This is a genomic window from Citrobacter sp. Cc139 (genome assembly GCF_030334645.1).
GTDB lineage: Bacteria > Pseudomonadota > Gammaproteobacteria > Enterobacterales > Enterobacteriaceae > Citrobacter > Citrobacter werkmanii.
Window position 1 is genome coordinate 1 of record NZ_JAOWDM010000082.1, and the last position, 115,343, is coordinate 115,343.

The 115,343-nt window shown below is 51.8% G+C and carries 106 protein-coding genes, 2 tRNA genes, 1 other RNA gene and 1 other annotated feature; of the genes, 52 read left to right on the forward strand and 57 right to left on the reverse strand.

Annotated features, from left to right (window positions below):
• A partial coding sequence (locus OGV69_RS12190; protein WP_286469242.1) for a hypothetical protein occupies positions 1 to 761 on the reverse strand: 761 nt, incomplete at its 3' end.
• Positions 762 to 1,218: 457 nt separating this feature from the next.
• Here OGV69_RS12190 and thrS point away from each other — a divergent pair.
• The 14 genes from thrS (at position 1,219) to selO (ending at position 14,198) form a co-directional block, all read left to right on the forward strand.
• The gene (gene thrS, locus OGV69_RS12195; RefSeq protein ID WP_032939806.1) at positions 1,219 to 3,147 is read left to right on the forward strand and encodes a threonine--tRNA ligase; all 1,929 of its coding nucleotides are present in this window, start codon (positions 1,219 to 1,221) and stop codon (positions 3,145 to 3,147) included.
• A 3-nt stretch (positions 3,148 to 3,150) separates the two neighbouring features.
• Positions 3,151 to 3,693: a translation initiation factor IF-3 gene (gene infC / locus OGV69_RS12200; protein ID WP_048997935.1), complete on the forward strand. Its 543-nt coding sequence runs from the start codon at positions 3,151 to 3,153 to the stop codon at positions 3,691 to 3,693.
• 96 nt (positions 3,694 to 3,789) lie between these two features.
• Positions 3,790 to 3,987: a 50S ribosomal protein L35 gene (rpmI, locus tag OGV69_RS12205; protein WP_003030583.1), complete on the forward strand. Its 198-nt coding sequence runs from the start codon at positions 3,790 to 3,792 to the stop codon at positions 3,985 to 3,987.
• Between the two features lie 54 nt (positions 3,988 to 4,041).
• Positions 4,042 to 4,398 (forward strand): 50S ribosomal protein L20, encoded by a 357-nt coding sequence (rplT, locus tag OGV69_RS12210; RefSeq protein WP_003030578.1) that lies wholly within the window; start codon positions 4,042 to 4,044, stop codon positions 4,396 to 4,398.
• A 119-nt stretch (positions 4,399 to 4,517) separates the two neighbouring features.
• Positions 4,518 to 4,642 (forward strand) — a sequence feature (Phe leader region).
• A complete protein-coding gene (pheM, locus tag OGV69_RS12215) occupies positions 4,523 to 4,567 on the forward strand; it encodes a pheST operon leader peptide PheM (RefSeq protein WP_001386830.1) in 45 nt (14 codons plus the stop codon). Its footprint overlaps the feature before it by 45 nt.
• Positions 4,643 to 4,807: 165 nt before the next feature.
• A complete protein-coding gene (pheS, locus tag OGV69_RS12220) occupies positions 4,808 to 5,791 on the forward strand; it encodes a phenylalanine--tRNA ligase subunit alpha (protein ID WP_003832580.1) in 984 nt (327 codons plus the stop codon).
• A 15-nt stretch (positions 5,792 to 5,806) separates the two neighbouring features.
• Positions 5,807 to 8,194: a phenylalanine--tRNA ligase subunit beta gene (pheT, locus tag OGV69_RS12225; protein WP_069324266.1), complete on the forward strand. Its 2,388-nt coding sequence runs from the start codon at positions 5,807 to 5,809 to the stop codon at positions 8,192 to 8,194.
• Positions 8,195 to 8,198: 4 nt separating this feature from the next.
• On the forward strand, positions 8,199 to 8,498 hold the full coding sequence (ihfA, locus tag OGV69_RS12230; RefSeq protein ID WP_003030571.1) for an integration host factor subunit alpha: 300 nt from the start codon (positions 8,199 to 8,201) through the stop codon (positions 8,496 to 8,498).
• A 280-nt stretch (positions 8,499 to 8,778) separates the two neighbouring features.
• A complete protein-coding gene (gene btuC, locus OGV69_RS12235) occupies positions 8,779 to 9,759 on the forward strand; it encodes a vitamin B12 ABC transporter permease BtuC (RefSeq protein ID WP_042308812.1) in 981 nt (326 codons plus the stop codon).
• A 60-nt stretch (positions 9,760 to 9,819) separates the two neighbouring features.
• Positions 9,820 to 10,371 carry a glutathione peroxidase gene (locus OGV69_RS12240; RefSeq protein ID WP_038640185.1) on the forward strand — a complete coding sequence of 184 codons (552 nt, stop codon included), beginning with the start codon at positions 9,820 to 9,822 and terminating at the stop codon, positions 10,369 to 10,371.
• On the forward strand, positions 10,371 to 11,120 hold the full coding sequence (btuD, locus tag OGV69_RS12245; RefSeq protein WP_069324265.1) for a vitamin B12 ABC transporter ATP-binding protein BtuD: 750 nt from the start codon (positions 10,371 to 10,373) through the stop codon (positions 11,118 to 11,120). The genes OGV69_RS12240 and btuD overlap by 1 nt, the downstream gene beginning before the upstream one ends.
• 77 nt (positions 11,121 to 11,197) lie before the next feature.
• Positions 11,198 to 11,662 carry an NlpC/P60 family protein gene (locus OGV69_RS12250; RefSeq protein ID WP_038640189.1) on the forward strand — a complete coding sequence of 155 codons (465 nt, stop codon included), beginning with the start codon at positions 11,198 to 11,200 and terminating at the stop codon, positions 11,660 to 11,662.
• Positions 11,663 to 11,980: 318 nt separating this feature from the next.
• Positions 11,981 to 12,694 (forward strand): EAL domain-containing protein, encoded by a 714-nt coding sequence (locus tag OGV69_RS12255; RefSeq protein WP_069324264.1) that lies wholly within the window; start codon positions 11,981 to 11,983, stop codon positions 12,692 to 12,694.
• Between the two features lie 61 nt (positions 12,695 to 12,755).
• The gene (selO, locus tag OGV69_RS12260) at positions 12,756 to 14,198 is read left to right on the forward strand and encodes a protein adenylyltransferase SelO (RefSeq protein ID WP_069324263.1); all 1,443 of its coding nucleotides are present in this window, start codon (positions 12,756 to 12,758) and stop codon (positions 14,196 to 14,198) included.
• Here the strand turns inward: selO and OGV69_RS12265 are convergent.
• From OGV69_RS12265 to ppsR, 8 genes are all read right to left on the reverse strand, one after another.
• Positions 14,195 to 14,974, reverse strand: coding sequence for a heme ABC transporter ATP-binding protein (locus OGV69_RS12265; protein WP_069324262.1), 780 nt, complete (start codon positions 14,972 to 14,974; stop codon positions 14,195 to 14,197). The two genes, selO and OGV69_RS12265, sit on opposite strands and share 4 nt — an antisense overlap.
• Entirely contained in the window at positions 14,967 to 15,959 is a 993-nt protein-coding gene (locus OGV69_RS12270) for a FecCD family ABC transporter permease (protein WP_038640199.1), read from the reverse strand. Before OGV69_RS12270 ends, OGV69_RS12265 begins: the two co-directional genes overlap by 8 nt.
• Positions 15,959 to 16,780 carry a heme/hemin ABC transporter substrate-binding protein gene (locus tag OGV69_RS12275; protein ID WP_038640201.1) on the reverse strand — a complete coding sequence of 274 codons (822 nt, stop codon included), beginning with the start codon at positions 16,778 to 16,780 and terminating at the stop codon, positions 15,959 to 15,961. Before OGV69_RS12275 ends, OGV69_RS12270 begins: the two co-directional genes overlap by 1 nt.
• The gene (locus tag OGV69_RS12280) at positions 16,777 to 17,808 is read right to left on the reverse strand and encodes a hemin-degrading factor (protein ID WP_069324261.1); all 1,032 of its coding nucleotides are present in this window, start codon (positions 17,806 to 17,808) and stop codon (positions 16,777 to 16,779) included. Before OGV69_RS12280 ends, OGV69_RS12275 begins: the two co-directional genes overlap by 4 nt.
• 47 nt (positions 17,809 to 17,855) lie before the next feature.
• Positions 17,856 to 19,841: a TonB-dependent hemoglobin/transferrin/lactoferrin family receptor gene (locus OGV69_RS12285; protein WP_069324260.1), complete on the reverse strand. Its 1,986-nt coding sequence runs from the start codon at positions 19,839 to 19,841 to the stop codon at positions 17,856 to 17,858.
• Positions 19,842 to 19,915: 74 nt separating this feature from the next.
• Positions 19,916 to 20,104, reverse strand: coding sequence for a hemin uptake protein HemP (gene hemP / locus OGV69_RS12290; protein WP_038640207.1), 189 nt, complete (start codon positions 20,102 to 20,104; stop codon positions 19,916 to 19,918).
• Positions 20,105 to 20,274: 170 nt separating this feature from the next.
• Positions 20,275 to 21,321 (reverse strand): 3-deoxy-7-phosphoheptulonate synthase AroH, encoded by a 1,047-nt coding sequence (gene aroH, locus OGV69_RS12295; protein WP_038640209.1) that lies wholly within the window; start codon positions 21,319 to 21,321, stop codon positions 20,275 to 20,277.
• 126 nt (positions 21,322 to 21,447) lie between these two features.
• Positions 21,448 to 22,281 carry a posphoenolpyruvate synthetase regulatory kinase/phosphorylase PpsR gene (gene ppsR / locus OGV69_RS12300; protein WP_069324259.1) on the reverse strand — a complete coding sequence of 278 codons (834 nt, stop codon included), beginning with the start codon at positions 22,279 to 22,281 and terminating at the stop codon, positions 21,448 to 21,450.
• A gap of 328 nt (positions 22,282 to 22,609) precedes the next feature.
• Between ppsR and ppsA the strand changes: the two genes are divergently transcribed.
• Complete coding sequence (gene ppsA, locus OGV69_RS12305; protein WP_042308787.1) at positions 22,610 to 24,988, forward strand: phosphoenolpyruvate synthase; 2,379 nt, start codon at positions 22,610 to 22,612, stop codon at positions 24,986 to 24,988.
• 67 nt (positions 24,989 to 25,055) lie between these two features.
• Here the strand turns inward: ppsA and fadK are convergent, their stop codons facing one another.
• From fadK to OGV69_RS12330, 5 genes are all read right to left on the reverse strand, one after another.
• Positions 25,056 to 26,693 carry a medium-chain fatty-acid--CoA ligase gene (fadK, locus tag OGV69_RS12310; protein WP_069324257.1) on the reverse strand — a complete coding sequence of 546 codons (1,638 nt, stop codon included), beginning with the start codon at positions 26,691 to 26,693 and terminating at the stop codon, positions 25,056 to 25,058.
• 81 nt (positions 26,694 to 26,774) lie between these two features.
• A complete protein-coding gene (locus OGV69_RS12315) occupies positions 26,775 to 27,068 on the reverse strand; it encodes a ferredoxin family protein (protein ID WP_038640220.1) in 294 nt (97 codons plus the stop codon).
• Positions 27,065 to 28,354: an FAD-dependent oxidoreductase gene (locus OGV69_RS12320; RefSeq protein WP_069324256.1), complete on the reverse strand. Its 1,290-nt coding sequence runs from the start codon at positions 28,352 to 28,354 to the stop codon at positions 27,065 to 27,067. Before OGV69_RS12320 ends, OGV69_RS12315 begins: the two co-directional genes overlap by 4 nt.
• A gap of 55 nt (positions 28,355 to 28,409) precedes the next feature.
• A complete protein-coding gene (locus OGV69_RS12325; protein ID WP_069324255.1) occupies positions 28,410 to 29,345 on the reverse strand; it encodes an electron transfer flavoprotein subunit alpha in 936 nt (311 codons plus the stop codon).
• 21 nt (positions 29,346 to 29,366) lie between these two features.
• On the reverse strand, positions 29,367 to 30,131 hold the full coding sequence (locus OGV69_RS12330) for an electron transfer flavoprotein (RefSeq protein ID WP_069324254.1): 765 nt from the start codon (positions 30,129 to 30,131) through the stop codon (positions 29,367 to 29,369).
• Positions 30,132 to 30,605: 474 nt separating this feature from the next.
• Here OGV69_RS12330 and OGV69_RS12335 point away from each other — a divergent pair, with 474 nt between their 5' ends.
• Positions 30,606 to 31,496 (forward strand): AraC family transcriptional regulator, encoded by an 891-nt coding sequence (locus OGV69_RS12335; protein WP_085049447.1) that lies wholly within the window; start codon positions 30,606 to 30,608, stop codon positions 31,494 to 31,496.
• A gap of 54 nt (positions 31,497 to 31,550) precedes the next feature.
• On the opposite strand, the gene OGV69_RS12340 is transcribed toward OGV69_RS12335, so the two are convergent.
• The 9 genes from OGV69_RS12340 to ydiK all read right to left on the reverse strand — a co-directional run bounded on the left by OGV69_RS12340 (position 31,551) and on the right by ydiK (position 40,802).
• Positions 31,551 to 32,702: an acyl-CoA dehydrogenase gene (locus OGV69_RS12340; RefSeq protein ID WP_069324252.1), complete on the reverse strand. Its 1,152-nt coding sequence runs from the start codon at positions 32,700 to 32,702 to the stop codon at positions 31,551 to 31,553.
• Positions 32,703 to 32,715: 13 nt separating this feature from the next.
• Positions 32,716 to 34,311 carry an acyl CoA:acetate/3-ketoacid CoA transferase gene (locus OGV69_RS12345; RefSeq protein WP_069324251.1) on the reverse strand — a complete coding sequence of 532 codons (1,596 nt, stop codon included), beginning with the start codon at positions 34,309 to 34,311 and terminating at the stop codon, positions 32,716 to 32,718.
• 157 nt (positions 34,312 to 34,468) lie between these two features.
• Positions 34,469 to 35,227, reverse strand: a complete 759-nt coding sequence (gene aroD, locus OGV69_RS12350; RefSeq protein ID WP_069324250.1) for a type I 3-dehydroquinate dehydratase — start codon at positions 35,225 to 35,227, stop codon at positions 34,469 to 34,471.
• Between the two features lie 36 nt (positions 35,228 to 35,263).
• Positions 35,264 to 36,130 carry a quinate/shikimate dehydrogenase gene (gene ydiB, locus OGV69_RS12355; RefSeq protein WP_069324249.1) on the reverse strand — a complete coding sequence of 289 codons (867 nt, stop codon included), beginning with the start codon at positions 36,128 to 36,130 and terminating at the stop codon, positions 35,264 to 35,266.
• 21 nt (positions 36,131 to 36,151) lie between these two features.
• Positions 36,152 to 37,387 (reverse strand): MFS transporter, encoded by a 1,236-nt coding sequence (locus OGV69_RS12360; protein WP_069324248.1) that lies wholly within the window; start codon positions 37,385 to 37,387, stop codon positions 36,152 to 36,154.
• Positions 37,388 to 37,625: 238 nt separating this feature from the next.
• Entirely contained in the window at positions 37,626 to 38,846 is a 1,221-nt protein-coding gene (locus tag OGV69_RS12365; RefSeq protein WP_069324247.1) for an MFS transporter, read from the reverse strand.
• A gap of 48 nt (positions 38,847 to 38,894) precedes the next feature.
• Positions 38,895 to 39,251, reverse strand: a complete 357-nt coding sequence (locus tag OGV69_RS12370; RefSeq protein ID WP_038640241.1) for a YdiL family protein — start codon at positions 39,249 to 39,251, stop codon at positions 38,895 to 38,897.
• 158 nt (positions 39,252 to 39,409) lie between these two features.
• An RNA gene (rprA, locus tag OGV69_RS12375) (antisense sRNA RprA) lies at positions 39,410 to 39,517 on the reverse strand.
• A gap of 184 nt (positions 39,518 to 39,701) precedes the next feature.
• Positions 39,702 to 40,802: an AI-2E family transporter YdiK gene (gene ydiK / locus OGV69_RS12380; protein WP_069324246.1), complete on the reverse strand. Its 1,101-nt coding sequence runs from the start codon at positions 40,800 to 40,802 to the stop codon at positions 39,702 to 39,704.
• Positions 40,803 to 41,015: 213 nt separating this feature from the next.
• On the opposite strand from ydiK, the gene ydiJ reads away from it, so the two are divergent.
• The 3 genes from ydiJ (at position 41,016) to OGV69_RS12395 (ending at position 44,745) form a co-directional block, all read left to right on the forward strand.
• A complete protein-coding gene (gene ydiJ, locus OGV69_RS12385) occupies positions 41,016 to 44,072 on the forward strand; it encodes a D-2-hydroxyglutarate dehydrogenase YdiJ (RefSeq protein ID WP_069324245.1) in 3,057 nt (1,018 codons plus the stop codon).
• A complete protein-coding gene (menI, locus tag OGV69_RS12390; RefSeq protein WP_069324244.1) occupies positions 44,069 to 44,479 on the forward strand; it encodes a 1,4-dihydroxy-2-naphthoyl-CoA hydrolase in 411 nt (136 codons plus the stop codon). The genes ydiJ and menI overlap by 4 nt, the downstream gene beginning before the upstream one ends.
• Before the next feature lie 77 nt (positions 44,480 to 44,556).
• Complete coding sequence (locus tag OGV69_RS12395) at positions 44,557 to 44,745, forward strand: YdiH family protein (protein WP_029139522.1); 189 nt, start codon at positions 44,557 to 44,559, stop codon at positions 44,743 to 44,745.
• A gap of 67 nt (positions 44,746 to 44,812) precedes the next feature.
• Here OGV69_RS12395 and OGV69_RS12400 read toward each other — a convergent pair whose 3' ends face one another.
• A complete protein-coding gene (locus OGV69_RS12400) occupies positions 44,813 to 45,664 on the reverse strand; it encodes a Vmh family MBL fold metallo-hydrolase (protein ID WP_069324243.1) in 852 nt (283 codons plus the stop codon).
• 122 nt (positions 45,665 to 45,786) lie between these two features.
• Here OGV69_RS12400 and OGV69_RS12405 point away from each other — a divergent pair, with 122 nt between their 5' ends.
• Positions 45,787 to 46,674: a LysR family transcriptional regulator gene (locus tag OGV69_RS12405; protein ID WP_069324242.1), complete on the forward strand. Its 888-nt coding sequence runs from the start codon at positions 45,787 to 45,789 to the stop codon at positions 46,672 to 46,674.
• A 541-nt stretch (positions 46,675 to 47,215) separates the two neighbouring features.
• Here OGV69_RS12405 and OGV69_RS12410 read toward each other — a convergent pair.
• The gene (locus OGV69_RS12410) at positions 47,216 to 47,662 is read right to left on the reverse strand and encodes a DUF3828 domain-containing protein (RefSeq protein WP_069324241.1); all 447 of its coding nucleotides are present in this window, start codon (positions 47,660 to 47,662) and stop codon (positions 47,216 to 47,218) included.
• 1,047 nt (positions 47,663 to 48,709) lie between these two features.
• Here OGV69_RS12410 and sufA point away from each other — a divergent pair.
• The 7 genes from sufA (at position 48,710) to ldtE (ending at position 55,357) form a co-directional block, all read left to right on the forward strand.
• Positions 48,710 to 49,078 (forward strand): Fe-S cluster assembly scaffold SufA, encoded by a 369-nt coding sequence (sufA, locus tag OGV69_RS12420; protein WP_038640259.1) that lies wholly within the window; start codon positions 48,710 to 48,712, stop codon positions 49,076 to 49,078.
• 8 nt (positions 49,079 to 49,086) lie between these two features.
• On the forward strand, positions 49,087 to 50,574 hold the full coding sequence (sufB, locus tag OGV69_RS12425; RefSeq protein WP_038640262.1) for a Fe-S cluster assembly protein SufB: 1,488 nt from the start codon (positions 49,087 to 49,089) through the stop codon (positions 50,572 to 50,574).
• A 16-nt stretch (positions 50,575 to 50,590) separates the two neighbouring features.
• Entirely contained in the window at positions 50,591 to 51,337 is a 747-nt protein-coding gene (sufC, locus tag OGV69_RS12430) for a Fe-S cluster assembly ATPase SufC (RefSeq protein ID WP_069324239.1), read from the forward strand.
• Positions 51,312 to 52,583: a Fe-S cluster assembly protein SufD gene (gene sufD, locus OGV69_RS12435; RefSeq protein ID WP_069324238.1), complete on the forward strand. Its 1,272-nt coding sequence runs from the start codon at positions 51,312 to 51,314 to the stop codon at positions 52,581 to 52,583. Before sufC ends, sufD begins: the two co-directional genes overlap by 26 nt.
• The gene (sufS, locus tag OGV69_RS12440; protein ID WP_069324237.1) at positions 52,580 to 53,800 is read left to right on the forward strand and encodes a cysteine desulfurase SufS; all 1,221 of its coding nucleotides are present in this window, start codon (positions 52,580 to 52,582) and stop codon (positions 53,798 to 53,800) included. The genes sufD and sufS overlap by 4 nt, the downstream gene beginning before the upstream one ends.
• A 12-nt stretch (positions 53,801 to 53,812) precedes the next feature.
• Positions 53,813 to 54,229 (forward strand): cysteine desulfuration protein SufE, encoded by a 417-nt coding sequence (gene sufE / locus OGV69_RS12445; protein WP_038640268.1) that lies wholly within the window; start codon positions 53,813 to 53,815, stop codon positions 54,227 to 54,229.
• A 123-nt stretch (positions 54,230 to 54,352) separates the two neighbouring features.
• Positions 54,353 to 55,357: a L,D-transpeptidase LdtE gene (ldtE, locus tag OGV69_RS12450; RefSeq protein WP_038640270.1), complete on the forward strand. Its 1,005-nt coding sequence runs from the start codon at positions 54,353 to 54,355 to the stop codon at positions 55,355 to 55,357.
• A gap of 69 nt (positions 55,358 to 55,426) precedes the next feature.
• Here ldtE and lpp read toward each other — a convergent pair whose 3' ends face one another.
• From lpp to ynhH, 3 genes are all read right to left on the reverse strand, one after another.
• Positions 55,427 to 55,663, reverse strand: coding sequence for a murein lipoprotein Lpp (gene lpp, locus OGV69_RS12455; RefSeq protein WP_003029373.1), 237 nt, complete (start codon positions 55,661 to 55,663; stop codon positions 55,427 to 55,429).
• Positions 55,664 to 55,972: 309 nt separating this feature from the next.
• A complete protein-coding gene (pykF, locus tag OGV69_RS12460) occupies positions 55,973 to 57,385 on the reverse strand; it encodes a pyruvate kinase PykF (RefSeq protein ID WP_006684766.1) in 1,413 nt (470 codons plus the stop codon).
• A gap of 7 nt (positions 57,386 to 57,392) precedes the next feature.
• Positions 57,393 to 57,587, reverse strand: a complete 195-nt coding sequence (gene ynhH / locus OGV69_RS12465) for a protein YnhH (protein ID WP_247672768.1) — start codon at positions 57,585 to 57,587, stop codon at positions 57,393 to 57,395.
• 375 nt (positions 57,588 to 57,962) lie between these two features.
• Here ynhH and OGV69_RS12470 point away from each other — a divergent pair, with 375 nt between their 5' ends.
• Genes OGV69_RS12470 through OGV69_RS12480 form a run of 3 tightly spaced genes read left to right on the forward strand, consistent with a single transcriptional unit; the run spans position 57,963 to position 60,480 of the window.
• Positions 57,963 to 58,985, forward strand: coding sequence for a methionine ABC transporter ATP-binding protein (locus OGV69_RS12470; protein ID WP_069324236.1), 1,023 nt, complete (start codon positions 57,963 to 57,965; stop codon positions 58,983 to 58,985).
• On the forward strand, positions 58,978 to 59,646 hold the full coding sequence (locus OGV69_RS12475) for a methionine ABC transporter permease (protein WP_069324235.1): 669 nt from the start codon (positions 58,978 to 58,980) through the stop codon (positions 59,644 to 59,646). Before OGV69_RS12470 ends, OGV69_RS12475 begins: the two co-directional genes overlap by 8 nt.
• Positions 59,647 to 59,667: 21 nt before the next feature.
• The gene (locus OGV69_RS12480; protein ID WP_003029358.1) at positions 59,668 to 60,480 is read left to right on the forward strand and encodes a MetQ/NlpA family ABC transporter substrate-binding protein; all 813 of its coding nucleotides are present in this window, start codon (positions 59,668 to 59,670) and stop codon (positions 60,478 to 60,480) included.
• A gap of 78 nt (positions 60,481 to 60,558) precedes the next feature.
• Here OGV69_RS12480 and ttrA read toward each other — a convergent pair whose 3' ends face one another.
• Genes ttrA through ttrB form a run of 3 tightly spaced genes read right to left on the reverse strand, consistent with a single transcriptional unit; the run spans position 60,559 to position 65,374 of the window.
• Positions 60,559 to 63,624 (reverse strand): tetrathionate reductase subunit TtrA, encoded by a 3,066-nt coding sequence (gene ttrA / locus OGV69_RS12485; protein ID WP_069324234.1) that lies wholly within the window; start codon positions 63,622 to 63,624, stop codon positions 60,559 to 60,561.
• Entirely contained in the window at positions 63,617 to 64,639 is a 1,023-nt protein-coding gene (ttrC, locus tag OGV69_RS12490) for a tetrathionate reductase subunit TtrC (protein ID WP_069324233.1), read from the reverse strand. Before ttrC ends, ttrA begins: the two co-directional genes overlap by 8 nt.
• Positions 64,640 to 65,374, reverse strand: a complete 735-nt coding sequence (ttrB, locus tag OGV69_RS12495; protein ID WP_069324232.1) for a tetrathionate reductase subunit TtrB — start codon at positions 65,372 to 65,374, stop codon at positions 64,640 to 64,642.
• A gap of 179 nt (positions 65,375 to 65,553) precedes the next feature.
• On the opposite strand from ttrB, the gene ttrS reads away from it, so the two are divergent.
• The 9 genes from ttrS to ydhT all read left to right on the forward strand — a co-directional run bounded on the left by ttrS (position 65,554) and on the right by ydhT (position 74,524).
• Complete coding sequence (gene ttrS, locus OGV69_RS12500; RefSeq protein ID WP_077223897.1) at positions 65,554 to 67,335, forward strand: tetrathionate respiration histidine kinase TtrS; 1,782 nt, start codon at positions 65,554 to 65,556, stop codon at positions 67,333 to 67,335.
• On the forward strand, positions 67,310 to 67,894 hold the full coding sequence (gene ttrR, locus OGV69_RS12505) for a tetrathionate respiration response regulator TtrR (protein WP_038640289.1): 585 nt from the start codon (positions 67,310 to 67,312) through the stop codon (positions 67,892 to 67,894). The genes ttrS and ttrR overlap by 26 nt, the downstream gene beginning before the upstream one ends.
• Positions 67,895 to 67,986: 92 nt before the next feature.
• Complete coding sequence (gene fumD / locus OGV69_RS12510; protein WP_038640291.1) at positions 67,987 to 68,196, forward strand: fumarate hydratase FumD; 210 nt, start codon at positions 67,987 to 67,989, stop codon at positions 68,194 to 68,196.
• 478 nt (positions 68,197 to 68,674) lie between these two features.
• Positions 68,675 to 69,301 carry a ferredoxin-like protein gene (locus tag OGV69_RS12515; protein WP_038640293.1) on the forward strand — a complete coding sequence of 209 codons (627 nt, stop codon included), beginning with the start codon at positions 68,675 to 68,677 and terminating at the stop codon, positions 69,299 to 69,301.
• A 113-nt stretch (positions 69,302 to 69,414) separates the two neighbouring features.
• A complete protein-coding gene (locus OGV69_RS12520) occupies positions 69,415 to 71,517 on the forward strand; it encodes an aldehyde ferredoxin oxidoreductase (protein WP_204564923.1) in 2,103 nt (700 codons plus the stop codon).
• A gap of 10 nt (positions 71,518 to 71,527) precedes the next feature.
• Complete coding sequence (locus OGV69_RS12525; protein WP_038640298.1) at positions 71,528 to 72,193, forward strand: YdhW family putative oxidoreductase system protein; 666 nt, start codon at positions 71,528 to 71,530, stop codon at positions 72,191 to 72,193.
• A 64-nt stretch (positions 72,194 to 72,257) separates the two neighbouring features.
• Complete coding sequence (locus OGV69_RS12530) at positions 72,258 to 72,926, forward strand: 4Fe-4S dicluster domain-containing protein (RefSeq protein ID WP_042308731.1); 669 nt, start codon at positions 72,258 to 72,260, stop codon at positions 72,924 to 72,926.
• The gene (gene phsC, locus OGV69_RS12535) at positions 72,923 to 73,708 is read left to right on the forward strand and encodes a thiosulfate reductase cytochrome B subunit (RefSeq protein ID WP_069324229.1); all 786 of its coding nucleotides are present in this window, start codon (positions 72,923 to 72,925) and stop codon (positions 73,706 to 73,708) included. Before OGV69_RS12530 ends, phsC begins: the two co-directional genes overlap by 4 nt.
• A gap of 3 nt (positions 73,709 to 73,711) precedes the next feature.
• Complete coding sequence (ydhT, locus tag OGV69_RS12540; protein WP_204563454.1) at positions 73,712 to 74,524, forward strand: protein YdhT; 813 nt, start codon at positions 73,712 to 73,714, stop codon at positions 74,522 to 74,524.
• 9 nt (positions 74,525 to 74,533) lie between these two features.
• Here the strand turns inward: ydhT and OGV69_RS12545 are convergent, their stop codons facing one another.
• From OGV69_RS12545 to OGV69_RS12560, 4 genes are read right to left on the reverse strand one after another with little or no spacing between them, the layout of a single operon-like run.
• On the reverse strand, positions 74,534 to 75,211 hold the full coding sequence (locus OGV69_RS12545; protein ID WP_069324227.1) for an amino acid ABC transporter permease: 678 nt from the start codon (positions 75,209 to 75,211) through the stop codon (positions 74,534 to 74,536).
• A complete protein-coding gene (locus tag OGV69_RS12550; protein ID WP_069324226.1) occupies positions 75,201 to 75,986 on the reverse strand; it encodes an amino acid ABC transporter permease in 786 nt (261 codons plus the stop codon). Before OGV69_RS12550 ends, OGV69_RS12545 begins: the two co-directional genes overlap by 11 nt.
• Positions 75,986 to 76,804: an amino acid ABC transporter ATP-binding protein gene (locus OGV69_RS12555; protein WP_069324225.1), complete on the reverse strand. Its 819-nt coding sequence runs from the start codon at positions 76,802 to 76,804 to the stop codon at positions 75,986 to 75,988. The genes OGV69_RS12550 and OGV69_RS12555 overlap by 1 nt, the downstream gene beginning before the upstream one ends.
• A 1-nt stretch (position 76,805) precedes the next feature.
• Positions 76,806 to 77,639 carry an ABC transporter substrate-binding protein gene (locus OGV69_RS12560; protein WP_069324224.1) on the reverse strand — a complete coding sequence of 278 codons (834 nt, stop codon included), beginning with the start codon at positions 77,637 to 77,639 and terminating at the stop codon, positions 76,806 to 76,808.
• 212 nt (positions 77,640 to 77,851) lie between these two features.
• Between OGV69_RS12560 and OGV69_RS12565 the strand changes: the two genes are divergently transcribed.
• Entirely contained in the window at positions 77,852 to 78,745 is an 894-nt protein-coding gene (locus OGV69_RS12565) for a LysR family transcriptional regulator (RefSeq protein WP_069324223.1), read from the forward strand.
• Between the two features lie 61 nt (positions 78,746 to 78,806).
• Here OGV69_RS12565 and OGV69_RS12570 read toward each other — a convergent pair whose 3' ends face one another.
• Positions 78,807 to 78,947 carry a hypothetical protein gene (locus OGV69_RS12570; protein ID WP_003832695.1) on the reverse strand — a complete coding sequence of 47 codons (141 nt, stop codon included), beginning with the start codon at positions 78,945 to 78,947 and terminating at the stop codon, positions 78,807 to 78,809.
• A 332-nt stretch (positions 78,948 to 79,279) separates the two neighbouring features.
• Here OGV69_RS12570 and OGV69_RS12575 point away from each other — a divergent pair, with 332 nt between their 5' ends.
• Positions 79,280 to 80,761: an APC family permease gene (locus OGV69_RS12575; protein WP_042308718.1), complete on the forward strand. Its 1,482-nt coding sequence runs from the start codon at positions 79,280 to 79,282 to the stop codon at positions 80,759 to 80,761.
• A 19-nt stretch (positions 80,762 to 80,780) separates the two neighbouring features.
• Here the strand turns inward: OGV69_RS12575 and OGV69_RS12580 are convergent, their stop codons facing one another.
• Complete coding sequence (locus OGV69_RS12580; RefSeq protein ID WP_038640317.1) at positions 80,781 to 81,479, reverse strand: cache domain-containing protein; 699 nt, start codon at positions 81,477 to 81,479, stop codon at positions 80,781 to 80,783.
• Positions 81,480 to 81,503: 24 nt separating this feature from the next.
• Positions 81,504 to 82,229, reverse strand: coding sequence for a FadR/GntR family transcriptional regulator (locus OGV69_RS12585; RefSeq protein WP_038640319.1), 726 nt, complete (start codon positions 82,227 to 82,229; stop codon positions 81,504 to 81,506).
• A gap of 313 nt (positions 82,230 to 82,542) precedes the next feature.
• Between OGV69_RS12585 and OGV69_RS12590 the strand changes: the two genes are divergently transcribed.
• The 4 genes from OGV69_RS12590 (at position 82,543) to OGV69_RS12605 (ending at position 87,642) form a co-directional block, all read left to right on the forward strand.
• Positions 82,543 to 83,970, forward strand: a complete 1,428-nt coding sequence (locus tag OGV69_RS12590) for a gamma-aminobutyraldehyde dehydrogenase (protein ID WP_069324222.1) — start codon at positions 82,543 to 82,545, stop codon at positions 83,968 to 83,970.
• 11 nt (positions 83,971 to 83,981) lie between these two features.
• Positions 83,982 to 84,455: an ester cyclase gene (locus tag OGV69_RS12595; RefSeq protein WP_038640326.1), complete on the forward strand. Its 474-nt coding sequence runs from the start codon at positions 83,982 to 83,984 to the stop codon at positions 84,453 to 84,455.
• 82 nt (positions 84,456 to 84,537) lie between these two features.
• A complete protein-coding gene (locus OGV69_RS12600; RefSeq protein ID WP_069324221.1) occupies positions 84,538 to 86,430 on the forward strand; it encodes a flavin monoamine oxidase family protein in 1,893 nt (630 codons plus the stop codon).
• Between the two features lie 3 nt (positions 86,431 to 86,433).
• On the forward strand, positions 86,434 to 87,642 hold the full coding sequence (locus OGV69_RS12605) for a c-type cytochrome (RefSeq protein ID WP_069324220.1): 1,209 nt from the start codon (positions 86,434 to 86,436) through the stop codon (positions 87,640 to 87,642).
• Positions 87,643 to 87,685: 43 nt separating this feature from the next.
• Here the strand turns inward: OGV69_RS12605 and pdxR are convergent, their stop codons facing one another.
• Positions 87,686 to 89,161, reverse strand: a complete 1,476-nt coding sequence (pdxR, locus tag OGV69_RS12610; protein WP_069324219.1) for a MocR-like pyridoxine biosynthesis transcription factor PdxR — start codon at positions 89,159 to 89,161, stop codon at positions 87,686 to 87,688.
• Between the two features lie 106 nt (positions 89,162 to 89,267).
• Between pdxR and puuE the strand changes: the two genes are divergently transcribed.
• The 4 genes from puuE (at position 89,268) to OGV69_RS12630 (ending at position 93,502) form a co-directional block, all read left to right on the forward strand.
• Positions 89,268 to 90,530: a 4-aminobutyrate transaminase gene (gene puuE, locus OGV69_RS12615; RefSeq protein WP_069324218.1), complete on the forward strand. Its 1,263-nt coding sequence runs from the start codon at positions 89,268 to 89,270 to the stop codon at positions 90,528 to 90,530.
• 176 nt (positions 90,531 to 90,706) lie between these two features.
• The gene (locus OGV69_RS12620; protein WP_069324217.1) at positions 90,707 to 91,762 is read left to right on the forward strand and encodes an ABC transporter substrate-binding protein; all 1,056 of its coding nucleotides are present in this window, start codon (positions 90,707 to 90,709) and stop codon (positions 91,760 to 91,762) included.
• On the forward strand, positions 91,749 to 92,753 hold the full coding sequence (locus tag OGV69_RS12625) for a FecCD family ABC transporter permease (protein WP_069324216.1): 1,005 nt from the start codon (positions 91,749 to 91,751) through the stop codon (positions 92,751 to 92,753). The genes OGV69_RS12620 and OGV69_RS12625 overlap by 14 nt, the downstream gene beginning before the upstream one ends.
• Positions 92,750 to 93,502, forward strand: coding sequence for an ABC transporter ATP-binding protein (locus tag OGV69_RS12630; RefSeq protein WP_069324215.1), 753 nt, complete (start codon positions 92,750 to 92,752; stop codon positions 93,500 to 93,502). Before OGV69_RS12625 ends, OGV69_RS12630 begins: the two co-directional genes overlap by 4 nt.
• On the opposite strand, the gene OGV69_RS12635 is transcribed toward OGV69_RS12630, so the two are convergent.
• From OGV69_RS12635 to OGV69_RS12700, 14 genes are all read right to left on the reverse strand, one after another.
• Positions 93,489 to 94,211 carry a substrate-binding domain-containing protein gene (locus OGV69_RS12635; protein WP_069324214.1) on the reverse strand — a complete coding sequence of 241 codons (723 nt, stop codon included), beginning with the start codon at positions 94,209 to 94,211 and terminating at the stop codon, positions 93,489 to 93,491. The two genes, OGV69_RS12630 and OGV69_RS12635, sit on opposite strands and share 14 nt — an antisense overlap.
• Positions 94,212 to 94,215: 4 nt before the next feature.
• Positions 94,216 to 95,823, reverse strand: a complete 1,608-nt coding sequence (locus OGV69_RS12640) for an FAD-NAD(P)-binding protein (RefSeq protein ID WP_069324213.1) — start codon at positions 95,821 to 95,823, stop codon at positions 94,216 to 94,218.
• Between the two features lie 215 nt (positions 95,824 to 96,038).
• A tRNA-Val gene (locus OGV69_RS12645) sits at positions 96,039 to 96,115 on the reverse strand.
• Positions 96,116 to 96,119: 4 nt separating this feature from the next.
• A tRNA-Val gene (locus OGV69_RS12650) sits at positions 96,120 to 96,196 on the reverse strand.
• 402 nt (positions 96,197 to 96,598) lie between these two features.
• Complete coding sequence (gene trpS / locus OGV69_RS12655) at positions 96,599 to 97,603, reverse strand: tryptophan--tRNA ligase (protein WP_069324212.1); 1,005 nt, start codon at positions 97,601 to 97,603, stop codon at positions 96,599 to 96,601.
• A 217-nt stretch (positions 97,604 to 97,820) separates the two neighbouring features.
• The gene (locus OGV69_RS12660; protein ID WP_069324211.1) at positions 97,821 to 99,605 is read right to left on the reverse strand and encodes a diguanylate cyclase; all 1,785 of its coding nucleotides are present in this window, start codon (positions 99,603 to 99,605) and stop codon (positions 97,821 to 97,823) included.
• Between the two features lie 118 nt (positions 99,606 to 99,723).
• Positions 99,724 to 100,833 carry an AI-2E family transporter gene (locus OGV69_RS12665; RefSeq protein ID WP_069324210.1) on the reverse strand — a complete coding sequence of 370 codons (1,110 nt, stop codon included), beginning with the start codon at positions 100,831 to 100,833 and terminating at the stop codon, positions 99,724 to 99,726.
• A 235-nt stretch (positions 100,834 to 101,068) separates the two neighbouring features.
• Positions 101,069 to 102,997, reverse strand: coding sequence for a putative bifunctional diguanylate cyclase/phosphodiesterase (locus OGV69_RS12670; RefSeq protein ID WP_087856340.1), 1,929 nt, complete (start codon positions 102,995 to 102,997; stop codon positions 101,069 to 101,071).
• 17 nt (positions 102,998 to 103,014) lie between these two features.
• Positions 103,015 to 103,509 (reverse strand): putative pterin-binding protein, encoded by a 495-nt coding sequence (locus OGV69_RS12675; RefSeq protein WP_038640347.1) that lies wholly within the window; start codon positions 103,507 to 103,509, stop codon positions 103,015 to 103,017.
• Between the two features lie 400 nt (positions 103,510 to 103,909).
• Positions 103,910 to 104,551 carry a helix-turn-helix transcriptional regulator gene (locus OGV69_RS12680; protein ID WP_069324208.1) on the reverse strand — a complete coding sequence of 214 codons (642 nt, stop codon included), beginning with the start codon at positions 104,549 to 104,551 and terminating at the stop codon, positions 103,910 to 103,912.
• A gap of 124 nt (positions 104,552 to 104,675) precedes the next feature.
• Entirely contained in the window at positions 104,676 to 105,644 is a 969-nt protein-coding gene (locus tag OGV69_RS12685; RefSeq protein WP_069324207.1) for a threo-3-hydroxy-L-aspartate ammonia-lyase, read from the reverse strand.
• Between the two features lie 27 nt (positions 105,645 to 105,671).
• The gene (locus OGV69_RS12690; RefSeq protein ID WP_069324206.1) at positions 105,672 to 106,067 is read right to left on the reverse strand and encodes a RidA family protein; all 396 of its coding nucleotides are present in this window, start codon (positions 106,065 to 106,067) and stop codon (positions 105,672 to 105,674) included.
• 225 nt (positions 106,068 to 106,292) lie between these two features.
• On the reverse strand, positions 106,293 to 106,601 hold the full coding sequence (locus OGV69_RS12695) for a monooxygenase (protein WP_038640354.1): 309 nt from the start codon (positions 106,599 to 106,601) through the stop codon (positions 106,293 to 106,295).
• A gap of 39 nt (positions 106,602 to 106,640) precedes the next feature.
• Positions 106,641 to 107,432 carry a PhzF family phenazine biosynthesis protein gene (locus tag OGV69_RS12700; RefSeq protein WP_038640355.1) on the reverse strand — a complete coding sequence of 264 codons (792 nt, stop codon included), beginning with the start codon at positions 107,430 to 107,432 and terminating at the stop codon, positions 106,641 to 106,643.
• Positions 107,433 to 107,566: 134 nt separating this feature from the next.
• Here OGV69_RS12700 and OGV69_RS12705 point away from each other — a divergent pair, with 134 nt between their 5' ends.
• On the forward strand, positions 107,567 to 108,265 hold the full coding sequence (locus tag OGV69_RS12705; RefSeq protein WP_038640357.1) for an RluA family pseudouridine synthase: 699 nt from the start codon (positions 107,567 to 107,569) through the stop codon (positions 108,263 to 108,265).
• A gap of 38 nt (positions 108,266 to 108,303) precedes the next feature.
• Here OGV69_RS12705 and mdtK read toward each other — a convergent pair whose 3' ends face one another.
• The gene (mdtK, locus tag OGV69_RS12710; RefSeq protein ID WP_038640359.1) at positions 108,304 to 109,677 is read right to left on the reverse strand and encodes a multidrug efflux MATE transporter MdtK; all 1,374 of its coding nucleotides are present in this window, start codon (positions 109,675 to 109,677) and stop codon (positions 108,304 to 108,306) included.
• A 217-nt stretch (positions 109,678 to 109,894) separates the two neighbouring features.
• On the opposite strand from mdtK, the gene OGV69_RS12715 reads away from it, so the two are divergent.
• Positions 109,895 to 110,536 (forward strand): riboflavin synthase, encoded by a 642-nt coding sequence (locus OGV69_RS12715; RefSeq protein WP_038640361.1) that lies wholly within the window; start codon positions 109,895 to 109,897, stop codon positions 110,534 to 110,536.
• 47 nt (positions 110,537 to 110,583) lie between these two features.
• Here the strand turns inward: OGV69_RS12715 and cfa are convergent, their stop codons facing one another.
• Both cfa and punC read right to left on the reverse strand, forming a co-directional pair.
• Positions 110,584 to 111,732: a cyclopropane fatty acyl phospholipid synthase gene (gene cfa, locus OGV69_RS12720; protein WP_069324205.1), complete on the reverse strand. Its 1,149-nt coding sequence runs from the start codon at positions 111,730 to 111,732 to the stop codon at positions 110,584 to 110,586.
• Positions 111,733 to 112,022: 290 nt separating this feature from the next.
• Positions 112,023 to 113,228, reverse strand: a complete 1,206-nt coding sequence (gene punC, locus OGV69_RS12725; protein WP_069324204.1) for a purine nucleoside transporter PunC — start codon at positions 113,226 to 113,228, stop codon at positions 112,023 to 112,025.
• 113 nt (positions 113,229 to 113,341) lie between these two features.
• On the opposite strand from punC, the gene punR reads away from it, so the two are divergent.
• A complete protein-coding gene (gene punR / locus OGV69_RS12730) occupies positions 113,342 to 114,274 on the forward strand; it encodes a DNA-binding transcriptional activator PunR (protein WP_038640367.1) in 933 nt (310 codons plus the stop codon).
• Here punR and purR read toward each other — a convergent pair.
• Positions 114,271 to 115,296: an HTH-type transcriptional repressor PurR gene (gene purR / locus OGV69_RS12735; RefSeq protein ID WP_038640368.1), complete on the reverse strand. Its 1,026-nt coding sequence runs from the start codon at positions 115,294 to 115,296 to the stop codon at positions 114,271 to 114,273. The two genes, punR and purR, sit on opposite strands and share 4 nt — an antisense overlap.
• Between the last annotated feature and the right edge of the window lie 47 nt (positions 115,297 to 115,343).

The window sequence follows — 115,343 nt, forward strand, 5'->3', positions numbered from 1 at the left end:
CCACTATCATTTGGTCCGCTGGAGGTATCTTTCCATTCTGGAGAGTCGCCTGATTCATAACGAATTGAACTGTTGGCATACAGTTGGGAAAGTGCTGTTTGTAGTCCGTAGTAAGTGTGTATCCTCACCTTTTCAAGAGGAGTCATTTTGATATGCACATCTGCACGTCCTTCATTGAAGGTCATTTTTACTTTCTGTTGAATAATCTCCCTACCGGAGCCATCTTTCTTTTTGGTGTTAAATCCCTGGATGTTAGATGTGGTTTCAATCACTAAATCATTTGTATATCCCTTAAAGGTATCTTTGACCATCTTCCCGTCAACCCATACCTGAAGAGAAACATGCCTGGCTGTAGGTGATCCGCTCTGGTCCCGGTTAAATCCATGCCAGCCACCTGTGAACGCAGCTATTGGGTCATCACCATCTTCATTATTTTCTGCGCTGACCATAATTGGTCCAATGATGTCAGTGTCGAATGTTTGAACCGCAGTTAACCCATCCAGTATGCCGCTTGGAAAAGTTGCATCCTTCCCAGAATCAATCCTGTAAAGCCTTGAAAATGAGAAAAGTTTATTGAGGCCAACTCTCTCAAGCTCAATTACCCTATCTTCTTCAGGTGAATATTTATACTGAATTTTAATATCTGCGTTCTGGACATCAACACTCACAAACTGCTTCTGTTTCCCACCCTCAGCAAATGCCTCTCCTGCCCATACACAGGATATGCTGAGTAAAAAAACAACTGACATGAACAATTTCATGTTAACTCACCATTTAGTGATTTGAATGCTATGGTATTTTCAAGTCAATTCTGCGTTATTTTTCTTCTATCAACAAGCTTGAAGTGAACCGAAGGTGCGGAGATGTGAGACAAAAGTGGGACACACAAAGCTTTGCATCGGTTTGCAAGGCTTTGTGCTGCTTTCCTATGATACTTTCTCATCAAGCCAGTCAGCCAACCACTGCACCATTTCCGGGTAATAGGTGAGGGTGATCATTATCTTAATCAATTCACCCTTTTCTGACATGGTCTCGGCGTGTACACTGACAACTCGGTATCAGGTAGTTAATGCGGGTACATTTTGGATTATGTACACCACAATGTACACACTTAGCAGAGTGAAGCTCAGAAACGCATTTAACTAGATGATATTTTTAAATAATTTGATTTTGTATGTGCTCTTACGTGTGGGGCACCACTGCAAATAAGGATATAACATGCCTGTTATTACTCTTCCTGATGGCAGCCAACGCCATTACGACCACGCTGTAAGCCCCATGGATGTTGCGCTGGACATCGGTCCAGGTCTGGCGAAAGCCACGATTGCTGGCCGTGTTAACGGTGAGCTGGTAGATGCTTCCGATCTGATTGAACATGATGCGAAGCTCTCCATCATCACCGCGAAGGATGAAGAAGGTCTGGAGATCATTCGTCACTCCTGTGCGCACCTGTTAGGGCACGCGATCAAACAACTCTGGCCGCACACCAAAATGGCGATCGGACCGGTTGTTGACAACGGTTTTTACTACGATATCGATCTTGACCGTACGTTAACCCAGGAAGACGTCGACGCGCTCGAGAAGCGGATGCACGAGCTCGCTGAGAAAAACTACGATGTCATTAAGAAGAAAGTCAGCTGGTACGAAGCGCGTGAAACCTTCGTGAAGCGTGGCGAGACCTATAAAGTCTCTATTCTTGATGAAAACATTGCCCATGATGACAAGCCTGGCTTGTACCATCATGAAGAATATGTCGATATGTGCCGTGGCCCGCACGTGCCGAACATGCGTTTCTGCCATCACTTCAAACTGATGAAGACCGCTGGGGCATACTGGCGTGGCGACAGCAATAATAAGATGCTGCAGCGTATTTATGGTACTGCATGGGCAGATAAAAAAGCCCTCAACGCCTACCTGCAACGTCTGGAAGAAGCCGCCAAACGCGATCACCGTAAAATCGGTAAACAGCTTGACCTGTACCATATGCAGGAAGAAGCGCCGGGTATGGTGTTCTGGCACAATGATGGCTGGACTATCTTCCGTGAACTGGAAGTCTTCGTTCGTTCGAAACTGAAAGAATATCAGTATCAGGAAGTTAAAGGTCCGTTCATGATGGACCGCGTGCTGTGGGAAAAAACAGGTCACTGGGATAACTACAAAGATGCGATGTTCACGACGTCTTCAGAGAACCGTGAATACTGCATTAAGCCCATGAACTGCCCGGGCCACGTACAGATCTTTAATCAGGGTCTGAAATCTTATCGCGATCTGCCGCTGCGTATGGCTGAGTTTGGTAGCTGCCACCGTAACGAGCCGTCAGGCGCGCTGCACGGTCTGATGCGCGTTCGTGGCTTCACTCAGGATGATGCGCATATCTTCTGTACTGAAGAACAGATCCGTGATGAAGTTAACGCTTGTATTCGTATGGTCTACGATATGTACAGCACCTTTGGCTTCGAGAAGATCGTCGTCAAACTGTCCACTCGCCCCGAAAAACGTATCGGTAGCGATGAAATGTGGGACCGTGCTGAAGCTGACCTGGCCGTTGCGTTGGAAGAAAACAACATCCCGTTTGAGTTCCAACTGGGTGAGGGCGCATTCTACGGTCCGAAAATTGAATTTACCCTGTATGACTGCCTCGATCGTGCATGGCAGTGCGGTACTGTACAGCTGGACTTCTCTCTGCCGTCCCGTTTAAGCGCCTCTTATGTTGGCGAAAACAACGAGCGTCAGGTGCCGGTTATGATTCATCGCGCAATTCTTGGGTCGATGGAACGTTTCATCGGTATTCTGACCGAAGAGTTTGCTGGCTTCTTCCCGACCTGGCTTGCGCCGGTTCAGGTTGTGGTCATGAACATTACCGATTCTCAGTCTGAATACGTTAACGAATTAACGCAGAAACTACAAAATGCGGGCATTCGTGTAAAAGCAGACTTGAGAAATGAGAAGATTGGCTTTAAAATCCGCGAGCACACTTTACGTCGTGTCCCTTACATGTTGGTCTGTGGCGACAAAGAGGTTGAAGCAGGCAAAGTTGCCGTGCGCACCCGTCGTGGCAAAGACTTGGGCAGCCTGGACGTAAATGAAGTGATTGAGAAGCTGCAACAAGAGATTCGCAGCCGCAGTCTTCAACAACTGGAGGAATAAGGTATTAAAGGCGGAAAACGAGTTCAAACGGCACGTCCGAATCGTATTAATGGCGAGATTCGCGCCCTGGAAGTTCGCTTAACAGGTCTGGAAGGCGAAGCTTTGGGTATTGTGAGTCTGAGAGAAGCAATCGAAAAAGCTGAAGAAGCTGGAGTAGATTTAGTTGAAATCAGCCCTAACGCCGAACCGCCAGTTTGTCGTATTATGGACTACGGCAAGTTCCTTTATGAAAAGAGTAAGTCTTCTAAGGAACAGAAGAAAAAGCAAAAAGTTATCCAGGTTAAGGAAATTAAATTCCGTCCTGGCACCGACGATGGCGATTACCAGGTAAAACTCCGCAGCCTGGTACGCTTTCTGGAAGATGGCGATAAGGCTAAGATCACGCTGCGTTTTCGCGGCCGTGAGATGGCCCACCAACAGATCGGTATGGAAGTGCTCAACCGCGTCCGTGACGATCTGAGTGAACTGGCAGTAGTCGAATCCTTCCCTACGAAGATCGAAGGCCGTCAGATGATCATGGTGCTCGCTCCTAAGAAGAAACAGTAAGGCCTTCAAGTAGCAATGTCTGTGGAGCCTGCGGGTTCCACAGCCGTTGTTCGCCTACGTTTCGTTTATTAACAATGCGAAGTGGAAGTTATTAAAATGCCAAAAATTAAGACCGTACGCGGTGCTGCTAAGCGCTTCAAAAAAACCGGTGGTGGTGGATTTAAGCGTAAGCACGCAAACCTGCGTCATATTCTGACCAAAAAATCTACTAAGCGTAAACGTCACCTGCGTCCAAAAGGCCTGGTTTCTAAAGGCGATCTGGGTCTGGTTATCGCGTGCCTGCCGTACGCATAAGCCGTTAACGTTTAATTAATTTTTTACTAAGAATATAGATACAGGAGAGCACATATGGCTCGCGTAAAACGTGGTGTAGTTGCCCGTGCACGTCACAAGAAAATTTTGAAACAAGCTAAAGGCTACTACGGTGCGCGTTCTCGCGTATACCGCGTTGCCTTCCAGGCTGTTATCAAAGCTGGTCAGTACGCTTATCGTGACCGTCGTCAGAAAAAGCGTCAGTTCCGTCAACTGTGGATTGCGCGTATCAACGCAGCAGCACGTCAGAACGGTATTTCTTACAGCAAATTCATCAACGGCCTGAAAAAAGCCTCTGTTGAAATCGACCGTAAGATCCTGGCTGACATCGCAGTATTCGACAAAGTAGCGTTCACCGCTCTGGTCGAAAAAGCGAAAGCAGCTCTGGCATAAGCCGGTGAAAAGAGGGAGCCTGGCTCCCTCTCTTTTATTGTAGCGCAATCAATTAGTTGACATTTTACCCGTAAGCCTTTTCAATAAAGGTTGTCCGGTTTTTACCACATAAGGTAATGCAAGCATGAATGCTGCTATTTTCCGCTTCTTCTTTTACTTTAGCACCTGAATCCAGGAGGCTTGCGCGTGAAAGAAGAAACGGAAAACAGCGCCTAAAAGCCTCCCTGGTGGAGGCTTTTTTTATACGCGTCATCCTTCAAGTTGTCTCTGTGTTGGCTGCATTCGCTCACCCCAGTCACGTACTGATGTACGCTCCTGAGGATTTGCTCTTTTGCCGCCTTGATACAACTTGAATGATTTTGCGTATAGACGAGCGACTAGTGAATATCGCCACATAACGAGGAAAACCATGTCACATCTCGCAGAGCTGGTTGCCAGTGCAACGGCCGCCATTAACCAGGCTTCAGATGTTGCCGCGTTAGACAATGTCCGCGTCGAATATTTGGGCAAGAAAGGGCACTTGACCCTTCAAATGACAACCCTGCGCGAGCTGCCGCCAGAAGAGCGTCCGGCAGCAGGTGCGGTGATAAACGAAGCCAAAGAGCAGGTACAGCAAGCGCTGAACGCACGTAAAGCCGAATTAGAAAGTGCTGCGCTGAATGCCCGTCTGGCTGAAGAAACGATCGATATCTCTCTGCCGGGACGTCGTATCGAAAATGGCGGTCTGCATCCGGTAACACGTACTATCGATCGTATTGAAAGCTTCTTCGGTGAGCTGGGCTTTACCGTGGCGACCGGTCCGGAAATCGAAGATGACTATCATAACTTCGACGCACTGAATATTCCTGGCCATCACCCGGCGCGTGCTGACCACGACACTTTCTGGTTTGACGCGACCCGTCTGCTGCGTACGCAGACTTCCGGCGTGCAGATCCGCACCATGAAAGAAAAACAGCCGCCGATCCGTATCATCGCCCCTGGGCGCGTATACCGTAACGATTACGATCAGACGCACACCCCAATGTTCCATCAGATGGAAGGGCTGATTGTTGATACCAACATCAACTTCACCAATCTGAAAGGTACGCTGCACGATTTCCTGCGCAACTTCTTTGAAGAAGACCTGCAGGTTCGCTTCCGTCCTTCTTACTTCCCATTCACCGAACCTTCTGCGGAAGTTGATGTGATGGGCAAAAACGGCAAATGGCTGGAAGTGCTGGGCTGCGGGATGGTTCACCCGAACGTGCTGCGCAACGTGGGTATCGATCCGGAAATCTACTCCGGCTTTGCATTCGGTATGGGTATGGAGCGTCTGACCATGCTGCGTTATGGCGTGACCGATCTGCGTTCTTTCTTCGAAAACGATCTGCGTTTCCTCAAACAGTTTAAATAAAGGCAGGATAAAACAATGAAATTCAGTGAACTGTGGTTACGCGAATGGGTAAACCCGGCGATTGATAGCGATGCGCTGTCAAACCAAATCACGATGGCGGGTCTGGAAGTTGACGGTGTGGAACCTGTTTCGGGCGCGTTCAACGGCGTTGTGGTGGGTGAAGTGGTTGAGTGCGCTCAGCACCCGAACGCTGACAAACTGCGCGTCACCAAAGTGAATGTAGGCGGTGACCGCCTGTTGGATATCGTCTGTGGCGCGCCGAACTGCCGTCAGGGCCTGAAAGTGGCGGTGGCAACCGTGGGCGCCGTACTGCCAGGCGACTTTAAAATTAAAGCAGCGAAACTGCGCGGTGAACCGTCTGAAGGCATGCTGTGCTCGTTCTCCGAGCTGGGTATTTCCGACGACCATAGCGGCATTATCGAACTGCCCGCCGATGCGCCAATTGGCACCGATATCCGCGAATACCTGAAGCTTGACGACAACACTATCGAAATCAGCGTTACGCCGAACCGCGCCGACTGCCTGGGTATCATCGGCGTGGCACGTGATGTTGCCGTACTGAACCAGGCTCCGCTAGTTGAACCTGAAATGGCGCCAGTAGCCGCAACCATTAGCGATGTCCTGCCGATTCAGGTCGACGCGGTGGAAGCCTGCCCACGCTATCTGGGGCGCGTGGTGAAAGGCATCAACGTTAAAGCGCCAACCCCGCTGTGGATGAAAGAAAAACTGCGTCGCTGTGGCATCCGCTCTATCGATGCCGTGGTTGACGTGACGAACTATGTGCTGCTCGAACTGGGTCAGCCGATGCACGCGTTCGACAAAGACCGCATTGAAGGCGGGATTGTTGTCCGGATGGCAAAAGAGGGGGAAACCCTGGTTCTGCTGGACGGCAGCGAAGCTAAACTGCATGCGGATACGCTGGTGATTGCCGACCATAACAAAGCGCTGGCCATGGGCGGCATCTTTGGTGGTGAACATTCCGGCGTGAATGATGAAACGCAAAACGTCCTGCTGGAATGCGCGTTCTTCAGTCCGCTGTCTATTACCGGTCGCGCACGTCGTCATGGCCTGCACACCGATGCTTCTCACCGCTATGAGCGTGGTGTCGATCCTGCGCTGCAGTACAAAGCGATGGAGCGTGCTACCCGTTTGCTGATTGATATCTGCGGCGGTGAAGCCGGTCCAATTATTGATGTAACCAACGAAGCGACGCTGCCAAAACGCGCGACCATTACGCTTCGCCGCAGCAAACTGGATCGTCTGATCGGACACCATATTGCTGATGACCAGGTGAGTGATATTCTGCGTCGTCTGGGTTGTGACGTCACGGAAGGTCAGGATGAGTGGAAAGCGGTAGCGCCGAGCTGGCGTTTCGATATGGAAATCGAAGAAGACCTGGTCGAAGAAGTTGCCCGCGTTTACGGTTATGACAATATCCCGAATACGCCAATTCAGGCAGGTCTGATCATGGGTACGCATCGTGAAGCGGATTTATCGCTGAAACGTGTAAAAACCATGCTGAATGACAAAGGCTACCAGGAAGTTATCACCTACAGCTTTGTCGACCCGAAAATTCAGGCATTGCTGCATCCGGGTGAAGAATCGCTGCTGCTGCCAAGCCCAATTTCTGTTGATATGTCGGCAATGCGCTTGTCGCTGTGGACCGGTTTGCTGTCAACGGTGGTGTATAACCAGAACCGTCAGCAGAACCGTGTGCGTATTTTTGAAACGGGTTTACGTTTCGTACCGGATACGCAGGCCAACCTCGGGATCCGTCAGGATCTGATGCTGGCAAGCGTGATCTGCGGTAATCGTCATGATGAACACTGGAATCTGGCAAAAGAGACCGTTGATTTCTATGATTTGAAAGGCGATCTGGAAGCGGTTCTCGACTTGACCGGCAAACTGGCGGACATTCAGTTCAAGGCTGAAGCGAATCCAGCACTGCATCCGGGTCAGTCTGCGGCGATTTATCTGAAAGGTGAACGTATTGGTTTCATTGGGGTTGTTCATCCTGAGCTGGAACGTAAACTGGATCTGAACGGTCGCACTCTGGTGTTTGAACTGGAGTGGAACAAGCTCGCAGACCGCGTGGTGCCTCAGGCGCGTGAAGTTTCTCGCTTCCCAGCGAACCGTCGCGACATCGCAGTCGTTGTGGCAGAAAACGTTCCCGCTGCGGATATTTTATCCGAGTGTAAGAAAGTTGGCGTAAATCAGGTAGTTGGCGTAAACTTATTTGACGTGTACCGCGGTAAGGGTGTTGCGGAGGGCTATAAGAGCCTCGCTATCAGCCTGATCCTTCAGGATACCAGCCGTACACTTGAAGAAGAGGAGATTGCCGCTACCGTCGCCAAATGTGTAGAGGCATTAAAAGAGCGATTCCAGGCATCATTGAGGGATTGAACCTATGGCGCTTACAAAAGCTGAAATGTCAGAATATCTGTTTGATAAGCTTGGGCTTAGCAAGCGGGATGCCAAAGAACTGGTCGAGCTGTTTTTCGAAGAGATTCGTCGTGCTCTGGAAAATGGTGAGCAGGTAAAACTCTCTGGTTTTGGTAACTTCGATCTGCGTGATAAGAATCAACGTCCGGGACGTAACCCGAAAACGGGCGAAGATATTCCCATTACAGCACGGCGCGTGGTGACCTTCAGACCCGGACAGAAGTTAAAAAGTCGGGTTGAAAACGCAACGCCCAAAGAAGAGTGATTTAACGATTCGTTAAACCACTTGCGTTGCCATCAAAGCGGCAGCGTAAAGCATGACGTATATATACCCTAAATAATTCGAGTTGCAGGAAGGCGGCGACGCAGCGAATCTCCAGGAGCGTACATAAGTACGTGACTGGGGTGAGCGAGTAAAGCCAACGCACATGCAGCTTGAAGTATGACGGGTATAACTAAAAAGGCCGCTCTGCGGCCTTTTTCCTTTTCACTACCGAAACAGCACCGTAGAATCACCCCCATCTCTTTTCAGCAGAATGGAAAACATGCTGACTTTCGCCCATCAACAGCAGCGACGAAACGTGCGCTGGATACTGTCTCTGTCAGTGCTGATGTTACTGGCAACGATTTTAAGCTTGTGCGCAGGAGAACAGTGGATCGCTCCCGGCGACTGGTTCAGCGCCCGCGGCGATCTGTTCGTCTGGCAAATCCGCTTTCCTCGTACCCTCGCCGTTTTGCTGGTAGGCGCTGCGTTGGCTTTATCCGGTGCGGTAATGCAGGCCCTCTTTGAAAATCCACTCGCGGAACCGGGTCTACTGGGCGTGTCTAACGGCGCAGGTGTAGGACTCATTGCTGCGGTGCTGCTCGGCCAGGGGCAGCTTCCCGGCTGGGCGTTGGGCTTATGTGCCATCGCCGGGGCGCTGATTATTACTCTCATTCTGTTACGCTTTGCCCGTCGTCATTTGTCTACCAGTCGCTTGCTGCTGGCGGGAGTGGCGCTGGGCATTATCTGTAGCGCGTTGATGACGTGGGCCATCTATTTTTCCACCTCTTTTGACTTACGACAACTGATGTACTGGATGATGGGGGGCTTTGGCGGCGTCGACTGGCATCAGGCCTGGCTGATGGTGGCGTTGATCCCCGTACTGATATGGATCTGCTGTCAGTCTCAGCCGATGAATATGCTGGCGCTGGGGGAAACTTCTGCGCGCCAACTGGGGTTACCATTATGGTTCTGGCGCAATCTGCTGGTGGTCGCCACAGGATGGATGGTCGGCGTAAGCGTGGCTCTGGCGGGTGCGATTGGTTTTATTGGATTGGTTATCCCCCACATTTTGCGGTTGTGTGGTTTAACCGATCACCGTGTTCTCCTGCCTGGCTGCGCGTTGGCTGGCGCAATCGCATTATTGTTTGCTGATGTTGTCGCGCGTTTGGTGTTGGCTTCGGCTGAACTGCCCATCGGCGTGGTGACGGCTACCATGGGAGCGCCGGTATTTATCTGGCTATTGTTGAAAGCCGCGCGCTAGAAAGCGTTGGTTCGGTCTATGATTAAAAACTGAAAATCAACCTGTTGTTCTGGAGATGCTATGCAAGACACTATCCTCAATACCGAAGTGACGACCATTGACGGCGAGGCGACTACGCTGCAACCGTATTCCGGCAATGTACTGTTAATCGTCAACGTTGCTTCAAAATGTGGACTGACGCCGCAATACGAACAACTGGAGAACCTGCAGAAAGCCTGGCATCAACAGGGCTTCAATGTGCTTGGTTTTCCCTGCAATCAGTTTCTGGGCCAGGAACCGGGCAGCGAAGATGAAATAAAAACGTACTGCAGTATGACCTGGGGCGTTACCTTCCCGATGTTCAGCAAGATTGACGTCAACGGCGAGGGGCGTCATCCGCTGTATCAGAAGCTGATTGATGCCGCGCCAACGGCTGTGGCGCCAGCAGACAGTGGATTCTATGAACGTATGGCCAGTAAAGGCCGGGCGCCGCTCTACCCGGACGATATCCTGTGGAACTTTGAGAAGTTTTTAGTGGGACGGGATGGGCAAGTACTGCAACGATTCTCTCCGGATATGACGCCTGAGGATCCGATGCTGGTGCAAAGCATCAAGAAGGCGCTGGCAAACTAATGTCTCGATTGATGCAGCTACAGGATGTAGCGGAATCGACCCGGCTCGGCCCGCTTTCTGGTGAAATAAAAGCAGGGGAAATCCTGCATTTGGTGGGGCCTAACGGTGCGGGGAAAAGTACGCTGTTGGCGCGTATGGCGGGTTTGACGACCGGGGAGGGCAGCATCACCTTCGGCGACATGCCGCTTGAAGAGTGGCCGGCAGCAAAGCTGGCGCAATATCGTGCTTATCTTGCGCAACAGCAAAACCCGCCTTTTGCCATGCCGGTCTGGCATTTTCTGATGCTGCATCAACCCGACAAAGCGCGTGCCGATCTGTTACAGGAGGTCGCCGATGCGCTTGGTCTGGGGGATAAGCTGGGGCGTGGCGTTAATCAACTCTCCGGCGGTGAGTGGCAGCGTGTGCGCCTGGCGGCCGTTATTTTGCAAATTTGCCCGCAAGCTAATCCATTCGGTCAGCTTTTACTGTTGGATGAGCCGATGAACAGCCTGGACGTCGCGCAACAAAACGCCCTGGACAGGTTGTTGGGCCAGCTGTGTTTGCAGGGAATAGCGATTGTGATGAGCAGCCATGACCTCAATCATACCTTGCGCCATGCGCATAAGGCCTGGTTGCTCAAACGTGGGAAGCTGCTTGCCAGTGGCTCACGTGATTCGGTCCTGACACCAGCTAATCTGTCTGCGGCTTACGGCGTGAACTTCCGTCGTTTGGATATCGAAGGCCACAGAATGCTCATATCAACCACTTAAGTTAAATGGGTTCTTGAAAATCCTGTAATTTCCACGCTAAATTGGCATAAAAATAAAATCCAGAGGATTCGTCCTGAATGCGCTTTTGGCTCCTTTTCATCACAGCATTGTTTTTGGCGGGCTGCAGCAGCCATCGTGCTCCTGCGCCAAATGCCCATTTGTCGGATTCTATCGCCGTTATCGCCGGTCTTAATGACCAGCTACAAACCTGGCATGGCACACCTTATCGTTATGGTGGTATGAGCCGTAGCGGGGTGGATTGCTCAGGGTTTGTTTTGATGACGATGCGGGATAAATTCGATCTACAGCTCCCGCGCGACACGCGCATGCAATCAAAGATTGGTACCGAAATCGATAAAGATGATTTGCTGCCAGGCGATCTGGTTTTCTTTAAAACCGGATCCGGAGAAAGTGGTCTGCATGTCGGCATTTACGACACCAATAATCAATTTATTCATGCCTCAACCAGCCGCGGAGTGATGCGCTCGTCACTGGATAATGTCTACTGGCGTAAAAACTTCTGGCAGGCTCGACGTATTTAATCCTCACAACTGACGAGGCTGCCAACGACTGTGCAGCCTCGTCATTTTCATTTGAATGCTAACTGTTATTACTGCTTCCAGCCGATCAATAACCCTGTGTGTTAAGAGTGTATCTTGCTAAAAATATGATTTATGCCGGGATATTAAAAAGTGCAAAGCTGGATATTCGCTTATAATCACGATAAGCTAAAAAAAAGGATTCGATTTACTGGCTATAAAGGGACAAATGAAAGAGCCTCTACTTGCATCAGCAGTAACGTATTTCTCCATCCTTTGCTACAGGATGCCGGATAACACCTATGCAGAGGGGCTGGTACGATGATTGTTTCACTGGATAATCTTTATCAATCGGAGTTGTCTTTTCTTCCTGCGAGAAGTGAAAAAGGCGATCTTGAATTCGTAGATATCATCACCAGTTTTGCCAGCCTGCAGGGGGATGTGCGCATACCAACCGAGCTGGTCTTACCTCGGATGTCGGACGATGAACAATGTCGTTTATTTGCAGAGAAACTAGAATTAATCGAAACGTGCCAACATTTTTTTATTCAGCGAAAAGTCTCAGTCTGGATTAATTTAACCCCGGCAGTTGCTCATACTTTATTATCAGACGCTGAATATGCTTCACAAATTGAACGATTTTCATTTCTGGAACTGGCTATTAATGAAAGCTATCCAGAGTTAAACAAGGGTAAAGACAATCCAACGCTGGCTGCACTTGCGGCAAGATTTCCATTAATTCTGCAAAATTATGGCGCTGGCGGCATATCAACGCGGGCAATTTTTGATGGCCTGTTCAAACGTGTGGTGTTGGATAAAAACTTTGTTCAACAAAGGATTGCACATATTTCATTTGAACCATTTATGCGCGCTATCCAGGCGCAAATATCACCCTGCTGTGAGTCAATCATCATTAGCGGTATTGATACGCAAGAAATGTTGGCACGAGTACTTCCCCTCGGTTTCAGCGCCATGCAGGGAGGACTGTGGCCTGCGGTACCGCCCTCGCAGATAATTTCGTTATCGAGGATATAACCCTTTTATTTGCTGGTGTTTAACAGGCTATTAACAGTCTACACTAGAGACAGGAGGCCCTATGACCCTGTCTTTTACCACCCGCTGGCGTGATGAATTACCAGCAACCTATACAGCACTCTCGCCTACGCCCCTGAAAAACGCGCATCTTATCTGGCATAACGATGCCCTGGCTGAGCAATTGGCTATTCCTGCGGCGCTGTTTACTACCCCAGAGGGTTCAGGCGTTTGGGGAGGCGAATCCTTGCTTCCCGGGATGTCGCCTTTAGCGCAAGTTTATAGCGGACATCAGTTCGGCGTTTGGGCCGGTCAGCTTGGTGACGGACGTGGGATCCTGCTGGGCGAACAACAGCTTGCTGATGGCTCGACGCTTGACTGGCACCTGAAGGGTGCCGGACTGACGCCTTATTCCCGCATGGGGGATGGGCGCGCCGTGCTGCGTTCAACCATTCGCGAAAGCCTGGCCAGCGAGGCGATGCACTGTCTGGGAATACCCACCACGCGGGCATTGTCGATTGTCACCAGCGACACGCCGGTATATCGCGAAACGGTAGAGCATGGGGCGATGCTCATTCGCGTGGCGCAAAGCCATATGCGCTTTGGCCATTTTGAACACTTTTACTATCGTCGCGAGCCGGAGAAAGTCCGTCAACTTGCAGACTTCGCGATTCGTCATTACTGGCCGCATTGGCAGGAAGAAGCCGATAAATATCAGCTGTGGTTTAGCGATATTGTCATGCGTACCGCAAGCTTAATCGCCGACTGGCAGGCGGTAGGGTTTGCGCATGGCGTTATGAATACGGACAACATGTCTATTCTGGGGCTGACGATGGATTACGGTCCGTATGGTTTTCTTGATGACTACGTGCCGGATTTTATCTGTAACCACTCCGATCATCAGGGACGATACAGTTTCGATAATCAACCTGCAGCCGCGCTGTGGAACCTGCAACGTCTGGCACAAACCCTGTCGCCATTTATCCCGGTCGAGGCGCTCAATGATGCGCTGGACAATTACCAACTGGCGCTGTTAACGCGTTACGGTCAACGGATGCGGCAAAAGCTCGGCTTCTTTAGCGAGCAGAAAAACGATAACGAGCTGCTGAGTGAACTGTTTAGCCTGATGGCGCGAGAAAGAAGCGACTATACGCGAACGTTTCGCATGCTCAGTCTGACGGAACAACACAGTGCGCTATCTCCGCTACGCGATGAGTTTGTGGATCGTGCGGCGTTTGACGACTGGTTCACACGGTATCGCTCGCGCCTGGAACAGGACAGCGTTGCTGACGATGTCAGACAAACGCAGATGAAGGCGGCAAACCCGGCGATGGTTTTACGCAACTGGCTGGCGCAACGGGCGATTAGTCAGGCGGAGCAGGGAGATTACGCCGAGCTACATCGGCTGCACCAGGCGTTGCGTACCCCGTTTGTCGATCGCGATGATGACTATGTCAGTCGGCCGCCTGACTGGGGCAAACGGCTGGAAGTGAGCTGTTCAAGCTAAGGCGCCAGAAACACCTGGGGGGACACGTTGGCCGGATGATGGCCAACGTGAACCTCAGCACCGTACCAGCGCATCAGATCATCGGCCCGTAACACGGTCTCCGGCGTCCCTTGCGACGCCAGCCTGCCATTATGCAGTAATACTATTCTGTCAGCCCATAAAGCAGCCAGATTCAAATCGTGAAGCACAATACACACATGCAGCTCTCCTGAAGCGACAAGCGTTTTCAGTAACCGCAGCAGATGTTGCTGGTGGTAAAGATCCAGCGCCGAGGTGGGTTCATCAAGAAATAACCAGCCGCGAGGCGCTCCGTCGCACCAGAGTTGTGCCAGGGCGCGGGCTAACTGCACGCGCTGTTGCTCGCCGCCGGAAAGCGTGGCGTATTGCCGACCTGCCAACGGCGCGCATCCGGTCATCTCCATCACCTGCGCGATAAGGCGAGGTTCCGAACGCTGGGTCCAGGGCGCACGGCCCATCGCGATAACGGCCTCTACCGGCCAGTCAAATCCCAGTTGCGTTTGCTGACGCATCACCGCCCGATGGCGCGACAGCGTCTGCGTATGCCACTCATCCAGCGCTTTGCCCGCCAGCATGCAGCGCCCGGCAACCGGTTTGAGAAAACCGGTCAACAGGCGCAGCAGGGTAGATTTCCCCGCACCGTTTGGGCCGATGAGCGCCACCAGTTCACCTTTTGCGAGGGCAAGCGATACATCAGCAATCACCGACCTGCCCGCCACGCGATAGTGAAGTCCTTCAGCAACGAAATGTTCAGCCATGCGATCCTCGCTGACGAAAAATAAGCCATAAAAACCACGGGGCGCCGAGCAGACTGGTTAAAAGACCGACCGGCATTTCCGCTGGCGCAACTGAAGTGCGGGCCAGCGTGTCGGCAATCAGTAATAAAAACGCGCCCGCCAGCACGGAACCGGGGATAACGGCCCGATGGTCTGCGCCGAGCCACATACGTATTAAATGCGGGATAACCAGCCCGATAAAGCCAATTACGCCGCTTACTGCCACCGCTGCGGCTACCAGCAAGGCGCTGCAAAGCAGCAAAATACGTTGGATTGTACGCACATTCACGCCAAGATAATGCGCCTCTTCCTCGCCCAGTTGCAGCAGGTTCAGGGCTGAAGCCAGACGCCAGACGATCAGCACCGTCGGGATAGCCAGCGAGGTAACTGCCAGCAGCGTGGACCATTGCGCAGCGCCCAGACTTCCCATCCCCCACAGCGACAGCTGGCGCAGTTGCGCATCATTACTGACCCACGACAGAACGCCAACAGCCGCCCCGCAGAGCGCGTTGATCGCAATACCGACCAGCAGCAGCCGCGAGAGTGAACCGTCGCGCTGTTGGCTGAGGATAAAAATCACCACGGTTGCCGCCAGTGCACCGACAAATGCAGCCAACATTGGCGCATACAGCATCAGTAGCGCGGGCAAAGAGACAGGCAGTACCACCCACAGGGCGACGGCGCAGGCCGCACCGCTGCTAATTCCGAGTAATCCCGGGTCGGCAAGTGGGTTGCGAAACAGTCCCTGCATCACACAACCGGATAGCGCCAGAGAACCGCCAATCACCAGCGCCAGCAGAACACGGGGCAGGCGAATAGTGAGCCAGATTTGACGCAGAGTTTCATTGTCATCACGCCAGAGCAGACTTACCGGCAGGCGCAACGCGCCAAAACCGGTAGCCAAAATTGTCATTACGACCAGCATTAGCGCCATGACCCACAAAGAACAAGTGATTCGTCGGGACATCAGGGCAATTGCTCTGCTTTCGCGCGTAGTTGCAAAATGGCCTGCGGCGTGCGGATACTGAAGCCAAGCAGAGCCATATCATCAACCTGCAATACCTGTTTATTCCGTCCCGCAGGTGTTTGCGCCAGCCCTGGCAGCGCCCACAGGCTCGCCTCGCCACCCATTGCCTTAACACCTTCCCGGGAAATCACAACCAGGTCCGGCTGGCTGGCAATCACACCTTCTTGTGAAAGAGGTTGATAACGGTTAACCCCCTGCATCGCGTTGCGCAAACCGGCGGCGCGAATAGCGGCATCGGCTCCGGTTTGCTGGCCTGCAGCCATGGCGGTCATCCCACCATGATTAAGAATAAACAGGACGCGTTTGTTAAGTTCAGATGACGGGAGCGCCGCCAGCTCCTGACGTAAGGTTGCACGCAACGTTTCGCCGTCGGCCTCCCGGTGAGTCGCCTCGGCAATGACGCGAATTTTTCCATCAATCGCGTTAAGGTCGTTGTTTGCCGGGATCGTAACAACCCTGACGTTGCTCTGCTCGACCTGTTTTAGCGCCAGAGAAGGCTGCGCCTGCGCACTGGCAAGGACCAGCGTCGGACGGGTGGCAAGGATCCCTTCGGCGTTAAGCTGGCGTAAATAGCCGACGTCAGCCAGGGCGTTTGCGGCTTCAGGCCACTGGCTGGTACTGTCTCGCGCCACAAGCGTTGACTGGGCCCCCAGCGCGTACACAATTTCGGTGACGTCGCCCCCCAGAGTAACGACTCTTTCCTCGGGGACCGCCAGTGCAGTAACGGGCAGCAGCGCAATCAGGAGCAGCAGTTTGTTCATGCGGCCAGCCCTTTCGGCGTCAGTGCGTCAATTTGCGCGCGCCATTGCGTTTGCTCCGGTTCGCCTTCCGTACGTTGACCATACAGTTGGGCAATCTGTGTGCCATCGGCCGCAAACAGTTCCAGACTGGTAACGTGTCCATCGGCGGTTGGTTTGCGCGTTACCCATGTTTCAGCCACGCTTTCTTCCAGCAGATGTAATGTAAATGCTGGGGTGAATATATTCAGCCAGCCTTTCATCGGCACCAGTTTTTCTATCACGCCGGTAAAAATTTGTACGCAGCCGCGATTACCCACAAACACCATAATTTCATTGCCATCCTGACGCGCGGTATTGAGTAACTGCGCCAGTGCGCCATTGGTCACTTTACAGGCCAGGTCATCGCCCACCAGATTAAACGCCTGTTGGCGAGTGAGATCGTGGCGTTTCAGCAGACCGAAGAACTGGTGGACATCGGTCATGGCTCGCCACTCTTGATCCACTGTCTGTGCATCAACGGTGACGGTAGCAGGAGCAGGGTTTTTAGCGGATTGCAGCGCCAGTGGCGGGTTTTCAGTGAAGATGAAACGGCTCAGTAACGCTGCCCATTCTTCAACGAGGGTATTTTGTGTGGCATAGACCTTCAGTAATGCATCACCCTGATGGTCGAAAAACTGAATGCTCTGACGCTCGCCGTGAGCGGTTGTTTCTCTGATATGAAAGGCGCTTGCCCATTGATTCAGGAACAGACGCAGATCGAGGGCGCGTGGATTGAGTACCAGCCCGGCATGCCCGCTCAGGTGCTGGTTGGTAAATGCGCCGACCTGCTCATGCACCGCATATTCGTTGCGGCAAATACATTTGGTTTCGCCTACGGCTTCCAGCGCGCCGAGGATTTCGCGGACTTCGCCACGTAAGCGCCAGGCGTCATGACCGACGCGCGCGAAGGTCAGTTCTGCCTCGCTGATGTGCATCATAGCCGCGATGTCACGTGCGTATTTGCCAGGGTTTTCTTTTTTCAGTTCCAGCCAGCGTGTGTGGTGATTCATTGTCTCTTCCTTCCAGATTGCTGCCCCGGCGAACCGGGGAAAAGTGATTACCACTGATAACTCACGAAAATTTTGCCATTGCGGCCATCCTGCGGAATGCCCTGCGGCGACCAGTACTCTTTGTCGAAAGCGTTGCCCAGGACCAGTGTGGTGGTCATGCCTTTTAGCGCCTGTTGCCCCTGATAGCTCACGTAGAAGTCGTTTACCGCATAGCCGGGTTGTTTGGCGTAGCTGCTGCTGATGTGCGTTGAGCGGTCAGCAAATGTACCTATCCAGCCAACGGAGAAACCGCTGTGTGCAACCGGCACGTTCAGTTTGCTGGTGACGGTGTCCGGGTTAATGCTGGAAATGTACTCGCCCGTGTCAGTATCTTTACCCCGCGTGCGGTTATAGGCCATATCGAGGCTGAACAGATCGGCGGTGTATTTCGCCATCACGTCCCAGCCCCAGATTTTGGCGTTGGGTACGTTATAGGACATGGTCGTCGCGGCGGCAAAATCGACGCTGGTGGAGATGTAATCTTTGGCTTTGGTGTCGAAATAGCTGGCTTTAAATTCGAGCGCATCGCTCGCCATCAACAGATCGTCAAAGCGCAGGCCAAATCCATATTCCTGTGTTTCGTTGGTTTCCGGACGCAGGTTCGGGTTTGGCACCCAGTAATTAGTGTAAAAACGGCCAATCGAGAAGTGTTTCGCGTCGTTATACATCTCGCCCATGGTTGGAGCACGGAAGGCCTGAGCGTATGAACCGAAAAGCATCAGCCAGTCGGCAGGCGCAACGGTGAGTCCAGCGCGGGACGACCATTTATCGGCATCGACATCTTCATAACCGTCGCTGCTGCCACGATAAGAGTCATACCGTGTCCCCCCCAGCAGCGTAACCGGCAGGTCGCGCAGGGTGATTTCATCCTGTAGCCAGCCGGAGCTAAAATCGATTTTTGCCTCCGGGAAACCGGTGGTTGCGCCGCCCGGTTGTTGTTCCTGACGATAGTATTCACCGCCGTAGGTCAGTAAGTGAGAAGCAAATGAATCGGTAAACAGGCGGCTACGGTTGTCGACTTTCCCGCCTTTGGTGGTCTGCTTGCGAAATTCGCCGGTGCTGTCCGTGTTTTGTGCATTAATGCGCGCTTCGGACCAGTAGATGCGGGCATCCGCGTTTAGCCAGTCATTATCCGCCGGGGCGAGGGAGTAGGTCAGTTGCGCATCGCGCTGGATGGTCGAGCGATCGGTCATCGGGTTGCTGGTGGTATCCGCCGCGCTGGTTTGTGGGTTTTTAGGTTCCCGGGCATCATTGTTGTAATAACGCAGCGAGCCGGCCAGCGTCTGGGCGCTGTCAATTTTCCAACTGCCTTTCGCCAGCATATTGTTAATCGCTTCATCGTTCGGGGCGGTAGTGCCGTCGCTCTGGCGCAAATTACCGCGATCGCGACTGGACCAGGCCAGCAGCCCGTCGAGGGTATCGGTGCGGCCAAATGCGCTGGCGCCCATACCGAGGCTGTGATCGCCGGTAGCCGCGGTACTGAACACGCGATAACCGCTATTCTGACCCGCCTCCAGTAAGTCTTTAGCATCCGCAGTGTCATAGGCGATTACGCCACCCAGCGCGCCGCTGCCATACAACAGTGCGGAAGGGCCGCGCACCACTTCAATCCGCTTGATTAGCGCCGGATCGAGGAAGGTACTGTTCAGGTGCCCGGTATCGGTTCCCTGGCGAACGCCATCCACCAGCACCAGAACACCGCGACGGTCATAGCCGCGCAGATTGACGTCCTGACCATTTGTCCGCCCCGTACCGTCAAGGCTCAGGCCCGGAACCTTCCGTAACAGGTCGGCTGCCGAGCTGGCTGTCTGGTTTTCAGGTGCAGTAGCGTCGATAACGCTGACCATCATCGGCGCTTCAAAGGCGCTACGGGGATTACCGGTGGCGGTGACGGTCATATCCTCTACTGCCGCCCAGGCAACGACGGGAAGATTACTGACAATCGCCAACGCCAGGAGCGACGGGCGCAAGGATGCGGTGTGCAGGTGGGGCATAGCAACTCTCCATTAGAAAATCGAAAAGCGCTGGCTGCCTGGGTATCACCTGGGTGGCTGGCGAAAAGTGTCGTTTATTTAGTCAGAATGAGTTTTCCAGCATGGGTCTGGCGCAGCAGGTAGTGCTGGCCATCGTGCTCTATAATCACGCGTCCTTCTTTGCCCAGCAAACTTTTACTGTCAATGCGACGCTCGGTTGCGGCGACGGCAGGCGGTGTTTTTTCTTTTGCAGGCGTTGCTGTTGTGTTATCCATACGTGACATAGAGTTTAAAAATAGCAATCAATGTAACAATGATAATCATTATCATCAAACTGCAAATGTGCGGCAAGCGTTTTTGTGAAATAATTGTGACGGGAACAGTTTTTGCACAACAATGAAGGAAAAAACAAAGAATTACCACCGGGCAACGTGGTGTTACCCGGTGTACAGCGTTAAAAACGGCTATCAACCGCCGAGGCGAGTTTGTCCACCAGTAGTTCAGTATCTTCCCAGTTCAGGCACGGGTCGGTAATCGACTGACCGTAAACCAGCGGCTGACCGCTGACGATTTTTTGCGTGCCTTCACGCAGGAAACTTTCCGCCATGATCCCGGCAATCGCCGTCGAACCGTTGCGAATTTGCTGGCATACGTCATCACACACTTCCAACTGACGGCGATGCTGCTTCTGGCAATTACCATGGCTGAAATCGACGACCAGATGCTCAGGCAGGGAAAATTCGTGCAAGGTATCGCAGGCGGCGGCAATATCTTCAGCAAAATAATTCGGCTTTTTACCGCCGCGCATAATGATATGCCCGTATGGATTACCGCTGGTCTGATAAATGGTCATCTGGCCGGTTTTATCCGGGGAGAGGAACATATGGCTGGCGCGGGAGGCGCGAATCGCATCGACGGCGATACGGGTATTACCATCCGTCCCGTTCTTAAACCCAACCGGGCAGGAAAGAGCAGACGCCATTTCGCGGTGGATCTGGCTTTCGGTGGTGCGCGCGCCAATGGCGCCCCAACTGATTAAATCAGCAATAAACTGGCCGGTCACCATATCGAGAAATTCAGTGGCCGTGGGGACGCCCAGTTCGTTGACCTGCAGCAGCAGTTTACGCGCCAGCTCAATGCCGTGGTTCACACGGTAGCTGCCGTTCAGGTCCGGGTCGGAAATTAAGCCTTTCCAGCCCACGACGGTGCGTGGCTTTTCAAAATAGGTACGCATCACGATTTCCAGACGCGTCTGGTGCTTTTCGCGCAGCGCCTGCAGGCGCGTCGCGTATTCCACGGCGGCATCGAGATCGTGAATTGAGCAAGGGCCTACGATCACCAGCAAACGGGGATCTTCGCCATTCAATATTTTTTCTATCCGGCGTCGGGAGTCCGTAACATGACGGGCGACGGCGGACGAAACAGGATGCCGCTGCGCAAGCTCTGCTGGAGTGACCAGGTTGTCAATACGCGCAGTACGGAGTTCATCGGTTCTGTTCATTACTTGTCTCAGAAATTTGTTGCTTCAACGGCAGGACTACCGGGAAGTGATGTGCATCACAATATCACACTCATCCGGCCTGGTGGCGAGCATAATAACAAAAAATCGAACCAATGCACTAGCGTTCTAGTACATGCGGCGATTCAGCCCCATAATGTCGAGGATCTTGGTAGCAATCTCTTCTACCGAATAATTGGTACTGTTTAACCATGGGATCTGATTTTTCCGGTACAGCGCTTCCACTTCGGCAACTTCCATCCGACACTGGCGTAGCGAGGCGTAACGGCTGTTCTCTCGTCGCTCTTCGCGGATCGCCGACAGGCGTTCGGGGTCGATGGTCAGACCGAACAGTTTATGCTGCAGCGGCTTCAGGGATGTGGGCAGCACCAGATTATCCATATCATCGGCAATAAAGGGGTAGTTGGCCGCGCGGATACCAAACTGCATGGCCAGATACAAACTGGTCGGGGTTTTGCCGCAACGGGAAACACCGAGCAGGATCACCTGCGCCTGATCGAGGTTGCGCAACGAAATACCATCGTCATGGGCAAGGGTGTAATCAATAGCGGCAATACGCGCATCGTACTTGTTGAGGTTGCCGGGATTCAGGCCGTGGGTACGATGGGCAATCGGCGTTGGGTCGAGCTTCATCTCTTGCTGCAATGGAGCGACCAGCGCCTGTACGATATCCTGACAAAACCCCTCGCTTTGCAGAATGATTGAGCGGATTTCCGGCAAGACGATGGAGTAAAACACCAGAGGACGCACGCCGGTTTGTTGGTAAATGGCGTCAATCTGGTCTTTAACCGCGCGCGCGCGACTCTCGTTTTCAACAAACGGCAGCGTAATGCTGTTGATAGTGACCGGAAATTGCGACATTACCGCGTGGCCCAATACCTCGGCGGTGATGGCCGTACCATCAGAAATATAAAAAACGTGACGATCAACAGCATTATCCATTTTGCGCATCCTGGGGCAGACATAATTCTCTGAAAGCATAAATTAAAATTCGCCAGAAGCGAATATTGCGCCATCACTTTTATAAAGTGAAACGCTATTTTTATATTTAATGAAAAGTGCATTTCATTTTTCGGAACAAATGTTTATACCGGTAGTTTTTGTGGTGATCCCGTGTCGCTCGCGGGTTTGCGCAAATGCGTAAACAATCTTAAAAAATAAAAAATAAAGTTGCTTGAACGATTCACCGTTTTTTTCGCCGCGGTAAATATGCAAAGATAAATACGCAAAATTGAGTTTCCTAACCTCGTTCATATATAAGGATTGTTCGATGTCCAACAATGGCTCGTCACCGCTGGTGCTTTGGTATAACCAACTCGGCATGAATGATGTAGACAGAGTTGGGGGCAAAAATGCCTCCCTGGGTGAAATGATTACTAACCTTTCCGGTATGGGAGTTTCCGTACCGAATGGTTTTGCAACAACCGCCGATGCGTTTAACCAGTTTCTGGACCAAAGCGGTGTAAACCAGCGCATTTATGAGCTGCTGGATAAAACGGATATTGATGATGTTACCGAGCTTGCGAAAGCCGGGGCACAAATCCGCCAGTGGATTATCGACACTCCTTTCCAGCCGGAGCTGGAAAATGCCGTCCGCGATGCCTACGCGCAGCTGTCAGCAGACGATGCCCATGCTTCTTTTGCCGTGCGTTCTTCCGCCACCGCAGAAGATATGCCAGATGCGTCATTTGCTGGTCAGCAGGAAACCTTCCTTAACGTCCAGGGCTTCGATGCTGTCCTGGTCGCTATCAAACACGTATTTGCTTCGCTGTTTAACGACCGCGCGATTTCTTATCGTGTTCACCAGGGCTATGACCACCGCGGCGTGGCGCTTTCTGCTGGTGTCCAGCGAATGGTGCGCTCTGACCTTGCGTCCTCAGGCGTTATGTTCTCCATCGACACCGAATCCGGTTTCGACCAGGTGGTGTTTATCACTTCCGCATGGGGTCTGGGCGAGATGGTGGTGCAGGGTGCCGTTAACCCGGATGAGTTCTACGTGCACAAACCGACTCTGGCGGCTAATCGTCCGGCGATCGTTCGTCGCACTATGGGATCGAAAAAAATCCGTATGGTCTACGCGCCAACCCAGGAACACGGTAAGCAGGTGACCATTGAGGATGTGCCGCAGGAACAACGCGATATTTTCTCTCTGACCAATGATGAAGTGCAGGAACTGGCGAAGCAGGCGGTACAGATCGAGAAGCACTACGGTCGTCCGATGGACATCGAATGGGCGAAAGACGGTCATACCGGCAAGCTGTTCATTGTTCAGGCTCGTCCGGAAACCGTGCGTTCTCGCGGGCAGGTGATGGAGCGGTATACGCTGCACGCCCAGGGTAAAATTATTGCTGAAGGTCGCGCCATCGGCCACCGCATTGGCGCCGGCCCGGTCAAAGTTATTCACGACATCAGCGAAATGAACCGTATTGAACCCGGCGACGTACTGGTGACTGATATGACCGACCCGGACTGGGAACCGATCATGAAGAAAGCGGCGGCGATTGTGACCAACCGTGGCGGCCGTACCTGTCACGCGGCGATCATTGCCCGTGAACTGGGGATCCCTGCCGTGGTTGGCTGCGGCGATGCCACCGAGCGCATGAAGGATGGTGAGAAGGTCACTGTCTCCTGTGCCGAAGGCGACACCGGTTATGTTTACGCTGAGATGCTTGATTTCAGCGTGAAGAGCTCCAGCGTGGAGACCATGCCGGATCTGCCGTTGAAGGTAATGATGAACGTCGGCAACCCGGACCGGGCTTTTGACTTTGCCTGCCTGCCAAACGAAGGTGTCGGCCTTGCGCGTCTGGAATTTATTATCAACCGAATGATCGGCGTGCACCCTCGTGCGCTGCTGGAGTTTGATGACCAGACGCCTGAGCTACAAAATGAAATCCGCGGCATGATGAAAGGTTTCGACTCTCCGCGTGAATTCTACGTTGGTCGTCTGACGGAAGGGATCGCGACGCTGGGTGCGGCGTTTTATCCGAAACGCGTCATCGTGCGTATGTCGGACTTTAAGTCCAACGAATATGCTAACCTGGTCGGCGGTGAGCGTTATGAGCCGCACGAAGAGAACCCGATGCTGGGCTTCCGCGGGGCGGGCCGTTACGTTTCAGACAGCTTCCGCGACTGTTTCGCACTGGAATGTGACGCGGTGAAACGTGTCCGTAACGACATGGGTCTGACTAACGTTGAAGTGATGGTACCGTTTGTACGTACCGTTGCCCAGGCGAAAGCGGTGGTTGAAGAGCTGGCGCGCCAGGGGCTGAAACGCGGCGAGAATGGCCTGAAGATCATCATGATGTGCGAGATCCCGTCTAACGCCCTGTTGGCAGAACAGTTCCTTGAGTACTTCGATGGCTTCTCCATCGGCTCAAACGACATGACGCAGCTGGCGCTGGGCCTGGACCGTGACTCGGGTGTGGTTTCTGAACTGTTTGATGAGCGTAACGACGCGGTGAAAGCGCTGCTGTCGATGGCGATTCGCGCTGCTAAGAAACAGGGCAAATACGTGGGTATTTGCGGTCAGGGACCTTCTGACCACGAAGACTTCGCGGCCTGGCTGATGGAAGAGGGGATCGACAGTCTGTCGCTGAACCCGGACACCGTCGTACAGACCTGGCTGAGCCTGGCTGAACTGAACAAGTAACATTATGCCTTATCCGGCCTATTCAACGTAGGCCGGATAAGATGCGTTAGCATCGCCATCCGGCACTTTATCCTGCAATACTCTCCATGCTCAAACGTTTAATAATATCCTGACGCAACTGGTATTTTTGTACCTTACCGGACGCTGTGCGAGGTAACTTCTCGACAACCACGATATGCTCCGGGTATTTATACTTTGCCACCCGTTTGCGGCTAAAAAAGGCGACGACAGATTCCAGCGACAGCGAATGATGCGGGGCTTTTAGTACCACATAAGCGCACGACCGTTCACCTAACCGTTCGTCCGGCATCGCGACAACGCAGGCATCATGAATGCGTGGATGTTGCAATAAAATATCCTCTACCTCGCGGCTGCTGATATTTTCCCCTCCGCGCACAATAATATCTTTTTTACGCCCGGTGATTTTGATGTATCCCGCGTCGTCCATCCGGCATAAGTCGCCACTGTAATACCACCCCTCTTTATCCAGCGCGCGGGCGGTCAGTTCGGGTTCATCGAGGTAGCCCATAAAAACATTGGGGCCACGCGAGGCTTCTTCACCTTCTACTCCTGCGGGCAGGGCATTGCGCGCTTCATCGACGACTTTAATTTCGACGCCTGCGGCAGCATAGCCGTCGGTGGTCATCATGCGGGAAGGTGAATCATCGAGATTGACCAGCGCATGCGGCGAGCTCTCCGTTGAACCATAAATGCTTAACAATTTAATGCCGAGCCGTTGGCAGTCACGGGCAATCTTTTGCGGAATGGTGGTGCCTCCGCATAAAAAAAAGCGTAGCGATGAGAGATCGCAGGCGCGTTTTTCCATGCGACACAACATGTCATAGACAAACGGCGTTGCGCCGAGTACGCAGGTGCAGTGCTGTTGCTCCAGCAGATCGAGACAGGCGTCTGGGGTAAAAATATCCAACAACACGCTGCGGGCGCCGATTAAAAACGGTGCGGTAACGCCATGCAGAAAACCGGTAGCATGTCCAAGCGGCGCGGGCATTAAAAACACATCTTGCCAGGTGAGATTGAGACGGGCGCAGTAGGCGCGTTCGCTGGCAAGGATATTGTTGTGGGTTAACATTACGCCTTTCGGCATTCCCTCGGTTCCGGAGGTAAACAGTACCGCTGCCAGTTCATCCGCGTGAACGTTAATCGTTTGATTTAACGGCGGTGCTAAAAGCAGTTGGCTGAGTGCCTGCGAGGTGGTTGCCGGCGCCAGTTTATCCACGGCGACAATCTGTTGCAGATGCGGTAACTGGTTTTGTAAGGGGAGGATCAAATCAACCGGCCGGGTTTGTTTAAACAGGGTAGGTGCGAAAAAAATCTTCGCTTTACATTTATTTAATACCCATACTAACTCCGCTTCGCGCCAGGCGGGTAGTAACGGGACGGAAACGGCTCCGGTTTTCAGGCAGGCCAGATAAATAATGGTAAATTCGCACCAGCCCGGCAACTGGAAAGCGACGCGATCGCCGGGTTGAATACCGCAGGCTAAAAACCAGCTCGCCAGACTGCTGGCGGCACCGTCGAGTGCGGCGTAGGTATATGAAGCGCCATGATTATCAACCACGGCGATTTTATCCGGCATGGCTCTGGCTGTTTGGTTCCAGTAATCGCCAAGCGAAGCATCTCCCCATAAACCTTGTTGTCGCCAGGCATCGCGACGTTCGGCGTTAAACGTTAGTGTGATACTCATTCGTTATTCCCTGGATAATATCGGCATACGTCTGACCGGATTGGCCGTGGAGGCCGATCCGGGGTACAACGGCTCAATCCGTTAGCCGTAGCGAAAATCAATGCCAAATGTTCCTGCCGGATACTCCCATTGTTCGAGGATCGTATCGCCGCACAGCACCCGACAGGTGCCACACTCCAGGCAGCCAGCAGAATCAAAATGAATATTCCCACTCTCGTCCTGCTTATACAGTCCGGCGGGACAGGCCTTCAGCAGTTTGCGAAATTCATTCAGATCGGGATGTTCGGCCAGAATAATGTGCGGGTGACCTTCATCGACATTGAATTTATTGACGCCCAGCTTGACGTCGACGTTAACGGTATTGTCCTGACTCATAGCGCAGTTGCCCCCTTGATGCCGTCTTTCAGTAAGTTCATCAACCCAATTTTCTTCGCATGGGACATCATCATCTTACGAATCGGTTGGTTCAGGCGTCCGTCAACGGTGAACATATCGTTCATGATATCTGCGACCATGCGAGGGTATTGGGTGAACAGGCGCGGGTTTTCCATCAGCGTCGGGATCTTGCGAAAATGCTGTAAATCACGCATCACACAGCCCTGTTCGAGGGCGCGTTTGTAGCCCATCAGGCTGCTGGCGGAGAAGTCCTGGCGTTCTTTGGCTGCAATGGCGGTTTGGGCGGCGGCTTCTGCGGAGGCTATTGCTAAATCCATACCACGCACCGTGTAACCCAGATTCAGACAGAAACCCGCGGCATCGCCGACGATCATTACGCCGTCATCAACCAGTTTGGGTACCATTGCCAGACCGCCTTCCGGTACCATATGTGCGGAATACTCCAGCAGTTCTCCTCCCGCAATCAGTGGACGAATAGTCGGGTGTTGCTTAAAGTCTTCCAGCATTTGTGGAATACTTTTCGTTGCGTGAGCAATATCCCCCAGCCCGCATACCAGCCCCAGAGAGACCGAGTCCTGGTTGGTATACAGAAAGCCTCCCCCCATCAGTCCATCCGACGGTGAACCGGCAAACAGCCAGGCTGCGCCTTCATCGCCTGAGAGGTTGAATCGATCCGCAATCACAGCCGGAGGTAAGCCGATCAACTCCTTTACGCCAACAGCATAGTGGTGAGCAGAAGAGGGAGGGACCATCCCCAGCGACCGTCCTAATATTGAGTTGACGCCATCGGCCAGGATGACAATATTGGCTTCCAGGATATCGTCACCAGCTTGCACGCCGGTGACCTTATTACCTTCGCGGATCAGCGCATCAACGCGGACGCCGGGGATGAACTGCGCGCCGGCCTGTTCTGCTTTTTCCATCAGCCAGGGATCAAGTCGGTTGCGCAACACGGTGTAAGAATCCTGCGCTGGCGCGTTGTCTTTATCCCGATGAAAGTCGAGCGTTACGGCGCTCTCTTCGGTCAGGAAGGATATTTTTTCGCGGGTCACTTTACGTTCGAGTGGTGCTTCCTGCGCGAATCCCGGCATGATGCGTTCCAGACTATGCGCATAGAGTCGCCCACCGGTCATATTTTTACTGCCCGCACTGTTTCCGCGTTCGATGACCAGCACGTCCAGTCCGGCCTGCGCCATAACGTAGCCTGCAACTGTACCCGCCACGCCAGCACCGACCACAATGGCATCGAATTTTTCATCTGACATGCTTTATGCTCCTTTCCCGCCGCGAAGCAGCGGGAGATGTGCGTTAAATGGGGGGTTAGCGGCTGAGATGTTCGATAAGGGCCGGAACAACTTTGTAGATATCGCCTACCAGGCCGTAATCGGCGTAATTGAAAATAGGGGCTTTTTTGTCTTTATTGATAGCGACAATGACTTTCGCGCCGTTACCGCCGACCATGTGTTGAATTTGTCCTGAGATGCCTAACGTGAGGTAAAGGTCTGATTTCAGTAACACACCAGAAACGCCAATGTAGCGTTCGCGCTCCATCCAGTTTTCGCCTTCGGCAATCGGGCGTGAACAGCCCACTTCTGCACCCAGTACCGATGCCAACTGGTGCACCATCTCCAGATCGTGTTGCGCAACCAGGCCGCGCCCCACGCCAACCACACGTTTGGCTTTACTGAGGTCCACGCTGCTCACGGATTTGGCGCGACGTTCCTGGCACATAATTTCATGAAGCGGTGCGATGTAAGCTGCCGAGACAACAGGACAGGTGTGCGATGCGTTTTCCGCTACGGGTTCAAGCACCCCTGGGGCTAGCGTGATAATTGCCAGCGCGCTTTTGATTTTTTCTTTGCCGAATGCCAGACCACCATACATGCGGTGCTCTGCGAACACGGTGTCATCCTCAAGCGTCACCGATATTGCGTCGTTCACCATCGCGGCATTGAGTTGGATGCTTAACCGTGCCCCAAGTGATTTCGCGCGCTTTGTAGCGGGCATCAACAGCATTCCGGCGTGTTCTTGCATCTGCGCTGCAATGGTTTCGGCGTAATTTTCAACACGCTGTAAACCGGAGGGGGCCTCGAGCACGATTATCTCATCGGCACCCAGAGGTTTAACCTGATTAGCTTGTTCGATGCCTTGTACAATAAGATGGACGTGTTCACCCCACTGACGCGCGCCGGCCATTAATTCTGCGTAGCGTTCTACGTTATCGCTGAACACCCATACGTTAGCTAATTTACTCATGATAATTTCTCTCCGTTGAGCTTAGTTCAGGGCTTTTTTCAGGTGTTCCGCCAGTTCGGCAATGGCTTCAGCCGAGTCATTTTCCAGAATGATGTGCTTACGTTCTGTTTGTGGCGGTACCGTAAGGCTTACCAGTTCCGCTAACGGTGACGCCGGCGTCCAGCCAATATCGCTGGCTTGCCATGTTGTGACGGGCTTTTTACCCGCGCCGAGAATGGCTTTCATTGAGGGAATACGCGGCGTGTTGATATCCGAGGTTACGCAGAGTACAGCGGGGAGCGGCAGGTCAATCACTTCGACTTCATCTTCCAGAGTACGCTCAACCACAATGCGGTCGCCATTACGTTGGATGTTGCTGACGGCGCTAATCACCGGGAGTTGCAACAGTTCGCCAACCAGTAAGCCAACCTGTTGGGCGTAGATATCCCCCGATCCTTCTCCGAACAGCATCAGGTCGAAATTTATATTTTTGGCCGCGCAGACCAGCGTCTGAGCGGTGTCGCGGGGCAATGAATGCTCCAGCTGTGGATCCTGCACCATGAACAAACTGTCCGGTCCACGCGACAGCACGTCTTTACGCACTTTGGAATTTTGCAGTAGCGAGCCGCCCACGGTTAAAGCGACGATTTCATCACCCTCCGTACTCAGTTGCGCCGCGGCCTCAATCGCATTCAGATCAAACTGGCTGATTTTGGCGTCGGCTCGGTCAAAGTTAAGCGAACGCTGTGGGGTAACAACAATGTCCTGTTCTTCAGGCACCAACTTAAAGCAGGTTATTATTTTCATGGCATCTCCAGTCATCCACAGTAGGGAAAATTAACTGAAAATAGTGTGCGGCAGAGAGGGGACTGTTTTCGACGGGGCAATCTGTTTTCATTCCCAACAATCTTGCAAAAAAAAGTGCGGCGGGAATGCTTGTTTCATAAACGAGAGCTCGGGGTTGTGTACTGAAGAAAAAAAATAGCAAACACACCAGGGAAGGATAATTGCGAAATGCATCCTGTTTTTTATCGTTTCTACGCTTAATTTGTTTCTGATATGTAAATTGTTAATGTTGAATTAATAACATTTACTCTTATCAGTTTTTATAAAACGGGAATAATCGTAGAGAACAGCGAGATAGCGCCGGAGGTATCATCTTGCAGTCGACGCAAATAATTTTGTTTCGCCAGCAAGGAATAACGTTGTATAACATCATTATTGTTTTCGCTTTCTGATATTAATTATTCGCAAAATTACTGCCTTTAGGTGGAGGTTGTCATGTATCAACGCTGCTTTGATAATGCCATGGAGACCCTTTTTGAGCAGGGGAAAACGCCGAGACTTTCCCGATTCGTTATTAGCGATGATCCTAACTGGGAGTCCGGCCATCATGTTCATGATAATGAAACGGAGCTTATCTATGTTAAAAAGGGGGTTGCAAGATTAATCATCGACTCTTCGCTGTATGTCGCGCATGCCGGGGACATTGTGGTGATTGAACAAGGGCGATTGCATGCGGTTGCATCTGATACCAGCGCACCGGCTACCACTTACACCTGCGCGCTCTACGGTTTCCGGTTTAACGGCTGGCAGGATAATCAGCTATTGCAGACGCACTCGTGTCCGGTCATTAACGTCAGTCAGGGTAAAGAGGTTATTAAGAGTATTTTTAATGAACTGGGGGTGATGCTCCCGCAGAGCAAGAACAACCTGACTTCTTCCGCTTATGACGCATTCGCGTATGCATTAACCGTGTTATATTACGAAAACTTTAAAAATGCTTACCGCTCTGAACAAGGGTATATTAAAAAAGATGTCTTAATTAAAGATGTGCTGGTCTATTTAAATAACAATTTCCGCGAAAAAATCACTCTCGAACAGTTATCTAAAAAATTCCGCGCCAGCGTGAGCTATATCTGCCATGAATTTACCAAGGAGTATCGTATTTCACCCATCAATTATGTTATTCAGCGACGAATGACGGAGGCAAAATTTTCCCTGACTAATACCGAGGCCTCGTTGGCGGAAATTTCGTGGCGGGTAGGGTATGAAAACGTCGATCATTTTGCCAAACTTTTTCAGCGGCATGTGGGATGTACTCCCAGCGATTATCGTAGGCAGTTTAAAAATAACCTTGCTGAGCAAGAATGCCTGATGCCTGAAGTCTGATTCCCCCGCACCGTCCCGGATAGCGCATCTGCGCTATCCGGTCAGTTATACCGCTTACTTATTTTGATAATCTTTCAGGATTTGGCGACCCGCGACGTAAATCATGATTTCATCGGTACCACCGCCAATGCGCTCACAGCGGACATCGCGCCAGAATCGGGATACGCGTGCTTCATCGGTGTAACCCAGTCCGCCCATAATCTGAATTGCGTCGTCAATCACTTCCATTGCCGTACGGGCGCAATACAGTTTTGCCAGCGCCGCACTTGTGCGCAGCGACTGTTCCTGATCGGCCTGCCAGGCGACCTTCAGCACCATATTACGCATGTTTTCGATTTTTATTGCCATCAGAGCCAGTTTTTCCTGGATCATCTGGTTATGACCAATTGGCTTACCAAATGCGATGCGTTGGTTAGCGTAACGAGCGGCATCTTCGAAGGCGCATTCGGCAAAACCCGTGCTGCGCGCGGCGTTGATCAGGCGTTCCATTTCAAAGTTGTACATTACATTAAGGAAGCCCATGCCTTCTTCGCCGACCATATCGCTTTCGTCCACTTCAACGTTATCAAAATAGACTTCGCAGGTGCTTAACATGTGCCAGCCGATTTTATGCAGTGGGTTAACCTTAATGCCAGGTTTCTTTGAATCCACCCACCATAGCGTAAAGGCTTTCTTCGGATCTTTCGGCTCCGGGTCGCGAGCCAGTACCAGCATGTACGGATACTCTTTAGCGCCGGTGATAAATGTTTTTTGCCCGTTGAGATACACCTTGCCGTTTTTGCGGGTATAGCTGGTGGTGGCGCTGTTATTATCGGAGCCTGCTCCCGGTTCGGTTAATGCCAGCGCATACGCTGGATCGCCCGTTTCCATGGTGCTTTCTGCCGTTTTACGCAGTTGCTCTGCGGAGCCAAAACGTCGCATGCTGTGGATGCACTGGCCATTGGTGATCAAAAATGCGGGCGCGCCACATTTTGACACTTCCATCAGCGCCAGCATCTGGGTGACGTAATCAGCAGGGATGCCGCCAAACTCTTCCGGAACGCCCAGCATCGAAATACCGTTGTCCGCAAGAGCTCGCATAAATTCCTTCGGATAAGTCGCCGTCTGATCGCAGGTGCGGAAATACTCTTCCGGAAAATTGCTGGTAATCAGTTCGCGAATGCTGGCAAGCAACAGTTCTTGTTCTTCAGTTAATGAAAAGTCCATCAGGGTACTCCTTTTAATTGGCTGCGTCGGGTAATACAAAGCCCATCGAGGCATCGATAAATAATCTTTCGTCCATCAGTTTCAGGTCTGGGGAAATAATCGGAGTGAAGTCCATTTTGTCGAGAATGTCTTCCTGCAAAGAGACCCCTGGCGCAATTTCAACTAAATGGAGACCATCTTCTTTTAACGTAAATACAGCGCGTTCGGTGATGTAACGCACATCGAGACCACGCTCAAGGGCAATTTTTCCACTGAAAGTGACTTCAGGTAATTCGTTAACGAATTTTTTCACCCGACCTTCCTGCACGATATTTAACTTGCCGTCGGCAACTTCCGTTTTCAAACTTCCGGCAGTTAACGTGCCGCAAAAAATAATTTTCCTTGAAGTGGCGCTAATATCGATAAAACCGCCGGTGCCCATGATTTTGCCATTGAATTTATGTACGCCGACATTGCCGTGCCGATCCACTTCAGCAAAACTTAAATAACACACATCCAGCCCGCCGCCGTGGTAGAAGTCAAACTGGGAGGTCATATCCAGAATGGCGCGGGTGTTGACGTTGGCACCAAACGCGATACCCTGAGACGTAATGCCGCCAATCGGGCCGGTTTCGACCGTCAGAATAAAATCGTCGGCACAACCTTCTTCGCGTGCGACAAGGCCAATCCCGTCGGCGATGCCCACGCCAACGTTGCCGACCGCGCCTTTACGCATTTCGAACAGCGCGCGTCTGGCCACCAGTTTACGCTGGTTAAGCGGCAGGGCTGTTTGCTGGCTGTCATCGAGGACAAAATCGCCGGAAATAAAACGGTTAACCGGCGCGCCACCGTACAGTTGCGTTTGGTCGGGGTCGATGACCACAATATCGACCAGATAGCCCGGAATACGCACCGCTTTCGGATGCAACGTGGCTTTCTTCACCATTTTTTGCACCTGCATCATGACGATGCCGCCGTTGTTGTGTACAGCCTGGGCAATCACCAGCGCATCGAGATACATCACTTCATCTTCAAAGGTGGCGTAGCCTTCGCTATCGCAGGTAGTCGCGCGAATAAACGCGATGTTTGGCGCAATGGCTTTATAATAGAGGTACTCTTTGTTATCGATTTCCACCAGTTTGATCAGATCTTCGGTCGTCACCTCATTCAGTTTGCCGCCCTGTTGGCGAGGATCGACAAACGTACCGATGCCGATATCACTCAGAATGCCAGGCTGATGAGCAGCTGATGCCCGCAGGGCTTGGGTTAATACGCCCTGGGGATAGTTATAGGCAGCGATTTTATTCTGCTCAGCCAGGTCAGAGATTCGTGGCGATTGTCCCCAGTGGCCGCAGAGCGCCCATTTGACTAAACCTTCCTGCGCCAGCGGGCTGATTCCGCGGTCGGCGCGGTCGCCTAAACCCGTTGGGCTAATTAATGATAAATTACGTGGTGACTGCGTGTTTTTGTATTTTTCTGCCAATGCATTAATTAATGTGGTTGCCTCAAGAATACCGCCGCCTGCGCCTAATACGCAGAGGGTTGCTTCATCAGGAATATAATTAATGGCTTCTGCTGCGGATAATACAGGTACCCGACCATCGATACGGTTTGGTCTTGGAAATTTCATATAAACTCCAGATTATATGCGTGCGACTACCTGTCGCTATAGTCGACAATAATATTGTGAGTTAATTTAATCAGGCTTAGCTGCCAGCCAGATATTCGTGGTTAAGCGAATATCTGGGGCAGGGCATTGCTAATAGTGATGTGGATATATTCTGCTATTAAGCCTGATGCAATATTGTTAATACAGTACGCAGATCGGCGACCGAAATTTGTCCCGGGGCCGACGCTTTTTTCACGGCGCCAAAGGTGGCTGCTGAACCGAAAACCTCGCCGGAGAGACGTGAAATCACCCCAGTTTTAGCCATCGACATGGTAATTATCGGCCGGTCCGCATAGCACTCTTGCATTTCCAGCGTAGCGCCCAACAGTGTCAGCACATCCGTTTTGTTTTGCGGCATCAGGGCGATTTTAGGAATATCCGCGCCAAGTTCCTGCATTTTACGCAGACGCTGGATGATCTCCTCTGCGGCTGGCGTCTTATGGAAATCATGATTCGACATAATCACGCTGACATTTTTCGCGTGGGCATGTTCGACGGTCGCTTTAACCAGCTCATCACCGGTGAAAAGCTCCAGGTCGATCATATCCACCAGACCGCTGTCTACTGCTGCACGGTTAAGTGCAATATAGTTTTCGACAGACAGTGCCTGTTCACCGCCTTCTTTGGCGCTGCGGAAGGTGAAAAGTAGCGGTTTGTCGGCTATCACATCGCGGATGGCGCGAGCCGCTTCCAGCACGGCATCTGTGGAAGAGACATCGCTGAAATGGTCAACGCGCCATTCCAGAATGTCGAAATCCGCTTCGCGATAGGCCAGCGCTTCGCTTTTTACCGTGGCGATGTCTTTACCCATCAGCGAGACAATGATCTTCGGCGCACCCTCGCCAATCACGAGGTTTCTTACGGTTACGGTTTTCATTGATTACCCTTTAAATATATTACAAATGCGTGCCCGTCAGGCTGCAAAACCCATAACCTGTTTCACATACTCCAGTGGGAAATCTTTCCCGGTCCAGAGTTTGAACTGTTCAGCCCCTTGCCATAACAACATGCCGTAACCATCAATTGTTTTGCAACCCGCAAGTTGCGCCTGTTGCAATAATTTGGTCATATGCGGGTTATAAACGCATTCAGTCACCAGCAGCTCCGGGCGCAGCAGGGAAACGTCGGTCACGAGAGATTCGTTGTCCAGCGGCTTCATGCCGACTTTTGTGCCGTTGGTCAGAATATCCGCGCTGGCGAGGGCATCGGCAAATGCTTGCCGATCGGCGAGATCGATAACGGTCACGACGCAATCGGTGTTTTCATTGACGCGTTTGGCGAATGCCTGCGCCTTTTCAAAGAATTCATCTTTACGGTTAAACAGCTTAATTTCTTTGATGCCTTCAATGGCCGCCTGCGCGCCAATGGCTGTCGATGCGCCGCCCGCGCCCAACAGTACCATGGTTTTACCTTTAATATCGAAGCCGCTTTCTTTAATGGCGCGAATATGACCGGTGCCATCGGTATTGTAACCGCGCAGGTAACCATCATCGTTCACGATGGTATTGATTGCGCCGACCAGTTTGGCCGCAGGGGTCAATTCATCAACATATTCACATGCCAACTGCTTATTGGGCATAGAGACCCCGGTGCCGCGCATCTTCAACGCTTTCAGTCCGGCAATGGCATTGGCAAACGTTGAGTTATCGACTTCAAATGCCATGTAGGTAAAAGGTAGTCCCGCTTTTTCTAATGCCTTGTTTTGCATTTCTGGTGACAGACTATGTCTGATAGGGTAGGCCATTAAGCCAATCAGTTCATATTTAGCAGTTACGTCCATTTGATACTCCTTCTAAACAATTTATTGAAAATAACGTTCGCCCAACCGCACATCATTTTTGGGAATATCAAATACGCGGTAGTAACGAATAAAGACGATGATGGCGGTGATGAAGGCCAGCAGAGCAAATGCAAAGTCCAGCAAAATGATGTATTGCAGGCCAATGTTAGAAAGGTATCCGGTGATTAATGGGATAATAAAATTGGCCACGCCACCCATCATCATATAAACACTGGTGACTTTGGCTTTGCTCCTGGGGAAAAACTCTGACATCACCGAGACGCCAAGCTGTAAAATACCGCCAGCGGCAGAGAAACCAATCAGAAATGAACCGGCGTTACACACCAGCGGAGAGGGATATAAATAGATGACCGCTGCGGTGATGGTTGCCAGCGCGGCGTTAAACACATTTGCCCATATCGGTCGAACCATTTTTTTCAGCAGGGCGGCAAAAATAAATACGCAGACCAACGAGCCCATACTGTAGTAAGAGATCGTTTTCAGGGCATCGGCTTCCGCCATGCCGGCAAACGCCATGGCGTATTTCGGCATCCAGACCACGATGACGTAAAAGGTTGAAAACGCCGCGACACCGAACATCACGGAAGCGACGCCTTCCAGCCAGACCAACGGTTTGCTGTTCATCTGTGGCAGCTCTTTGGCGATACCGGCATCCACCATCTGGCTGGGAAAGCGGCTTTTTAACAGCATCAGGGTGATAACGACGAACAGTACGCCAGGGATAATGACCGCATAGCCGTACCAGATATGGTTGAGCAGCATGGTGCTGACGACAATGGGGTAGAGCATCTGCCCGAACGAGACCATCGCTTTAACCAGGATAACAGCCGATCCTGATGCTTTGGGGAAGCATTCCATTAATGCCGGATAGCCACCGGTATCCAGCGCCGAGTTAGCCACGCCAACGCAAACAGCCAGAATAAAGGCAATCAGCAGATTAGGGCTGGCGGGAATACCGAAGAAAAACAGCATATACAGAATAGCGCCTAACAGAATGATCGCCCGGCGGCCAAACTTATCTGAGAGCACACCAAAGAATAAAATACTCACCAGTCGCCCCAAACCAATGCCTGAAATTAAATAGGCAATCCCGGCATTGTCGGTGGAGAACTTTTCTGCGAGAGACGACATATTTTGCGCCAGCGTAATGACACTAATGCCGTGGAGAAAATAACTTAAATAAATACAGATTATCGCCAGAAGAAATGGCGTGTTAAAGGTCTTGTTTTGAGACATTTTCACAACTCCTTGCGGATTTTAAAATTATTTCGTGTTTGACGATATTTTTAAATTTCGGCGACCTTGTGCTTAATATACCGTTCAGTAGACACATTACCTACATAGCATGGCGTTTAACTTACCAGGTATTTTGCATCTTAAACTGTGAATTTAATTCTTCCTGATGACTTTTCGCTGATAATTTAAAAGGGCAGCCAATTATGTTGCAGAAGGGATGAACAATATTGCATCCCCGTTATTCTGCGACCGTCGCCATTTTTAGTTGATGTTTTAATGCGGCGCGGCTGCGATACCCAATAAACAGCGCCAACAGGAAACCGACAGCGGCGATACCGGCATCAAACCACATGATATGAGCAATGCTGGTCTCTGAGATTCTTGCTGTGATCAGCGGAATGGTGAAAGTCGCAATGCTGCCCGCGCTGTAGTAAATGCCGGTCGCTTTACCCTTTGCATGTGGAAAGCGTGCCGCCATCAGCGTTAAACCGATTTGCACCACGCCTCCGGCTGAAGAAAATCCAATGACAAACGCAAAGGTGATAACCACGTAGGGTGTCGGGTGCAGGCAAACCACCAGCAGCGCAATAAATGAAATAAAGGTGTACAGCATCAACAACAATGTCGCGCGTTCCGCTTTGCGCGCCAGTGGAGCAGTAATCAATACGCACAGCAAAGAGCCGCAGGTGTAAATGCTTAACAATTTGATAGATAACGTATAAGTCATGCCAGCAACAAACTGTCCGTACTGCGCCAGCCACTGGCTTACCAGATAAAATGTCGCCATGGCGATATAGCTATACAGAGTGTAACAGGCAAGATCGAGAATCGAGCAACGATGTTCAGATTGTTGTGTTTCCCGTTTAGCAGGTAATGCCTTGATGGAAGTTTGATTTCCTGGATGCGCCGGGAAGCGACAGCGAAACAAAAACACGCCGTTGATTATCATAATGGCGGCCGCCAGCAGGAAGGACCAGCCAAACCAAAGCTCGGCCCACACCAACAAACTGATAATCATAGGAAGCAGAAACTGGCCGCTGGAGACGAAGGCTTTTATTAATATATTGGCTGTACTGGGCGAGCGGGGAAACGCCTCCATCAGGCTGGGATAGGTTCCGGCATCGAGAAAACTGTTGGCCATTCCCGCCAGAAAGCCAAAGGCATAGGCGATAAAAATACTATGCGTATTGATGATGCCAACAAAGAAAATCAGGTAGCAGATCATGCCGAAAATAATAAACGGTCGGCGGCCATAGCGATCGGAGAGCATGCCAGCCATTAATAAGACACTTAAACGACCGATGCCCAGCGAGGAAATAACGATCGAGACACCCGCGGCGTTGGTTTGCCACTGGTGTTCAAGCGAAGACATATTGAGGCTCATCAGAATGACCCCCATGCCGTGGACCAGGTAATTAAAGTACAGCCCTATCGCAGTGGAGAAATAGGTGTTTTTCATAATGTGTTACTCAGCGAAGAGGCTAAATTGGTATGGCGTTGTAAATGCTTAACACAAACGCTCAAGGTCGTGAGCGTAGAGCTCAACGGCAGCCGATTGATAGATTTTCCAGTCGAGGAAATCGTTGTGGTGATAAACCGTCTGAAATGAGTTCAGATCGGGGAAAAAACGCATAGTGTTATTACCAATGCGGTTATTAATTTTGTCGATAACTGCATTTATTCTTACTTTCCGTCTGGCTTTCATTTCTTTACAAATGTGCGCGATGTACTCCGGGATTTCCCTTTCGCCATTTTCCCATTGTTGCCATGCGGCAACATTATTATCACGCGAGATATACATCGCGCTTTCTTCCACCGTCATAGCAAAAATATGGCGGATAGCCTGCAGTTCCAATGCGTTCATTATTTGATCACCTCATAAAAGACGGTGGAATAGTAATAGCATTGCTGTGGATATTTCGGCTTGAAGAGAGTCACAGTATCTTGTGCAATATTATTTGTTGTATAGCGGGGAAGAAGTACTGAGTTTTGCAGCCAGTCGAGCGCAGAGGTGAGTGAAGGACAAAAAAAAGCCCATCGTGGGAGATGGGCAAAGACTACACACAGCAATTCGTTGTTTCACTCAGGGGAATTCCATGCTTATAAATCAATGTGTTGATCTACAGCCTTGAGCTAATAGTAGGCATACTGATTTTTCGCGTCGATCAGATTCATCTCAATAGTTTAAAAACTGTAAAGAATTTGCGACATAAATGAGTGCTGCGAGGAGAGTACCGTTCGGTTTAACTCAGTACCGGGACGGGATAGATTAACATTGCTAAACAATCAGGCGGCAATGCCGCCTGACGTTGGATTACTTATTGCTTTCTATTTCTGCGAGGAGTTCGTCAGGATCGCTCCCCGGCGCAGGCGCTTCATTCACCCAGGCAGAGAACAGACGCCAGGACACGGCCAGGACTACCGGGCCGATAAACAGACCAATCATGCCGAATGCAATTAATCCACCGATGACGCCAGAAAGGATAAGGATCAGCGGCAAATCGGCGCCCATACGAATCAACATTGGGCGAATGACGTTATCCAGCGTTCCGACCACACCGCTCCACACCAGCAGCACGGTGCCCCAGGTTGAATCCCCGGTCCAGTACAACCAGATAATGGCCGGGACCAGCACCGGCAGCGGCCCCAGTTGTACCAGGCAGGAGAGGATCATTAATACTGCCAGCAGCGTCGCATACGGCACGCCGGTTACCGCCAGACCAATGCCGCCGAGGACCGCCTGCACCAGAGCCGTAACCACAACACCTAACGCAACAGCGCGAATGGCCTGCGCCGCCAGCAGAATGGCGGCATCACCGCGTTTGGATGCCAGTCGACACGCGAAATGACGGATCCCTAACGCCACCTGCTCACCACGCCAGTACAGCAGGGCGCTGAATAGCAGCATCAGGCCACAATGCATCATAAAGCGACCAATATGCGCAGCCTGACCGACAAACCAGGTCGTTGTGGCGCCGACATAAGGCCGAACTTTGGCCATAATGGCTGCGCCGCCCATATCCAGCAGGCTGTGCCATGCGCCATACATTTTGGCGCCCACCAACGGAATGCTGTTCAACCACGCCAGATCCGGCAGCGTCATATCGCCAGCAGTGACGGCATGGATCAACGGTCCGCTGCCATCAACAATGCTATTAACCAGCAGCGCAATAGGAATGATAAACAACATTACCAACAGCAGGGTCATTACCAGCACCGCCAGTGAACGGCGTCCCCACAGCAGTTTTTGCAAGCGTAACAGGATAGGCCAGGTTGCGATGACCACCGTACCCGCCCATGCAAAACCGAGGATAAAGGGCTGCACAATCCAGAGACAGGCCACAATCATGATGGCTAAAAACAGCACCGTTAGCAGCACTTGCGCAATATCCCTGGGCTGACGAAAATTTACCATAAATACTTTTCACCTTTGTCTTTGCGTCAGAACGTTGACGCGACGTGAACACTTAAATCACACCCTGTAATGATGAGCAATTTCAGCGGTTTTGAACAGGCGGATTCTGCCTGTAAATCTGCTGAGCGTATTAGAAAAAAATGTGATACAACAAACAAAGAAACACGCAAACGATTAAATTCACAACACAGACCGCAGGAAAGGGTCACTATAATGATTCCACAAATTTCTCAGGCGCCAGGTGTCGTTCAACTGGTGCTCAATTTTTTGCAGGCGCTGGAGCAGCAAGGATTCACGGGCGATACGGCAACGAGCTACGCCGATCGGCTGACAATGTCGACGGATAACAGTATCTATCAGCTGCTTCCTGATGCTGTGGTTTTCCCGCGTTCAACGGCAGATGTGGCGCTGATCGCCCGTCTGGCGGCTGAACCTCTTTTTTCGTCGTTGATTTTTACCCCGCGCGGCGGCGGTACCGGGACGAACGGTCAGGCGCTGAATCAGGGCATTATTGTTGATATGTCCCGTTATATGAGTCGCATTATTGAAATCAACCCGCAGGAAGGTTGGGTGCGGGTCGAAGCCGGGGTAATCAAAGATCAGCTCAACCAGTTTCTGAAGCCTTACGGCTATTTCTTTGCCCCGGAATTATCCACCAGTAACCGGGCAACGTTGGGCGGGATGATCAATACCGACGCATCCGGACAAGGTTCGTTGGTTTACGGTAAAACCTCCGATCACGTGCTGGGTATCCGCGCGGTGCTGATGGGCGGCGATATTCTTGATACCCAGCCAATGCCGATCGAACTCGCCCAAACGCTGGGCAACAGCAATACCATTATTGGCCGCATCTATAAGACGGTGTATGAGCGGTGTCGTGATAACCGGCAGCTTATTCTTGATAAATTCCCCAAACTCAATCGCTTCCTTACCGGTTACGATCTCCGACACGTCTTCAACGACGAGATGACCGAATTTGATTTAACCCGCATTCTTACCGGCTCAGAAGGTACGCTGGCGTTTATTACCGAAGCGCGCCTGGATATCACACCGTTGCCCAAAGTCAGGCAGTTGGTCAACGTCAAGTATGACTCGTTTGATTCAGCATTGCGTAACGCCCCGGTTATGGTGGAAGCGCGCGCACTGTCTGTAGAAACCGTTGACTCCAAAGTGCTTAATCTGGCGCGGGAAGATATCGTCTGGCATTCGGTAAGTGAGTTGATAACCGACGTACCGGATAAAGAAATGCTGGGCCTGAATATCGTCGAATTTGCGGGTGACGATGAAGCATTGATTGATACTCAGGTCAGGGCGCTGTGCGAACGCCTGGACGGCTTAATTGCCCGTCAGGAAGCCGGTGTCATTGGTTGGCAACTGTGTACTGAACTCGCGGGCGTGGAGCGCATTTACGCCATGCGTAAAAAAGCCGTCGGTTTGCTGGGAAATGCGAAAGGTTCCGCGAAGCCTATTCCGTTCGCTGAAGATACCTGCGTTCCACCGGAGCATCTGGCTGACTACATTGCCGAGTTCCGTGCGCTGCTCGACAGCCACGGTCTGAGTTATGGCATGTTTGGCCACGTGGATGCCGGCGTGCTGCACGTCAGACCGGCGCTGGACATGTGTGACCCGCAGCAAGAAGTGCTGATGAAACGCATTTCTGACGATGTGGTCGCGCTGACGGCAAAATATGGTGGTTTGCTGTGGGGCGAACACGGGAAAGGTTTTCGTGCAGAATACAGTCCGGCGTTTTTCGGTGACGAACTGTATCGCGAATTGCGCAAAGTGAAGTCGGTATTTGATCCGCAAAACCGGCTGAACCCGGGGAAAATCTGTCCACCGGAAGACGTTGACGCGCCAATGATGAAAGTGGATGCCGTTAAGCGCGGGACTTATGACCGACAGATCCCATTGGCGGTGCGGCAAGAGTGGCGCGGAGCAATGGAGTGTAACGGCAACGGGTTATGCTTTAACTTTGATGCGAAAAGCCCCATGTGCCCGTCGATGAAAATCAGCCTCAACCGTATCCACTCGCCGAAAGGCCGTGCCACGCTGGTACGTGAATGGCTGCGTCTGTTGGCGGATCGCGGAATTGACCCGATACAGCTGGAAAAAGAGCTGCCGGAAAAACGCGCCAGTTTACGCACGCTGATTGCCCGCACCCGCAACAGCTGGCATGCGCGTAAGGGCGAATACGATTTCTCGCATGAAGTCAAAGAGGCGATGTCCGGTTGTCTGGCGTGTAAAGCCTGTTCCACGCAATGTCCGATTAAAATTGATGTACCGGAGTTCCGCTCGCGCTTCCTGCAACTGTACCACACGCGTTATCTGCGACCGTTGCGCGATCATATGGTGGCGACCGTTGAGAGTTATGCGCCGCTTATGGCGCGTGCGCCCAAAACGTTTAATTTCTTCATCAATCAGCCGCTGGTGCGTAATCTGGCTAAAAAGCACATCGGTATGGTGGATTTACCGTTGTTGTCTGCGCCGTCGCTGCAACGTCAGTTGGTTGGTCATCGTTCTGCGAACATGACACTGGAGCAGCTCGAATTACTCAGCCCGGAACAAAAAGCCCGTATGGTGCTGGTGGTACAGGATCCGTTCACCAGCTATTACGATGCGCAGGTGGTGGCTGATTTTATCCGTCTGGTAGAAAAACTGGGCTTACAGCCGGTACTGCTGCCGTTCTCGCCAAACGGCAAAGCGCAGCACATTAAAGGCTTTTTAAACCGTTTTGCCAAAACAGCGAAAAAGACATCTGAGTTTCTCAACCGGGTGGCGAAGCTGAATATTCCAATGGTGGGCGTTGATCCGGCGCTGGTGCTCTGTTATCGCGATGAATACAAGCTGGCGCTTGGAGAACAGCGGGGGGATTTCCATGTATTGCTGGTCAACGAATGGTTATCTACCGTTGTGGCGTCACAGCAGCCAGCTGCTATTGCCGGTGAGCCGTGGTATTTCTTTGGTCATTGTACCGAAGTGACGGCCCTGCCAGGCGCGCCTGCGCAGTGGGCAGCTATTTTTGCCCGTTTTGGCGCCAGGCTGGAGAACGTCAGCGTGGGGTGCTGCGGCATGGCTGGCACTTATGGGCACGAAGTGAAAAATCACCAGAACTCACTGGGGATCTATGAGCTATCATGGCACCAGGCAATGCAACGACTGCCGCGAAATCGTTGTCTGGCTACCGGATATTCCTGTCGTAGCCAGGTTAAACGCGTTGAAGGCACGGGCGTTCGCCATCCATTACAGGCACTGCTGGAGATTATAGGATGATCTGGAAACGTGAAGTCACTCTTGAGGCGCTCAATGCCATGGGTGAAGGAAATATGGTGGGGTTGCTCGACATTCGCTTTGAACATATTGGCGACGATACCCTGGAGGCCACAATGCCGGTGGACCATCGCACCAAACAACCTTTTGGTTTACTACATGGCGGTGCATCGGTGGTGTTGGCGGAAAGCATGGGTTCAGTGGCCGGTTACCTGTGCACTCAGGGAGAGCAAAAAGTGGTGGGCCTTGAGGTTAATGCCAACCATGTTCGCTCTGCGCGGGAAGGGCGTGTCAGAGGCGTGTGTAGCGCCATTCATACCGGCTCTCGCCATCAGGTATGGCAAATCGAAATCTTCGATGAGCAAGGGCGATTGTGTTGCACATCGCGTCTGACGACCGCTATTTTGTGATGCATATTGCTTTTGGTCATTATCTGCGCAGTGAATGGTGTTATACTGTGCAGGTTTTGAACACAAGCGAGGATGATATGTCTACCCAATTAGACCCGGCCCAACTGGCAATAGAGTTTTTACGTCGTGATAAAACCGATCTTTCACCGGCTCAGTACCTGAAAAGACTGAAACAGCTTGAGCTGGAGTTTGCGGATTTATTGACGCTCTCTTCAACTGAACTGAAAGAAGAGATCTATTTTGCCTGGCGCATGGGCGTTCATTGATTCCGGTATGCTTATTGTAATGTAACCCCGACATGCGTTCGGGGTTATTTTTGGCGTTAAATCTTGTTTACCACTTCATCTCACCGGTATTGACCTTCGCGCTTAGCTCCAGAGAGCTGGCGTCCGCCAGACCTGGCCATGCCGCCGTCATGGTTTTAATCACGTAAGCTGAACCTTTATTCGCGCTTAACGCCTGCTCAAATGACTGCAAATAGTCCCGGGTGAAGCGAATCGCTTTATCGCCTGTCGGGCGTTCGCCAATGTAATGCCCCGGAACCACCTGAGCGGGCTGTAAGTTCTGCATCTCGCTTAACACATTGCGCCACGCGGAACGCTGTTCAGCAGACTGCGTATCCGCCGTCCAGACATGAATACCCGAAGCCACGCCAGTACCGCCAATGATTGCGCGGTTCGCCGGGATCCAGACATACGCCGCATAATCGTCGGGATGGCGAAGTTCCAGCGTTTCGCCATCAACCGTGAAACGCGTTTGTGTGGTGGCTTGCGGCACGGTGAGTGATGTTGGCGCGCCGTCCTTCATTTGCGGGCCCCAGAACTGCAGTTTGGCCTCTTTCGTGGCGCGGATATGCTCAACCACATGCGGTGTTGCCAGCACTTTTACCTGTGGGAAGGCGTTGACGAGGGGCTGCAGACCGAAATAGAAATCCGGATCGCCGGAGGTGATTACGATGGCTTTCAGCGTCTTACCGCTGGCGCGAATCATCTGTACCAGTTGTTCACCATCTTTGGTGCTGAACTGCGCATCAAACAAAATCGCCTCTTTCGGTCCTGAAACCAGCGTCGAGGAGACCGGGAAAATAGCCTTATCCTGCGGGTTGTAGACGTCCAGCTGGAGCGGGGCGGCAAAGAGTGAAGAGGAGAACAGGGGTAACAGCAGAGCCAGAGTTTTAACATTCATACCAGGTAACCTTGTGCAGGAAATTGTCTTTTGATAGTTCGCGTATTTTAAGGATATTTGCATCTGTTAGAATTCCTGTATCAGGGTATGCTGAGTTTCTTAAAACGATCGGATGGGATGCAATGGACAGAGTAATGGCGGCAACGGTATTCAACCATATCTGTGATTTGGGCAGCTTAAGCGCCGCCGCGCGAGCGCTGGGGCTTTCCAGACCGATGGTTAGTCGTTACCTCGACGAAATGGAAAAATGGGCGGGGGTAAGGCTTATCCATCGGTCGTCGCGTCGCCTGACGATCACGCCAGCCGGAGAAGAGGCATTAGTGAAAACGCGTTCTCTGGCGCAACTTTCGCTGGATATTGCTGCCGCCAGTGCCGCGCAAATACCTTCCGGTACGCTACGTGTCGCTTGCGCGCACTATACCGCGATGCACATTCTTGCTCCGGTGCTGCCCACTTTTCTGGCGCGGTATCCGCAACTGCGCATTGAGGTTGAGATTAATAATCAACCGGTAAGTCTGGTAGGGGAACGCATCGATGTGGCGATCCGCATTACGGATACCCCCGAGCCTGGGACCATCGCCCGTCGGTTGGGGGACTGTGAATCCGTGCTGTGTGCGTCTGTCGATTATCTGCATCAACATGGCACTCCTGAAGTTCTCGACGATCTTACGCAGCATAACTGCCTCTATTACAGCGGCTTTGCCGGAAAATCCTGGCACTTTCTCGATGTACAAGGGCAGACGGTTTCTGTTGCGATCAAAGGGAATTTGAGCGCCGGGATCTCTTCGCTGCTCTGTGAGTCGGCGCTGGCGGGTATGGGCATTGCGCTGGTACCGGAGCCGGAAGCGCGAGAAGGGTTGGCGCAGGGAAAGTTAGTTCGGTTACTGCCAGAGCTACAGCCTAAACGCCTGCCAATATACGGGTTGTATCTTTCTCGTGAGCATCAGCCTGCGGGGTTACGCTTGTTGTTAGACGCAATTAGTGAAACAACGCGCGAATTATGTCATTGACTGCGCTCAAAAAACAATCAAACCGCAATTTGTGTTAAACAAAACTTATCTGGGAGTGAGATTATTCTTATGCCCCTTCAAGAGCTAAGCCATTACGAGTGCCGGAGATAAGCGCCGGATGGGGCCGGAACCCTTAAGCCTGCCAGCAAGCAGACTTAAGGGTTTTTTGTTATCAATGGGTCACGTACAAAACAGAAAAAATGGGACGGAGGCCCACCGTCAGGCATACACCTGAACACCGCCGTATGCGCGAATGCTGGGGGTAACCAGCATTCGTGGAGTGTTTAAGAGAGATTGATAGTATTAGCATCAGAGCTAAAATTCGTCCACGTTAGCAAAATCTGCCCTTGGGAATGGCGTCCAGGAATCAGTAATGCGCACAACCGCGCCATGTGTTTTTTATATGCGTCAAATATTGCCACATTCGCATTATGGTGAGAGGGATGGCGTAGAAGTTCGCGCAGACCTTTTTCTTTCCGGCGATATGGCAGGAGTATTCGCGAACGTGCCATGACACAGAACTCCTGTCATATCTCCGACCTCAGTGCCGTTCCAGGTTGCGTATGAATTGGAGGCTGGTGACAGATTGCACTTTCCAGAATCCGCTCTCTTTGACCATGCAATCAATGACAATATGTTTTTGTTCTTTTCCAAACGCTACGTAAACATTCACGCAAACCGGATCCGTATCACCCGCAATGGCGCTTACATTGCCTGGCCAATCTTCGCCTATGTCTTGAGCCTTTAAAAAAAAATCAGCATCATAAAAAACCTCATCATCATAATTTGGATCTTGTGTTCGCCTTAGTTTCTGCATCGTTGATGCAGTAACGTATTTATCAATATCCTTACCGTCGGTAATCGGAAAATTATTATTGTTAATTTGATTCACGTACCAGTTGTTAAATACAATAGCCTGATTAACAGGGTCGTTGGTTTTTGCCATTGCAGATGATGCCATGAGCAGAAAAAGCAGTAATTTTTTCATATTACTTGTGCCTGTATATGGTAACAGCGGGCTGGATTTCTCTGTACTGCGGCCCAGGGTATAAACTACGCTGTACGAAATCGGAGTACCAGGTCCCGGACCCATCGTAAATACAGGCGTGCCCATACTGGTTTGGGCCTGGTAAAGCATCAATAACCGCTATATCACCCTCTATTGGGGGGCCGTATGATTTGCTGAATCCTGCTTTTTCCAGTGATCTTGAAAAATTGTTGGCGTTAGCACTCTCGATCTTGACGCTACCAGCACGAATTGCTGCAGCTACTGCCCGAGCGCAATAACCTTGGCTTTTTTGATGCGCATGACTTCGCGCATACGAGACCGCATCGTGTTTGTTCCATGACATACATTTCCCTTAATAACATAATGAATCATAAGATAACATTACTCCGACACTTAATTCGAAATTGTATTTTATGGTGAAATTTAATTAACCAATATATATGTTGTTAATATTAATTATTAAATTGATAATTAAAGCGTATGACAATATTCAGGATTCAACATAATTAATGGATCTCATCGTAATTTGTGCAATAACGGTCAAGTGTGTACCTGTTCGACTGGCTTGTAAATGATGGTGTATAAATCTGGTAAGCGACTCGCATAATATCTTTTTTAAGAATCAATGGCGGAGAGTTTGGCGAAAATTTTGGGGACGCAGAAGGCGATATTTGGGCGCGTTAAATAATCCGCATTTGTCTATCACGATAAAAACTAAGGTTACTGACTATATCATAATCGCAGGATTTCATTAAATTTTCAAAACCAATCCCTTAAATAGGTATTACCTATACATCTTTTGGCGTTTGACCTGCCTGAACGATTGGATTTTCATAATCCATTATTAATCAATGCATTGAAGAAAATAATCCATCTCTGATAACCCGCGCTGCAGGGTCTATGCTTATTAAAAGTAGCCAAAAATGGCGATTAACCCGAATGCCCCTGCTGTTAAGGGGTTGAAGTGATAATCATTATCACTAACATGGTGTTATAGCTTGAAAGCTAATGACTCGAGGTAACCCTATGGAATTGCATTCAGGAACATTTAACCCGGACGATTTCGCATGGCGTGGTTTGACGTTAACGCCGGCAGCTGCGGCGCACATCCGCGAACTGGTGGCAAAACAACCCGGTATGTTGGGCGTGCGTTTAGGTGTGAAACAAACCGGATGCGCGGGATTCGGCTACGTGCTGGACACCGTCCGTGAGCCGGAAAAAGACGATCTGCTGTATGAATCGGATGGCGCCAGACTTTATGTGCCGTTACAGGCGATGCCGTTTATCGACGGGACGGAAGTCGATTTCGTACGCGAAGGATTAAATCAGTTATTTAAATTTCATAACCCGAAAGCCCAGAACGAATGCGGCTGTGGCGAAAGTTTTGGGGTATAGGCGGTACTATGTCTCGTAATACTGAAGCAACTGATGATGTCAACACCTGGGCTGGCGGGCACCTCAATTATAAAGAGGGCTTCTTCACCCAACTGCAAACCGATGAGCTGGCAAAAGGGATCAATGAAGACGTTGTGCGCGCGATTTCGGCAAAACGTAATGAACCCGACTGGATGCTGGAGTTTCGCCTGAATGCCTTTAACGCATGGCTCACCATGGAAGAGCCGCACTGGCTCAAAGCGCACTACGACAAGCTGAATTATCAGGATTACAGCTATTACTCTGCGCCGTCCTGCGGCAATTGTGATGAAACCTGTGCTTCTGAACCGGGGGCTGTTCAGCAAACAGGGGCGAATGCCTTTTTAAGCAAAGAGGTAGAAGACGCCTTTGCACAGCTAGGGGTGCCGGTTCGTGAAGGAAAAGAGGTGGCGGTTGATGCTATTTTCGACTCGGTGTCGGTGGCGACAACCTATCGCGACAAGCTGGCAGAGCAGGGCATTATTTTCTGTTCGTTCGGTGAGGCGATTCATGACCATCCCGAGCTGGTGAAACAGTATCTGGGAACCGTCGTTCCGGGTAATGATAATTTCTTCGCCGCGCTGAATGCCGCAGTGGCATCTGATGGCACCTTTATTTATGTGCCGAAAGGCGTGCGTTGTCCCATGGAACTCTCGACCTACTTCCGGATTAATGCCGAAAAGACCGGGCAGTTTGAACGCACTATTCTGATTGCGGATGAGGGCAGCTACGTCAGTTATATCGAAGGTTGTTCAGCTCCGGTACGCGACAGCTACCAGCTACATGCGGCGGTGGTGGAAGTTATCATCCATAAAGATGCTGAAGTGAAATACTCGACGGTGCAAAACTGGTTCCCCGGTGATGGTAATACCGGCGGCATTTTGAACTTCGTCACCAAGCGCGCGCTGTGCGAAGGCGAAAACAGCAAAATGTCGTGGACGCAGTCGGAAACCGGCTCGGCTATTACCTGGAAATACCCAAGCTGCATTCTGCGTGGCGATAACTCTATCGGTGAATTCTACTCCGTCGCGCTGACCAGTGGTCACCAGCAGGCCGATACCGGTACCAAGATGATTCACATTGGCAAGAACACCAAGTCGACCATCATCTCGAAAGGGATCTCCGCCGGTCAGAGTCAGAACAGCTATCGCGGCCTGGTAAAAATCATGCCGACCGCCACCAACGCGCGTAACTATACCCAATGCGACTCCATGTTGATCGGGGCGGACTGCGGGGCGCATACCTTCCCGTATGTCGAGTGTCGAAACAACAGCGCCCAGCTTGAGCACGAAGCCACGACGTCACGCATCGGTGAAGACCAGCTGTTTTACTGTCTGCAACGCGGCATCAGCGAAGAGGATGCCATTTCGATGATCGTCAACGGTTTCTGTAAAGACGTGTTCTCTGAACTGCCGCTGGAATTTGCGGTGGAAGCGCAAAAACTTCTCGCCATAAGTCTTGAACACAGCGTCGGTTAAAATTTAAGGAAAGCACATGTTAAGCATTAAAGATTTACAGGTCAGTGTCGAAGATAAGGCGATTCTGCGTGGGCTCAGCCTTGAGATTCGTCCCGGAGAAGTCCATGCCATTATGGGGCCGAACGGTTCCGGGAAAAGTACGCTGTCCGCCACGCTCGCCGGACGTGAAGACTACGAAGTCACTGGCGGGACGGTTGAATTTAACGGTAAGGATTTACTGGAACTGTCGCCGGAAGACCGGGCCGGTGAAGGGATCTTTATGGCATTTCAGTATCCGGTAGAAATTCCCGGCGTCAGTAATCAGTTTTTCCTGCAAACGGCGCTGAATGCGGTGCGCAATTATCGTGGGGAGGAGTCTCTGGACAGGTTCGACTTCCAGGATCTGATGGAAGAAAAAATCGCGCTGCTGAAGATGCCGGAAGACTTACTGACGCGTTCGGTAAACGTCGGTTTCTCTGGCGGTGAGAAAAAGCGGAATGACATTCTGCAAATGGCGGTGCTGGAGCCTCAGTTGTGCATTCTCGATGAGTCAGACTCCGGGCTGGATATCGATGCGCTGAAAATCGTCGCCGATGGCGTGAACTCGCTGCGCGACGGGAAACGCTCATTCATTATCGTCACTCACTATCAGCGCATCCTGGACTATATCAAACCCGATTATGTTCACGTTCTCTACCAGGGGCGAATTGTGAAGTCCGGCGATTTCACGCTGGTCAAACAACTGGAGGAGCAAGGATATGGCTGGCTTAGCGAACAGCAGTAACGTGCTGCAACAGTGGCACCATCTGTTTGAGACCCAAGGGGAGACCCGTTCGCACTATGCGCAACAGCATCTGCAACAGATGCTGCGTCTGGGGCTGCCAACGCGTAAGCATGAGGACTGGAAATACACGCCGCTGGAGGGATTAACCAACAGCCGGTTCGTCAGCAATATCTCCGCGCTAACGCCAGCCCAGTTTGAGGCGCTGGCACCAGCGATTGATGCGGTACGATTGGTGTTTGTCGACGGGAAATTTTGTCCAACGCTCAGCGACAGCGTGGAAGGTAGCGGATTTGATATTACCGTTAATGATGAGCGTCAGATGCTGCCTGCGGCTATCCAGCCGGAAGTATTTCTGCACCTGACCGAAAGCCTGTCCCGCAGCGTAACGCACATTTTGGTCAAGCGTAACCACCGGCCAGCGAAACCGTTGCTGCTGCTGCACATTACCCAGGGAGCGACGGGCGATGCGGTGAATACGGCGCACTATCGTCACCATCTGGATCTGGCGGAAGGCGCAGAAGCCACCGTTATTGAGCATTATGTCAGTCTCAGCGAGCTTCGCCATTTTACCGGGGCGCGCTTAACGATGAACGTCGCGGCCAATGCACATTTGCACCACATTAAACTGGCGTTTGAGAATTCGCTCAGCCACCACTTTGCCCATAATGATATTCAGTTGAGTGCAGATGCCTCGGCAGTCAGCCAAAGTTTCTTGCTGGGTGATGCCGTGTTACGCCATAACACCAGTACCCAGCTCAACGGCGAAAATACCACGCTGCGCCTTAACAGCCTGGCGATGCCGGTGAAAAACGAAGTTTGTGACACTCGGACCTGGCTTGCGCACAACAAGGGCTATTGCAACAGCCGCCAGTTGCATAAAACGATTGTCAGCGATAAGGGGCGGGCGGTGTTCAATGGCCTGATCAACGTCGCTCAACACGCCATTAAAACCGACGGTCAGATGACCAATAACAATTTACTGCTCGGAAAACTGGCGGAAGTGGACACCAAGCCTCAGCTCGAAATTTATGCCGACGACGTGAAATGCAGTCACGGGGCGACGGTAGGGCGGATTGACGACGAGCAGATGTTCTATCTGCGTTCGCGCGGGATCGGTCAGCAGGATGCTCAACAGATGATTCTCTATGCGTTTGCCGCTGAGCTGACGGAAGCCCTGCGCGATGAAACGCTTAAACAACTGGTACTGGCGCGGATCGCTCACCGCCTGCCGGGAGGCGTAGCATGACATTTCCTATTGAAAAAGTGCAGGCTGATTTTCCGGTCCTGACGCGTGAAGTGAACGGTTTACCGCTGGCGTATCTGGACAGCGCCGCCAGCGCGCAAAAGCCTAATCAGGTGATCGATGCCGAAGCCGAGTTTTACCGTCACGGCTATGCGGCGGTTCACCGTGGTATCCATACGCTGAGCGCGCAGGCCACGGAAAAAATGGAGAATGTGCGCAAGCTCGCCTCGCTGTTTATTAACGCTCGCTCCGCTGAAGAGCTGGTGTTCGTTCGCGGTACCACGGAAGGCATTAACCTGGTGGCGAACAGTTGGGGCACCAGCAATGTCAAGACTGGCGATAACATCATCATCAGCGAAATGGAGCACCATGCCAACATTGTTCCCTGGCAAATGCTGTGCGCCCGCGTGGGCGCAGAACTGCGGGTCATTCCGATCAATGCCGACGGCACATTGCAACTGGAAGCGTTGCCAGCGCTGTTCGATGAGCGTACGCAACTGCTGGCAATTACCCATGTTTCAAACGTACTGGGCACCGAAAACCCGCTAAGTGAGATGATTGCGCTAGCGCATCAATACGGCGCAAAAGTACTGGTGGATGGCGCACAGGCGGTTATGCATCATCAAGTGGATGTGCAGGCGTTAGATTGCGATTTTTATGTTTTCTCCGGACACAAGCTCTACGGGCCAACCGGTATTGGCGTGCTGTATGCCAGAGAGGCGCTGCTGCAGGAAATGCCGCCATGGGAAGGCGGCGGTTCGATGATTGCGACCGTGAGCCTGAGCCAGGGGACGACGTGGGCCAAAGCGCCGTGGCGTTTTGAAGCCGGTACGCCTAACACAGGAGGAATTATCGGGCTTGGCGCGGCTATTGAGTATGTTTCAGCGCTGGGGCTGACTGAAATTAGCGAATATGAACAATTCCTGATGCGCTATGCGTTGGAACAGCTGGCGGACGTGCCGGATTTGACGCTTTACGGACCGGATAACCGCCAGGGGGTGATTGCCTTTAACCTCGGCAAACATCACGCCTATGACGTCGGGAGTTTTCTCGATAACTATGGGATCGCCGTGCGGACGGGGCATCACTGCGCAATGCCGCTGATGGCCTACTATCACGTTCCCGCCATGTGTCGGGCGTCGATTGCCATGTACAACACCCATGAAGAAGTGGATCGCCTGGTGACAGGTCTCAAGCGTATTCATCACTTACTGGGATAACAGGGAGGCGTTATGGCTGCGCTACCGGATAAAGAAAAATTGTTGCGTAATTTTCTGCGTTGCGCTAATTGGGAAGAGAAATACCTGTACATCATTGAACTGGGTCAGCGTTTGCCGGAATTAAACGCCGACGATCGCTGCCCCGAAAATAGCATTCAGGGATGTCAAAGTCAGGTATGGATTGTTATGCGTCAGAATGCTGAAGGGATTATTGAATTTCAGGGCGACAGCGATGCGGCAATTGTGAAAGGGCTTATCGCCGTGGTCTTCATTCTGTACGACCGCATGACGGCCCAGGATATTGTGAATTTTGATGTGCGTCCGTGGTTTGAAAAAATGGCGCTCGCACAGCATCTCACACCGTCTCGTTCACAGGGGCTGGAGGCAATGATTCGGGCTATCCGCGCCAAAGCCGCAACTCTTAGCTAAACTGATAAAACACGTCAACTTTCAGACCGACTTGAAATCGATCGTGTAAGGCAACGCAGTGACTCGTAAGCCGGATCTGGCGCTCGCCGTCGTCCGGCAGGAACGCCAGGGGGGTGAGTGAGTATGAAACGCGCGTCTGTTATTACCTTAATGCTAATTGGCGCTTACAGCGCTATTCAGGCCGCATGGGCGGTCGATTATCCGTTGCCCCAGGCAAACAGTCGTCTTGTTGGGCAAAATCAAACTTATACCGTGCAGGAAGGGGATAAAAACCTACAGGCGATTGCCCGTAAGTTTGATACCGCCGCAATGCTGATCCTCGAAGCCAATAATACTATTGCCCCTGTTCCCAAACCCGGAACCCTGATTACTATTCCCTCGCAATTACTGCTGCCTGATGCGCCACGCGAAGGCATTATTGTGAATCTGGCGGAGCTACGTCTGTATTACTACCCGCCGGGAGAGAATATCGTTCAGGTATTCCCGATTGGTATCGGTTTGCAGGGGCTGGAAACTCCGGTGATGGAAACCCGGGTAGGGCAGAAAATACCGAATCCTACCTGGACCCCTACAGCAGGCATCCGTAAACGCTCTCTGGAACGTGGCATAACATTGCCTCCGGTAGTGCCCGCCGGGCCAAATAACCCGTTAGGACGCTTTGCACTGCGTCTGGCGCATGGAAACGGTGAATACCTGATCCATGGCACCAGCGCGCCGGACAGTGTCGGTCTGCGCGTGAGCTCCGGGTGTATTCGCATGAACGCGCCGGACATCAAGGCATTGTTTGCTCAAGTCCGAACAGGAACGCCGGTCAGGGTGATTAATGAGCCGATCAAATATTCGATTGAGCCGAACGGCATGCGGTATGTCGAGGTGCATCGCCCACTGTCGCCGGAAGAGGAACAAAACGTTCAGACCATGCCGTATGTGCTCCCAGCCGGTTTTACTCAGTTCAAAGACAATAAAGCCGTTGATAACAGCCTGGTGGAGCGCGCGTTGTATCGCCGTGCGGGTTATCCGGTCACGGTGACGGCCAGCCAGGCCTCGGTCGTTAGCAATGGTGCGGAAGTGAAGTCTGCGCGAAATGGTGTGCCGGGAGAGAATGCAGAGGTGCGCGCTACGCAATAACAGGGAACGAGAAATTCAGGGCAAAAAAAATGGCGCACAATGTGCGCCATTTTTATTACACAGATACTATTACTTGCGGTATTTAGTAGCTGCGTTGTCCAGACGCTGGTTAGCGCGAGCTGCGTCGTCTTTAGCAGCCTGAACGTCGGAACGCATTGCGTTCACGTCGTTGCTCAGCTGGTCAACTTTAGCGTTCAGAGTCTGAACGTCAGAAGACAGCTGATCGATTTTAGCGTTGCTGGAGCAACCTGCCAGCAGAGTAGAACCCAGGATTACCGCGCCCAGTACCAGTTTAGTACGATTCATTATTAATACCCTCTAGATTGAGTTAATCTCCATGTAGCGTTACAAGTATTACACAAAGTTTTTTATGTTGAGAATATTTTTTTGATGGGAATGCACTTATTTTTGATCGTTCGCTCAAAGAAGCATCGAATTGTGCAAAAACGGCTAAAAAACCGAGTGAAAACAGAAAGCTTCCATCGGATTCATCTTAGATAATCACGGATTAGATAGTGAAATCCGATTTGATTTTTTATTAATTGTGGCTATCGATAAAATAAAAAAAGCGCCACGAGGGCGCTTTTATAAGCAAATTAATTCGCGGCGGAATTATTACAGTACGTGAACGGATGCGGTGTTGGTCGTGCCGCTTGGAACCAGCGCGCCAGAAACCATAACCACAACGTCACCTTTCTGCGCCAGACCACTCTCCAGAGCAACTTCTTTGCCCAGACGGTAGAAATCATCGGTGGAGCTGATTTCTTTAACAACCTGTGCCACAACGCCTTTGCTCAGTACCAGCTGACGCGCGGTAGTTTCGTTAGTCGTCAGCGCCAGGATGGTGGCATCCGGGAAGTATTTACGCACTGCGCGAGCAGATTTACCGCCCTGGGTTGCAACGACGATCAGCGGAGCGTCCAGTTTTTCCGCAGTTTCAACCGCGCCACGGCAAACGGCTTCGGTGATGCGCAGTTTGCGGCTGTCGTTGTTGAAGTCCAGACGGCTGGTCATCACGCGGTCGGTACGTTCGCAAATGGTCGCCATGATGGTCACGGCTTCCAGCGGGTATTTACCTTTCGCGGATTCGCCAGACAGCATGACTGCGTCGGTGCCGTCGAGGATGGCGTTCGCGACGTCGCCGGCTTCAGCGCGGGTCGGACGCGGGTTTTTGATCATGGAGTCCAGCATCTGGGTCGCAGTGATAACGACTTTGCGCGCGCGGATACATTTCTCGATGATCATCTTCTGCGCGAAGATAACTTCTTCAACCGGGATCTCAACGCCCATGTCGCCACGAGCAACCATGATACCGTCAGACGCTTCGAGGATTTCGTCGAAGTTGTTCAGGCCTTCCTGGTTTTCGATTTTGGAGATGATCTGGATGTTTTCGCCGCCGTGCGCCTTCAGGTGCTCGCGGATTTCAACCACGTCAGAACGTTTACGGATAAAGGATGCCGCAACGAAGTCAACGCCCTGTTCGCAACCGAAGATCAGGTCCTGTTTGTCTTTCTCAGCCAGTGCTGGCAGCGCGATAGAAACGCCTGGCAGGTTAACGCCTTTGTTTTCGCCCAGGTCGCCGTTGTTCAGCACTTTACAGATAACTTTGTTACCTTCGATCGCGGTAACTTCCATGCCGATCAGACCATCGTCAACCAGTACGGTGTTGCCGACAGAAAGATCTTTAGTGAAGCCTTCGTAAGTCACAGCAACGATTTCGCTGTTGCCGACAACAGATTTGTCGGTGGTGAAGGTGAAGGTCTGGCCTGCTTTCAGAGAAACGTCGTTACCGCCTTCCAGCTTAATGGTACGGATTTCCGGACCTTTGGTATCCAGCAGGATAGCGGCTTTCTTACCGGTTTTGCTCATCACGTTGCGCAAATTTTTGATGCGCTGACCGTGTTCTGCGTAATCGCCATGAGAGAAGTTCAGACGCATGACGTTCATGCCCGCGTCCAGCATTTTGGTTAACATCTCTTCGGATTCGGTTTTCGGACCGATGGTGCAAACAATTTTCGTCTTTTTCATGACAGTCTTAGTCTTTAAGTTGAGAAGGATTGGGAAATCTGGCTCCCATCGCGCACGGATGGGAAGCTAAACCTGAGTTACGAAAGTGGTGATGTCTCGCTCTAAGGATAGGTGACATCGAAAGAGCGTGCAGAGGAATGTGTGCTTGCGTTTCAGCCCAACGGGAAGGTGAGTTTTGTAGTCGTTGAGTTTTACAGGTCAATGTGCTGAAACCATTCAAGAGACAATTGGCGCGCATTATACGCTGAATTTTATCTAAAAGGAAAATGGAAACGCTGTTTCAAAACAGTTCTGTGCGGTTTTACAAAAAATATTCATTAATTTGTTCATCGGTATGGATAAAGGCGTTGGGCTTAGCGACAGTTTGTTGCGCAACAACCCGCCCTGGCTAGCCAAATAAACAGATTTAGGCGGGCGTTTTCAATGTACAGATCATATTCCTAAAAATTATATCAAATTCGTTTTAATTCATTCTAAAAGCCAATTTCACTCATTACACTCGTTTGGACATCCATACTGCTAAACAGCTAAAAGCGCTAGCAGGATTACAAAAAGCAGCAGCGGATACCCAAACGACATGATTGTCCTGAAAAATATTTCAAAAGTGTTTACGCCAGGCAGGCTATCCATTACCGCTGTCGATAACGTCAACCTGACGGTTGAGCAGGGACAGATTTACGGAATTATTGGTTACAGCGGGGCGGGTAAGAGCACCTTAATTCGCTTGCTTAATGGTCTGGAAAAACCGACCTCCGGCAGCGTGACGATTAACGGCCATGATATCTCTGCCGCCCGCGGAGAATCTCTGCGTCAGGCGCGACTGAAAATCAGCATGGTGTTCCAGCACTTCAACTTACTGTGGTCGCGCACGGTTAGCGAAAATATTGCTTTCTCTATGCAAATCGCGGGTGCGCCAAAGGCGTCCATCAAAGCGCGGGTTGCCGAACTGATTACGCTGGTTGGGTTGAGTGGTCGCGAGAATGCTTATCCGTCTCAGCTCAGCGGCGGGCAAAAACAACGGGTGGGAATTGCCCGCGCGCTGGCGAACAATCCTGACGTACTGCTGTGCGACGAAGCCACCTCGGCGTTAGATCCGCAAACTACCGATCAGATCCTTGATTTACTGCTCGATATTAACCGTCGCTTCAAATTAACCATTGTGTTGATCACCCATGAAATGCATGTGGTGCGCAAAATTTGCGACCGCGTGGCGGTGATGGAAAACGGTAAAGTCGTTGAAGAAGGCGACGTGCTCAGCGTCTTTACCCATCCGCAGCAGCCGATCACCCGACAATTCGTGCGTCAGGTGAGCCAGTACGCCGAAGAAGATGAGTTCAACCCACAGCTGGCACGCGAACTGGGCGGCGTGGTGATCAAGCTAACATTTACCGGGCAACGCACCCACCGTCCCGTCGTTGGAGAATTGACCCTGCGCTACGGCCTGCCGTTTAACATTTTGCACGGCAAGATGACGCAAACCGCGCACGGGGTGTTTGGTCAGCTATGGGTGCACGTTGTGGTGACCGAGGAGCAACTGAGCAATATTCTGGCCGACCTGCGCGATAGCGACATTGAAGGTGAGGTGATTCAACATGGCTGAAGGACTGTTCCCCCATCTGAAATGGGATCAATTATTAGCAGCAACCCAGGAAACGCTCTATATGACCGCGCTTTCTGGCGTGGCGACCTTTGTCCTTGGGATCGCCCTTGGCCTGGCGCTGTTTCTGACGGCGCGTGGCGGACTGTTCCACAATCGCGCCGTGTATAGCGCGATTTCGCTGGTGGTGAATATCTTCCGTTCGATCCCCTTCATCATTTTGATCGTGCTGCTGATCCCATTTACCAAAGCGATGGTTGGCACCATTCTCGGCGCCAATGCCGCGCTGCCTGCGTTAATTGTGGGAGCCGCGCCGTTTTATGCGCGTCTGGTCGAAATTGCCCTGCGTGAAGTGGATAAAGGCGTTATTGAAGCGACACGTTCGATGGGCGCGCGTCTGAGTACGCTTATTTTTCGGGTTTTACTACCGGAATCTTCTCCCGCTCTGGTGTCCGGGATCACCGTGACGCTGATTGCGCTGGTCAGCTACAGCGCGATGGCGGGAGTCATTGGTGCCGGGGGTTTAGGGAATCTGGCCTATCTGGAAGGATTCCAGCGCAACCACAGCGACGTCACGCTGGTGGCGACGGTGACGATTCTGCTCATCGTCTTCATCATCCAGCTTTGCGGCGATGTGATCACCTCTCTGTTAGATAAACGCTAATAAAATACGGAAACCATTATCATGAAAAAATCACTGACATTACTCGCCGCAGCAACCTTAAGCGCCCTGAGCTTCGCCTCCTGGGCTGATACGCTGACCGTTGGCGCATCAAACGTACCGCACGCGGAGATCCTTGAGCAGGCCAAACCGATTCTGGCAAAGCAGGGGATCGACCTGGAAATTAAGCCGTTCCAGGATTACATCCTGCCGAATACCGCGCTGGCTGGCCGTGAAATTGACGCTAACTACTTCCAACATATTCCGTATCTGAACAGCGTGATTAAAGATCATGCTGGCGATAAAACCTATGACTTCGTCAGCGCCGGAGCGATTCACATTGAGCCGATCGGCATCTATTCGAAGAAGGTGAAATCGCTTAAAGATCTGCCGGAAGGCGGCAAGGTCATCATGCGCGATGCGGTATCTGAGGAAGGCCGTATCCTGTCGATTTTCGAAAAAGAGGGTGTGATCAAGCTGAAACCGGGGGTGGACAAAGTCACCGCGCGCATTAGCGACATCGTGGAAAACCCGAAAAAACTGAAGTTCCTGCCTAACGTAGAAGCGGCGCTGTTACCGCAGATGTACAACAACGACGAAGGCGATGCTGTGGTGATTAACGCGAACTACGCTATCGACGCGGGGCTGGATCCGGTGAAAGATCCGATTGCCGTCGAAAGCGGTGAAAACAACCCGTATGCCAACATCATTACCGTACATCGCGGCGATGAGAAGAAAAAGGATATTGTGGCGCTGGTAGACGTGCTGCATTCAAAAGAGATTCAGGACTGGATCCGCACTAAATATAAAGGCGCGGTGATCCCGGTGAATAACTGATCCGCTTTTTGCCTTATCCGGCCTACAGAACGTTGTAGGCCGGATAAAATGCGTTAGCGTTGCCACCGGACGCGCGAGTTACACGCGCTCAATTCTCGCTGGCAGCCCCTGGCGTACCGCCGCACCCGACACCCAGTCAAGCCAGGTATTGGTTACCTGCCGGGTAGGATCCGCAAAGCCCAAATCATTGAGATTAATTCCCGACCTTATCTGCGCGTCAAATGGCATCGGCTCGCCGTCGAGCGTATGCTGCGCCGCGCCCATTTCTTTATGTCCATAGCCATGTTCAATGGCGATAACTCCCGGCATAACACCATGAAGCAGGCTTATTTGCGCCTGTACCTGACCGCCAGGCGTAGTGATACGTACTGTATCGCCATGTGCTAGACCGTACCGCTTACCATCCTGCGGGTTGAGCGCCACCAGATTAACCGGCTTCAGATGATGCAGGCGTGGGATGACCGCCGTGGCGCTGGACATAGTATTGGATTTAAAGGAGATCAATTTCAGCGGCCATTCTTGTTCCGGGAACAACTCCTCGACCGCCCGTCCGTCTGACAGACGCGAAGGATACCAGGCCGGGCAGCCGCTGTAGCGCTCGCCGGTAATCGCATGGCGGTGCGCGGCGACATTCGCATTCCAGATTTGCAGCGGTTTTTCCCACGCATTGCCGACGCGATCCTCCACCCGGCCACTGCTGGCTGGGGCGAAACGCCCGCCGCGTGAATACACAAATGCCACCCGGCTGGCTTCATCGGCTTTCAGCGTTTGCGTTATCACCGGCATGATCCGTTGCACCCCGGTCAAGGCAATGTCTTCCGGCTGAGCCTCCGGGACCGGTGATTTACCCATAAACGCAATATTGGCGGCGAGGCGCAGATAATAATCTTCCGCACGATTTAACGGATACTGATTGCCCTGTGGGTCGGTAATCGCATTATCACCAAAACCAGGTAAACCAATGCGTTTTGCTACCGCAATACAGAAAGATTCCATTGAGGCCGGTTGACCGTCAGCGGTACTGCTGGTTGCGGCTCTGACCACGGGCCAGCGAGCGGTGGTAGCTTTGCTGGCGACGCCCGCCCACGGGGCGCTGAATCCCCAGCTTTCGAAGTTATGAGTATCCGGCACGATGTAATCTGCCAGCGCCGTGGTTTCGTTCATAAAGGCATCAATGGCGATAAATAGCGGCAAACGCGCAGGATCTTTAAGCTTTTCTTCCGCCACGCCGCGCAACCCTGCGATGCCGTAAAACGGGTTGGTCATGTTAGAGATCCAGGCTTTTAGCGGATAAGGGTAGCCTTCGAGTGCCGAGACAAGAAGTTCAGTAAGTTGACCTGCCACAAACGGATACCAGGGGGCTTTTGCCGGGAAGGGCGATTGTCCGGCGGCTATTTTATTGCGGTACTCTTCGGAAGACTCATACGCGGTTTTACTGCGTGCGATGCTTAATCCCTTTGGTTTAATCTTCCCGGTGAAACTGTCCATGTTGTAGCGTGGTCCATCGGTGGCGCCATTGAACTTGCCGCCGCCGACAAACACGCCGCCTTCAAGACTCAGGTTGCCAATTAGCGCATTGAGCATCATTACCGACCAGGCGTTATAAAATCCATTACCTGCCATCATGCCACCGTGGGCGATCACCGCCGCTTTACGTCCGTGGCGGGTAAACGCGTCGGCCAGTGCGCCAATGTCTGCTTCAGCCACGCCGCACTGCTGGCTGTATTGCGCCAGCGTCAGTTTTTCGGCGGATTCTTTCAGGCACTGGAGGCTACTTTTTACCGTCACCGTCTGGCCGTCTGCCAGCGTCACCACGCGGGTGACAAACAACTGCGCGCGTGGGCAACCGCTGGCAGCGACGATTTCTCCGGCTTCGTTAACGACCACCGGCTCCTGGGCGGCGTTTGCGTTCAGATGCGCGAGGGTTAAATGCTGCCCGGCAAGATTTGGGATCTCATCGGTGATCACCAGATGCGTGGCGTTGCTCCAGCTTTTTTCACCGGCTTGCTGCATGGCCTGTACGCCGGGAATCGCAAGGTAATCGGCGTTATAGCGCTGTTTTTCGATTATCCAGCGGATCATACCCATCGCCAGCGCGGAGTCGCTTCCCGGACGCACGGGCTGCCAGTGGCCGCGATCGTCAGCCAGTACCGTGGTTAATGGCAGGGCTGGCGCCACCACCACATAGCGGAAGTCGTCGCGTAAACGGGCGCTGGCGAGCTGGCGAGCCTGGCGTTTAAACGGGTTGCCGGATTGCGCCGGAGAGGTTCCCATAAACAACGCGAACTTGACATTATCCCAATCGGGCTTCACGTGGGTATTTTTATCCAGATCGCCCATTAGCGCACCAGAACCGGCCCGGTAGGCCAGACCGCAGTAAGCGCCATGCGCGCCGAAGTTTTTACTGCCGAAACTGTTCAGCGCGAAGCGACGTAAAAATGTATCACGTCCTTCATCGCTGGTATTGGTGACCAGCAACTGATTGGATTTGGGCCCAAAGCCGGGATGTCTGGCATCAAGCGGCGTATGGGGATCGTGAATTGCCCGCAGGCCATCAACATGGCCCTCACCAAACAGGTCACCGCCTTCCACCACCTCTGTGATTAATTGTTCGAAGCTGATGTGCTGCCATTTTCCCTCACCGCGTTTGCCGACGCGTTTCATGGGCTGCAGAATGCGCTGTGGGCTGTACAGACCTTCAAGTAAGGTTGCGCCACGAGCGCAGGCGGTGGAGCGCGCGTCCAGACCCGACTCGCCCGCCAGTTGCGCCATTGCCGTGGCAAAGGGAACCGAGGCGTCAATATGGTGCTCGTGAGATAATGGATGATAAGGGTTACCGGCAATGCGCAGCACTTTGCCTTGCTCACTATCAACGCGTACCCGCACACCGCACTGCGTCCAGCAGCCAAAACACTGCGTCATTGAGATCACCTGCTGCGGATTTTGCTGCCATTGCGGCCGGGCATTGGCTTCAGGGATGAGCGCATTACCAAAGATGCGGTCGCGGGTAATTTTACCAGAGGTACCGTCCAGCAAACCGTCCAGTGCGCGCTTTGCTACATCCCGATAACTCAGACCAAACGTCACCATGCCACCTACTGCAAGACCGACTTTAAGCCACTGACGACGGGTTAAATTAGCCATGTTGCATTCTCCTTGCGATCGCGTTCAGGGCTTCACGAACAATAATAATCAGTGCTATCCACAGGCCGAAGGTGCCCACAATGGCCAGCCAGCCATCGGTGCCGCCGGGCAGGGTGTAAGGATTAAATTGGGCGTTAAATTTCGGTACGGTCTGTACCTGAATGAGTAACGTCCAGCGCATCAGCCAGCACAGCGCCATGGCGCTAAACGCCAGTAATATGCGCAGCAGCCGCGATAATGGAAAACGCAGCACCAGCCCGCAAAGGACGAGCGAGACAAGCCATAACGCAACCCAACCGATGGCGTAGTGTCGTGCCGAAGAGGCGACATCCAGCCACTGGCGAATTGCTGAACCGGAGAGCGTATTGCCGCTCACCCAAATTGCCACCACGATAGCCAGCGCGCTCAAGGCGACAATTTGTCCCCATGCCAGTTTCCGCAGCAAAGATCCTTCACTGTTTGTTGCAGCGATGAGCAGGGCGAGGAACGTTTGCAGCGCGCTGAGGAACATTGCAACCGGAAAGGCGTAGCTGAACCAAATAGGACGCGCCTGCACCACCGACACTTCGCGACCAGTGTAAACCAGTAATCCGATGGCGGATAAGGCGCTACCGACGGCCAACCATTTAGTTACACTGTAACTTTTAAGCGTTATCCGCTTAACGTGCTGCGCCAAAAACCACAGGCCCAGGAAGCCGGTGAACAGCGGTAAAAACAGCGCGCCCCACGGCATCCAGGACCATGGCGTCGGATAAGCATAAAAATGCCAGACGCGGGCGGTTTGGTGTAAATCGGCGGTTAGCGCCAACGGGGCGGTTATTGCACAGGTCAGGGCGATCAACAGCGTCAGGTTTTCCAGGTCCGGCGTCTCTTGTTTGCGCCAGTGCAGCACGCAGGCGAACAACGCGGCGCAGGCGGCAATACCGATGAAAAAGAAATACTGTACGGCCCAGGGTAACCAGCTTACATGTTGCGGATGGGCCAGAACCTCTTCGATAATCAGTGAATGGTTCATTTAAACCTCCTGCCAGAGAGCGGGTTGAGCGCGTCCCATTAACGGGGTGACAAACGCTTCATCCAGACCCAGATAAAACACGTGCGGTGATGTTCCGCTTTCGGGTTTCAGCACTTTGATGGCCTCATGGTGTTCATGCAGCATTTGAGAAATCCGGCTGTGCGGATCTTTGATATCGCCAATGATGCGTGCGCCGCCGACGCAGGATTCCACGCAGGCCGGGAGCAGCCCCGCTTCCAGACGGTGTACGCAAAATGTGCATTTATCGGCGGTTTGCGTTTCATGGTTGATGAACCGCGCATCGTATGGGCAGGCCTGCACGCAATAAGCGCAACCCACACAGCGGGTGTTGTCGACGACCACAATACCGTCTTCACGTTGGAAAGTGGCCTGCACCGGACAAACGGGTACGCAAGGGGGATTATCGCAATGGTTGCACAGGCGCGGCAGCAGGACGTTGGTGACGCTTTGCTGGCCTGTAAGCTGCACCTGATACTGGTTAACGAGGGTTCTGAATTCTCCCTGCGGCGTCTGGTTTTCAATAGCGCAACTGACGGTACAGGCCTGGCAGCCGATGCAGCGTCGCAGGTCAATCAACATGGCGTAGCGATGCGCGAGTGAGCCTTCATGGCGTTCAGGCGAGAAGGGGAATTGCGCCTGCGCCAGGGGGGCCAGTGAAGCGCCAGCTGTCAGGACGCCCAGTTGCTGGAGAAACTGCCGTTTACTGCTGTCCATATTTTCTCCCGTCACGGTACAACAACGAAACATTGGTCACGCCGTTGATTTGTGTGTGATGAATAAAGAATCTCAATGATTTACAGTGTAAAAATCGTGACGGGGGGTACTCTATTGTGGTTAACCACATACCCGGCTTGTTGTTGATCTAAAACAACATAATTGACAGGGATAATTGAGTGGGACGCAACGTAGTAAGATGCCTGACGATGCTGGCGTCGCTGTGGATGCTAAGCGGCACGGTCGCGGCGCAGACATGGAACATTGGCGTGTTGGCAATGCGTGGGGAGATCTCCACACGTCAGCACTGGCAGCCGTTGGAAACCCTGTTGAATCAGCAAATTTCCGGTGAGCAGTTTCATATACAACCGCTGGATCTGCACCAGATGCAGGAGGCGGTGAATCGTGGCACGGTACAATTTGTAGTCACTAATCCGGCGCAGTTTGTGCAGCTAAACAACCGCTCTGCGTTACGTTGGCTGGCGTCATTACGTTCTACCCGGGGAGGCAAAGCCGCCAGTAACGTGATCGGTAGCGCGATTCTTGTCAGGCGCGATAGTGGGATCGCTTCCGCGCATGATCTGATCGGTAAAACGGTTGGCGCCATTGATGCTCAGGCTTTTGGCGGCTATTTGTTGGGGTATAAAGCACTTAGCGATGCCGGTCTGCGACCTGAGCGCGATTTACGCCTGACGTTTACCGGTTTTCCTGCCGATGCCTTACTCTATTTACTACGCGAAAAAGCTGTGCAGGCGGTGATTGTGCCGGTGTGTCTGCTGGAAAACATGGATGAGGAAGGGCTCATTCATAAAACGGACTTTAGGGCTGTACTCAACCATCCGACCTCGATTCCCTGTTTAACCAGTACGCCGCTCTATCCTGACTGGTCATTTGCGGCACTGCCTGCAGTGAGCGACGAGCTCGCCGATCGCGTCACACGGGTGCTGTTCAATTCTCCGCAGAATGCAACGTTTCGCTGGGGAGCGCCTGCCTCGACACGCGAAGTAGAAGCGTTGCTACGCGATGTCCGCCAGCATCCGCAGCAGCGTCAGCTCTGGCTGGACGTCAAAAGTTGGTTTATCCAGCACCAGCTCGCTATGGGGGCTGTGGCCGTTGTGCTGTTGCTGCTGACGCTCAATTATATCTGGGTGATGCTGCTGGTTCGTCGTCGCGGCAGGCAACTGGAGCGGAACAGCATTCTGCTGCGCAAACAAGAACAGGCGCTGGAAACCGCTCGCCAAATGAGTGTGCTTGGCGAGATGACCTCCGGGTTTGCCCACGAACTTAATCAGCCGCTGTCGGCTATCCGCCATTATGCGCAGGGCTGTTTGATCCGCCTGCGCGGTCAGGATAAGCAGCATCCGTTGTTGCCTGCGCTGGAGAACATTGATGCTCAGGCGCAGCGGGGCGCTGATACGTTGCACAATCTGCGCCAGTGGGTCAGCCAGGCGCAGGGTAATCCGGTGATGACCGATGACTTGCGGACCGTCAACGTGCATGATGCAATTCATCACGTCTGGCAATTATTGCGCATGCCCCAGCAATTCCCGGCGGTGGCGCTGCAAACGCGTGTCGGCAAGACGTTAACGCTGACTCTGCCAAGCGTTCTGCTTGAGCAGGTGCTGGCCAATCTGGTGCTCAATGCGGCCCAGGCCGGGGCAACCACGGTGTGGTTTAGCGCTCAGCGTGAGGAAGGGGATGTGCGTATTCAGGTGCAGGATAACGCTGGCGGTATTGATGAGGCGCAGTTGTACCAGGCTTTTCAGCCGTTTATGACCACCCGTAAAGAAGGCATGGGGCTGGGATTAGCCATTTGTCAGCGGCTGGTGCGTTACGCAAATGGCGACATTGAGATCAAAAATCATCAGGCTCCTGATGAAAAAGCGGGGGCGGTAGTGACATTACATTTTAAGCAAAACCAGGAGGGAGGCCGTAGTGGCACTAATTCATCTGCTGGATGACGACATTGCCGTCACCCAGGCCTGTGCGTTTTTACTGGAAAGTCTGGGATATGAGGTATGTTGCTGGGAGCAGGGTGAAACATTTCTCGCAGGGGCAAATCTGCACCAGGTGGGCGTACTTTTGCTGGACATGCGTATGCCGGTACTTGATGGGCATGCTGTACATGAAGCGATGCGCCAGCGAGAAAGTACGCTGGCGGTGGTGTTCCTCACCGGGCATGGTGATGTGCCGATGGCGGTTGAGCAAATGAAACGTGGAGCAGTCGATTTTTTGCAAAAGCCGGTGTCCGCCGGGCCTTTGCAGACGGCGTTAGAGCACGCTTTGCAGGTTTCTCGCGCCGCCTTCTCGCGACAAGAGATCGTGGCCTGCTATCAGATGCTCACGCCAAAGGAGCGAGAGTTGGCGCAACTGGTTGCAAAAGGGTTAATGAATCGGGAAATTGCGGACGCTATGAATATTGCCGTGCGCACGGTTGAAGTTCATCGCGCGCGGGTGATGGAAAAAATGCAGGCGCGGAGCCTTGCGGAACTGGTAAATCGACTGCAGCGGATCCGATAGATTTATGACATTTGTTTGATTTTCATTGAATTTTGTCTAATTAGCCAGAGTGATATATGCTGTTGGTTTGAGTTAATGACGAGCGGGCAAATATGGGAAATCAGACCAAAGACGATGAGTTGTACCGTGAAATGTGCAGAATAGTCGGTAAAGTAGTACTGGAAATGCGCGATCTGGGACAAGAGCCAAAGCATATCGTCATTGCGGGTGTGCTGAGAACCACCCTCGCCAACCAGCGTGTAAAGCGCAGTGAACTAGAAAAACAGGCCATTGAGACCGTTATTAAAGCATTGGCCGGATAATCCATAAAAAGAGGAGGGCAGTCATTTGCGCCATCCTCTTATTCTCGTCACGTTATTCTATCAATATATATAATTTAGGAGTGCAATTAGAGAAATACACTCCGCTGTATATTTCGTTGTATATCGATTGATATATAAAAATATATTTGAGAGTGGAGTCACAAATATTTGCAAACCATATGAAATATTATTTCAACTTATCTTAATGATAATAAATCTCACTCCGCATTAATTACTTTCCTTCCGTTTTTTAATTGATGACGATCAAAACGACGGGCGCTGAATAACCACATTATCATTGTGCCTAACCCTAAAGGATTAGATTCATTTAGTTTAACCACCGTCATTTATACGATCAGGTTAGGGCAAATATTCACGTGTTGTTGGCAACATTAATGGCCGAATTGGCCCGATCTGTGCGTAAAAATTAGCCTTGATGTGTTGCCGCTACTGCGTTTGCGAAGAGGATGCGAAATAAATGAACCAGGTTGATCGTCCATTTTTAGATTGTGGCTTAACGCGGCTTGAATTCCTACGTATATCCGGAAAGGGTCTGGCAGGACTGACCATTGCGCCCGCGTTGTTATCACTTTTTGGTTGTAAGCAGGAAGATATCGACAGCGGTACCGTTGGCCTTATCAATACGCCGAAAGGGGTGCTGGTAACGCAGCGAGCACGCTGCACTGGTTGTCATCGCTGCGAGATTTCCTGTACCAATTATAACGATGGGGCCGTTGGCACCTTCTTTTCCCGCATCAAAATTCATCGTAATTACTTCTTTGGCGATGATGGCGTCGGGTCCGGTGGCGGACTGTATGGTGATTTAAACTATACCGCGGATACCTGCCGCCAATGCAAAGATCCGCAATGCATGAAGGTCTGCCCGATTGGCGCCATTACCTGGAAGCAGGAAGACGGTTGTATTGCCGTGGACCATAAACGTTGCATTGGCTGTAGCGCTTGTACCACAGCCTGCCCGTGGATGATGGCGACCGTCAACACGGAAACGAAAAAATCCTCAAAATGTGTGTTATGCGGGGAATGCGCCAATGCGTGCCCGACTGGGGCATTAAAAATTATCGAGTGGAAAGATATTACCGTTTGATAGAGGGCAGGCATGCCTGATACGCGTCATTAATTGCCAAAAATAGCGCAGTTTTGAATAAAAAAGCTGCCTGACGGGTATATCTATTAAACCTTCTTGCAAAGGAAAACATGATGGCTAACGGTTGGACAGGTAATATTTTACGGATCAATCTCACCACGGGTAATATCACCCATGAAGATTCCAGTAAATTTAAGAAATTTATCGGTGGGATGGGCTTTGGGTATAAAATTATGTACGACGAAGTCCCGCCAGGCACCATGCCTTTTGATGAAGGGAATAAACTGGTTTTCGCCACCGGGCCATTAACGGGCTCGGGCGCACCCTGTAGCTCCCGCGTCAATATCACCTCCTTGTCAACATTTACCAAAGGTAATTTAGTCGTAGATGCCCACATGGGCGGTTTCTTCGCCGCACAAATGAAATTTGCCGGTTACGACGCCATTATTATCGAAGGTAAGTCCGCGTCGCCTGTCTGGATCAACATCAAAGACGATAAAGTCAGCATCGAAAAAGCCGATTTCCTGTGGGGCAAGGGCACGCGCGCCACAACCGAAGAGATTTGCCGCATTACCAGCCCTGAGACTTGCGTCGCCGCGATTGGCCAGGCGGGGGAAAATCTGGTACCGCTCTCTTGCATGATCAACAGCCGCAACCACAGCGGCGGCGCCGGTACTGGCGCGGTGATGGGCTCGAAAAATCTGAAGGCCATTGCGGTAGAAGGGACCAAAGGTGTCAACATTGCCGACCGCAAAGAGATGAAGCGGCTCAATGACTACATGATGACCGAGCTTATCGGCGCCAACAACAACCACGTTGTGCCGAGCACCCCGCAGCCCTGGGCAGAATACTCTTCGCCAAACTCGCGTTGGACGGCCCGCAAGGGACTGTTCTGGGGCGCGGCGGAAGGCGGGCCAATTGAAACGGGTGAAATCCCGCCGGGCAACCAGAATACCGTCGGTTTCCGTACCTATAAATCCGTGTTCGATCTCGGACCTGCCGCTGAGAAATACACGGTAAAAATGAGCGGCTGCCATTCGTGCCCGATTCGTTGTATGTCACAGCTCAATGTCCCGCGGGTGAAAGATTTTGGCGTACCGAGTACCGGTGGCAACACCTGCGTGGCGAACTTTGTGCACACCACTATTTTCCCCAATGGCCCGAAAGATTTTGACGATAAAGACGATGGGCGCGTGGTGGGAAACCTGATTGGTCTGAACCTGTTCGACGATTATGGCATCTGGTGTAACTACGGGCAGTTGCACCGTGATTTTACTTATTGCTACTCGAAAGGCGTTTTTAAGCGCGTACTGCCGGCGGAAGAGTATGCGGAGATCCGCTGGGATCAGCTGGAAGCGGGCGATCCTAATTTTATTAAGGATTTTTACTATCGGCTGGCGCATCGCGTGGGAGAACTCAGCCACCTTGCGGACGGTTCATATGCCATTGCTGAACGCTGGGATTTGGGCGAAGAGTATTGGGGTTATGCCAAGAACAAACTGTGGTCGCCGTTTGGTTTTCCTGTCCACCATGCTAACGAGGCTTCAGCGCAGGTTGGGGCGATCACCAACTGTATGTTTAACCGTGACTGTATGACGCATACCCATATTAACTTCATCGGTTCCGGTTTGCCGCTGAAATTACAGCGCGAAGTGGCGGGCGAATTGTTTGGTTCGCAGGATGCCTACGACGAAACCAAAAACTACACCCCGATCAATGCCGCGAAGATCAAATATGCCAAATGGACGTTGCTGAAAGTCTGTTTGCATAACGCGGTCACGCTATGCAACTGGGTCTGGCCGATGACGGTTTCGCCGCTCAAGAGCCGTAATTATCGCGGAGATTTGGATCTGGAAGCGAAATTCTTCCAGGCGGTTACCGGCGATGAAACCACGCAGGCGAGTCTGGATCTGGCCGCTGAACGTATCTTTACCCTGCATCGTGCCTATACGGTCAAACTGATGCAAACCAAAGATATGCGCAATGAGCACGATCTCATTTGCTCCTGGGTGTTTGATAAAGATCCGAAGATCCCGGTCTTCACCGAGGGGACTGACAAGATGGACCGGGAGGACATGCGCCTGTCACTGACGATGTTCTATCAGGAAATGGGTTGGGATCCGGAGCTGGGCTGCCCTACGCGCGAAACGCTGAATCGACTCGGACTTGAGGATGTGGCAGCCGATCTGGCGGCACAAGATCTGTTGCCAGCGTAAGGAACGCGAGATGACTAACGTGAGCAACGTTCAGGCACCCATTGAGGCGTTTCCTGATGAGGTAGATAGCCAAAAGAGACACTGGCTGCAGGCGCTACAGTCGCCTGCCGAACAGGTGAACGCGCCGCAGGTTCAGGAACCTGCCAGCCCGGAGTCGATAGTGGCGGAATTTATCCGCCAACATTCAGCATCGGGTCAGTTGGTGGCTCGCAGTGTTTTCCTGCAGCCACCGTATTCGGTTCCTGAGACTGACTTAACCGTGCTGCTGGATACCCTGTGTCAGGGCGCGAATGGGGCGGATATTACCTGTGTGCATGGCGCTGAAGAGGCGTATTTCTTTTCGACGCAAACCATGACGGCAAACTACGCCAGCATGTGTGTGCAGGTGGTGGAGAACGACATCTGTCGCGCGATTGCCGAGGCGGTACGCTTCGACTGTCAAACGTATCCACGCCCCTATAAGGTCGCCATGTTGACGCAACCGCCGTATAGCTTTGGCGATCAGCAGGTTGCAGCGGCGCTCTCGGCAATGGAAACGCACCCGGATTACGCAGATATACGCACTGTGGAATCGTCAAATGCGGAGCCTTATTTGTTCAGCGAACGTTTTATGAGTTATGGCAAAGCGTACGGCCTGTGCGAATGGTTTGAGGTTGAGCAGTACCAGAACCCCTGAATTCTTCAGGTTGATGTCATGGAATGTGTGGACGACCACTGTCACAGCATTAGAGGATAACCCGATGTCCTTCACCCGACGTAAATTTGTCATTGGCATGGGGACGGTGATTTTTTTTACCGGCCCAGGTCAAAGTTTGTTAGCAAGCCCCAGGAGCACTAAAGGCGTTCGTTATGTCATGATTCACGACGAATCACTGTGTAACGGCTGTAATATTTGCGCCCGCGCATGCAGGAAAACCAATCATGTTCCTGACCAGGGCAGCCGTTTGTCGATAGCGCATATTCCGGTTTCGGATAACGACAACGAAACGCTGTATCACTATTTTCGTCAGTCCTGCCAGCATTGTGATGATGCGCCCTGTATTGAGGTCTGTCCAACCGGCGCCTCCTGGCGAGATGAGAACGGCATTGTCCGGGTCGACACGTCTTCGTGTATCGGCTGCAGTTACTGCATAGGCGCGTGCCCTTATCAGGTCCGCTATCTCAATCCGCGCACCAAAGTGGCTGATAAATGCGACTTTTGCGCTGAATCACGTCTGGCGAAAGGTTTTCCACCGATCTGTGTTAACGCCTGCCCGGAACACGCGCTGATTTTTGGTCGTGAAGATAGCCCGGAGATTCAGACCTGGCTGCGGGAAAACAAGTATTACGAGTATCAACTTGCAGGCGCCGGGAAACCCCATCTGTATCGTCGGTTCGGTCAACATTTGATTAAAAAGGAAAATGTATGAACGCGTCGCAGAATGCCGAACAGTTTCACGCCCAGCTTGCGCAATATGTCCCTATGTTTTCTCCTGACTACTGGCCAGTGTGGCTGGTCATCGCCGGATTAATGCTGGTGGGAATGTGGCTGGTGCTGGCGCTACACTCCATGCTGCGCTTTCGTGCCGCGCATAAAGCGTCGGCAGGGCACGGTGAGAAGATCTACTTATACTCGAAGGCTGTCCGCTTGTGGCACTGGTCGAACGCGCTGTTATTTCTGCTACTTCTGGTCAGTGGACTCGTCAATCACTTCTCGGCCGTTAGCGCGTCGGTGATGAAAAGCCTGCTTACCGTACACGAAGTCTGTGGCTTTTTGCTGCTCGCCTGCTGGATTGGTTTTGTCCTGATCAACCTGATTGGCGGTAACGGACATCACTATATTATTCAGCGGCAGGGTTGGATCGGACGCGCGCAAAGACAAACGCGTTTTTACCTGTTTGGCATTATGCAGGGAGAGTCACATCCATTCCCGGCATCAAAGCGTTCAAAATTCAATCCGCTACAGCAGGCGGCCTATGTTGGCGTGATGTATGGTCTGCTGCCGCTGTTGTTGATATCGGGTCTGTTATCGCTCTATCCGGCGGTAGTCGGCGATCTGTTCCCCGGTGTGCGTTACTGGTTGTTACAGGCGCATTTTGCGCTGGCAATAATCAGTTTGTTTTTCATTTTTGGGCATCTTTATCTTTGCACTACGGGCCGCACGCCGGGCGAAACCTTCAAGTGCATGGTGGATGGCTATCACCGGCATTAAGCGATGATGATTACGCGTGATGACTTACGGGCCTGGCGCGTTGGGCCCGTAATGTATCGCTGGTTTCTACGTACTTTTCCCGCCGGGGGAAGTTATGCCGATGTACATCGTGCGCTCCAGCGGGAAGGGTATATCGACTGGGCAAATAGTCTGGTGGAATACGGCTGGTCAAAATGGCGGGAAGAGGAGAGTTTTGTCCGGCAGGATATTCGCGCGATGGGAAATATTTCCCGCGTGAAAACGACGGGGGGGACCGGCAGCCCGCTGGCGAGTGCGGAAGATAATGTCAGCTTTGGCTGTGCGGATGATAACGTTAAAATCGCCAGCGCTGGCTATGCCGCGCAAATTGCCAGTGCAGGTTACAGCGTACGTATAGGCAGCGTAGGCTATAACGCGCATATCGGCAGCTCGGGCGATCGCGGGCGAATTGCGGTCGCGGGAAATTCAGCGCGTATCAGTAGCGTGGGTGACGGTACGCGCATCGCCAGTGCCGGCATGCGTGTACGCATCAGTGCACTGGGCGACAGAAATCGGATTGCCTGCAGCGGTGATTTAACCCAGCTAGCCTGTTTCGGCGCGGAATCGAAAATCGCCAATTGCGCAGACAATATCCATATTATTGCCAGCGGAGAGAACGCCGTTGTTGCCAGTACTGGCACTGTCGATTCGATAATACTCGGTCCTGGCGGATGCGCGGCGCTGGCCTATCATGATGGCGAAAGAATGCGTTTTGCGCTTGCCGTTGAAGGTGAAAAAAATATCCGGGCTGGCGTGAAATATCGGCTCAACGAAGACCACCAGTTCGTGGAATGTTGAGCCTTGAGGTCATTTTAGCGCGAATCGTCGCTGGGTGAATTTTTCCAGGCTAAAGCACAGCAGGTAATAGACCAGTCCGGTAAAGATAAAAATGGCCGCCGGATAGATTTGCACCCGGCTATTAACCTGACCGGCAACCGTCGTGAGTTCTGGCACATTGACGATAAACGCCAGCGACGTGTCCTTCAGTAGTCCAATAAATATCCCGGTCAGCGACGGCATAATGTTGCGCAGCACTTGCGGCAATAAAATAAGCCACAGGGCCTGGTATGGGCGAAAACCCTGCACCACTGCCGCTTCATATTGCCCGCCAGGTAAGGCTCTAATTCCTGCATACACCGAGTGCATCACCGAGGCGGCGGTGAACCATGCCAGTGCCAACGTCACGGTAACTGCGCCAGGCAGATCGCTTCCAGTCAGCATGGGGAGCAAATACCACATCCAGAAAATCACAAAGATTAACGGAATGCCGCGAATAAACTCGGCCCAGATAAACAGTCCTTTGCGCATCGCGCCAGGAAAACGCCAGGCGCAGCAGGCAAGAACTATCCCACCGGGAAGTGCCAGCAATGCCGCGCCGATAGCCATCAGCAAAGTAAGCAGAACGCCGCCGGGTTGGCCTTCGGTCACGCGTCCCCACAGAAGATAGTCAAGATTGTCAGTAATGACCGAAATATTAGCGATCATGCGATATGCTCCTGACGCTGAACAGATGGGCTTTTGCCCTGAACGGTTTACCTGACACAGTTTTTGGTCCAAGGCGCGTAAGCAGCATACCTGACACGATACCGATGAGCAGATAGAGCGCTGTTCCAACGGCAAAGGCTTCCAGTGCGTGCGCGTTATAGCTCTCAATTTGCCGCACCTGATAGGTCAACTCTGCAAATCCAATACCGCTGGCAAGCGAGGAGAGCTTCATCAGGTTGAGATATTGCCCAACGATGGGCTGCCATGCGTTCGCCAGTCCCTGGGGAAGGAGAATGTGACGAAAAACCGCCCATGAGGAAAAGCCCTGGGCAATGGCCGCCTCGCGTTGTCCGGCAGAAACCGCCTGCAAACCAGAGGCAATCTCCTCGACCAAAAAGGCTGAAGTAAAAACACCCAGCCCCCAGGCAGAACAAAGAAACTCCGGCGTTAACCACCAGACGTCACCCGGCAGAACTGACCATGGGTGTTCAGCATTAATAAAGGTAATCACGTCACGGGGTAGCCAATTCCATGCGGCGAAATACCAGAACATCAGTTGCACCAGTAAAGGCGTATTGCGAAAAGCGGAGACCCACACGCCGACCACCGCGGTGGCAATGCGATTGCCTGTCAAACGTAAGCCGAGCAGTAGGAGAGCAAAGAGAGTGGCGAGCGTGACGCCTGCCAGCGTCACCCATAGCGTGGTGAGAAAACCGGAAATTATCCATTGTAGGGGTTGCCCGCTCAGCACCCCCTGCCAGTCCATTAGATGCATTATAACGGTAACTCCTGGTGTAACGGGTCGAGCACTTTTTTCAGGAAACGCTGAGTTCTGGGATGTTGTGGGCGGGTGAAGAAATCCTCCGGCGAGGCGACCTCCAGGATATCGCCGCCATCAATGAATACCACACGATCGGCAATCTCACGAGCGAAGTGCATTTCATGAGTCACGACGATCATCGTGATACCGCTGTGAGCCAGATTTTTCATCACTTGTAACACCTCGCCGATCATTTCTGGATCCAGCGCGGAGGTGGGTTCATCAAACAAAATGATTTGTGGCGATGAAGCCAGCGCGCGGGCAATGGCAACGCGCTGTTGCTGCCCGCCGGATAACTGAGCGGCATAGGCATCGGCTTTCTCGAGCAGTCCCACTTGATCCAGCAATTCGAGTGCCCGGCCTTTTGCTTCCGCTTTGTTCCAGCCGTGAACATATTCCAGCGCCAGCGCAATGTTTTGCAGCGCGGTCAGATGCGAATAGAGATTGAATTGCTGAAATACAAAACCGATACGGCTGCGTAACTGGCGTAATGCAGCGCCGCGCAACTGACTAATCGGTTTACCATCAATGAAAATTTCGCCACCGCTGAGCGACTCAAGCTGGTTGATAAGACGTATAAGAGTGGATTTTCCAGAGCCAGAAGGACCCAAAATGGTCACCACTTCACCAGGTTCAACTGCCAGGCTGACGCCGTTAAGTACGGTATGAGCGTCATACTGTTTAAACACATTGTGCAGTTTGACGCTTGCCTGACCCAATTGGGTAGAATCCGCAGCCGAAGCTGCGGAACGATGAAAAAGAGCTGAGAGCATATTACTGGGCTTCTATTTTAAAGGCGCGGGGCTGCGGGTTTTTAGTTTCAGGGCCGAACCATACATCATAAATTTTTGCTGCCTGACCGGTAGACTCCAGCTTCAAAAGTTCATCGTTGACGGCTTTTAACAGCGCGGGTTCGCCTTTTTTTACCCCCACGCCGATCTCTTCTTTACTCAGCAGGTCCGGCAAAATTTTGAAATCTGCTTTATCCGGCGCACCGCTTAACAAGCCCGCCAGGATTGTACTGTCCTGGGTGATGGCCTGCACATTACCGTTGCGTAATGCGGTTAATGCCAGGGGGATATCGTCATAGGCCAGTACGCGCGACTGCGGGAAGCGCTGATGTAACGCCTGCTCACCGGTAGTACCTTTTACCGCGCCGATTCGCGCTTTGCTGTATTCATCGAGCTTGTCCGGGGATTTTGCTGGCACAAGGAACTGCTGGCCGGTGACAAAATAGGGCACGGAGAAATCGATCACTTGTGCACGCTCAGGTGTGATCGTGATATCCGCTACGATTAAATCGGCTTTACCGGATTGTAATAGCGGAATACGGTTGGCCGGATTGGTGGCCACCAGCTCCAGTTTTACCCCCAGGGATTTGGCCAGCGCTTCGGCAAAATCGACGTCATAGCCGACAATCTTATGCGTTTTTGCATCAACTGAACCGAACGGCGGATTGGCGTCGAATGTCGCCACTTTAACGACGCCGGCGGCTTTGATATCGGCCAATTGGTCAGCCTGAGCCTGAGAAACGCTAATGCCAGAGGCCAGCAGCACGCTGAGTGTCAGAAGTGTTTTTTTAGCGCTGTGAATTTTCGTTGCCATCATTGTATGAAATCCCTGTAGTTTTTGGTTTGTGCTTTTTACGCTCCCATAACTTACGATTCAGACAAAATAAGAAAAAATTCTTATCTATATACAAAATGTTATTAGTGAAAGGGGGGAGAACAGGAGTGATGTGCGCGAACGTTGAGAAACGCTACGTGATTACCCTCATGACCTGTACCATACGTCAATAAAGTTAATGGCTGGGGACAAGCATGCTGCGTGATAATTTTAACGATCTTTATTATCTCATTATCGTCGCCCGCGAGCGGAGTTTTACGCGGGCTGCGGCAAAGCTCGGGGTCTCGCAGTCAGCGTTAAGCCATGCGATACGTGGACTCGAAGAGCGGCTGGATGTCCGACTCCTGACCCGTACCACGCGCAGCGTCGCGCCGACTGAAGCCGGAGAACGGCTCATCAACAGTATCAGTCCGCGTTTTGATGACATTGAAACGGAGCTGCTGGCATTAACCGACATCCGTCAGCGGGTGGCGGGTAACATTCGCCTTACCTTGGGTGAACATGCGTTGCAATCGACCGTCTGGCCCGCGCTGGCGCCTTTTTTGCAGGCTTATCCTGAAGTGAAAGTGGAAATGACCCTCGACAACACCCTGACGGATATTGTGGCTGGCCGTTATGACGCGGGTATTCGTCTCGGCGAGCAGGTGGCAAAAGATATGGTTGCTGTCAGAATTGGCCCGGACTGGCGCATGGTGGTGGTCGGTTCACCCGCTTATTTTGCCCGCCATGGTAAACCACTCACCCCACACGATCTGCAAAACCATAACTGCATCAACATGCGCATGCCGACGTTGGGCGGGCTGTATGCCTGGGAATTTAGCAAAGGCGGACAAGATTTGCGCGTGCGGGTTGAAGGGCAGCTTATTTTTAACAATCTCCCCCCGCGGATTAGCGCAGCGATTGCCGGGATGGGGCTGGCATTTGTGCCGGAAGACACTGTCGAACAGGCGGTGGCTGACGGTGCGCTGGAAAAAGTGCTGGAGGACTGGTGCGAACCCTTCCAGGGCTATTATATGTACTACCCCAGCCGCAGGCAGCACACCGCCGCCTTTGCCAAATTGATTGAGGCTTTACGGTATACGGGCTGAAACGGGAAGGGGGGAAGGGGTAACAGGCGATAAAAAAACCGGCATTGCGCCGGTTCAGAAATCAGATTTTGCAGGCGTCGCCGCAGTCATTATCAGCAATAATTTCCTGCGCTTTCTTATCTGCATCTTCCAGACGTTCAGCATTACGCTCTTGCGCTTCTTCCAGTCCATCAAAGACCAGATTATCGAGATCAATTTCCATCATTCACCTGCTCAGGTTCAGCGTTTAACATCACACTATTATATTGCAAAAATGTTGCTTAACAGCAGCGATTACTGCTACTTAGCCCCGAACTTAAATCAGATGCGCATATTTTTCCGCCAGCGTAGCCCACGGTTGGCGGCTGCGAAGATCCATTGGTCATAAATACTGCTAAATGCCAGCGCTTTCTACCGTTTTGCTCTCACTTTTTCATTAACGTGACATGCGATCATTTTTAACAACTCTGCGACAAAATCACTATACATATAACTTAATATCTTTTATACATTAATTGTTCAACCCTGCGACTATTCCACAAAAGAGAAAGATATATGGAACAGACACCTGATAAGAAAAACGATAATTTTCAGAAAGATGGCAAAGAACAGTTCAATCGCTCAATCGGTTTAATTTCTAATTTCGCGTTGGGGTTTACCTACCTTTCGCCGCTCACTGCCGTCTATTCGCTGTTTGCGCTGGCTGTAACGCTGGCGGGGCCGCCCGCAGTATGGTGGATTTTAATCGTCGCATGTGGCCAGCTTTTAGTGGCGTTGGTATTTGGCGAGGTCGCTTCCCAGTATCCGATAACCGGTGGACTGTATCCCTGGGCGAGAAGATTATGGGGCAAGAAATATGCCTGGATTGCCGCCTGGATTTACCTGTGGGCGCTGGTGGTCACCATTACGTCAATTGCGGAATATACCTCGACGTTTGTTGAGTCGCTGTTCCACTATGGTCAAACGCCTGCCACCATGTTGCTGACGTCTGTCCTGCTACTGCTGTTGATGATGGCTGTTAACATGTCCGGGACCAAAAACCTGGCCAGAGTCGCCAAAATTGGCTTCTGGTGTGAAATTGTCAGCGTGATTGCGCTGGGAATTTACCTGCTGATCTTTCACCGTTCTCAGCCTTTCTCCGTCATCTTCGACTCGATGGGCGTGCTTGCTCAGGACGGAAGCTACTCCACCGCGTTTATGTCCGCCGCGCTGATGGGGCTGTTTATGTTCTTTGGCTTTGAAGCCTGCGGTAACGTAGCGGAAGAGGTGCAGAACCCGAGCAAAAAGATCCCGGTCGCGATGATTTTAAGCATCGTATTTGGCGCGATTTCCGCCATCATTTCCGTGATGGGTTATCTGCTGGCTTCACCGAATCTGGTCAGTATCGTGAATGGTAAAACGTCCGATCCAATCCCCGCCATTCTCAATGAAGCCCTGGGAGAAACCGGCGCAACTATCTTTATCATCGTCGCGATTGTGGCGATGTTGTCGTGCATTTTGTCTCTACAGGCTGCGTTAAGCCGTCTTATTTTTTCGTTCTCTCGCGACAGAATGCTGCCGGGAAGTGAATGGATGTCCAAAATCTCGAAAAACGGCGTTCCGGATAATGCGATGGTCGTCAGTTGCTTGCTGCCGGTGATCATCTGCGTTTGGGTCTATTTCCAGCCAGACAACCTGTCGCGTATTACCGCGTTTGCCGTAATCGGTATTTATATCTCGTTCCAGATGGTCGTACTTGCTGCGTTACGTCAGCGTCTGAAGGGCTGGAAACCGGCGGGGGAGTGGACCATTGGCGGTTGGGGCGTGATTGTAAACGTACTGGCCTTAGCCTATGGATTATGCGGGATCTGGTTGCTGGCCCAACCAGCAGACAGCAGCGATTTCATTGATCGTTGGACAGTGCTGTTCGGCCTGGCGATTGTCGTTGGATCGGGGCTTATCTATATGTTCCTGACCCGACCGTTTGGGCGCTCTGCGGCGCCGGAAAACGACGCCATTGCTTACGCCAATAAGCTCAATATGGGGCAGGACAACTAAAACAAGGGCCTTCGGGCCCTTAGTTTTGATAGTGATAAAGGATAAAGTAGTCGCTCTGATATACCACGGTGCTGTTGGCGGGCGACAGTAACTCACCCACGCGAAAGCGCGGCCAACTGGAGAAGATAATCCTGTTTTCCAGATTGGTCAGTATGACATAGTCAGGATGAGCGCAGGAGAGCAGTTCGGCTTCGATTTGGCTGACCAGCAGATCGACGGCGGCGACGCCAAGGAACTGATCGTTGTAGTAGACCGGCACTGCCGAAGTCAGGGTATAGGAGATATTGCAGATATAATCGACGTACGGGCCGTGGATATAAGCTTTGCCTGCCGGTGGCGAATGTTTAAACCACTCGAATGTTCTGAAATCCAGTCGTTGCTGCGTGGCCTGATCCAAATCGAGGTGCGCCTGGCTCAAACCATTATCTTTCTTATACCACCACTCCAAAAGCCAATACTCTTTGGTGGTGGCGGTGCTCTCTATATGGCTGGCAAATCCGGCTCCAGAGCAGTAATGGTTGTCATTGAGCGTACGCTTAATATGCTGTTGAACGGTGGATCGCACAGAGGGATCGAGGACAACCTCGGCCGAAGCTTTCTGTATCCCGGCAATCGCCTCATGGATGCTCCTCGCCAGCGCCACGGTAGAATCTACCGTAGAGACAGTAATATCATCAATTTTACGGATTAATGCGCTTAAAGATGTCGAAGAGCTCATTGTCTGTCCTGCCTTCACGGATTGTCAGTTCGAGTTATATTTCAGCTTTTTTTCGATAAGGTAATAGGTAAAGGTGTCGATGATCCGCGTGGCAAGCTGTACTGATTCCGCCTCGTTGTGGGCGGCCAGCGCATCGGCCAGCGCTGAATAAAGCGCGATAATTTCGGCATGAATGCTGTCCGTGCGATAGAGGATCGCTACCAGCGATGCCCATTCAGCTTGCACCTGAAGCTCCTGGTTCGCCAGCCGTGCCGAATGTGAACTGGCGGCTATTGCCAGCAGGCATCGCATATCGGCCTGGGTCATCAGCTCAGGTGATTTTGCCTGTCTGAGCACCTCAACAAACTCGCGAAATTTGGCGATATCCGCGCCGGTCATTCGTCTGGAAGCAAGTCTTGCGCTATGGCTAATGATGGCGCAATGCATTTCCCCCAGATCCGAAAGATAATCGGTACTGATCGCTTTGAACGGATGCAGGGGGCTATTTTTGCCATCGATATTTTCGCAAACGAAGCTGCCACCATTACGGCCACGAACAGTATGGATAAGATTATTAGCCCGAAGCGTGTTTAGCGCTTCTCTGATAGTGATATGTGAGACACCCATCATCTTTGCCAAATCAGTTTCGTTGGGAAGCTGTTCTTTCGGCTCCAACAATCCCGTGATAATGGCATTTGAAAGGCGTTGCACTATCTGGTCTGAACGACTGACCTGCCCGATAGGCGCAAATATGACCGCGTGAGTAATCATAATCTTTTCTGCACTCAATTCCCTGAAACAACGACCCTTTCTAACACATGCCTGCTGGGCAAGGAAGGTAAGAATGGCCGCGTTATTTTACATGCCCATGCGCAAAAGCTGCCGCACAGACGGATGTGTGTCCCAATAACCATTGGAGCTGCGCGCGCCGCGTCAGCTAACAATGACAAGCCTTTCTCTGAATAATGTAAAGAACAAGTTAAAAATGAGAGGCTTATCATAGTGTCAATGTTGCGTATTTGAAAAGTTTTTACAATATATATATTACATAAGATTCTTTATGTATTAACGGGTGGAGACAGACATGAAAACCCTGAAGCATTTTATTAATGGGCAATATGTAGCAGGCGGCAGCGAAGAGACCTTCGAACTGGTGAGTCCGGTCGACGGTGAAACGTACGCATTATCTCCTAATGCCAGCGCGGCAGAGGTGGAGCAGGCTTACTCTGCTGCTGAAGCGGCGTTTAGCATCTGGAGAAAATCGACACCGGCCCAGCGACAAATAGCGTTATTGCGCCTGGCGGACGAAATAGAACGCAACGTGGAGCGACTGGTCAATGCCCAGAGCCAGGAGACGGGCCAGCTTCGCCATTTTATTGAGAAGGAAGAGATCGCGGCATCCTGCGATGCCATCCGTTTTTTTGCCGGGGCTGCGCGTTGTCTTGAAGGCAAGGCAGCAGGCGAATATTCCGCTGGATTTACCTCGACTATTCGCCGGGAACCGCTGGGTATTGTCGGGCAAGTTACGCCGTGGAATTACCCGTTTATGATGGCGGTATGGAAGATTGCGCCGGCACTGGCGGCGGGTAACACGGTAGTGTTAAAGCCAAGCGACACCACGCCGGTCAGTACGCTGCTGTTGGCGGAACTGGCGGCACCCTTGTTCCCGAGAGGGGCGTTTAACGTGGTTTTAGGCAAAGCCAGTACCGGTTCTCTGGTGGTCTCAAACCCGAAAGCCTCACTGGTTTCGATTACCGGTTCGGTCCGTGCAGGTCTGCAGGTTGCGGCCTCGGCAGCGGCGAACCTGACCCGGGCGCATCTGGAATTGGGCGGGAAGGCGCCCGCGGTGGTATTTGCTGATGCGGATATGGACAAGGCGGTTGCGGCGATTGTCACGGCTGGCTTTTTCAATGCCGGGCAGGACTGCACGGCGGCCACGCGTATTCTGGTCGAACAGTCCATCTACGCTGAATTCCTGGAAAAACTGGTACAAAAAACAAAGAGTATTAAATTTGGGCCGCCAGAAGACCAGGATGCGCTGTATGGCGCATTGAATAGCCGGAATCAACTGGAACAAGTGAAAGGCTTTATTGAGCGTTTACCGGCGCATGCAAAAATTGAGGCCGGCGGGCGCGCCGGATCTGGCCCTGGCTTCTATTTTGAGCCGACGATCGTCTCTGGTCTGCAACAGCACGATGAAGCTATCCAGCATGAAGTATTTGGTCCAGTAATGACTATTCAGTCGTTTTCTGGCGATGAAGATGCATTACTTAAGGCCAATGATGTGGAATATGGTCTGGCGGCGAGTGTCTGGACCAGCAATCACAGCCGCGCGCAGCGCTTTTGCATTGACCTTGATTTTGGCACGGTATGGATTAACAGCCATATTCCCCTGTGCGCCGAAATGCCGCACGGCGGCTTCAAAAAATCAGGTTATGGCAAAGATCTCTCATCTTATTCACTCGAGGAATACACTCGGGTGAAACATATCATGTGCGACATTTCTGAATAGAGAGGGTGGTGATGAAAACATTAAAAGTGGCGGTGCTTTCATTGGTGATGCTCTCGGGCTATAGCCTGGCAGAAAGTACCTCGCTGAATACCGTGAACGAGTATATGGCGGCGTGGAATGCGCATGATGCTTCGCGAGCGGCTCAATATCTTGCAGATGATGCTGTCTATTATGATGCCGCCGCGGGAGAACCGATTACCGGCAGGGAAAAAGCAGAAAAAGAAGTTATTGGGGCCTTTATTAAGGCGGTCCCGGATCTGACCTGGAAAATGATCGGTAAACCCGTTTATGACGAGGATACCGTGGCTTTTCGTTGGCAGTTCTCAGGAAAAAATAGTGGTGAATGGGCAGGGAGCCCACCGACAAATAATCTGATAAGATTTGAAGGTGTTAGCTATATTCATGTTAAAGCAGGAAAAATCACCTGGCAGGGTGATTATTATGATTCTAAGAAACTGGATGAAGAATTAAAGCCAGTGAAATAGATGGCGATCCCCTTTTTGCTGAGAAGGGGATGCCTCTTATTTGTGTCGTGTTAAGGGCAGTGTAGCAATAAGGAAAAAGTTAATGGCAATTACCCGACGTGATTTTCTCAACGGCGTCGCGGTGACCGTTGCGGCGGGGCTTACCCCGCTGGAATGGGTCAGGGCGGCAGGGAAGGAAAACGCATTTATAGATGGAAGTTATTATCCGCCTGCGCTGACGGGGCTGCGGGGCAATCATCCTGGATCGTTTGAAATGGCGCATGCCGTGGGCCGTGAGCATAAACATTTTGATTTAAACGCCTTGCCTATTGAGGAAGAGTACGACCTGGTGATTGTGGGCGGCGGTATTAGCGGCCTGGCTGCCGGTTGTTTCTGGCGTCAACTTGCCGGACAAAATAGCCGGATTTTGATCCTCGATAATCATGACGATTTTGGAGGACATGCCAAACGGAATGAGTTTACCAGCTCGGGCAAGAAACTACTCGGCTATGGCGGCAGCGAAGCATTCCAGTCTCCGGCGCATAATTTCAGTCCCGAAGTGCAAAAGCTGATGGAAACTGTGGGCGTCAGCGTCACGCGGTTGAAAGAGAGTTTTGACGTAAACTTCTATCCCGACTGGCAGCTCAGTCGCGGCGTTTTTTTCGATAAAAAGAATTTTGGCGAAACAAAAATCGTCAGCGGCGATCCGGGACGGGCGGTATCTGATGATATTCCGCCGGACAGACTGAATGGACGCAAGATCGAAGACTTTATCAATGATTTTCCGCTAAGCGAGAACGACAGAAAAGCGTTAATCGATCTGCATGTACATCCTGCGGACTACCTTCCGGGTATGACGATTGATGAGAAAACTGAATGGCTGGATACTCACAGCTACAGTGAGTTTCTGGCGACAAAAGTCGGTTTGAGCAAAATGGCGCTGCTCTATTTTCAGCAGCGTTCTAACGACTTCTTTGCCATTGGCATTGAAGGGATTTCCTGTAGCGATGCCCGGGCGTGCGCCTTACCGGGTATGGAAGCGCTGGGATTACCCCCGCTGGACGGAGAGTCGCTGGCAGACCTCGAAGAGCCGTATGTTTACCATTTTCCGGATGGAAATGCCGGTCTGGCCCGACTGCTGGTCAGGTATATGCTACCGGATGCGCTACCGGGTACCACCATGGAGGACTCGGTCCTCGCCAGACTGCATTATGAAAAACTGGACCTGCCGGAAAACACCACGCGTCTGCGCCTGAACAGCACAGTAATTAACGCCGCCAACGTACCGGATGGCGTGGTTGTCAGCTATCTGCGGGACGGAAAAATGCATCGCGTTCGTGGTAAGAACACCATTATGGCGGGTTATAACATGCTGATTCCGTATCTGGTGCCAGAGATGCCGGAACAGCAGCAGGCGGATCTCAAACTGAACGTGAAAGCGCCGCTGGTATACACCAACGTGGTGGTTAAAAACTGGCAGGCATTTAAACAGCTTGGCGTGCATGAATTTTACTCTCCGGCAGCCCCCTACAGCCGGGTTAAGCTCGACTATCCGGTCAGCATTGGCGGGTATCAACACCCAGCCTCACCGGACGATCCGATGGTGATTCATATGGTCTACGTCCCCACGTATCCTGGCAGTAACCTCTCGGCCAGAGAGCAGTTCCGGCTGGGGCGGGCCTATTTGCTGGGAACGACATTTGCGGCGCATGAAGAGATGATTCGCGCCCAGTTGCAGGAGATGTTTGGCGCAACAGGCTTTGATAATCAACGCGATATTGCCGCCATTACGGTTAACCGCTGGGCGCATGGCTATGCCTATTACCCTAACTCGTTGTTCGACGACATGGACAAAATGCCCGAGATTATCGAGCGGGCGCGCAAGCCAGTTGGTCGTATTGCCATTGCTAACTCCGATTCTGACTGGGGGGCTTATGCTCATACGGCGATCGATCAGGCATGGCGAGCGGTTAATGAACTCAAGGAGATGGGGTGATCTATGCGTAATGTAACCGTTCTTGCCGCCTGTTTATTTACCGCCACGGTTTCTGCGGCTGAAACTCATGGCGAATACATCGCGAGGATTTCTGACTGCGTAGCCTGTCACACGACGGAAGGTGGCGCGGCGATGGCTGGGGGCAAAAAGTTTCCCACTCCGCTTGGGGATATTTATTCGACCAATATTACGCCAGATAAGACGCAGGGGATTGGTAGCTACGCATACGAGGATTTTGAAAAGGCGGTACGTCAGGGGATTGCCAAAGATGGTCATCCGCTTTATCCCGCCATGCCTTATCCCTCTTACGCGAAGCTTTCTGACGAGGATGTTCAGGCGCTGTACCGCTATTTTATGCATGACGTCACGCCGTCGGCACAACCCAATAAAGAGAATGCCATTCCGTGGCTACTCTCCGCCCGCTGGCCGCTGCATATCTGGAACTGGTTGTTTACCGACGCGCCAGAGACGGCTGTTGCGAGCGCGAAAACGGATGAAAACGCGGTCCTGCTAAAACGAGGCGCTTATCTGGTGGAAGGCCCGGGCCACTGCGGATCATGCCATACACCGAGAGGTGTGGCGATGAACGAAAAAGCGTACAGCAATGCCGATCCCGAGTATCTGAGCGGCGCGATGATCGACGGCTGGTATGCGCCGTCGCTGCGGGGCACCGGAATGTCGGAGTCGGAGTTAAAATCGCTGTTGCTGACCGGTAAAAGTAAACATGCCGCGGTTTCTGGTTCGATGGCTGAAGTCGTTACGCAAAGTACACAGTATCTGACGGACGAAGATGCCACGGCGATCGCACAATATCTGCTGAGCCTGAAAAGTACGAAGCCTGAAGCGGGGCGTACCGCAGCGACTACGGCATCCTGGTCGAATTCAGCCGAGGCGGGCAAAGTGACCTATAACCGCTACTGCTCAACGTGTCACGGTCTGGAAGGCAAAGGTACGGATGATAATGCACCTTCGTTGATCCGCAATCCGCTGGTGATGGTGGATGACCCGACGCCGCTGTACAGAGTGATTGCCTATGGCGCAGAAACCCCGACAACGCGGGGCAGCGTCTCCTTTAAGATGCCAGCCTACGGCGGCATGTTAAGCGACAACGAAATGCGCGACGTAATTAACTACGTGCGTAAAAGTTGGGGCGAAGGGAATGGTGAAGTAAGCCAGCAGGATCTGGCTGGCGTTAAAAAAGCGTCACATTAAACAGCATGCCGGATAAGGTGCGAGCACCGCTATCCGGCAGTGCTTATACGGCGTTTTCCCTGATAATCGTCGCGAGTCGGGAAAACGCCGCCGCCATTTCATGTTCTTCAATACTGGCAAACCCCAACAGCAGGCCGCTGCATTTCTCTTCATTCACGTAGTAACGAGACAGCGGACGCACCAGCAGATCTTGCGCATTCGCTTGCCGGGCTATGGCGACGTCATCACTTCCGGCGGGTAGCTGTAAAATCATATGCAGCCCGGCGTTGCTGCTGAAGGATCCAAGATAATGCTCACCAAGTTGGCGGGTAATAAGTTCCACCAGCATCTGGCGACGACGACTGTACAGCTGGCGCATTTTTCGAATATGCGCCGCGTAGTATCCCTCGCGGATAAACTCCGCCAGCGCGGCCTGAATCAATAAATGTCCGCCGCGATAGAGGTCGTTATGAACCTTTTTAAGCGGCGCGGCTAGCGGTTTGGGCAGTACTACATATCCGAGTCGCAGTGCGGGATAAAGTGTCTTACTGAATGTTCCGATGTAGATAACCGGCGTCTCTTCCTCCAGTCCCTGTAATGACGGAATAGGCTGCCCGGAAAAGCGAAACTCGCTATCGTAATCATCTTCTATTATCCAGCTTCGCGTTTCGCGGGCGCGCAAGAGAAGCTGTTGCCGACGGCTCAGACTCATTACCGAACCGAGCGGATACTGATGTGACGGTGTCACAAAAATCAGCTTCGGTGCGGGTTCTGTTGGGCCTGGCGGAATCATACCTTGCTCATCAACCGGGATTGCCGAAAAGTGAACCGCGTTGATGCGTAGAATGTTTTTTATCCCCCAATAGCCTGGCTCCTCAATCCAGGCACTGTCACCCGGATTGCACAACGCACGCGTAACCAGATCCAACGCCTGGTGAATACCTTCAGTAATCAGAATTTGATCAGGCGAACAACGTACACCCCGGGCGGTGCGCAGATAGTCTGCCAGCGCTTCTTTCAATTCACTCACCCCGCCTGCGGCATCGTAAGTGAGAAACGCCGGGCGCAGTCGCCTTGCCAGCCGATCCTGGATTTTTTTGAGCACCCGGTGAGGAAAATGCTGAACATCAGGCACGCCAGGAATAAAGGCTCCCCATTGCCGGGGACTGGCGCTGGCATGCCCCAGCAGTTCAAGGCAGCGGGCAGATAAGCGGGTGTGATCCTCAAGCGCAACAGCCACTGGCTCTTTGTTGGGGCGGAGGTCGAGATTGTCGAGCACGCTGTCGCTAACGAATGTGCCGCTGCTGGTGCGCGCAGAGATATAGCCTTCGGCCTGCAACTGCTCGTAAACCCGCAAGACGGTGTTTCGCGATAACGTCAGTTCGCCCGCCAGATCCCGCGAGGGAGGCATGCGGGTAGCCGGTTTCAGGCTACCCTCAAGGATGCAACTACAGATGGCGGCATACAGGCGACGATGTAATTTTTCATCTGCCTGCTGGCTAAATGCTTGCTTGATCACATCTCCGGCAAGTGAACGCATTTGGATCCTTAAAATAAAACGATTTGGCTCTCGATTAAAGTACCAGATGGCGTCTAAATTTAAAGGGTAATTCAACTGAAATGTATTTATGGACAAGGTGTAGAGAATGAACAATAAAAACCTGCAACAACGTCGTCTGGATGCCACCCCGCGTGGCGTGGGTGTCATGTGTGATTTTTACGCCCAGTCGGCAGAAAACAGCACGATTACCGATATTGAGGGCAATCAGTATATTGATTTTGCCGCCGGGATTGCCGTGCTGAACACCGGGCACCGTCATCCTCGTCTGGTGCAGGCAGTCGAAGCCCAACTGCAGGCTTTTACCCACACGGCTTATCAGATTGTGCCGTACGAAAGCTATGTGTCTCTGGCTGAGAAAATCAACGCCGTTGCGCCGATTGACGGTAAACGCAAAACCACATTCTTTACTACCGGCGCAGAAGCCGTGGAAAATGCGGTGAAAATCGCCCGCGCGCATACCGGTCGTCCCGGTGTTATCGCTTTTGGCGGCGGTTTTCATGGACGTACCTACATGACGATGGCGTTGACCGGCAAAGTAGCGCCCTATAAAAAAGGGTTCGGCCCGTTCCCGGGTTCCGTTTACCATGCGCCATATCCTTCTGAGTTGCAGGGTGTCTCCACGGCGGATTCGCTAAAAGCGATTGAACGCCTGTTTAAAGCCGACATCGATCCAACTCAGGTTGCGGCGATTATCTTCGAACCGGTCCAGGGCGAAGGTGGTTTCGTGGTGGCGCCGTCGGAGTTTGTTGCCGGGATCCGCCGTATCTGTGATGAGCATGGCATCGTGATGATTGCCGATGAGGTGCAAAGCGGTTTTGCGCGTACGGGGAAACTGTTTGCGATGGATCACTACGCCGACAAAGCGGACCTGATGACAATGGCAAAAAGCCTGGCGGGTGGGATGCCGCTGTCTGGCGTGGTAGGCAAGGCAGAAATTATGGATGCGCCTGCGCCGGGTGGTCTGGGTGGTACCTATGCCGGCAACCCGTTGTCGATTGCGGCGGCGCATGCGGTACTGGATATTATTCGTGATGAGCAGTTGTGCCAACGAGCAGCGGCTCTCGGCGAACAACTGCGCGCCACCCTGACTGATGCGCAAGGATGGTGCCCTGAGCTGGCCGAAGTGCGCGGCTTAGGCTCAATGGTTGCTGCTGAATTTTGCGATGCAGCGACGGGGGAGCCCAGCGCTGCCGTCGCGCAACGCGTGCAGAAGAAAGCCCTTGAGCAGGGATTGCTGTTGTTAACCTGTGGCCAGTACGGCAACGTTATTCGTTTCCTTTACCCGCTGACAATTCCGCAGGATCAGTTTGTGAAAGCGCTCGATATCATTAAAGCTGCGACGAAATAGTTTAGCCACTCAGTATCAACAAAAGCCGACGGTGGTCATTGCCGTCGGCTTTATTTTTGCCCACAAAAATTGATCTTCCTCGTGTGTAGCGCGGTAATTATCGCTAATGGGTTGCCAGTTATATCGTTATATAATTTAATATATATCGTTTTTATTCCTCATCCAGATGGTACCCCATGTTAACTCTCCGTTCTTTTGTGCTGGTTTGCGCCAGCTTCCTGGTGGCGTTCTCCGCGCAGGCCGAGCGTACGATTACCGATCAGCTTGGTCGTCAGATCACGATTCCAGACCATGTCGACAACGTGGTTGTGCTGCAACACCAGACGCTGAATATTCTGGTGCAACTCAACGCCCAGCAAGACATTGTTGGTGTAATGTCGAGCTGGAAAAAACAGCTCGGACCTGAATTCGCGCGTTTTATGCCGAAGATAACGACATTGCCGACGCCGGGCGATCTCACCAGCGTGAATATCGAGAGCCTGCTGGCGATTCACCCACAGGTCGTCTTTGTTGCCAACTATGCGCCTACGGAGATGATTCAGCAGATTCAGAACGCCGGTATTCCGGTGGTCGCGATCTCATTGCGTCAGGATGCTGATGGTCAGCAGAATAAAATGAATCCGACTATGGCCGATGAAGAGCAGGTCTACAACGAAGGGTTAAAGCAGGGAATTCGCCTGATTGCGGATGTTGTGGGGCGCAAAGCGCAGGCAGAAACGTTGATCGATTACGTTTTTGCGGCGCGGGCAAAGTTCAACGCGCCAGTTGCCAACATTCCTGATGCGAAAAAGGTGCGTATTTATATGGCTAACCCTGATCTGATGACTTACGGCTCCGGGAAGTATACGGGACTGATGATGCAGCATGCGGGGGGATTAAACGTAGCGGCGGCCAGTGTGAAAGGCGCCCGTCAGGTCGCGCTTGAGCAGGTATTAGCGTGGAATCCGCAGGTGATTTTTGTTCAGGACCGTTACCCGCAGGTGGTGACGGAGATCCAAAACGATCCCAACTGGCAGGGGATTGATGCGGTGAAAAATCATCGCATCTGGCTGATGCCGGAATACGCCAAAGCCTGGGGGTATCCGATGCCGGAAGCCTTGGCGATAGGTGAACTGTGGATGGCCAAAAAACTGTATCCGGACGCCTATAAAGACGTGGATGTCGATGCGCAGGCGCAAGACTACTATCAGCGTTTTTATCGTGTGAACTGGCAGTCTGATGCAGCTAAGTAACCGCATTTTACCCCAGCAGCCGCTGCTAATGGCGGCGGTCTTATTACTGGGCGTCAGCTCGCTGTGCCTCGGACAATATCCGCTGTCGTTAAGCGAGGTATTTTACCATCTGACGCACTATAGCGACGCCGCAGGGATTGCCAGCCAGATTGTCTGGACGGTGCGGTTACCACGAATTCTGATCGCGTTGCTGGCGGGGGGCGCGTTGGGTTTATGCGGTGCGACGCTGCAAGGGGTATTTCATAATCCACTGGTCGACCCGCATATTATCGGCGTAACGTCGGGGGCTGCTTTTGGCGGTACGCTGGCGATTCTGCTCGGTCTTTCGCCGTGGCTGATGATGGGCTCAACGTTTTTCTTCGGTCTGACGGCGCTGATTCTGGTGTATGCCATCGCTACATTGCAGGGGCTGGAGAATACGCTGGTGCTGATCCTGTCGGGTATCATTCTGAGCGGTTTCTTTGCCGCACTGGTGAGTCTTATTCAGTATCAGGCGGATACCGAAGAGACGTTACCGAACATTGTGTTCTGGCTGCTGGGGAGTTTTGCGACGGCCAACTGGCATAAAGTTCTGCTGTTGGCGATTCCGGTGGGTATCGCCGCGACGGTTTTGTATCAGTTACGCTGGCGGATAAATCTACTATCGCTCAATGATAAAGATGCCAGAGCGCTGGGCGTGGCGGTGGTTCCTCTGCGACGCAGCGTGCTGGTGTGCTGCGCTTTTTTAGTCGCCGCTCAGGTGGCGGTAAGCGGCAGTATTGCCTGGGTCGGTCTGGTTATTCCGCATCTGGCACGTTTGCTGGTGGGTGTCGATCATCGTCGGTTGCTCCCTTGTGCCTTCTGGCTGGGGGGCGGTTTTATGATTGTGGTGGATGATATTGCGCGCACCCTGATGCCTGCGGAGATCCCGCTGGGGATCATCACTGCATTATTTGGCGCGCCGCTGTTTGCTCTTTTACTCATCCGCAACAGCCGTCGGAGGAAACAATGAAATCTGTCGCACTGCGCGTGAATCGGCTGACTTACGGGTATCGCGCACCGCTATTTGAGCCGCTTACGTTCAGTTGCTGGAAAGGTGAGGTCTGGGCGGTGCTGGGACGTAACGGTCTGGGTAAAAGTACGCTGCTCGATACGCTAACCGGCACGCTGCCTGCTTTGGGCGGCAGTATTGAGAATGCCGGTGGAATTGGGATTGTGGCGCAACATTGTCATCTGCCGTTTCCCTATACGGTCAGCGATGTGGTACTGATGGGGCGGGCACAACACGTGAAGTTATTTGCGCAGCCCAGCCAGCAGGATAAAAAAAGGGCAGCGCAGGCGCTGGAGCAACTTAATATCGCACATCTTGGCGCCTGCTCGTTTGGTTCACTCTCTGGCGGGCAACAACAGTTAGTGATGATAGCCAGGGCATTGGTCACGGAATGCCAGACGTTATTGCTTGATGAACCATGTTCCGCGCTGGATCTCGCTAATCAGCAGGTGGTGCTGCAGCTCATCAGCGATCTGGCTCGCCAACAAGGCTGCAGCGTGCTGTTTTCAACCCACGATCCGCTGCATGCGCTACAGATAGCCACGCATACGCTGCTGCTGCTTCCTGAAGGAAAATGGCGGGCAGGGGCGACGGACAGTATCGTGACGGAAGATAATCTGTCCCATGCCTATGGATTACCGCTGCGAAAAGTGAACGTTGACCATTACCAGACGCCGTTTATTGCGCCGCTGTTTTCTATTCGTCGGTAAGTGGTAGAAAACCGGCGGCGATCAGAAACTCCTGACCGCCGTTGCCGAGCATAAACTCAACCAGCGCCAGCGCATCTTTGGATGCCTCCAGCAGCGCCAACTGGTATTCACATTGAATGTTATATTCAGCCGGAATCGCTACATAACGAACGTTGGGTAGTGCGCGGAGCGTTTTTGCATAATGCGCGTAGCCGATAAACAGATCGGCCAGTCCCTGACGCAGGATCCAGGCGCTGGCCAGTTCTCCCGACGGGATCCTCACGGTGTCTCGACCGCCAACCAGGGGAATGGCCCTTTCGCGAAGCTGCTGCCCAAGGCCCGTCTCCAGCGCATCCATCTTGTCAAAAAATGCCCAGGTATAATCCCCGGAAGGGTCACTGCCGGGCGTAGAGGTACCAATTCGCAGGGTAGGGTTTCGCAGCAAATCCAGCCATTCACCGGTCCGGTTGGTAACCAGACCCAGTTGGTTCCAGCAAAAGGTGTGCGTTGAGAGAGCTTTATGCTGAGCCAGAAGGCGCTGCGGATGCTCCTGACTGGCCGAAGCAAACAGCGCACAGGGTTCGCCTGCTTCAATCCGCTCGCGCAGTAAACCGGCTGGACCATATTCCACTTTCACATCTATTCCACTTATGTGCGTGAAATGGGTTATCAGCGGAGTCAGTGCCGGACGTAAACTGCCGGCTGCAAGCAGAGTGATGGAAGAAGACATCGTGTCACGCCTCGTAACAGGGTAAGCGTCGACGAAGACGCGTGGCTGGCCGGGAAATGGCATGCGCGACGCACTGGCCAATTTCTGCGCAGGCAGTAAGCCCTTGCACAAACGGTTGATCGTGCATCAGCCAGGGAAGTGCGGCGAGCGCAATGCGGCCCCGGACAATATCAGGCGCCTGTAACGTATAGTCATCGCCGACATCCGGTATTTCCTCACTCGTGGATTGCAGTTGATCCCGCAGCGATGGAAATGGCAGATCTTTAATTTTTAACGCTTTCTGGCCTCTGGCATCGATAAAAACGTCAAACTTATAGGTTTCGCCCTGAGCGCGTATCACCGTCATTTTCTCTTTTTGCTCTAACTGATAATCCTGACCGAGCGCGCGAATATTCAGGATCCCGGCCTCACGCAGCGCCAGTAATCTACGGATCGACTGTGAAGGAATGGCTGCATAGTTATCGATAAAGACGCGAGCAAGTCCATTGTTAAACCGCTCTCTGTCTTTCTCATCCAGCCACGGGACAATTTCCTGTACGGCCTCATGCAGTCGCAGAATAGCGTAACGCCAGGCAACCGTGTGTTTTTCACGTTTATTGCGTTCGACTTCTTCAAGATTGGCTGCGGCCCAGCGAAACGGATCGTGCTTTTTACGGGCAGCGAACCAGACATCTGTAAAGCTGTCGGCGTTCAGGGAAGAGAGGGCGACTTCTTTGCTCCAGACAGGGTCTGCCAGCTCAATTTCTTTGGCTATGAGCATAAAGATCCTGTCCAGCAGCCCAGCAGAACCAACTGCAATACATTGTTCCAGTGCCTCAGTAGTCACAATGGAGAGTGGTTCATAGGGGAGAGGGCAGTAAAAATCGGCTTCCGGTAGAATGCCAGAACGGGACATGAGGAGAATGTTGAGATCCTGACTGCCTTCATTTCTTTCGAAATGAACACCCTGCGCATCATCTAATACAAACCTACCGTGTTGTGCGACGACGGCCATAGCCGCATCAATAGCGCTCAGCGACGTACCCAAAATTCCTACATTACACGCCGGGATTTTTGCCTCCATAAGCCCGGTCCACGGACTCGGGAAGAAGGTACGTGATGCGCTTTGTGCATCAGGCCAGACGTGACCCGTGGCGATGACAGCCAGATCAAAGTGCTCCGGGTCGTTATGATCGCTGCAAATAACAACGCCATCCGTTGTGGCTTTGACATCCTTGACCTGACAGGATTCGTGTACGGTGATGTTAAACCCCTGTTTGTCCGCAAGGTCTACAAGGCGTAAAAACTGGTCACGAAAATATTCACCGAGCAGAATTCGCGGCAGAAATTGTCGGTCATGCAGCGAGGCGTGTTTCACGCCATAACGGGCTAAATGTTCAACGCTTTGTTGGCGTAACCAGTCGAGATAAGAAGAGGTAATGGGGGGTATTTCAATACTGGCGATATTTGCCAGCATCAATCGCGAGTTTTCCTCATCGCTATAGGGCATGCCTACCCCAGCTTCATTCGATTGTTCGTAGAGGCTAATTGAAAGCGGGGTTTGATGCTTGAGAAGCGCGAGTAACGTATAGATTCCTGTCGGTCCCGTACCGACGATAGCGATCTTGTTCATCTTATCCACCTGATATTATTTTTATGCCCTGTGATCGATGTTCTGTGTCGGCATTGTGCCGAAAACAAGCGAAGCAGGATAAGTGTGGTCGATAACGGCGCAGGAGACAAACGGGATAGACAGCAACAATAGCGAAATCGCTCAGGACGGCAACAACTATTCGGGGATTTTATCGAGAATAATGTAAGGGGAAAGGCACCACATCAAAAGTGATATGGTGCGTCCGAGTGGACTCGAACCACCGACCCCCACCATGTCAAGGTGGTGCTCTAACCAACTGAGCTACGGACGCAATATGGTGCGTTCAATTGGACTCGAACCAACGACCCCCACCATGTCAAGGTGGTGCTCTAACCAACTGAGCTATGAACGCAACGTTGTAGGTGACAACGGGGACGAATATTAGCGGCACAGACCGAATGAGGCAAGAGGGAAATCGCATTTTTCTTCCGGATCTCACGCGTTTGCAGAGTAATTAAGCAAGTTGATTATATTTTGTTGATTTTGCAGCGTGTTTTTTATTCAGGGGGGAGATAGACTGGACATTAGTGGTTAACTGATATCCGAAAAGTTGATAGTGAAAAAAAGCCTGCATGGGCACGGACCCTGGCAGGCGTAAAGAAGAGAATTCGAACTTTTTATAATGAGGCGTAATAATAAGATAGTTACATCTCACTCTCTTAGTAGCGGTTATGCTTTTGAAAAACTTAAGCGTAACCACATTTTTTAATGTTTAGCGGGAGTTATCAGTCATCCTGTATTTTTCTATTCGTGTTCAGAACACCGGTAAACCGAGCCCTTGTTTCACTTCTCTTAATGTTTGCTGTGTGACTTCGTGCGCCTGTTCACTGCCTTTTTTCAGCATCGCCATCAGCATGCCTTTGTCCTGAATGTAAGTTGCCCGACGCTCACGCATCGGCGCGATGAGTTCTTGCAAGCACATCTCCAGCTCATTTTTGCATGCCCTGTCACCTAATCCACCGCGCTGATAATGCGCTTTCATCTCCGCCACTTTGATTTTATCTGGGTGAAACGCGTCGAGGTAGGTGAATACGATATTGCCGTCAATCTGCCCCGGATCGGACACTTTCAGATGATTAGGGTCGGTGTACATTGCGCTGACGGCGCGATGAATGGTTTCCTCGCTGGCGGACAACAGAATTGTATTACCTAGTGATTTCGACATCTTGGCGTTACCGTCGATACCGGGCAGACGACTGGTTTCACTCAGCAACGCTTTACAATGCGACAAGACTGGGGCAGGTAATAAGCTGTTCATTTTATGCACTATTTCATTGGTCTGTTCAATCATCGGCAGTTGATCGTCGCCGACCGGAACCACTTCAGCTTTGAAGGCTGAAATATCTGCCGCCTGACTGATGGGATAAACCAGAAAGCCAACCGGTAACGAGCGGGCGAACCCTTTCTGCGCAATTTCGTTTTTGACCGTAGGATTTCGCTCAACGCGCGCCACGGTAACAATGTTCATATAAAGCGCGGTCAGTTCGGTAAGGGCGGGCAAGGCCGATTGCAAACAAATGGTGGTGAGTAAGGGGTCTATGCCCGCGGCGAGATAGTCAGCCAGCACTTCGGGAATGTTGTTTTGGATCTTTTGTGGCGTACTGCCGTTATCGGTCAGTCCTTGCAGGTCCGCGACCAATATAAACTGCTGATAATCGTGCTGCAGGGTGGCGCGTTGGCGCAACGAGCCAACATAGTGGCCGAGATGCAGCGGGCCAGTAGGACGATCGCCAGTGAGGATGATGGTTTTGTTGTTCATATAAGACTCCTTAAGCGTAAAACCGAAAGGGGTCTTCAAATGCAAATAACCGCCTTTCGGCGGTTATGTAAAATGGGGAAACACATTCTGACCGCCTTTAAGAAGGCAGCCACCACAGATTATGAGTAAAAGCGTTGATATCGTGTCTGGTGTTCATCCTGTCAACTTACCACTACCTGACGTAGAGGTAAAGCAATGCGCCAACAACTGACATAGTTCAGCTCGCTTCCAGCATGCCAAAGCTCACAATGCGCGAGCGCCCCAGTTCTTTTGCGCGATACAGCGCGACGTCTGCGGCACGCAGCAGATTATCGCTTTGGGCATGCTGCGGGTAGCTGGCAACACCGATAGAGACATCCACGTGACCGATATCGGATACGCCAAAGCGCAGTGACAATTCGCGTACGCCGTTGTAAATATCCGTTGCAAAGCTATTGGCCGCCTGTTCATCCGCACCTGCCAGCAGGACCAGAAACTCTTCGCCACCGTAACGGAAAGCCATGCCGCTGTCGTGGACAACGCGCTGAATAATGGCGGCGATACTTTTTATCACACTATCGCCCGCCTCATGGCCAAAGCGATCATTGATGTTTTTGAAATGGTCGATATCGATCATCAGGCAACTGATCGGTTCTTGGGTACGAACCGCCTGGCTCATCTGGGTACGGAGAGTATCTTCAAGATGATGACGATTGCGCAGACCGGTTAGTGGATCGTATAGCGCTTTCTCCAGCAGCGCATCGCGCAAGCGTTGGTTGGCTAATGCCAGGCCGAGTGCTTCTGCCATCAGTTCCAGGTAGGCGCGGGATGAGGTGGAATCCTCGCTGAGATTCTGGAATGAGAGCAGGCCGATGGCTTCACCCTGGGCAATCAGCGGCACGCATAAGGTATGCCGCTGACACGACTCAGGCAGATGGTAGCAGGCGATATCCGGTTCGCCTTGTACCGGTGGATGGCTCTGGCCACGGCGTACCGCCCAGCATTCGTCCGGGTGAAACGCATCGGCTTTACCCTCTGGTGAGAGCCACTGCGCAACGCAGCGCATCTGCCAGGGCTCCCGATCCAGTATGTACAGTCGGCCGGCGATACCTGGAGCAATATTCGGCGCGAACAGTTCCGCCACATTAATAACATCGGCAAAACTTTCGCACCCCTGCAGACGCTGCGTCATGCGCGCCAGCAGTTCGCGGATCCCCCAGTCGGCGTCTCTCTCTTTCTCCAGCCGCTGACGGGCCAGCCCGTTCTCGCGAAAAATCCGGATCGCCTGGGCCATATCGCCAATTTCATCGATCTGGTTAAAGCTGGGTGTCTCGACAGCATAATCTTGCGATGCCAGACGGTTAACTACATCGCTCAAACGCACCACCGGGCGCAGCACGCGGCGCTTCAATATAAATCCAAGAACGAACAAAAAGAGCAGCGCCGTAAGACCGACCATCACTTCAGAGGCTGTGCGCAGTGTACGTGACGCCTGAGTGGCATCTTCAATGGCATTGAGTACACGGTTGTCGAGCAACTGGCGGAAATGGTCGATCCGGTCCTGTGCCTGCTCCAGTTCCTGTTCATAGGTTTTGCTGAAGAGCAGGGCAATCGCTTGTGTATGTTCTCCCCGCGCGACGCTGGTCAGCGCTGCAGTTTGTTCGTCCTGCAGAGCATCAACAATCTGCAATCCTTCATGCAATAGCGCCAGTTCTTCACCTGTCGCTCCGGCATCTTTCAACGCTGCCAGGCGATGCTCAACGGCTTTCAGTGACGCCTCTTTCTGACGATAGTTGTTCAAAGCATCAGGGTCTTTACTGACCACGTAGAGACGCGCCATATCAGACAGCGACCAGGCGTCGAGTTCCACTTCTTCGGTCAGTTGGTCAAATTTATAACGTTGTTCCACCACCTGGCGTTCGGTGTTATCGGCGTTGGACGCCATCAGCATGACAACGCCGGAGGCGATGGTCAGGCATACCGTCGCGCTGTAGGCCCAGTTGGTGATTGTGGCTATTCGCACTGATTAGTTCCTTCTGCGACGATTAATCAATTAGCATGATTGAAATTATAGGAAACGTATGATTTTGCGTGAAAATAAAAAAGGCGGCTCTGGGCCGCCTTCTGTTATCGTCCTGACATCATAAATCTGGAGGATTTTTTCCTTCTTCCATAAAGGCTTCGTCGATACCTTCCACGTTACCGGCATGATCGCGCCCGGAAAACAGGTTCCAGCAGGTAATGAACAGCGCGGCGATCAGCGGGCCAATCACAAACCCGTTAATGCCGTAAATCTCCATCCCGCCGAGGGTGGTTATCAGAATCAGGTAGTCCGGCATTTTGGTGTCTTTTCCTACCAAAAGCGGGCGCAGGATGTTGTCCACCAGACCGACGATAATCACGAAGAACCCGACGATAAACAGCCCTTGCCACAGTTGGTGCGTAGCGAAGAGGAATATGGCTGCGGGTACCCAGACGATTGCCGAGCCGACGGCAGGCACCAGAGAGAGAAACGCCATTAATGCGCCCCACAGAACGCTGCCGTCGATATCCACAATCGCAAACGCGATGCCGCCAAGAATCCCCTGAACTAAAGCCACAACTGCTGTGCCCTTGACGGTTGCGCGCGTTACACCGACAAATTTGGCGAACAAATGCTGTTTGGCAAAATCAGAAAGCGGTAATGAGTCCAGAATCTGGCGTACCAGATAAGGTCCATCTTTTAACAAGAAAAACAGCAGATACAGCATGATGCCAAAGCTGATGGCAAAGCCGAATGTCCCTTTACCGATCAGGAACGCGCTGCCCGCAAGGTACTGGCCGCCTTGCAACACAATGTCGGACAGCTTTTTCTGGATTTCTGCAACATTATCCAGATTGTGTTCTGCGAGGAATCCTCGCGCCCAGCCAGGAAGATACGAAAGAATAGAGGTGACGACTTCGGGAAACTGCGTGTCGTTTTGTTGCAGTTTGTTGTACACCACATTGAGTTCAATGGCCAGCGATGACAGGATCACCATGAGTGGGATAAAGACAATTAAACAGATAATGGCGATGGTTATTAACGATGCCAGCCCGTTGCGTTCGCCAAGTGCGCTGCGCAACCTGTTTTTTACCGGGTTAAAAATAGTCGTTAAGATCGCGGCCCACAAAATGGCGGAAAAGTAGGGGGACAGCACGTCGAAGAACGCCCAGGTAACGAGGGCAAGTATGAAAATGAAGAAACCTTTGGTCAGTCCGTTAAATCGCATCGGTGAATCCTGTAATGAGAAGCAGTCCCGACTATAGAACCGTTCTGAGGATTTACCAACTTTTGCTGAAGATCTCTGCTCAATACTTGCGGATACCGACTCACGTAAGCTCAGAGAGGATATCGTCCCATTATTTTTTTAAACAGGTAATGAAACAGGTCATTTCCGTAAAACCTACATAGTCGGGCAACAGTCTTGTTGCCCAACTTTAACAGCCAGGGATATCCGTTCTGATTTAGCCGTGTCTGATTTTCCCATCAATTCCCGGTTGAGGTTTACCAAACAGATATCCTTGTGCGAAATCACAGCCCAGTGCCTGAAGTTTTTCCAGTTGTTCTTGCGTTTCAACGCCTTCTGCAACAGCCTTCATATTAAGGGATTTCGCCATGCCTGTAATGAGTTTGATAATATTAAGGGCATCGTCCTGGGTAGATAGTGAATGTACAAAGGACTTATCTATTTTTATTTTATCGAAGGCCAGCCGGCTCAACCGGGAAAGAGAAGAATACCCGGTACCAAAATCATCGATGGAGATTTTCACGCCCAGCGCCCTGAGTTTATTCAGCGTATTCATCGGCGTATTACTCTCAGTAAAGATAGAGGATTCAGTGACCTCCAGTTCAAGGCGTTGAGCGGGGAGTCCTGTTTCTTTCAGAATAGTCAGCACTATTCCGGCAAAGGCTTTGCTGCTTAGCTGTACCGGCGAGACATTGACTGAAATTTTGGCCGGAATCGTCCAGGAAGCCGCTTCCGTACAGGCAATTTCCAGCACAAATTTTCCCATCTCGTTAATCATGCCTGTTTTTTCCGCAACAGGAATAAAGCTATCCGGCGACAGGAGGCCCTTTAGAGGGTGAACCCAACGAATAAGGGCTTCATAGCTGTAAATTTCCCGGCTGAAAGAATCCACAATAGGCTGATAATAAACCACGAATTCTTTATTCACTATGGCCATCGCCATATCATGCTCAAGCGTTCTGCTTTCTTGCAGCTTTTCTAACATCCATTGCCGGAAGACTTTTATCTTACCTGAACCTTCATTTTTGGCTTCATACAGGGCCAGATCTGCAAATTTATAAAGATAATCGGAGCGGCGTTCTGTTTCTGATATAACAATCCCAACACAGGTAGTTATGTTTATAATTGTGTTATAAATCGTGTAGGGTTGGCTGATAAAATCGCATATCTTTTGGGCGCGCGAAACGGCCTGGCTCTCTGTCAGACCACTTGAGAGAAACGCAAACTCATCTCCACCTAAGCGATACAGCGTATCTGAAGTGTGGCTCATTGAAATCAGACGGTCCGATATCTGGCGTAATAAAATATCACCGGCATCATGACCATAGGTATCATTTACCTCTTTGAATCGGTCTAAATCAAACAGCATCACAGTCACGGAATCGTTGTTTTTTTCTGCCATCTCGATTGTTTGATTTAAATTCCCCCAGAAGAATTGGCGGTTATTCATATCAGTAAGCGAGTCATGGTAGACGTCATATTCCAGTTTTGCATTCTGGATTTGCAACTTTTCTTTAGAACTCTGAAGTTCTTCAGCGAGACTCTTTACCTGAAGATGCGCGCGCAGAATATTTCTGTTCTGAAAGAATATCAGTACACCCAGTATCGCACTCAGTATGATCAGCAGAACAGAGGTTGCCGAGTAAATATAGTACAGCGTTTGAATTTTAAGGTTGGCGTTATTGATCGAGTTAACATCCTTATTTAACGCACCGGATGAAAGGCGGCCAAGTTGCGAATCCAGCGCATGCATTTTTTTCAGGTATGCCTGGAGTTCTGAACGGTTCATTTTCTCGAGGTTAACGTCCAGATAGTTAAGCGTATTTTCAAGTTTTAACGCCAGTTCACTGTGCGCCTGATTGCTCGCTATATAGTGCCCTAAATCACCTTCTTTTATCAAATCACTCTGGCTAAGCATAATGTCGAGGCGCAGGCGTACCTCATCGAGGCCCATCGTTTCATCGATAGTGTAAAGACCAAGCAATGATTCGAATCGGTAATATTGCGATACCATTTGCGCAGCGGACCATGAATCGGTGTAATGCGTTAATTTCTGTAACTCTTGCTGCCTTTCATGCACCAGGAAGGAAATATACCCAGTAGATATAAAAAGAAAAAATATGATGCCAGCCAGTATTCTGTTCATGATGTTCCTCTGAACGCTTACTCAATATCCATTCTACTGACCTGCCATGCTGACCTTGAGTAATAAATCTGATTATTCAGTTCAGATATGCTGTCATAGGGATACACAATGAATAACGGCCCTTTATCACGGATTTGCATATATTTTCCGTTGATTTTTAAAGCAAGAATGACATTGTACTTCTTGAAATCATTGAGAGGGATAACGGTGGTGTAGTCATTGAGCGCAGTAACTTTTACAACCGTGCCTTTCGCCCCAACAAAATCCATGAGCTTTTGTAATGGAATACCCGTAAAAGTCGTGCGTCCATTATACCAGGGAGAAGTGGTCTGAAAACTTACCATGCCCAGTTTCTCGAGGCTGGCGGTATCAAAAGTGGCTTTCCCGTCTTCATTTGTATTTTCTATATTACCGGACACGGTTAAAAGGACTTTGCCCGTAGGTTTGGAAAGTTCACCCGCCCAGAGCTGTGTGGAGACGACCAAGCTTAACAACATGACAAATAACCGCATTCTGACCTCACCTGACTTCCGGATGTAAAAAGATTATAATTTAGATATTATGCTATTTATATATACTGTATGGACATTATTTTACAGTACGCCTGTTTCTTTTTTAACTTAATGAAATCAGTGGGTTAGTGTGGGGCCATTTTATGCATTGATTAAGTAAGGCCGATGCTGTCATTTAAAGTACCGCTAAAATTTACCCCGTCTGTATAAAAATAAGCTATCAATTCAGTCAGCGCAAATAAATACCTACGAATGCCAAGGTTTATTTTTTGCAGTCATAAGGTGTCGTTTTTTCGTTGGATGATAATTTCTGGCTGTAAAGCAGCCCCGTAAGTGGGCTTGCTGCGTGCCAGCAATGATTGACAGGCAAGTTGAGGCAGTTATGCCTGTCTGAATCAGCTTAATCGCGCATGTGTGCCGACTGGCGCGCATACAGGTAAGCGGTGGCTCGCGACACGCCTAAATGCTGCGCGACGGTATCCATTGATTTTCGTACGTTCAGCAAACCTTCTTTACGGAGTTGTTGAATCAATAACTTACGGTCTTCAGGTTTGAGCGCGCGCGCCGTGGTCGCGCGTTTAGCGGCAAAGTCATCAATACGCTGGCGAATAACTTCATTACTACCGGGATCGATATGTTCTTTTATGGGGGAGTCTTCGGTTTCAGTAAATTGTGCAAGCGCGCTCTGTATACCCCGAAACAACGTCATATCAACATTAAGGCACAGCGCCGCGACGTATTTACCGTCCTCATCCTTGATACCAATGGAAGTGCTTTTTACCGGACGACCATCAGCAAACTGATTGCTGTAGTTGGCGATGATGCTGGGAAAGTCTGGTGATGCTATGCGCGCCAGACCCAGTTCTGTTGCTGGTTGGCCTGGTTTACGTCCGGAAAGATTATTATGGATGGACAAAATGGCATGTTCAGGTTTTTTGAGGTCGTGAACAACCACTTCACAAAAGGGAGAAAAGGTCTCGCTTAACCCTCTGGCGATAGTATCAAGTTGGCTGAGAAGCGAGTTATTGTCGGTTTTTGGCATGCCAGTCTCCTGCAGTGGTGCCTTTTGCCACGATGACGAGCAGTTTACAGTGAGCAGGGTTCGCTTTTCCAGACGGGAATGTACAGACAGGAATAAGGTATCTGCATGGCAGATACCTTGCTTATCATCCAGCCAGCAATTCACCATAGCGGCTGATGTCCACGTTTCCACCGCTGATAATAATGCCGATTTTCTTACCCTGCAGTTCAGATTTCCGTGCTCTGGCGGCGGCAAAACCCAGACAGCCAGTTGGCTCTACGACGATTTTCATTCGTTCTGCGATAAATTTCATCGCGGTGACTAATTCAGTATCTGAGACAGTCAGAATATCGTTCACGTTTTGCTGAATAATCGCAAACGTATATTGCCCAAGGTGTTGAGTCTGAGCGCCATCGGCTATGGTTTTCGGTGTATCAATATGAACAATGTTGCCGCTGCGAAACGACTGCTGACCGTCATTGCCTGTCTCGGGTTCTACGCCATAGACCACACAGTCAGGGGAAAGATGCCTCGCTGCCAGTGCGGAACCGGATAGCAGGCCGCCGCCACCCAGACATACGAAAAGGACGTCTAACGGTCCCACTTCCTCAATCAACTCTTTCGTTGCGGTGCCCTGGCCCGCAATAACGTGCGGATGATCGTAAGGAGGGATCAGCGTCAGCCCTTGTTTCTCAGCCAGGTCCTGACCAATTTTTTCTCTGTCTTCAGTATAGCGATCGTAAATCACTACATTTCCGCCATACCCTTTGGTCGCGGCAACTTTGGCAGCCGGGGCATCATGCGGCATGATAATTGTCGCCGGAATCCCCAATAATTTTGCCGACAAGGCTATGGCTTGCGCATGATTCCCCGAAGAAAAGGTCACGACGCCCGCAGCCCGTTGTTGTGGCGTGAACTGGCGTAGCGCATTCATAGCGCCGCGAAATTTGAACGCGCCCATTCTCTGGAAGTTTTCGCATTTAAAGAAGACTTCAGCGCCAAATTCTTCATTAACCGTGCGGGACGTCATTACCGGCGTTTTGTTGGCATAATTTGCGATGCGCTCTGCCGCAGCGACAATATCGTTATAATCAGGCAGTGTCATATCAGTCATTTTTATTCACCTGTATACAGTTATAAATCAGGCCTGTGGGGCCAAAGCCATCGCTTCGATTTCTACGGCAAAACCGTAATGAAGTTCGGCAACGCCAGCGACAGCACGGGCAGGGCGAAAATCACCGATCCACTCACCATAGATCCTGTTAAATGTCGGCCACTGGTTGATATCCGTCACATAGACACGCACTGAAACCAGATGTTGCCGCGAGACTCCAGCACCAGCCAGACAGGCATCGACATTTTGTAAGGCCAGTCTGGTTTGTTCTTCAAAAGACGCATCGGCTTTTTTTTCGCCATCCAGGGTGACTGGCAGTTGCCCGGAAATGAACACAAAACCACCTGCTGTTGTACTGTGCGAGTAATGACCCGCCGGGGGGAAACTTCCTGGTGAAGCATTGAGCGTAATGTCTGGGGACATAAGCGATCTCCTGTGTTTTTGGTAATTCAATTTGTATAAAATAATACTGTTTGTATTATTTATACGCCTTCATGCTCCGGTCGGCTAGTGATAGTTTTCATGGGCGTTGATTTTGTGAACTAAAACAAACGTGACACACGCTATATAGCGGATGTTGGGATATGAGTGAGGGAAAAACTGGGGGAGGAGGTATCGCCCCAGAACGGGGCGTTTAAGCCAATAACGTTAGCCAATATGACCGTGGTTAATCTTACTCAATGGCTCATTGATATCGAAGATTTTGAAAAACACTTCTTCCACACCCAGATGCTTCAGGCGGGCAGTATGTTTTTTGATATAAGCCTGTGCGGAGTCTTGATCCTGAAACAGATAGATGCCACCAGCTTCATGATTGGCTTCGTTCTCGGTCCAGATTTTCCAGATAAAGCCCGGCTCCTGATTGATGGATTCGGCCAGTTCGACAAGTTGCTGCGACATCTCGGCGCCAAACGGACCATGAAAATTAAAGTGAATCTGCACCAGTTTGTTCGACATATATCCTCCCTGGATTGGGTTGTGTAACGGATAAGAGGGTTAGCGTAGCAGCACTTTACCCGTCAGGTAAGTGGTTGCCTGCCCGCCAATATAAACGCGAGAGTCCGCCAATTGACAGCGTAAATCTCCCCCGCGTTCAGATACCTGACGCGCCAACATTTCTGTTTTATTCAGTTTTGCGGCCCAGTAAGGAATGAGCATGCTATGCGCCGAACCCGTGACGGGATCTTCTGCGACGGCCTCGCCCGGGCAGAAGAAACGGCTGACAAAATCATATTCCCCGTCGCCAGGCGCGGTAATACAAACCATTTTGCCTAGTGGAACCATGGCGTGGATATTCGGACGTACAGCCTCGACCTGGTGCTGATCCTCCAACACCACCATGTAATCGCGCCCCACGCGAACTTCTTTATATTCTGTTATGCCCAACGCTTCCAGCAGTAAGGCGGGCGGTACGACAGGCTCGCTTTGCCAGGCAGGAAAATCAAGCGTCAGCCATTCACCGCTGCGTGTGACCATCAGCGGACCTACAAATCGGGTGGCAAAATGGATCGTCGTGTCCGGGTAATCCAGATGTTCGAAAATCACATGCGCCGCGGCAAGCGTGGCATGCCCACAGAGATTAATTTCTCCCTGCGTGGTAAACCAACGTAGCTCAAAGCCATTATCATTGGCGACAAAGAAAGCGGTTTCCGACTGGTTATGCTGCTGCGCCATTTTTAATAATGTTTCATCGGGCAGCCAGTCCGTGAGGGGACATACAGCGGCGGCATTACCAGCAAACGTCGTGGTGCTAAAGGCGTCTACCATATAAAAATCGATTTGTTGCACTGTGTAACCCTCTCTTTGCACTCGGGATAACCTCCACTCTACCATGTAATGATTGCCATTAGTTACGCGGGTCGATTCGCCAGTGCAGTGAAAATTCGTTATCATCCATGCCCACATTCCATCCTGGCCGTCTGATGTCTACAATCCTTGATACCTTTATTGCCCCGCCTTGTCATGACCAGATAGAGATTCTCTATCAGGACGAGCATCTGGTGCTTATCAATAAACCCACAGGGCTGCTTAGCTTGTCGGGGAAAAATCCGCAGAATCTCGATTCGGTACATCACCGGCTGGTACAGATTTATCCCGGTTGCACGTTGGTCCATCGGCTTGATTTCGGCACCTCCGGGCTGATGGTGGTGGCACGTAACAAAGGTATTAACGCCGCGCTGTGCCAGCAGTTTAGTCAGCGCATGGTGACGAAGGTATACAGCGCGCTGTTATGCGGGCATTTGGAAAACAATGCAGGGATTATCGACGCAGCGATTAGCAAAGATCCGGCGCGGTTTCCGCTGATGACGATTTGCGCCGTTAACGGCAAGCCCGCGCGTTCGCGTTATCAGGTTGTTGAGCGTTTTCTCCATCGCCAGAAGGACGGGGGATTACTCCCCTTAACGCGGGTACAACTGACGCCTGAAACCGGGCGTACCCATCAACTCCGGATCCACTGTCAGCAGTTGGGACATCCTATTTTGGGGTGCGATTTGTATGGTGGGCGTTTGCTGCCAGGTACAGAACTCACCCCGCGACTGATGCTGCATGCCAGCGCATTGCGTTTCAGGCATCCTGTCAGCGAACAGTGGGTGAATGCCGAAAACGCCAGTCCCTTTTGAAGGCGTAAAAAAGCCGCCAGACGGCGGCTATTGTGAGCTTATCGTGCAGCGCGTTGCAAAATGACGGCAGACGGCTGGCGTTGCAGATAACGCATCCGCAGCATCATTAATACGGCCGCAGAGGTCAGACCGATAATAAAGCCCATCCAAAAACCTGCAGGTCCCATCCTGTCGACCACCAGATCGGTAAGCGCCAGAATATAGCCGCTTGGCAGACCCAGCACCCAGTAGGCTGTAAAGGTGATAAAGAAGATAGAGCGCGTGTCTTTATAACCGCGCAGGACACCGCTGCCAATAACCTGGATAGAGTCCGATATTTGATACACTGCGGCCAGCAACATGAGTTGCGCCGCCAGAGCGACAACTTCCGGATTATCGTTGTAGAGCAGGGCAATGTGCTCACGGAAGGTCACGGTGAAAATCGCCGTTATTACCGCCATGCAGACACCAACGCCCAAACCCGTTCTGGCCGCCGTTTGCGCCTCAAGCGTGGAACCTTGACCCAAACGATAACCGACACGAATAGTGACGGCGGCAGCCAGCGACATCGGCAAAACGAACATTAACGAACTAAAGTTCAGCGCGATTTGGTGCCCGGCCACATCGACGATCCCCAGCGGGGAAACCAGTAGCGCAACCACAGCAAACAACGTCACTTCAAAAAATAACGCCAGCGCGATGGGTAAACCCAGTTGTACCAGACGCTTCATCACTGCAGTGTCTGGCTTCTGGAATCCTCGCTCATTACGGATGTCACGCATTGAACGCGCGTGTTTGACGTAAGACAGCATGGCGGCAAACATCACCCAGTAAACCGCCGCCGTGGCCACGCCACAGCCTACGCCGCCAAGTTCCGGCATACCTAAATGACCATAGATGAAAACATAGTTAACCGGGATGTTCACCAGCAGGCCGATAAACCCCATCACCATCGCCGGTTTAGTCTTGGCCAGGCCTTCGCATTGGTTACGGGCTACCTGGAAAAACAAATATCCCGGCGCGCCCCACAGCAATGCGCGCAGATAACCGACGGCTTTATCGGCCAGCGCCGGGTCGATGTTATGCATGGAGCGGATGATATAACCCGCATTCCACAGCACGACCATAATCAAAACGGAGACGCTACCAGCCAGCCAGAACCCCTGGCGTATCTGATGGGCGATACGATCGCGGCGGCCGGAGCCATTGAGTTGGGCGATTACCGGCGTCAACGCCAGCAGGAGTCCGTGGCCAAACAGAATAGCCGGCAGCCAGATCGACGTACCAATGGCGACGGCCGCCATATCCGTCGCGCTGTATCCGCCCGCCATGACGGTATCGACGAACCCCATTGCGGTTTGAGCGATTTGCGCAAGAATCACCGGTATTGCCAGAGCTAATAACTGACGCGCTTCACTTACATACTTTTGCACGTGTACACCACTATATTGTTGTTATTTGAGAGACTAAAAAAGCCGCCTTATATGGCAGCAAGGAGAAAAAGCTGGGGAAATTTCAGTCTATTGTAGCGAGGAATACGTAATTCTCCAGTGAAAAAACAGGCAGCGGTGGCGCACTGCTGGCAACCTGAATTTCCACCTGCTATTGTGCTGGGCAGAGATGTCTTAATTGAGTTCAGGAGTAAGAAGTATGTTTACGGGTATTGTGCAGGGCACCGCAAAATTGGTGTCCATTGATGAAAAACCAAATTTTCGTACGCATGTCGTGGAGTTGCCTGAATATATGCTTGATGCGCTGGAGACCGGCGCATCGGTTGCCCACAATGGCTGTTGCCTGACGGTAACCGAAATCAACGGTAATCACATAAGCTTCGATCTGATGAAAGAGACGCTGCGTATCACCAACCTGGGCGACCTGAAGGTCGGGGATATGGTTAACGTTGAGCGTGCGGCAAAATTCAGCGATGAGATTGGCGGGCATTTAATGTCGGGCCATATTATGACCACCGCCGAGGTGTCGAAAATTCTGACTTCGGAAAATAACCGGCAGGTATGGTTTAAAGTTCAGGACCCATCGCTGATGAAATATATCCTGTATAAGGGGTTTATCGGCATTGACGGCATCAGCCTGACGGTCGGCGAAGTCACGCCAACGCGCTTTTGCGTGCATTTGATCCCGGAAACGCTGGAGCGTACGACGCTGGGTAAGAAAAAGCTGGGCGCGCGGGTTAATATCGAAATCGATCCGCAAACGCAGGCGGTTGTTGATACCGTTGAACGTGTGCTGGCTGCGCGTGAAAGCGCCATCAGTAACATAGCGGGCGAGGCCTGAGTCCGGCCTGAAACAAAATGCCCCCGTGAGTACGGGGGCGGCAGCCATTAGCGGGGGACGCGCAGACCATGTTCGACACCGCGGGAGAAAACCACCTGCCAAAGCTGGATATCGCGAGCACGAAACGCACCGGCGCAGGCGTTCAGGTAATAGCTGAACATCCGTTTAAAACGCTCGGTATAGTTATCGGCGATTTCAGGCCAGGAACGCATGAAGCGCTCGTGCCATGCCATCAGCGTGGTATCGTAATCCGCGCCAAAATTATGCCAGTCTTCCATCACAAAATGCGGCTCGCTGGCGTTGGCAATCTGGCGAACTGACGGTAAACAGCCGTTCGGGAAGATGTATTTATTGATCCACGGATCAACATTATTGTCGGTTTTATTCGAACCGATGCTGTGCAGTAAAAACAGACCGTCCGGCTTTAAATTGCGATCGACAACGTCGAAATAGGTGTTGTAGTTTTTCGGGCCGACATGCTCAAACATGCCGACGGAGACAATGCGATCAAATTTGTCGTTCAGGTCGCGGTAATCTTGCAGCAAAATGGTGACGTCCAGTCCCGCGCAACGCGCTTGCGCCATTTTCTGCTGCTCTGCCGAGATGGTCACACCTACCACGCTCACACCGTATTGTGATGCCATAAAATGGGACAAGCCACCCCAGCCGCAACCAATATCGAGCACCCGCATTCCCGGCTTTAACTGCAATTTTTCGGCAATCATTTTTAACTTCGCCTGTTGGGCAGATTCCAGGGTATCGGCATCTTTCCAGTAGGCGCAGGAATACTGCATGTAAGGATCAAGCATGCGGCTAAAGAGGTCGTTGCCCAGATCGTAATGTTCTTTGCCGACAACCCAGGCGCGCTTTTTGGTCTGTAAATTAAACAGTCGTGCCGTGGCGATACGTAAGGTATCTTTGAAGTGGCGGGGGAGTTGATTTTCAAGCCCGGCGCGCAATACCTTAGTGAAAAATATGTCCAGCCGATCGCACTCCCACCAGCCATCCATATAGCTCTCACCCAAACCTAACGATCCTTCCTGCAGTACGCGTTTGAAAAAATCGGGGTTCTTGACACGAATATCCGCCGCAGCCGAACCATTAATGGTAATGCCTGCACGGCTCAATAATTCATTGGTGATGCGGTACCAGTTATCATCCGGTACGCTGACGTCTTCTATACACGATGAACTCATAGCTTCTCCATCACTGGTCGGTGATCAGAACCTTAAAACAGCGTAGACGCTTTTTTGGGCTTTGTGAGAAATCTCACGGAATTAATCCGCGAATCTTTAATCCGACGTAGAACAGAGGAAGGGAGGAACCCTTACCGAAAAGGCCATCCGTGGAAAAACGGGAACGTTCTTGTCCCCGTTAATACCTAAAAATTATCGTTTTTGTAACAACTGGAAATCAGTATAAGCCTGATTTTTTGACGATTCAATAGAAAATTGTTAGCGGGCTAACTATGTGCCCGCGACAATTATTAGTGAGACTCACCGTGGGCAATTTGCGCCCGGTCATCTGTTTGACGGGTGTTATCGGTCTGCGATTGCATTTTGTAACCGAAGGCTGCCAGCAGCACTGTTGTCAGCATCACGCTGGTGGTGGTGAGCAGCGGGGTGGCGATCAGCCACGACACCACAAGACTTGCCAGGAAGCATAAACCCAGTTGCAGCGTATTTTGCAATGCGGCTGCGCGTCCTGTGGCCTGTGGGAAAGGACGTAACGCCTGAGCGACAACGATAGGATAGATTGCGCCGTTGGCAATCGCCATTACGCAGAATGGGATCAGAATTTCAGCCAGCGCAACATGATGAATAAAGCCGGTAGCCCAGGTGGCAACAACGCTAATGGCATAAAGAATCAGTAACCATGGCAGCATCTGACGACCTTGCCATTTTTGCAGCGCCGCACGGCAACCGTAACCACCAATTAAGAAGGCGATAGTTTGCGGAACATAGCTCAGGCCAATCACTGCCGGGCTGTAGCCCATTTCGCTAAGGATAAACGGTGAACCCGTCAGCCATGCGAAAAAGCTTGCGGAGCAGGCGGCATAAATCAGTACGTTTCCACGATAAGCTTTCGAGCGCAACAGTGTGGCGAAAGTCAGTTTATCCTGGCTGTCGTCGCGTGCTTTAACCGTCGGTTTTAAACGCAGGGCCGGAAGCATCAGAATCAGGGTAATAGCAAACAGGGTGGCGAAAATGGCCTGCCAGGAGAAATGGACCAGAATCCAGCTGCCCAATAACGGCGCGAGAGCCGGTGATAACCCGACCAGCGGCATAATGGTGGCAAAGATGCGGTTTACTTTTTGTGAAGGGTAATAGTCTGTAACCAGCGCCTGCCAGATAACCGACGCGGCACAGACGCCAACGGCCTGAATAAAGCGCAGCGCCAGCAAGCCAGTGGCGTTTTCAACCCACAGCATACCCAGACTACCCAGCGCAAAAATAGATAAACCCAACAGTAAAATCGGTTTACGGCCATAGCGGTCCGAGAGCGGTCCCCACAGTAGTTGTGCGACGGCGAAACCCGCTAAAAATAAACTTAGGCTGGCGCTGACGGCAGATGCAGGTGTTTGCAGATCGGACTGAATCGCGGCAAAGGCGGGCAGATACATATCCGTCGCCAGAAAGCCGAGCACGCTAAGGCCCGCCAACCAGACTAAAAAACCTTTCCCAGGTTGCATCATCATTTCTCTTTTTTTAGCAATAGAACAATGCCGCTGAGTGTAGTGAGTGTAATTCACGCTGTGAAACGCTAATATTTGCTTACTGATTTCAAATTTTTTGTAGGCAGAATATGTGGTCGGAATATTCACTTGAAGTGGTTGATGCGGTTGCACGCAACGGCAGTTTCAGTTCAGCCGCGCAGGAGTTACACCGCGTACCTTCGGCGGTAAGCTACACCGTGCGCCAACTGGAGGAGTGGCTGGCTGTACCGCTTTTTGAGCGACGCCATCGCGATGTGGAATTAACGCCTGCCGGCGCGTGGTTTTTAAAAGAAGGGCGCTCTGTTATCAAAAAAATGCAGATCACTCGTCAGCAATGTCAACAAATCGCCAACGGCTGGCGAGGACAACTGGCAATCGCGGTAGATAACATTGTCCGTCCCGAACGTACCCGACAGATGATTGTAGATTTCTATCGCCACTTTGATGATGTGGAACTGCTGGTTTTTCAGGAAGTCTTTAATGGTGTCTGGGATGCGCTTTCCGATGGGCGTGTAGAGCTGGCTATTGGCGCCACACAGGCCATTCCGGTAGGGGGGCGCTATACCTTCCGCGACATGGGCATGCTGAGCTGGAGCTGCGTGGTGGCCAGCCATCATCCGCTGGCGTCAATGTCGGGGCCGCTAAGCGATGATACGTTGCGCAACTGGCCGTCACTGGTGCGCGAAGATACCTCGCGTACATTGCCGAAGCGTATAACCTGGTTACTGGACAACCAAAAGCGCGTTGTGGTGCCTGACTGGGAATCTTCCGCAACCTGTTTATCTGCGGGATTGTGTGTAGGCATGGTACCAACACATTTTGCCAAGCCGTGGATTGATAGCGGTAAATGGGTGTCGCTGCAGTTGGAGAATCCCTTTCCTGATGCCGCGTGTTGTCTGACATGGCAACAGAACGATACCTCGCCAGCACTGAGCTGGTTGCTGGACTATTTAGGCGATAGCGAAACGCTGAATAAAGAATGGTTGCGGGAGCCAGATGAGGCCCCCGCACAACAGGCTTAACGACGATAATCGCGGAATGGACCGTCAGCAACGGAGCGGCGTTCTACCAGGCGCGGATGAACCTCGATAGACTGCGACTCTTCGCGTTTATTCACGATGCGGTCTAACAGCATATTAAAGGCCGTTTCACCCAGTGAATCCTTAGGCTGGTGAATGGTGGTCAGCGCTGGCGTGAAGAAGCGGGCGTTGCGCACGTTATCATAACCGATGAGCGAGACATCCTGCGGTACGCGCAGTCCCATCTCATCAGCGGCGCACAGCGCGCCCATCGCCATGATATCGCCACCGCAGAAGACGGCGGTCGGACGATGCGACTGTGAAAGAATTTGCTGCATGGCGCGATAACCGGATTCAGGTTCAAAATCGCCCTGTACAATCCAGTTTTCGGGAACCTTAATCAGCGCTTCTTCCATCGCTTTCATAAAGCCAGCCAGACGACCGGCCCCGGTATTCCGCTCCATCGGGCCCGGGATCGCGCCAATCTCGCGATGGCCGCGTTCTATCAGATACCGACCCGCCATGTAACCGCCCTCGAAAGCGTTATCAATGACCGTATCGGTAAAATCAGCTTTAGCTTCGCCCCAGTCCATAACAACCATCGGAATATGGCGATACTCTTCGAGCATCGAAAGCAGCGATTCCGGATACTCAGAACACATCACTAACAGACCATCAACGCGCTTTTGCGCCATCATCGACAGATAGGCCTGCTGCTTTTCAAGACTGTTCCATGCGTTGCCCAGAATCAGGGTATAGCCTTTCTGGAAACAGTTTTTCTCAACGGCTTCGATAATTTCGGCGAAATAGGCCGCTTCGCTGCTGGTCGCCAGCAAGCCGATAGACTTGGTGTGATTCACCTTCAGGCTGCGCGCAACTGCGCTTGGAGAATAGTGCAGCTCTTTGATCGCAGCCCAAACCGCATTACGCGTTTCTTCCGCGACAAAGCGCGTCTTGTTAATTACGTGTGATACGGTTGTAGTGGAAACGTTTGCTCGCTTCGCTACATCTTTAATTGTTGCCATTACATCTCACTCCAGACCATATCCTAAGCTCCTGAGAATACTCCAGG

What these genes read in the sequence shown, in the direction of transcription:
- sufA (WP_038640259.1), top strand. Translation starts at nt 48,710, where the DNA reads ATGGAATTGCATTCAGGAACATTTAACCCGGACGATTTCGCATGGCGT.
- sufS (WP_069324237.1), top strand. Translation starts at nt 52,580, where the DNA reads ATGACATTTCCTATTGAAAAAGTGCAGGCTGATTTTCCGGTCCTGACG.
- rplT (WP_003030578.1), top strand. Translation starts at nt 4,042, where the DNA reads ATGGCTCGCGTAAAACGTGGTGTAGTTGCCCGTGCACGTCACAAGAAA.
- OGV69_RS12575 (WP_042308718.1), top strand. Translation starts at nt 79,280, where the DNA reads ATGGAACAGACACCTGATAAGAAAAACGATAATTTTCAGAAAGATGGC.
- OGV69_RS12590 (WP_069324222.1), top strand. Translation starts at nt 82,543, where the DNA reads ATGAAAACCCTGAAGCATTTTATTAATGGGCAATATGTAGCAGGCGGC.
- phsC (WP_069324229.1), top strand. Translation starts at nt 72,923, where the DNA reads ATGAACGCGTCGCAGAATGCCGAACAGTTTCACGCCCAGCTTGCGCAA.
- OGV69_RS12690 (WP_069324206.1), bottom strand. Translation starts at nt 106,067, where the DNA reads ATGTCCCCAGACATTACGCTCAATGCTTCACCAGGAAGTTTCCCCCCG.
- OGV69_RS12530 (WP_042308731.1), top strand. Translation starts at nt 72,258, where the DNA reads ATGTCCTTCACCCGACGTAAATTTGTCATTGGCATGGGGACGGTGATT.
- ydiJ (WP_069324245.1), top strand. Translation starts at nt 41,016, where the DNA reads ATGATTCCACAAATTTCTCAGGCGCCAGGTGTCGTTCAACTGGTGCTC.
- OGV69_RS12405 (WP_069324242.1), top strand. Translation starts at nt 45,787, where the DNA reads ATGGACAGAGTAATGGCGGCAACGGTATTCAACCATATCTGTGATTTG.
- OGV69_RS12625 (WP_069324216.1), top strand. Translation starts at nt 91,749, where the DNA reads ATGCAGCTAAGTAACCGCATTTTACCCCAGCAGCCGCTGCTAATGGCG.
- OGV69_RS12395 (WP_029139522.1), top strand. Translation starts at nt 44,557, where the DNA reads ATGTCTACCCAATTAGACCCGGCCCAACTGGCAATAGAGTTTTTACGT.
- ppsA (WP_042308787.1), top strand. Translation starts at nt 22,610, where the DNA reads ATGTCCAACAATGGCTCGTCACCGCTGGTGCTTTGGTATAACCAACTC.
- OGV69_RS12565 (WP_069324223.1), top strand. Translation starts at nt 77,852, where the DNA reads ATGCTGCGTGATAATTTTAACGATCTTTATTATCTCATTATCGTCGCC.
- sufD (WP_069324238.1), top strand. Translation starts at nt 51,312, where the DNA reads ATGGCTGGCTTAGCGAACAGCAGTAACGTGCTGCAACAGTGGCACCAT.
- OGV69_RS12265 (WP_069324262.1), bottom strand. Translation starts at nt 14,974, where the DNA reads ATGGCTGAACATTTCGTTGCTGAAGGACTTCACTATCGCGTGGCGGGC.
- fumD (WP_038640291.1), top strand. Translation starts at nt 67,987, where the DNA reads ATGGGAAATCAGACCAAAGACGATGAGTTGTACCGTGAAATGTGCAGA.
- btuC (WP_042308812.1), top strand. Translation starts at nt 8,779, where the DNA reads ATGCTGACTTTCGCCCATCAACAGCAGCGACGAAACGTGCGCTGGATA.
- sufE (WP_038640268.1), top strand. Translation starts at nt 53,813, where the DNA reads ATGGCTGCGCTACCGGATAAAGAAAAATTGTTGCGTAATTTTCTGCGT.
- OGV69_RS12280 (WP_069324261.1), bottom strand. Translation starts at nt 17,808, where the DNA reads ATGAATCACCACACACGCTGGCTGGAACTGAAAAAAGAAAACCCTGGC.
- OGV69_RS12330 (WP_069324254.1), bottom strand. Translation starts at nt 30,131, where the DNA reads ATGAAAATAATAACCTGCTTTAAGTTGGTGCCTGAAGAACAGGACATT.
- OGV69_RS12620 (WP_069324217.1), top strand. Translation starts at nt 90,707, where the DNA reads ATGTTAACTCTCCGTTCTTTTGTGCTGGTTTGCGCCAGCTTCCTGGTG.
- OGV69_RS12630 (WP_069324215.1), top strand. Translation starts at nt 92,750, where the DNA reads ATGAAATCTGTCGCACTGCGCGTGAATCGGCTGACTTACGGGTATCGC.
- OGV69_RS12360 (WP_069324248.1), bottom strand. Translation starts at nt 37,387, where the DNA reads ATGTCTCAAAACAAGACCTTTAACACGCCATTTCTTCTGGCGATAATC.
- OGV69_RS12470 (WP_069324236.1), top strand. Translation starts at nt 57,963, where the DNA reads ATGATTGTCCTGAAAAATATTTCAAAAGTGTTTACGCCAGGCAGGCTA.
- ttrA (WP_069324234.1), bottom strand. Translation starts at nt 63,624, where the DNA reads ATGGCTAATTTAACCCGTCGTCAGTGGCTTAAAGTCGGTCTTGCAGTA.
- OGV69_RS12580 (WP_038640317.1), bottom strand. Translation starts at nt 81,479, where the DNA reads ATGAGCTCTTCGACATCTTTAAGCGCATTAATCCGTAAAATTGATGAT.
- puuE (WP_069324218.1), top strand. Translation starts at nt 89,268, where the DNA reads ATGAACAATAAAAACCTGCAACAACGTCGTCTGGATGCCACCCCGCGT.
- OGV69_RS12345 (WP_069324251.1), bottom strand. Translation starts at nt 34,311, where the DNA reads ATGAAATTTCCAAGACCAAACCGTATCGATGGTCGGGTACCTGTATTA.
- ydiK (WP_069324246.1), bottom strand. Translation starts at nt 40,802, where the DNA reads ATGGTAAATTTTCGTCAGCCCAGGGATATTGCGCAAGTGCTGCTAACG.
- aroH (WP_038640209.1), bottom strand. Translation starts at nt 21,321, where the DNA reads ATGAACAGAACCGATGAACTCCGTACTGCGCGTATTGACAACCTGGTC.
- OGV69_RS12695 (WP_038640354.1), bottom strand. Translation starts at nt 106,601, where the DNA reads ATGTCGAACAAACTGGTGCAGATTCACTTTAATTTTCATGGTCCGTTT.
- btuD (WP_069324265.1), top strand. Translation starts at nt 10,371, where the DNA reads ATGTCTCGATTGATGCAGCTACAGGATGTAGCGGAATCGACCCGGCTC.
- menI (WP_069324244.1), top strand. Translation starts at nt 44,069, where the DNA reads ATGATCTGGAAACGTGAAGTCACTCTTGAGGCGCTCAATGCCATGGGT.
- OGV69_RS12365 (WP_069324247.1), bottom strand. Translation starts at nt 38,846, where the DNA reads ATGAAAAACACCTATTTCTCCACTGCGATAGGGCTGTACTTTAATTAC.
- OGV69_RS12670 (WP_087856340.1), bottom strand. Translation starts at nt 102,997, where the DNA reads ATGAACAGAATACTGGCTGGCATCATATTTTTTCTTTTTATATCTACT.
- OGV69_RS12555 (WP_069324225.1), bottom strand. Translation starts at nt 76,804, where the DNA reads ATGCTCTCAGCTCTTTTTCATCGTTCCGCAGCTTCGGCTGCGGATTCT.
- OGV69_RS12585 (WP_038640319.1), bottom strand. Translation starts at nt 82,229, where the DNA reads ATGATTACTCACGCGGTCATATTTGCGCCTATCGGGCAGGTCAGTCGT.
- pheS (WP_003832580.1), top strand. Translation starts at nt 4,808, where the DNA reads ATGTCACATCTCGCAGAGCTGGTTGCCAGTGCAACGGCCGCCATTAAC.
- hemP (WP_038640207.1), bottom strand. Translation starts at nt 20,104, where the DNA reads ATGTCACGTATGGATAACACAACAGCAACGCCTGCAAAAGAAAAAACA.
- OGV69_RS12335 (WP_085049447.1), top strand. Translation starts at nt 30,606, where the DNA reads ATGTATCAACGCTGCTTTGATAATGCCATGGAGACCCTTTTTGAGCAG.
- ydiB (WP_069324249.1), bottom strand. Translation starts at nt 36,130, where the DNA reads ATGGACGTAACTGCTAAATATGAACTGATTGGCTTAATGGCCTACCCT.
- ydhT (WP_204563454.1), top strand. Translation starts at nt 73,712, where the DNA reads ATGATGATTACGCGTGATGACTTACGGGCCTGGCGCGTTGGGCCCGTA.
- pdxR (WP_069324219.1), bottom strand. Translation starts at nt 89,161, where the DNA reads ATGCGTTCACTTGCCGGAGATGTGATCAAGCAAGCATTTAGCCAGCAG.
- selO (WP_069324263.1), top strand. Translation starts at nt 12,756, where the DNA reads ATGACCCTGTCTTTTACCACCCGCTGGCGTGATGAATTACCAGCAACC.
- punC (WP_069324204.1), bottom strand. Translation starts at nt 113,228, where the DNA reads ATGCAACCTGGGAAAGGTTTTTTAGTCTGGTTGGCGGGCCTTAGCGTG.
- OGV69_RS12250 (WP_038640189.1), top strand. Translation starts at nt 11,198, where the DNA reads ATGCGCTTTTGGCTCCTTTTCATCACAGCATTGTTTTTGGCGGGCTGC.
- sufC (WP_069324239.1), top strand. Translation starts at nt 50,591, where the DNA reads ATGTTAAGCATTAAAGATTTACAGGTCAGTGTCGAAGATAAGGCGATT.
- OGV69_RS12270 (WP_038640199.1), bottom strand. Translation starts at nt 15,959, where the DNA reads ATGTCCCGACGAATCACTTGTTCTTTGTGGGTCATGGCGCTAATGCTG.
- purR (WP_038640368.1), bottom strand. Translation starts at nt 115,296, where the DNA reads ATGGCAACAATTAAAGATGTAGCGAAGCGAGCAAACGTTTCCACTACA.
- OGV69_RS12545 (WP_069324227.1), bottom strand. Translation starts at nt 75,211, where the DNA reads ATGATCGCTAATATTTCGGTCATTACTGACAATCTTGACTATCTTCTG.
- OGV69_RS12285 (WP_069324260.1), bottom strand. Translation starts at nt 19,841, where the DNA reads ATGCCCCACCTGCACACCGCATCCTTGCGCCCGTCGCTCCTGGCGTTG.
- ihfA (WP_003030571.1), top strand. Translation starts at nt 8,199, where the DNA reads ATGGCGCTTACAAAAGCTGAAATGTCAGAATATCTGTTTGATAAGCTT.
- OGV69_RS12605 (WP_069324220.1), top strand. Translation starts at nt 86,434, where the DNA reads ATGCGTAATGTAACCGTTCTTGCCGCCTGTTTATTTACCGCCACGGTT.
- OGV69_RS12570 (WP_003832695.1), bottom strand. Translation starts at nt 78,947, where the DNA reads ATGGAAATTGATCTCGATAATCTGGTCTTTGATGGACTGGAAGAAGCG.
- OGV69_RS12475 (WP_069324235.1), top strand. Translation starts at nt 58,978, where the DNA reads ATGGCTGAAGGACTGTTCCCCCATCTGAAATGGGATCAATTATTAGCA.
- ldtE (WP_038640270.1), top strand. Translation starts at nt 54,353, where the DNA reads ATGAAACGCGCGTCTGTTATTACCTTAATGCTAATTGGCGCTTACAGC.
- thrS (WP_032939806.1), top strand. Translation starts at nt 1,219, where the DNA reads ATGCCTGTTATTACTCTTCCTGATGGCAGCCAACGCCATTACGACCAC.
- OGV69_RS12410 (WP_069324241.1), bottom strand. Translation starts at nt 47,662, where the DNA reads ATGAAAAAATTACTGCTTTTTCTGCTCATGGCATCATCTGCAATGGCA.
- OGV69_RS12340 (WP_069324252.1), bottom strand. Translation starts at nt 32,702, where the DNA reads ATGGACTTTTCATTAACTGAAGAACAAGAACTGTTGCTTGCCAGCATT.
- lpp (WP_003029373.1), bottom strand. Translation starts at nt 55,663, where the DNA reads ATGAATCGTACTAAACTGGTACTGGGCGCGGTAATCCTGGGTTCTACT.
- OGV69_RS12560 (WP_069324224.1), bottom strand. Translation starts at nt 77,639, where the DNA reads ATGATGGCAACGAAAATTCACAGCGCTAAAAAAACACTTCTGACACTC.
- OGV69_RS12325 (WP_069324255.1), bottom strand. Translation starts at nt 29,345, where the DNA reads ATGAGTAAATTAGCTAACGTATGGGTGTTCAGCGATAACGTAGAACGC.
- OGV69_RS12705 (WP_038640357.1), top strand. Translation starts at nt 107,567, where the DNA reads ATGTCTACAATCCTTGATACCTTTATTGCCCCGCCTTGTCATGACCAG.
- OGV69_RS12680 (WP_069324208.1), bottom strand. Translation starts at nt 104,551, where the DNA reads ATGCCAAAAACCGACAATAACTCGCTTCTCAGCCAACTTGATACTATC.
- OGV69_RS12320 (WP_069324256.1), bottom strand. Translation starts at nt 28,354, where the DNA reads ATGTCAGATGAAAAATTCGATGCCATTGTGGTCGGTGCTGGCGTGGCG.
- ttrC (WP_069324233.1), bottom strand. Translation starts at nt 64,639, where the DNA reads ATGAACCATTCACTGATTATCGAAGAGGTTCTGGCCCATCCGCAACAT.
- punR (WP_038640367.1), top strand. Translation starts at nt 113,342, where the DNA reads ATGTGGTCGGAATATTCACTTGAAGTGGTTGATGCGGTTGCACGCAAC.
- OGV69_RS12550 (WP_069324226.1), bottom strand. Translation starts at nt 75,986, where the DNA reads ATGCATCTAATGGACTGGCAGGGGGTGCTGAGCGGGCAACCCCTACAA.
- OGV69_RS12315 (WP_038640220.1), bottom strand. Translation starts at nt 27,068, where the DNA reads ATGAGTCAGGACAATACCGTTAACGTCGACGTCAAGCTGGGCGTCAAT.
- OGV69_RS12665 (WP_069324210.1), bottom strand. Translation starts at nt 100,833, where the DNA reads ATGCGATTTAACGGACTGACCAAAGGTTTCTTCATTTTCATACTTGCC.
- OGV69_RS12520 (WP_204564923.1), top strand. Translation starts at nt 69,415, where the DNA reads ATGGCTAACGGTTGGACAGGTAATATTTTACGGATCAATCTCACCACG.
- OGV69_RS12515 (WP_038640293.1), top strand. Translation starts at nt 68,675, where the DNA reads ATGAACCAGGTTGATCGTCCATTTTTAGATTGTGGCTTAACGCGGCTT.
- OGV69_RS12240 (WP_038640185.1), top strand. Translation starts at nt 9,820, where the DNA reads ATGCAAGACACTATCCTCAATACCGAAGTGACGACCATTGACGGCGAG.
- OGV69_RS12715 (WP_038640361.1), top strand. Translation starts at nt 109,895, where the DNA reads ATGTTTACGGGTATTGTGCAGGGCACCGCAAAATTGGTGTCCATTGAT.
- OGV69_RS12635 (WP_069324214.1), bottom strand. Translation starts at nt 94,211, where the DNA reads ATGTCTTCTTCCATCACTCTGCTTGCAGCCGGCAGTTTACGTCCGGCA.
- aroD (WP_069324250.1), bottom strand. Translation starts at nt 35,227, where the DNA reads ATGAAAACCGTAACCGTAAGAAACCTCGTGATTGGCGAGGGTGCGCCG.
- cfa (WP_069324205.1), bottom strand. Translation starts at nt 111,732, where the DNA reads ATGAGTTCATCGTGTATAGAAGACGTCAGCGTACCGGATGATAACTGG.
- OGV69_RS12685 (WP_069324207.1), bottom strand. Translation starts at nt 105,644, where the DNA reads ATGACTGATATGACACTGCCTGATTATAACGATATTGTCGCTGCGGCA.
- fadK (WP_069324257.1), bottom strand. Translation starts at nt 26,693, where the DNA reads ATGAGTATCACACTAACGTTTAACGCCGAACGTCGCGATGCCTGGCGA.
- pykF (WP_006684766.1), bottom strand. Translation starts at nt 57,385, where the DNA reads ATGAAAAAGACGAAAATTGTTTGCACCATCGGTCCGAAAACCGAATCC.
- ppsR (WP_069324259.1), bottom strand. Translation starts at nt 22,281, where the DNA reads ATGGATAATGCTGTTGATCGTCACGTTTTTTATATTTCTGATGGTACG.
- OGV69_RS12275 (WP_038640201.1), bottom strand. Translation starts at nt 16,780, where the DNA reads ATGAACAAACTGCTGCTCCTGATTGCGCTGCTGCCCGTTACTGCACTG.
- sufB (WP_038640262.1), top strand. Translation starts at nt 49,087, where the DNA reads ATGTCTCGTAATACTGAAGCAACTGATGATGTCAACACCTGGGCTGGC.
- ttrB (WP_069324232.1), bottom strand. Translation starts at nt 65,374, where the DNA reads ATGGACAGCAGTAAACGGCAGTTTCTCCAGCAACTGGGCGTCCTGACA.
- OGV69_RS12595 (WP_038640326.1), top strand. Translation starts at nt 83,982, where the DNA reads ATGAAAACATTAAAAGTGGCGGTGCTTTCATTGGTGATGCTCTCGGGC.
- pheT (WP_069324266.1), top strand. Translation starts at nt 5,807, where the DNA reads ATGAAATTCAGTGAACTGTGGTTACGCGAATGGGTAAACCCGGCGATT.
- OGV69_RS12480 (WP_003029358.1), top strand. Translation starts at nt 59,668, where the DNA reads ATGAAAAAATCACTGACATTACTCGCCGCAGCAACCTTAAGCGCCCTG.
- OGV69_RS12370 (WP_038640241.1), bottom strand. Translation starts at nt 39,251, where the DNA reads ATGAACGCATTGGAACTGCAGGCTATCCGCCATATTTTTGCTATGACG.
- rpmI (WP_003030583.1), top strand. Translation starts at nt 3,790, where the DNA reads ATGCCAAAAATTAAGACCGTACGCGGTGCTGCTAAGCGCTTCAAAAAA.
- OGV69_RS12640 (WP_069324213.1), bottom strand. Translation starts at nt 95,823, where the DNA reads ATGAACAAGATCGCTATCGTCGGTACGGGACCGACAGGAATCTATACG.
- trpS (WP_069324212.1), bottom strand. Translation starts at nt 97,603, where the DNA reads ATGAACAACAAAACCATCATCCTCACTGGCGATCGTCCTACTGGCCCG.
- OGV69_RS12400 (WP_069324243.1), bottom strand. Translation starts at nt 45,664, where the DNA reads ATGAATGTTAAAACTCTGGCTCTGCTGTTACCCCTGTTCTCCTCTTCA.
- OGV69_RS12600 (WP_069324221.1), top strand. Translation starts at nt 84,538, where the DNA reads ATGGCAATTACCCGACGTGATTTTCTCAACGGCGTCGCGGTGACCGTT.
- OGV69_RS12255 (WP_069324264.1), top strand. Translation starts at nt 11,981, where the DNA reads ATGATTGTTTCACTGGATAATCTTTATCAATCGGAGTTGTCTTTTCTT.
- OGV69_RS12525 (WP_038640298.1), top strand. Translation starts at nt 71,528, where the DNA reads ATGACTAACGTGAGCAACGTTCAGGCACCCATTGAGGCGTTTCCTGAT.
- OGV69_RS12675 (WP_038640347.1), bottom strand. Translation starts at nt 103,509, where the DNA reads ATGCGGTTATTTGTCATGTTGTTAAGCTTGGTCGTCTCCACACAGCTC.